Annotated in this window: 111 protein-coding genes and 2 riboswitches (1 of these 113 running past the window's edge); of the genes, 43 read left to right on the top strand and 68 right to left on the bottom strand. The window is 61.6% G+C overall.

Annotation, left to right across the window (positions count from 1 at the left end; translation table 11 throughout):
* Nucleotides 1-585: the 5' end (the start) of an acyl-CoA synthetase gene (locus tag RG2_RS29305; RefSeq protein ID WP_033236358.1), read on the bottom strand. Its footprint begins 963 nt before the window's first position; only the first 585 of its 1,548 coding nucleotides appear in the window; its start codon is at nucleotides 583-585; its stop codon lies beyond the left edge, outside the window.
* A 46-nt stretch (nucleotides 586-631) separates the two neighbouring features.
* Nucleotides 632-1,600, bottom strand: a complete 969-nt coding sequence (locus RG2_RS29300) for an NADPH:quinone oxidoreductase family protein (protein ID WP_033236357.1) — start codon at nucleotides 1,598-1,600, stop codon at nucleotides 632-634.
* 100 nt (nucleotides 1,601-1,700) lie between these two features.
* Between RG2_RS29300 and RG2_RS29295 the strand changes: the two genes are divergently transcribed.
* Nucleotides 1,701-2,507, top strand: coding sequence for a crotonase/enoyl-CoA hydratase family protein (locus tag RG2_RS29295; RefSeq protein ID WP_033236356.1), 807 nt, complete (start codon nucleotides 1,701-1,703; stop codon nucleotides 2,505-2,507).
* A 73-nt stretch (nucleotides 2,508-2,580) separates the two neighbouring features.
* Here RG2_RS29295 and RG2_RS29290 read toward each other — a convergent pair whose 3' ends face one another.
* Entirely contained in the window at nucleotides 2,581-3,447 is an 867-nt protein-coding gene (locus tag RG2_RS29290; protein ID WP_033236355.1) for a crotonase/enoyl-CoA hydratase family protein, read from the bottom strand.
* 157 nt (nucleotides 3,448-3,604) lie between these two features.
* Between RG2_RS29290 and RG2_RS29285 the strand changes: the two genes are divergently transcribed.
* The 7 genes from RG2_RS29285 (at nucleotide 3,605) to RG2_RS29255 (ending at nucleotide 12,536) form a co-directional block, all read left to right on the top strand.
* Nucleotides 3,605-4,192, top strand: coding sequence for a TetR/AcrR family transcriptional regulator (locus tag RG2_RS29285; RefSeq protein WP_033236354.1), 588 nt, complete (start codon nucleotides 3,605-3,607; stop codon nucleotides 4,190-4,192).
* A 260-nt stretch (nucleotides 4,193-4,452) separates the two neighbouring features.
* Nucleotides 4,453-5,532 (top strand): phosphotransferase family protein, encoded by a 1,080-nt coding sequence (locus tag RG2_RS29280; RefSeq protein ID WP_033236353.1) that lies wholly within the window; start codon nucleotides 4,453-4,455, stop codon nucleotides 5,530-5,532.
* Between the two features lie 38 nt (nucleotides 5,533-5,570).
* Entirely contained in the window at nucleotides 5,571-6,797 is a 1,227-nt protein-coding gene (locus RG2_RS29275) for an acyl-CoA dehydrogenase family protein (RefSeq protein ID WP_033236352.1), read from the top strand.
* A 25-nt stretch (nucleotides 6,798-6,822) separates the two neighbouring features.
* Nucleotides 6,823-8,181 carry an MFS transporter gene (locus tag RG2_RS29270; protein WP_033236351.1) on the top strand — a complete coding sequence of 453 codons (1,359 nt, stop codon included), beginning with the start codon at nucleotides 6,823-6,825 and terminating at the stop codon, nucleotides 8,179-8,181.
* Nucleotides 8,182-8,333: 152 nt separating this feature from the next.
* On the top strand, nucleotides 8,334-9,215 hold the full coding sequence (locus RG2_RS29265; protein ID WP_033236392.1) for an HhH-GPD family protein: 882 nt from the start codon (nucleotides 8,334-8,336) through the stop codon (nucleotides 9,213-9,215).
* Between the two features lie 276 nt (nucleotides 9,216-9,491).
* Nucleotides 9,492-12,092, top strand: coding sequence for a helix-turn-helix transcriptional regulator (locus RG2_RS29260; RefSeq protein WP_051730705.1), 2,601 nt, complete (start codon nucleotides 9,492-9,494; stop codon nucleotides 12,090-12,092).
* A 27-nt stretch (nucleotides 12,093-12,119) separates the two neighbouring features.
* Nucleotides 12,120-12,536: an HIT family protein gene (locus tag RG2_RS29255; RefSeq protein WP_033236350.1), complete on the top strand. Its 417-nt coding sequence runs from the start codon at nucleotides 12,120-12,122 to the stop codon at nucleotides 12,534-12,536.
* Here RG2_RS29255 and RG2_RS29250 read toward each other — a convergent pair.
* Nucleotides 12,527-13,264 (bottom strand): alpha/beta fold hydrolase, encoded by a 738-nt coding sequence (locus tag RG2_RS29250; protein ID WP_033236390.1) that lies wholly within the window; start codon nucleotides 13,262-13,264, stop codon nucleotides 12,527-12,529. The genes RG2_RS29255 and RG2_RS29250 overlap by 10 nt on opposite strands.
* 44 nt (nucleotides 13,265-13,308) lie before the next feature.
* Here RG2_RS29250 and mhuD point away from each other — a divergent pair, with 44 nt between their 5' ends.
* The 3 genes from mhuD (at nucleotide 13,309) to RG2_RS29235 (ending at nucleotide 14,788) form a co-directional block, all read left to right on the top strand.
* On the top strand, nucleotides 13,309-13,617 hold the full coding sequence (gene mhuD, locus RG2_RS29245) for a mycobilin-forming heme oxygenase MhuD (protein WP_033236389.1): 309 nt from the start codon (nucleotides 13,309-13,311) through the stop codon (nucleotides 13,615-13,617).
* Nucleotides 13,618-13,691: 74 nt separating this feature from the next.
* Nucleotides 13,692-13,812, top strand: a riboswitch (cobalamin riboswitch).
* 26 nt (nucleotides 13,813-13,838) lie between these two features.
* Complete coding sequence (locus tag RG2_RS29240) at nucleotides 13,839-14,033, top strand: CbtB domain-containing protein (RefSeq protein WP_033236349.1); 195 nt, start codon at nucleotides 13,839-13,841, stop codon at nucleotides 14,031-14,033.
* Entirely contained in the window at nucleotides 14,024-14,788 is a 765-nt protein-coding gene (locus RG2_RS29235) for a CbtA family protein (protein WP_033236348.1), read from the top strand. The genes RG2_RS29240 and RG2_RS29235 overlap by 10 nt, the downstream gene beginning before the upstream one ends.
* 59 nt (nucleotides 14,789-14,847) lie before the next feature.
* On the opposite strand, the gene RG2_RS29230 is transcribed toward RG2_RS29235, so the two are convergent.
* Entirely contained in the window at nucleotides 14,848-16,695 is a 1,848-nt protein-coding gene (locus RG2_RS29230; protein ID WP_033236347.1) for a flavin-containing monooxygenase, read from the bottom strand.
* Nucleotides 16,696-16,810: 115 nt separating this feature from the next.
* Nucleotides 16,811-17,005: a hypothetical protein gene (locus RG2_RS29225; protein WP_051730704.1), complete on the bottom strand. Its 195-nt coding sequence runs from the start codon at nucleotides 17,003-17,005 to the stop codon at nucleotides 16,811-16,813.
* 28 nt (nucleotides 17,006-17,033) lie between these two features.
* Here RG2_RS29225 and RG2_RS29220 point away from each other — a divergent pair, with 28 nt between their 5' ends.
* Entirely contained in the window at nucleotides 17,034-17,669 is a 636-nt protein-coding gene (locus tag RG2_RS29220) for an MFS transporter (RefSeq protein WP_230590353.1), read from the top strand.
* A 42-nt stretch (nucleotides 17,670-17,711) separates the two neighbouring features.
* On the opposite strand, the gene RG2_RS29215 is transcribed toward RG2_RS29220, so the two are convergent.
* On the bottom strand, nucleotides 17,712-18,857 hold the full coding sequence (locus RG2_RS29215) for a hypothetical protein (RefSeq protein WP_033236345.1): 1,146 nt from the start codon (nucleotides 18,855-18,857) through the stop codon (nucleotides 17,712-17,714).
* A 209-nt stretch (nucleotides 18,858-19,066) separates the two neighbouring features.
* On the opposite strand from RG2_RS29215, the gene RG2_RS29210 reads away from it, so the two are divergent.
* Nucleotides 19,067-19,846, top strand: a complete 780-nt coding sequence (locus tag RG2_RS29210; protein WP_033236344.1) for an acetoin reductase — start codon at nucleotides 19,067-19,069, stop codon at nucleotides 19,844-19,846.
* Between the two features lie 37 nt (nucleotides 19,847-19,883).
* The gene (locus RG2_RS29205; protein ID WP_080711836.1) at nucleotides 19,884-21,137 is read left to right on the top strand and encodes a GAF domain-containing protein; all 1,254 of its coding nucleotides are present in this window, start codon (nucleotides 19,884-19,886) and stop codon (nucleotides 21,135-21,137) included.
* Here the strand turns inward: RG2_RS29205 and RG2_RS29200 are convergent.
* From RG2_RS29200 to RG2_RS29180, 5 genes are read right to left on the bottom strand one after another with little or no spacing between them, the layout of a single operon-like run.
* Nucleotides 21,127-21,489 (bottom strand): nuclear transport factor 2 family protein, encoded by a 363-nt coding sequence (locus RG2_RS29200; protein ID WP_033236342.1) that lies wholly within the window; start codon nucleotides 21,487-21,489, stop codon nucleotides 21,127-21,129. The genes RG2_RS29205 and RG2_RS29200 overlap by 11 nt on opposite strands.
* A 45-nt stretch (nucleotides 21,490-21,534) precedes the next feature.
* Nucleotides 21,535-23,436: a sulfate adenylyltransferase subunit CysN gene (gene cysN, locus RG2_RS29195; protein ID WP_033236341.1), complete on the bottom strand. Its 1,902-nt coding sequence runs from the start codon at nucleotides 23,434-23,436 to the stop codon at nucleotides 21,535-21,537.
* Nucleotides 23,436-24,341, bottom strand: a complete 906-nt coding sequence (gene cysD / locus RG2_RS29190) for a sulfate adenylyltransferase subunit CysD (protein WP_033236340.1) — start codon at nucleotides 24,339-24,341, stop codon at nucleotides 23,436-23,438. Before cysD ends, cysN begins: the two co-directional genes overlap by 1 nt.
* Nucleotides 24,338-25,120, bottom strand: coding sequence for a 3'(2'),5'-bisphosphate nucleotidase CysQ (locus tag RG2_RS29185; RefSeq protein ID WP_080711833.1), 783 nt, complete (start codon nucleotides 25,118-25,120; stop codon nucleotides 24,338-24,340). The genes cysD and RG2_RS29185 overlap by 4 nt, the downstream gene beginning before the upstream one ends.
* Before the next feature lie 11 nt (nucleotides 25,121-25,131).
* Complete coding sequence (locus tag RG2_RS29180; RefSeq protein ID WP_033236338.1) at nucleotides 25,132-25,743, bottom strand: TetR/AcrR family transcriptional regulator; 612 nt, start codon at nucleotides 25,741-25,743, stop codon at nucleotides 25,132-25,134.
* A gap of 78 nt (nucleotides 25,744-25,821) precedes the next feature.
* On the opposite strand from RG2_RS29180, the gene RG2_RS29175 reads away from it, so the two are divergent.
* The 4 genes from RG2_RS29175 to RG2_RS29160 are packed head-to-tail and all read left to right on the top strand — an operon-like array spanning nucleotide 25,822 to nucleotide 30,366.
* Complete coding sequence (locus RG2_RS29175) at nucleotides 25,822-26,613, top strand: SDR family NAD(P)-dependent oxidoreductase (protein WP_051730702.1); 792 nt, start codon at nucleotides 25,822-25,824, stop codon at nucleotides 26,611-26,613.
* Nucleotides 26,614-26,618: 5 nt separating this feature from the next.
* Nucleotides 26,619-27,908 (top strand): sulfotransferase family protein, encoded by a 1,290-nt coding sequence (locus RG2_RS29170; protein WP_051730708.1) that lies wholly within the window; start codon nucleotides 26,619-26,621, stop codon nucleotides 27,906-27,908.
* A complete protein-coding gene (locus tag RG2_RS29165; RefSeq protein WP_051730701.1) occupies nucleotides 27,905-29,203 on the top strand; it encodes an alkyl sulfatase dimerization domain-containing protein in 1,299 nt (432 codons plus the stop codon). Before RG2_RS29170 ends, RG2_RS29165 begins: the two co-directional genes overlap by 4 nt.
* Nucleotides 29,200-30,366 carry an NADH:flavin oxidoreductase gene (locus tag RG2_RS29160; RefSeq protein ID WP_033236337.1) on the top strand — a complete coding sequence of 389 codons (1,167 nt, stop codon included), beginning with the start codon at nucleotides 29,200-29,202 and terminating at the stop codon, nucleotides 30,364-30,366. Before RG2_RS29165 ends, RG2_RS29160 begins: the two co-directional genes overlap by 4 nt.
* Before the next feature lie 49 nt (nucleotides 30,367-30,415).
* Here RG2_RS29160 and RG2_RS29155 read toward each other — a convergent pair whose 3' ends face one another.
* Genes RG2_RS29155 through RG2_RS29145 form a run of 3 tightly spaced genes read right to left on the bottom strand, consistent with a single transcriptional unit; the run spans nucleotide 30,416 to nucleotide 33,019 of the window.
* On the bottom strand, nucleotides 30,416-31,075 hold the full coding sequence (locus tag RG2_RS29155; protein ID WP_033236336.1) for a DsbA family oxidoreductase: 660 nt from the start codon (nucleotides 31,073-31,075) through the stop codon (nucleotides 30,416-30,418).
* A 40-nt stretch (nucleotides 31,076-31,115) separates the two neighbouring features.
* Nucleotides 31,116-31,769, bottom strand: coding sequence for a response regulator (locus RG2_RS29150; protein WP_033236385.1), 654 nt, complete (start codon nucleotides 31,767-31,769; stop codon nucleotides 31,116-31,118).
* Between the two features lie 35 nt (nucleotides 31,770-31,804).
* On the bottom strand, nucleotides 31,805-33,019 hold the full coding sequence (locus RG2_RS29145) for a sensor histidine kinase (protein WP_230590349.1): 1,215 nt from the start codon (nucleotides 33,017-33,019) through the stop codon (nucleotides 31,805-31,807).
* A 165-nt stretch (nucleotides 33,020-33,184) separates the two neighbouring features.
* Between RG2_RS29145 and RG2_RS29140 the strand changes: the two genes are divergently transcribed.
* Both RG2_RS29140 and RG2_RS29135 read left to right on the top strand, forming a co-directional pair.
* A complete protein-coding gene (locus tag RG2_RS29140; RefSeq protein WP_033236335.1) occupies nucleotides 33,185-33,700 on the top strand; it encodes a DUF4352 domain-containing protein in 516 nt (171 codons plus the stop codon).
* Nucleotides 33,697-34,173: a hypothetical protein gene (locus RG2_RS29135; protein ID WP_033236334.1), complete on the top strand. Its 477-nt coding sequence runs from the start codon at nucleotides 33,697-33,699 to the stop codon at nucleotides 34,171-34,173. Before RG2_RS29140 ends, RG2_RS29135 begins: the two co-directional genes overlap by 4 nt.
* Here the strand turns inward: RG2_RS29135 and RG2_RS29130 are convergent.
* Complete coding sequence (locus RG2_RS29130) at nucleotides 34,148-34,582, bottom strand: OsmC family protein (protein WP_007726950.1); 435 nt, start codon at nucleotides 34,580-34,582, stop codon at nucleotides 34,148-34,150. The two genes, RG2_RS29135 and RG2_RS29130, sit on opposite strands and share 26 nt — an antisense overlap.
* 63 nt (nucleotides 34,583-34,645) lie before the next feature.
* On the bottom strand, nucleotides 34,646-35,857 hold the full coding sequence (locus RG2_RS29125; protein ID WP_033236384.1) for a TetR/AcrR family transcriptional regulator: 1,212 nt from the start codon (nucleotides 35,855-35,857) through the stop codon (nucleotides 34,646-34,648).
* Between the two features lie 242 nt (nucleotides 35,858-36,099).
* On the opposite strand from RG2_RS29125, the gene RG2_RS29120 reads away from it, so the two are divergent.
* On the top strand, nucleotides 36,100-36,876 hold the full coding sequence (locus RG2_RS29120; protein WP_033236383.1) for an enoyl-CoA hydratase: 777 nt from the start codon (nucleotides 36,100-36,102) through the stop codon (nucleotides 36,874-36,876).
* A gap of 17 nt (nucleotides 36,877-36,893) precedes the next feature.
* Complete coding sequence (gene fadD5, locus RG2_RS29115) at nucleotides 36,894-38,483, top strand: fatty-acid--CoA ligase FadD5 (protein WP_033236333.1); 1,590 nt, start codon at nucleotides 36,894-36,896, stop codon at nucleotides 38,481-38,483.
* 68 nt (nucleotides 38,484-38,551) lie between these two features.
* Here the strand turns inward: fadD5 and RG2_RS29110 are convergent, their stop codons facing one another.
* The 4 genes from RG2_RS29110 to RG2_RS29095 all read right to left on the bottom strand — a co-directional run bounded on the left by RG2_RS29110 (nucleotide 38,552) and on the right by RG2_RS29095 (nucleotide 43,836).
* Nucleotides 38,552-39,031, bottom strand: a complete 480-nt coding sequence (locus RG2_RS29110; RefSeq protein WP_033236332.1) for a nucleoside deaminase — start codon at nucleotides 39,029-39,031, stop codon at nucleotides 38,552-38,554.
* A gap of 82 nt (nucleotides 39,032-39,113) precedes the next feature.
* Nucleotides 39,114-41,657, bottom strand: coding sequence for an ATP-dependent Clp protease ATP-binding subunit (locus RG2_RS29105; RefSeq protein WP_033236331.1), 2,544 nt, complete (start codon nucleotides 41,655-41,657; stop codon nucleotides 39,114-39,116).
* A 308-nt stretch (nucleotides 41,658-41,965) separates the two neighbouring features.
* On the bottom strand, nucleotides 41,966-42,874 hold the full coding sequence (locus RG2_RS29100; protein WP_033236330.1) for an esterase/lipase family protein: 909 nt from the start codon (nucleotides 42,872-42,874) through the stop codon (nucleotides 41,966-41,968).
* Between the two features lie 20 nt (nucleotides 42,875-42,894).
* Nucleotides 42,895-43,836: an esterase/lipase family protein gene (locus tag RG2_RS29095; RefSeq protein ID WP_033236382.1), complete on the bottom strand. Its 942-nt coding sequence runs from the start codon at nucleotides 43,834-43,836 to the stop codon at nucleotides 42,895-42,897.
* Between the two features lie 267 nt (nucleotides 43,837-44,103).
* On the opposite strand from RG2_RS29095, the gene RG2_RS31620 reads away from it, so the two are divergent.
* Complete coding sequence (locus RG2_RS31620) at nucleotides 44,104-44,481, top strand: DUF8017 domain-containing protein (protein WP_033236381.1); 378 nt, start codon at nucleotides 44,104-44,106, stop codon at nucleotides 44,479-44,481.
* 80 nt (nucleotides 44,482-44,561) lie between these two features.
* On the opposite strand, the gene lysS is transcribed toward RG2_RS31620, so the two are convergent.
* Genes lysS through RG2_RS29075 form a run of 3 tightly spaced genes read right to left on the bottom strand, consistent with a single transcriptional unit; the run spans nucleotide 44,562 to nucleotide 47,418 of the window.
* Nucleotides 44,562-46,073 carry a lysine--tRNA ligase gene (gene lysS / locus RG2_RS29085; protein WP_033236329.1) on the bottom strand — a complete coding sequence of 504 codons (1,512 nt, stop codon included), beginning with the start codon at nucleotides 46,071-46,073 and terminating at the stop codon, nucleotides 44,562-44,564.
* A gap of 11 nt (nucleotides 46,074-46,084) precedes the next feature.
* Nucleotides 46,085-46,588 (bottom strand): anthrone oxygenase family protein, encoded by a 504-nt coding sequence (locus tag RG2_RS29080; protein ID WP_033236328.1) that lies wholly within the window; start codon nucleotides 46,586-46,588, stop codon nucleotides 46,085-46,087.
* Nucleotides 46,585-47,418, bottom strand: coding sequence for a Rossmann-fold NAD(P)-binding domain-containing protein (locus RG2_RS29075; RefSeq protein ID WP_033236380.1), 834 nt, complete (start codon nucleotides 47,416-47,418; stop codon nucleotides 46,585-46,587). The genes RG2_RS29080 and RG2_RS29075 overlap by 4 nt, the downstream gene beginning before the upstream one ends.
* Before the next feature lie 80 nt (nucleotides 47,419-47,498).
* On the opposite strand from RG2_RS29075, the gene RG2_RS29070 reads away from it, so the two are divergent.
* Nucleotides 47,499-48,476 (top strand): AraC family transcriptional regulator, encoded by a 978-nt coding sequence (locus tag RG2_RS29070; RefSeq protein ID WP_051730700.1) that lies wholly within the window; start codon nucleotides 47,499-47,501, stop codon nucleotides 48,474-48,476.
* Here RG2_RS29070 and RG2_RS29065 read toward each other — a convergent pair.
* The 6 genes from RG2_RS29065 to RG2_RS29040 all read right to left on the bottom strand — a co-directional run bounded on the left by RG2_RS29065 (nucleotide 48,437) and on the right by RG2_RS29040 (nucleotide 52,811).
* Complete coding sequence (locus tag RG2_RS29065; RefSeq protein ID WP_033236327.1) at nucleotides 48,437-48,859, bottom strand: rhodanese-like domain-containing protein; 423 nt, start codon at nucleotides 48,857-48,859, stop codon at nucleotides 48,437-48,439. The genes RG2_RS29070 and RG2_RS29065 overlap by 40 nt on opposite strands.
* Nucleotides 48,860-48,861: 2 nt before the next feature.
* A complete protein-coding gene (locus RG2_RS29060; RefSeq protein WP_033236326.1) occupies nucleotides 48,862-49,374 on the bottom strand; it encodes a cysteine dioxygenase in 513 nt (170 codons plus the stop codon).
* Nucleotides 49,375-49,651: 277 nt separating this feature from the next.
* A complete protein-coding gene (locus RG2_RS29055; RefSeq protein WP_033236325.1) occupies nucleotides 49,652-50,467 on the bottom strand; it encodes a type III pantothenate kinase in 816 nt (271 codons plus the stop codon).
* A gap of 2 nt (nucleotides 50,468-50,469) precedes the next feature.
* Nucleotides 50,470-50,916 carry an aspartate 1-decarboxylase gene (gene panD / locus RG2_RS29050; RefSeq protein WP_033236324.1) on the bottom strand — a complete coding sequence of 149 codons (447 nt, stop codon included), beginning with the start codon at nucleotides 50,914-50,916 and terminating at the stop codon, nucleotides 50,470-50,472.
* 28 nt (nucleotides 50,917-50,944) lie between these two features.
* Nucleotides 50,945-51,877, bottom strand: coding sequence for a pantoate--beta-alanine ligase (panC, locus tag RG2_RS29045; RefSeq protein ID WP_174557386.1), 933 nt, complete (start codon nucleotides 51,875-51,877; stop codon nucleotides 50,945-50,947).
* Complete coding sequence (locus RG2_RS29040) at nucleotides 51,870-52,811, bottom strand: Rossmann-like and DUF2520 domain-containing protein (protein WP_033236322.1); 942 nt, start codon at nucleotides 52,809-52,811, stop codon at nucleotides 51,870-51,872. The genes panC and RG2_RS29040 overlap by 8 nt, the downstream gene beginning before the upstream one ends.
* Here RG2_RS29040 and RG2_RS32510 point away from each other — a divergent pair.
* A complete protein-coding gene (locus RG2_RS32510) occupies nucleotides 52,792-52,917 on the top strand; it encodes a hypothetical protein (protein WP_255285245.1) in 126 nt (41 codons plus the stop codon). The two genes, RG2_RS29040 and RG2_RS32510, sit on opposite strands and share 20 nt — an antisense overlap.
* 13 nt (nucleotides 52,918-52,930) lie before the next feature.
* On the opposite strand, the gene RG2_RS29035 is transcribed toward RG2_RS32510, so the two are convergent.
* The 11 genes from RG2_RS29035 to dacB form a co-directional block, all read right to left on the bottom strand.
* Complete coding sequence (locus RG2_RS29035) at nucleotides 52,931-54,067, bottom strand: DUF6779 domain-containing protein (RefSeq protein WP_051730699.1); 1,137 nt, start codon at nucleotides 54,065-54,067, stop codon at nucleotides 52,931-52,933.
* A 70-nt stretch (nucleotides 54,068-54,137) separates the two neighbouring features.
* The gene (locus RG2_RS29030; protein ID WP_033236378.1) at nucleotides 54,138-54,605 is read right to left on the bottom strand and encodes a DUF3180 domain-containing protein; all 468 of its coding nucleotides are present in this window, start codon (nucleotides 54,603-54,605) and stop codon (nucleotides 54,138-54,140) included.
* A 17-nt stretch (nucleotides 54,606-54,622) separates the two neighbouring features.
* Nucleotides 54,623-55,126, bottom strand: a complete 504-nt coding sequence (gene folK, locus RG2_RS29025; protein WP_033236320.1) for a 2-amino-4-hydroxy-6-hydroxymethyldihydropteridine diphosphokinase — start codon at nucleotides 55,124-55,126, stop codon at nucleotides 54,623-54,625.
* Nucleotides 55,123-55,488, bottom strand: a complete 366-nt coding sequence (folB, locus tag RG2_RS29020; RefSeq protein ID WP_033236319.1) for a dihydroneopterin aldolase — start codon at nucleotides 55,486-55,488, stop codon at nucleotides 55,123-55,125. The genes folK and folB overlap by 4 nt, the downstream gene beginning before the upstream one ends.
* A gap of 1 nt (nucleotide 55,489) precedes the next feature.
* Nucleotides 55,490-56,302 carry a dihydropteroate synthase gene (gene folP, locus RG2_RS29015; protein ID WP_051730707.1) on the bottom strand — a complete coding sequence of 271 codons (813 nt, stop codon included), beginning with the start codon at nucleotides 56,300-56,302 and terminating at the stop codon, nucleotides 55,490-55,492.
* A 53-nt stretch (nucleotides 56,303-56,355) separates the two neighbouring features.
* Nucleotides 56,356-56,973, bottom strand: coding sequence for a GTP cyclohydrolase I FolE (gene folE, locus RG2_RS29010; RefSeq protein WP_033236318.1), 618 nt, complete (start codon nucleotides 56,971-56,973; stop codon nucleotides 56,356-56,358).
* Nucleotides 56,974-57,031: 58 nt separating this feature from the next.
* Nucleotides 57,032-59,656, bottom strand: a complete 2,625-nt coding sequence (gene ftsH / locus RG2_RS29005; protein ID WP_033236317.1) for an ATP-dependent zinc metalloprotease FtsH — start codon at nucleotides 59,654-59,656, stop codon at nucleotides 57,032-57,034.
* Between the two features lie 244 nt (nucleotides 59,657-59,900).
* Complete coding sequence (gene hpt / locus RG2_RS29000; RefSeq protein WP_033236316.1) at nucleotides 59,901-60,455, bottom strand: hypoxanthine phosphoribosyltransferase; 555 nt, start codon at nucleotides 60,453-60,455, stop codon at nucleotides 59,901-59,903.
* Nucleotides 60,456-60,458: 3 nt separating this feature from the next.
* Entirely contained in the window at nucleotides 60,459-61,403 is a 945-nt protein-coding gene (gene tilS / locus RG2_RS28995) for a tRNA lysidine(34) synthetase TilS (RefSeq protein WP_033236315.1), read from the bottom strand.
* Nucleotides 61,404-61,436: 33 nt separating this feature from the next.
* Nucleotides 61,437-62,507, bottom strand: a complete 1,071-nt coding sequence (locus RG2_RS28990; RefSeq protein WP_371851354.1) for an Rv3626c family coenzyme F420 biosynthesis-associated protein — start codon at nucleotides 62,505-62,507, stop codon at nucleotides 61,437-61,439.
* Nucleotides 62,498-63,907: a D-alanyl-D-alanine carboxypeptidase/D-alanyl-D-alanine endopeptidase gene (gene dacB, locus RG2_RS28985; RefSeq protein WP_033236313.1), complete on the bottom strand. Its 1,410-nt coding sequence runs from the start codon at nucleotides 63,905-63,907 to the stop codon at nucleotides 62,498-62,500. The genes RG2_RS28990 and dacB overlap by 10 nt, the downstream gene beginning before the upstream one ends.
* A 104-nt stretch (nucleotides 63,908-64,011) precedes the next feature.
* Between dacB and RG2_RS28980 the strand changes: the two genes are divergently transcribed.
* A complete protein-coding gene (locus RG2_RS28980) occupies nucleotides 64,012-64,503 on the top strand; it encodes an inorganic diphosphatase (RefSeq protein ID WP_033236312.1) in 492 nt (163 codons plus the stop codon).
* 103 nt (nucleotides 64,504-64,606) lie between these two features.
* Here RG2_RS28980 and RG2_RS28975 read toward each other — a convergent pair whose 3' ends face one another.
* Together RG2_RS28975 and RG2_RS31615 are read right to left on the bottom strand one after the other, a co-directional pair.
* Nucleotides 64,607-65,437 carry a crotonase/enoyl-CoA hydratase family protein gene (locus RG2_RS28975; RefSeq protein ID WP_033236311.1) on the bottom strand — a complete coding sequence of 277 codons (831 nt, stop codon included), beginning with the start codon at nucleotides 65,435-65,437 and terminating at the stop codon, nucleotides 64,607-64,609.
* 26 nt (nucleotides 65,438-65,463) lie between these two features.
* Nucleotides 65,464-65,670 carry a hypothetical protein gene (locus RG2_RS31615; protein ID WP_092806021.1) on the bottom strand — a complete coding sequence of 69 codons (207 nt, stop codon included), beginning with the start codon at nucleotides 65,668-65,670 and terminating at the stop codon, nucleotides 65,464-65,466.
* A gap of 198 nt (nucleotides 65,671-65,868) precedes the next feature.
* Between RG2_RS31615 and RG2_RS28970 the strand changes: the two genes are divergently transcribed.
* On the top strand, nucleotides 65,869-67,824 hold the full coding sequence (locus RG2_RS28970; RefSeq protein ID WP_051730698.1) for an amino acid permease: 1,956 nt from the start codon (nucleotides 65,869-65,871) through the stop codon (nucleotides 67,822-67,824).
* 150 nt (nucleotides 67,825-67,974) lie between these two features.
* On the top strand, nucleotides 67,975-68,496 hold the full coding sequence (locus RG2_RS28965; RefSeq protein WP_033236310.1) for a 2-oxo-4-hydroxy-4-carboxy-5-ureidoimidazoline decarboxylase: 522 nt from the start codon (nucleotides 67,975-67,977) through the stop codon (nucleotides 68,494-68,496).
* Nucleotides 68,497-68,554: 58 nt separating this feature from the next.
* Here the strand turns inward: RG2_RS28965 and RG2_RS28960 are convergent, their stop codons facing one another.
* Complete coding sequence (locus RG2_RS28960; RefSeq protein WP_033236309.1) at nucleotides 68,555-69,010, bottom strand: tellurite resistance TerB family protein; 456 nt, start codon at nucleotides 69,008-69,010, stop codon at nucleotides 68,555-68,557.
* A gap of 159 nt (nucleotides 69,011-69,169) precedes the next feature.
* Between RG2_RS28960 and RG2_RS28955 the strand changes: the two genes are divergently transcribed.
* Entirely contained in the window at nucleotides 69,170-69,433 is a 264-nt protein-coding gene (locus tag RG2_RS28955; RefSeq protein ID WP_033236308.1) for a helix-turn-helix transcriptional regulator, read from the top strand.
* 5 nt (nucleotides 69,434-69,438) lie between these two features.
* Here the strand turns inward: RG2_RS28955 and RG2_RS28950 are convergent, their stop codons facing one another.
* The 8 genes from RG2_RS28950 to RG2_RS28915 all read right to left on the bottom strand — a co-directional run bounded on the left by RG2_RS28950 (nucleotide 69,439) and on the right by RG2_RS28915 (nucleotide 79,014).
* Nucleotides 69,439-71,019, bottom strand: coding sequence for a TerD family protein (locus RG2_RS28950; protein ID WP_033236307.1), 1,581 nt, complete (start codon nucleotides 71,017-71,019; stop codon nucleotides 69,439-69,441).
* 9 nt (nucleotides 71,020-71,028) lie between these two features.
* Nucleotides 71,029-71,931: an SGNH/GDSL hydrolase family protein gene (locus RG2_RS28945; RefSeq protein WP_033236306.1), complete on the bottom strand. Its 903-nt coding sequence runs from the start codon at nucleotides 71,929-71,931 to the stop codon at nucleotides 71,029-71,031.
* A gap of 43 nt (nucleotides 71,932-71,974) precedes the next feature.
* Nucleotides 71,975-73,300, bottom strand: a complete 1,326-nt coding sequence (locus RG2_RS28940; RefSeq protein ID WP_033236305.1) for a TerD family protein — start codon at nucleotides 73,298-73,300, stop codon at nucleotides 71,975-71,977.
* A 28-nt stretch (nucleotides 73,301-73,328) separates the two neighbouring features.
* A complete protein-coding gene (locus RG2_RS28935; RefSeq protein ID WP_033236304.1) occupies nucleotides 73,329-74,216 on the bottom strand; it encodes a haloacid dehalogenase in 888 nt (295 codons plus the stop codon).
* Nucleotides 74,213-75,322: a cysteine protease StiP family protein gene (locus RG2_RS28930; protein WP_033236303.1), complete on the bottom strand. Its 1,110-nt coding sequence runs from the start codon at nucleotides 75,320-75,322 to the stop codon at nucleotides 74,213-74,215. The genes RG2_RS28935 and RG2_RS28930 overlap by 4 nt, the downstream gene beginning before the upstream one ends.
* The gene (locus tag RG2_RS28925) at nucleotides 75,319-76,602 is read right to left on the bottom strand and encodes a phosphoribosyltransferase family protein (protein ID WP_033236302.1); all 1,284 of its coding nucleotides are present in this window, start codon (nucleotides 76,600-76,602) and stop codon (nucleotides 75,319-75,321) included. The genes RG2_RS28930 and RG2_RS28925 overlap by 4 nt, the downstream gene beginning before the upstream one ends.
* Entirely contained in the window at nucleotides 76,599-77,756 is a 1,158-nt protein-coding gene (locus RG2_RS28920) for an HpcH/HpaI aldolase/citrate lyase family protein (RefSeq protein WP_033236301.1), read from the bottom strand. Before RG2_RS28920 ends, RG2_RS28925 begins: the two co-directional genes overlap by 4 nt.
* 112 nt (nucleotides 77,757-77,868) lie before the next feature.
* Nucleotides 77,869-79,014, bottom strand: a complete 1,146-nt coding sequence (locus tag RG2_RS28915) for a hypothetical protein (RefSeq protein ID WP_033236375.1) — start codon at nucleotides 79,012-79,014, stop codon at nucleotides 77,869-77,871.
* 243 nt (nucleotides 79,015-79,257) lie between these two features.
* Between RG2_RS28915 and RG2_RS28910 the strand changes: the two genes are divergently transcribed.
* A complete protein-coding gene (locus tag RG2_RS28910) occupies nucleotides 79,258-79,833 on the top strand; it encodes a TerD family protein (RefSeq protein ID WP_033236300.1) in 576 nt (191 codons plus the stop codon).
* Between the two features lie 139 nt (nucleotides 79,834-79,972).
* Complete coding sequence (locus tag RG2_RS28905; protein WP_033236299.1) at nucleotides 79,973-81,094, top strand: DUF475 domain-containing protein; 1,122 nt, start codon at nucleotides 79,973-79,975, stop codon at nucleotides 81,092-81,094.
* A 180-nt stretch (nucleotides 81,095-81,274) separates the two neighbouring features.
* Here RG2_RS28905 and RG2_RS28900 read toward each other — a convergent pair whose 3' ends face one another.
* The gene (locus tag RG2_RS28900; RefSeq protein WP_045068267.1) at nucleotides 81,275-81,916 is read right to left on the bottom strand and encodes a TetR/AcrR family transcriptional regulator; all 642 of its coding nucleotides are present in this window, start codon (nucleotides 81,914-81,916) and stop codon (nucleotides 81,275-81,277) included.
* Nucleotides 81,917-81,984: 68 nt separating this feature from the next.
* Between RG2_RS28900 and RG2_RS28895 the strand changes: the two genes are divergently transcribed.
* The 3 genes from RG2_RS28895 (at nucleotide 81,985) to dszD (ending at nucleotide 84,209) form a co-directional block, all read left to right on the top strand.
* On the top strand, nucleotides 81,985-83,088 hold the full coding sequence (locus RG2_RS28895; RefSeq protein ID WP_033236298.1) for a membrane protein: 1,104 nt from the start codon (nucleotides 81,985-81,987) through the stop codon (nucleotides 83,086-83,088).
* Between the two features lie 16 nt (nucleotides 83,089-83,104).
* Nucleotides 83,105-83,578, top strand: a complete 474-nt coding sequence (locus tag RG2_RS28890; RefSeq protein WP_033236297.1) for a YbaK/EbsC family protein — start codon at nucleotides 83,105-83,107, stop codon at nucleotides 83,576-83,578.
* Between the two features lie 61 nt (nucleotides 83,579-83,639).
* Nucleotides 83,640-84,209: an NADH:FMN oxidoreductase DszD gene (dszD, locus tag RG2_RS28885; RefSeq protein ID WP_033236296.1), complete on the top strand. Its 570-nt coding sequence runs from the start codon at nucleotides 83,640-83,642 to the stop codon at nucleotides 84,207-84,209.
* 60 nt (nucleotides 84,210-84,269) lie between these two features.
* Here the strand turns inward: dszD and RG2_RS28880 are convergent, their stop codons facing one another.
* On the bottom strand, nucleotides 84,270-85,715 hold the full coding sequence (locus RG2_RS28880; RefSeq protein WP_033236295.1) for an NAD-dependent succinate-semialdehyde dehydrogenase: 1,446 nt from the start codon (nucleotides 85,713-85,715) through the stop codon (nucleotides 84,270-84,272).
* A gap of 1 nt (nucleotide 85,716) precedes the next feature.
* Nucleotides 85,717-87,081, bottom strand: coding sequence for a 4-aminobutyrate--2-oxoglutarate transaminase (gene gabT, locus RG2_RS28875; protein WP_033236294.1), 1,365 nt, complete (start codon nucleotides 87,079-87,081; stop codon nucleotides 85,717-85,719).
* A 128-nt stretch (nucleotides 87,082-87,209) separates the two neighbouring features.
* Between gabT and RG2_RS28870 the strand changes: the two genes are divergently transcribed.
* Entirely contained in the window at nucleotides 87,210-88,727 is a 1,518-nt protein-coding gene (locus RG2_RS28870) for a PucR family transcriptional regulator (RefSeq protein WP_033236293.1), read from the top strand.
* Here the strand turns inward: RG2_RS28870 and RG2_RS28865 are convergent.
* The 4 genes from RG2_RS28865 to RG2_RS28850 form a co-directional block, all read right to left on the bottom strand.
* Nucleotides 88,704-91,832 carry an NAD-glutamate dehydrogenase domain-containing protein gene (locus RG2_RS28865; protein WP_033236292.1) on the bottom strand — a complete coding sequence of 1,043 codons (3,129 nt, stop codon included), beginning with the start codon at nucleotides 91,830-91,832 and terminating at the stop codon, nucleotides 88,704-88,706. The genes RG2_RS28870 and RG2_RS28865 overlap by 24 nt on opposite strands.
* A gap of 130 nt (nucleotides 91,833-91,962) precedes the next feature.
* On the bottom strand, nucleotides 91,963-93,651 hold the full coding sequence (locus tag RG2_RS28860; protein WP_033236291.1) for a flavin monoamine oxidase family protein: 1,689 nt from the start codon (nucleotides 93,649-93,651) through the stop codon (nucleotides 91,963-91,965).
* Entirely contained in the window at nucleotides 93,648-94,484 is an 837-nt protein-coding gene (locus RG2_RS28855; protein ID WP_033236290.1) for a carbon-nitrogen hydrolase family protein, read from the bottom strand. Before RG2_RS28855 ends, RG2_RS28860 begins: the two co-directional genes overlap by 4 nt.
* 113 nt (nucleotides 94,485-94,597) lie before the next feature.
* A complete protein-coding gene (locus tag RG2_RS28850; protein ID WP_033236373.1) occupies nucleotides 94,598-95,221 on the bottom strand; it encodes a helix-turn-helix domain-containing protein in 624 nt (207 codons plus the stop codon).
* A gap of 138 nt (nucleotides 95,222-95,359) precedes the next feature.
* On the opposite strand from RG2_RS28850, the gene speB reads away from it, so the two are divergent.
* Complete coding sequence (gene speB, locus RG2_RS28845; RefSeq protein WP_033236289.1) at nucleotides 95,360-96,316, top strand: agmatinase; 957 nt, start codon at nucleotides 95,360-95,362, stop codon at nucleotides 96,314-96,316.
* Here speB and RG2_RS28840 read toward each other — a convergent pair.
* Nucleotides 96,280-97,014: a class I SAM-dependent methyltransferase gene (locus tag RG2_RS28840; RefSeq protein WP_230590347.1), complete on the bottom strand. Its 735-nt coding sequence runs from the start codon at nucleotides 97,012-97,014 to the stop codon at nucleotides 96,280-96,282. The genes speB and RG2_RS28840 overlap by 37 nt on opposite strands.
* Nucleotides 97,015-97,171: 157 nt before the next feature.
* Here RG2_RS28840 and RG2_RS28835 point away from each other — a divergent pair, with 157 nt between their 5' ends.
* Together RG2_RS28835 and RG2_RS28830 are read left to right on the top strand one after the other, a co-directional pair.
* Nucleotides 97,172-97,390 carry a hypothetical protein gene (locus RG2_RS28835; RefSeq protein ID WP_033236287.1) on the top strand — a complete coding sequence of 73 codons (219 nt, stop codon included), beginning with the start codon at nucleotides 97,172-97,174 and terminating at the stop codon, nucleotides 97,388-97,390.
* A 220-nt stretch (nucleotides 97,391-97,610) separates the two neighbouring features.
* The gene (locus tag RG2_RS28830; protein ID WP_033236286.1) at nucleotides 97,611-98,030 is read left to right on the top strand and encodes a hypothetical protein; all 420 of its coding nucleotides are present in this window, start codon (nucleotides 97,611-97,613) and stop codon (nucleotides 98,028-98,030) included.
* Nucleotides 98,031-98,093: 63 nt separating this feature from the next.
* Here RG2_RS28830 and RG2_RS28825 read toward each other — a convergent pair whose 3' ends face one another.
* Entirely contained in the window at nucleotides 98,094-99,092 is a 999-nt protein-coding gene (locus tag RG2_RS28825; RefSeq protein WP_033236285.1) for an alpha/beta hydrolase family protein, read from the bottom strand.
* 149 nt (nucleotides 99,093-99,241) lie between these two features.
* On the opposite strand from RG2_RS28825, the gene RG2_RS28820 reads away from it, so the two are divergent.
* Complete coding sequence (locus RG2_RS28820) at nucleotides 99,242-100,120, top strand: PaaX family transcriptional regulator C-terminal domain-containing protein (RefSeq protein ID WP_033236284.1); 879 nt, start codon at nucleotides 99,242-99,244, stop codon at nucleotides 100,118-100,120.
* Here the strand turns inward: RG2_RS28820 and RG2_RS28815 are convergent.
* Together RG2_RS28815 and RG2_RS28810 are read right to left on the bottom strand one after the other, a co-directional pair.
* Nucleotides 100,099-100,713 carry an LLM class oxidoreductase gene (locus RG2_RS28815; protein ID WP_033236283.1) on the bottom strand — a complete coding sequence of 205 codons (615 nt, stop codon included), beginning with the start codon at nucleotides 100,711-100,713 and terminating at the stop codon, nucleotides 100,099-100,101. The two genes, RG2_RS28820 and RG2_RS28815, sit on opposite strands and share 22 nt — an antisense overlap.
* A gap of 130 nt (nucleotides 100,714-100,843) precedes the next feature.
* The gene (locus RG2_RS28810; RefSeq protein WP_033236282.1) at nucleotides 100,844-102,166 is read right to left on the bottom strand and encodes an aminotransferase class V-fold PLP-dependent enzyme; all 1,323 of its coding nucleotides are present in this window, start codon (nucleotides 102,164-102,166) and stop codon (nucleotides 100,844-100,846) included.
* A 54-nt stretch (nucleotides 102,167-102,220) separates the two neighbouring features.
* Nucleotides 102,221-102,335: riboswitch (SAM riboswitch) on the bottom strand.
* A gap of 542 nt (nucleotides 102,336-102,877) precedes the next feature.
* On the opposite strand from RG2_RS28810, the gene RG2_RS28805 reads away from it, so the two are divergent.
* The 3 genes from RG2_RS28805 (at nucleotide 102,878) to RG2_RS28795 (ending at nucleotide 110,059) form a co-directional block, all read left to right on the top strand.
* Entirely contained in the window at nucleotides 102,878-104,731 is a 1,854-nt protein-coding gene (locus RG2_RS28805) for a BCCT family transporter (protein ID WP_033236281.1), read from the top strand.
* A gap of 94 nt (nucleotides 104,732-104,825) precedes the next feature.
* Entirely contained in the window at nucleotides 104,826-108,743 is a 3,918-nt protein-coding gene (locus RG2_RS28800; RefSeq protein WP_116538774.1) for a Pls/PosA family non-ribosomal peptide synthetase, read from the top strand.
* Nucleotides 108,728-110,059, top strand: a complete 1,332-nt coding sequence (locus tag RG2_RS28795; RefSeq protein WP_033236280.1) for a M1 family metallopeptidase — start codon at nucleotides 108,728-108,730, stop codon at nucleotides 110,057-110,059. The genes RG2_RS28800 and RG2_RS28795 overlap by 16 nt, the downstream gene beginning before the upstream one ends.
* A gap of 18 nt (nucleotides 110,060-110,077) precedes the next feature.
* Here the strand turns inward: RG2_RS28795 and RG2_RS28790 are convergent, their stop codons facing one another.
* From RG2_RS28790 to RG2_RS28770, 5 genes are read right to left on the bottom strand one after another with little or no spacing between them, the layout of a single operon-like run.
* Nucleotides 110,078-110,482 carry a DUF4259 domain-containing protein gene (locus tag RG2_RS28790; RefSeq protein WP_033236279.1) on the bottom strand — a complete coding sequence of 135 codons (405 nt, stop codon included), beginning with the start codon at nucleotides 110,480-110,482 and terminating at the stop codon, nucleotides 110,078-110,080.
* 30 nt (nucleotides 110,483-110,512) lie between these two features.
* Nucleotides 110,513-111,787, bottom strand: coding sequence for an MFS transporter (locus RG2_RS28785; protein WP_045068247.1), 1,275 nt, complete (start codon nucleotides 111,785-111,787; stop codon nucleotides 110,513-110,515).
* Nucleotides 111,787-112,431 carry a GntR family transcriptional regulator gene (locus RG2_RS28780; RefSeq protein WP_033236278.1) on the bottom strand — a complete coding sequence of 215 codons (645 nt, stop codon included), beginning with the start codon at nucleotides 112,429-112,431 and terminating at the stop codon, nucleotides 111,787-111,789. The genes RG2_RS28785 and RG2_RS28780 overlap by 1 nt, the downstream gene beginning before the upstream one ends.
* Nucleotides 112,432-112,465: 34 nt before the next feature.
* Entirely contained in the window at nucleotides 112,466-113,263 is a 798-nt protein-coding gene (locus RG2_RS28775; RefSeq protein WP_033236277.1) for an SDR family NAD(P)-dependent oxidoreductase, read from the bottom strand.
* A 27-nt stretch (nucleotides 113,264-113,290) separates the two neighbouring features.
* Nucleotides 113,291-113,746, bottom strand: a complete 456-nt coding sequence (locus tag RG2_RS28770; RefSeq protein WP_033236276.1) for a carboxymuconolactone decarboxylase family protein — start codon at nucleotides 113,744-113,746, stop codon at nucleotides 113,291-113,293.
* A gap of 50 nt (nucleotides 113,747-113,796) precedes the next feature.
* On the opposite strand from RG2_RS28770, the gene pdxR reads away from it, so the two are divergent.
* Nucleotides 113,797-115,182: a MocR-like pyridoxine biosynthesis transcription factor PdxR gene (pdxR, locus tag RG2_RS28765; protein ID WP_033236370.1), complete on the top strand. Its 1,386-nt coding sequence runs from the start codon at nucleotides 113,797-113,799 to the stop codon at nucleotides 115,180-115,182.
* Nucleotides 115,183-115,343 lie beyond the last annotated feature (161 nt).

Here is a 115,343-nt window from a genome sequence, read left to right as displayed (position 1 = left end):
GCCCCAAGCAGTCTGATTCATCACCGTCATCTGATCACCGGCATCCTGAATCTGACGATCAGGCAACGCCGGCTTGATCCCCTTGGGCCGACCGGTCGTTCCCGACGAGTACAACATGTCGGCACCACGAGGCTGATCCGGCAACGGCACATCGGACTCGAGCGCCGCCGCCGCGTCGAGCGAGGCATATCCCTCGAGCTCGCCGCCGAAGGACAACCGAATCACATTCGCCGGAATGAGATCGGCCAATGTTCCCGCCAATTCGGGTAGCGCTGAATCGACGATGACAATCTTGGCGTCACAATCCTCGACAATGTAGGCACCCTCGGGAGCGGTCAAATGCCAGTTCACCATCGTGAGATAAACACCCGACCGCATGGCGGCCCAGTAGATGTCGAAAACTTGAATGTTGTTGGTCGCGAGTACCGCCAGATTGTCGCCGCGGCGCAAACCCAATTCGTGCAGAACACGCGCGATGCGAATCGAATTCGTTTCCAACTCCGCAAACGTCACCACCGCACCGGTCTCCGCGACGATGACAGCAGCTTTGTCCGGGGTTGTTGCGACATAGGCTCCGGGGTACATGGTTTTCACTCCAAGGTTTCGTTCACGAAAGATGAATGGTTCCAGCTCATTCGAAGGACAGAGCCACTTTTCCGACAGCAGACCGGTCTTTCAGGGATGTCAACGCATCCACGGCACGATCTGACGGATAGAGAGTCGGTTCGGGCACTCGCAGAACTCCGGACTCGAGCAAAGGGTAAAGCACATTCCATTGACGGGCAAGGTATCCGGGATCGGTTCGCAGATACTCACCCCATCCGGCGCCCATCACCGAAATATTGTTCAGCAGAAGTCGATTGACCTTGACAGTCGGTATCTCACCGCCAGTGAAGCCCAAGACGATCAGGCGACCGTTGGGAGCGAGACTGCGCAAGCTGTCCGTGAAACGATCACCACCGACGGGGTCGAGAATGATATCGACGCCGCGACCGTTCGTGATCTCGCGAACTTGATCTTTCCAGCCGTCAACCAAGACGACATGCGATGCTCCCGACTCGGCAGCCAGTGCGGCCTTCTCCGGCGTGCTCACGACCGCAATGGTTTCGAGCCCGAGCGCGGCAGCGACATGCAATGCGGCAATACCCACTCCACCAGCAGCGCCGTGAACCAACACCGTCTCACCAGCTCGATACCGAGCTCGCTCGTCGAGCGCGAAATGCACAGTCAGGTAGTTGACCAGAAATCCGGATCCTGCTGTGAGAGAAACGGAATCAGGGAGCGGGAAGACCGAGGACGGCTTCACGACCACAGTACGCTGCCAGGATCCGTCCTCCGTGGACAACACGGCTACGCGGTCACCCGGGGACAGATCCGACCCTGCCGGCACACTACGAACAACGCCCGCGCCTTCCAACCCGAGAACACATGGCAAGTCACGCGCCATCTGATAACTGCCGGTGGTCTGCAGAAGATCCGGAAAACACACTCCGGCGGCATGCAGATCCACCACTACCCGCGTCGGGTCTGTCGGTTCGGCGATATCCACCGAGCGCAACCCTTCCGGCCCGATCAATTCGGCTAGCTGAACTGCGTGCATTCGCGCTCCTCGTGGTGATTCGACATCTTTGACTGTTCGGGCACGCCCGTGATAACAGTTTAACGAGCGCTAGGTAAGACTTTACGACGAGAGGCAGTCCATGGCAATCACGCCCGAGCACCAGACATCCGAAGCAGCAGCACTGTACGAGGTTCGTGGGCAGGTTGCGATCATCACCCTGAATCGGCCGCGGGCCCTGAACGCGGTGAACGCGGCTCTGTCGACCGCGGTCGGCACCCTGCTGGAACAGGCCGAAGCCGACGCCGACGTGCGCGTCGTCGTGATCACCGGTTCCGGACGCGCGTTCTGCGCCGGCGCGGACCTCAAAGCGCTGTCGGCGGGAGTAAGCACCGACGCCGACGGCCATCCCGAATGGGGTTTCGCGGGTTACGTACAGCACTGGATCAGCAAGCCGACCATAGCCGCGGTCAACGGATTTGCGCTCGGCGGTGGCACCGAACTGGTGCTCGCGAGCGACCTTGCGGTGGTCGACGAGAACGCACAACTCGGTCTGCCCGAGGTCAAGCGCGGATTGTTCGCCGCTGCCGGAGGTGTGATCCGGCTGCAGCAACAAGTCCCTCGGAAGGTGGCGCTCGAAATTGCGTTGACCGGCGAACCGATCACGGCCGCTCAGGGCAAGGAACTCGGCTTGGTCAACCGCGTGGCAACGGCGGGAACCGCACTGGACATTGCACTCGAATTGGCGGAGCAGATTGCGGCAAACGCGCCGCTGTCGGTACGGGAGTCGAAGTCGATGATTCATCGAACCGCAACGGCATCGGATTGGGAGCCTGATGTGTGGGCAGCCAACGCCGCTGCAATGAAGGTGGTCTTCACCAGCGCCGACGCACAGGAAGGCCCGCTGGCCTTTGCACAGAAGCGCCCGGCTGTCTGGACCGGCCGCTGAGCCGTTCCCTATGCGCCACCGGAATCCTCGATTCCGGTGGCGGGTACGGGTTTCCGTCACCACTGTGGTTCCATCACCACTGCGGTCGCGGGAGATGTTCCGAGAACAGGTCAGGCATCGCGTCGCTGCACCGATCCGGGAAGTTCGCGTCACGCTTGCCGAGGAAGGCGCTGATGCCTTCCCGGACGTCCTCTTGCGCCCCTCTGGCGTTGATCCCGATGCTCTCGATCCGATGCGCCACCATGGGATGTGGGGCGCCCAGCAGGCGCCAGACCATCTGACGCGAGAGAGCAACAGAAACCGGAGCGCTGTGGCGAGTAAGGCTGCGCGCGAGGGCAATAGCCTCGCCAAGCAGATCGTCGGCAGAATAGAGCTGGTAGACCAATCCGGCGGCGTGGGCTTCGGTAGCCGGAAAGATGCGCCCGGAGTAAATCCAGTCGAGCGCTCGTTGCAGCGGAACCAACTTCGGCAGCAGCCATGAGGAACAAGATTCGGGCACAAGGCCTCGGCGATTGAAGACGAACCCCATCCGGGCGTCGTCGGCCGCCAATCGGAAGTCCGCTGCGAGAGTCATGGTGATACCGACGCCGACCGCAGGACCATTGATCGCCGCGATGATCGGCTTCAGCGAGTCGAACATCCGTAACACCACACGACCACCGCCATCGCGCCGTTCGCCGGCACTACTCTCCTCTGCTTCGTTCTGCTCGGCGCTCCATTCGGTGAAGGTATCCGGCCCGGAGGACAGATCGGCGCCGGCACAGAACGCTCGGCCTGCTCCGGTCAGAATCACGGCGCGTACGGAATCGTCAGCATCGGTGATGTTGAACGCCTCGATCAGCTCGTTTTCCATGATTGTGGTGAAGGCGTTCAGCTTGTCCGGTCGATCGAGAGTAATGACGGCAATGCCATCGTCCACGGTCAGCGATATGTGCTGCACAGGCAATTCTCCTCTTATTAACGAACGATAAGTTCACAGGACGTGGATCTTCACAGTTCACGGCGGATATTTGCTGCCCGTCGAACGTTGTGATCGTTCGGCTACTACGCTGTGTCCGGATACCGGAAGACGTGCAGAACGCGAGGAGACAAGAAAAATGAGCGTGGCAAAAACTGCCGCAGTCCGGCAGCTCATTCTCGATTCCGCCGTCCGAAACATGAACGAACGCGGCTACCACGGCACATCCATGCGCGACATCGCTGCAGGCGCCGATCTGACAGTCGCATCCATCTATCACCACTTCAAATCCAAGCAGGACATTCTGCAGGAAATAATGCTCCAGGCACTGCGAGACGCTCACGGCATGACGCGTAGCGCGCTGCTCCGCTCGGGCGGAGAGCCGAAAGACCAACTGCAAGCGCTGGTTCGCGCCTGGGTCATGTTCCACACGACGCGGCGCGAAGACGCTCTTGTCGGAGCAACCGAGCTGCGCAGTCTCGACGAGCCGGGGCACCGCCTGGTAGTCGCACTGCGCGACGAACAGGAAAACATCTTCCGGGATGTCATCGAACGCGGAGTGGAAGAAGGCGCGTTTCGCACCGAATACCCACGAGACGCCGTTCGCGCCATCATCAATATGGGGCAGCAGGTCTGCGTATGGTGGCGTGCCGACGGGCCCCTGAGCGCGCAGGACATCGCGGATCGCTACTGCGCTTTGGCCACTGCGATGGTCGAACCGGCCTGACCGGCCCGAACAATCCTTCCTTTGCACGCGTTTCACCGGAATCCACACCTCCACCATCCGTGAGACCTGCGTCACTAAATGCCCATAATGTCAGGCGAACGATCGTTTGGCAAGCGGTTCGATCATCGTTGCTCCCGCACCAATGTTCGCAGGAAGTTCGATATTTATTCATGGTTGACATTTGTCGATCGTTCCATTGATGATGATCCACAGCCGAACGATCGTTCGGCTGTGTTTCCATCGAAAGGAGCGTGCATCGAATGTCCGCGGCATCATCGACGACGTCCGACGCAGGCCGCGTCGTCTCCGGACTCGACCTCGACGCACTCTCCACGTACCTGTCGACACATCTCGCTGGCGGGATCGACGGAGAGATCACGGCGTCACTCATCAGCGGCGGGCGATCCAACCCCACCTACCGCGTCGCAGACGGCTCGAACACCTGGGTATTACGGCGTCCGCCGTTCGGTCACGTACTTCCGAGCGCTCACGACATGGTTCGGGAATTCACCGTCATCGACGCGCTCGCATCCACGTCGGTGCCGGTACCTGAGGCGTTCCTTCTCTGCGAGGACGAAGACGTACTCGGCGCGACGTTCTATCTGATGGAACTGATAGAGGGCAATTCCATCGGCACCCCGGAATCCGCCGCCGCCCTGTCTCCGGCCGATCGAGAACGCGCCGGACTTGCCTTTGCCGATGTCCTCGCCGATCTTCATTCTGTCGATCCTGATTCAGTGGGACTCAACACTTTCGGGCGAACCAACGGATACCTGGAGCGACAACTGGACCGATGGTCTAGGCAATGGGACGCCTCTCGAACCACTGATCGCCCCGAGGTCGCGGCACTCCTCGACAAACTTCGCCGTGCCGTTCCCACCACATCCCTACCCGGGATCGTGCACGGGGACGTCAAACTCGACAATGTTCTCTACTCCCGCTCCGATCCCGGAAAGATTGTTGCCCTTCTGGACTGGGAGATGGCAACACTCGGAGACACACTCGCCGACGTCGGCATCATGCTCAGCTTCTGGGATCAACCCGGAGCCGTCGACAACCCGATCACTCGCGGACTTGCTCGATTGGACGGATTTCCCAGTCGCGCTGCGTTACTCGAACGATATGCCGACCGCCGTAACATCGATCTGCCGGATATCGACTGGTACACGGTGTTCGCCGACTTCAAGATTGCCGTCATCCTCGAGGGCATCAATGCCAGACACGCCAAGGGCGACACTGTCGGCGAAGGATTCGACGACGTCGCCGACATGGTCGGCCCGCTTCTACAGCGTGCGCTCGATCTGACCCGCACTTCCTCTGTTCACGAACTGCGCCGCTGAATTTTTGTGCGACGCGCCCCGAGATTGGAACCACCGACGTGGATTTCGAATACAGTCCGAAAGTCAAAGAGCTGCAACAGAAGCTGACGACTTTCATGCAAGAGCACGTCCTACCCGCCGAAGCCGTTGCAGCGCAGCAACTGGCGGCAGACCCCAGCCACTGGGGCGCACCACCGATCATGGCCGAACTCAAGGCAACGGCCAAGGAATCGGGCCTGTGGAACCTCTTCCTCCCGGCCCGCGAGGGCGCCGGCCTGAGCAACCTCGAATACGCACCGTTGGCGGAATTGACGGGCTGGAGTCCGTTGATCGGTCCCGAAGCCGTCAACTGCAATCCACCGGACACCGGCAATATGGAACTGCTCCATCTCTACGGCACCGAGCAGCAGAAGGCCGAGTGGCTGACCCCACTTCTCGACGGCGATTTCCGATCGTGCTTCTCGATGACCGAACCCGAGGTCGCGAGTTCCGATGCAAACAACGTGTGTCTCGATATCGCGGAGGACGGTGACGAGTGGGTGCTGACCGGACGCAAGTGGTGGTCCACTGCCGCTCTTCGCGAAGACTGCAAGGTTGCGATGGTCATGGGCGTGACCGACTCCGATGCTCCGGTCGGTAGCCGCCACAGCATCGTGCTGGTACCCATGGACACCCCCGGCCTGCAGATCGTCCGTTCCACAACGGTTCTCGGCTTCGACGACCGTCACGAGGGTGGACACGGCGAAATCGTCTTCGACAGTGTTCGTGTCCCCAGGGAAAACCTGCTCGGTCCCCGCGGTCGGGGTTTTGCAGTCGCTCAGGCACGCTTGGGTCCAGGACGCATTCATCACTGCATGCGGTTGATCGGTATGGCAGAGCGCGCAATCGCACTGCTCACCGAACGTGCCAGGACCAGAGTCGCTTTCGGGTCGCCCCTCGCCGATCTCGGTGTTGTACAGGCCAACCTTGCTGATTCCAGGATCAAGCTCGACGCCGCCCGGTTGCTCGTTCTGCGCGCCGCCTGGCGGATGGACGTCGAGGGGAACAAGGCTGCGCGCCATGACATTGCAGCGGCCAAAGTTCTGGTTCCACTGACAGTCAAGGACATCATCGACAACGCCATTCAGGTGTTCGGCGGCGCCGGGCTGTCGCAGGACACCATTCTTCCGGTCCTGTATGCGCAGGCACGGTTCCTGCAGATCGCGGACGGCCCGGACGAAGTCCACCGTCGCTCGCTCGCTCGCGCCGAATTCGCCGCAACTCCAGTCCTCAACGAACCCAAGTGAACGATCCCACAGAGAGTGAATCGTGATGACCAACAACACCGAATCAGCGGTGCAGCGCCAGGGTAGGTCCCGGCGCGCGTCCTTCGCAGCGGCCATCTCCACTTCCCTGGAGTGGTACGACTTCTTCATCTACGCGACTGCTGCGGCACTCGTGTTCAACTCGACGTTCTTCGCCACCGACAGCGAGGTGGTTGCAGCAATGAGTTCGTTTGCCACCGTTGCAGTCGGTTTCATCGCTCGCCCCATCGGCGGCGTGCTCGCGGGACATTTTGGTGACCGCTACGGCCGCAAGCCGGTGTTGGTGGCCGCGGTTGTCCTGATGGCCATTGCCACGTCGCTGGTCGGCTTCGTCCCGAACACCAATGTGATCTGGCTGGCCCCGGCTATCCTTGTCACTCTGCGAATCTGCCAGGGCTTGGCCGTCGGCGCACAGTGGGGCGGCGCAGTGCTGCTGGCAACCGAGAACGCCCCAGCCGACCGTCGTGGATTGTTCGGAAGCTTTGCGCAACTGGGCGTTCCGATTGGCGTCGTGCTCGGAAATATCGTCTTCCTCATTCTTACAGCCACTCTCGCCGCGGATTCGTTCCTCGCCTGGGGCTGGCGCATCCCGTTCTGGATCAGTTTGGTGATGCTCCCGGTCGCGTTCCTCATTCACCGTTATCTCGAGGAGACGCCTGAATTCAAGGCTATTGCCGAGAAGCTCGCAGAATCGCCGGTTGTCCGCAAGTCCCCCATTCTCGAGGTCCTCAAGAAGAACCCGGGCACGGTTCTTGCCGCGGCAGGCGCCAATGCAATCGGTGTGATTTTCTTCTACACGATGATCACCGGATCCGTGCAGTTCGCGACGACGTATCTGGATATCCCGCGGTCGACGGTATTGACGTACATCCTGATTGCCTGCGCCATTCAGATTCCCCTGGTCCCGCTGGCCGGTTACCTCTCCGATCTGTACGGCCGCAAGCTCGTCTTCGGTCTCGGCACCGCGGCGATGATGCTGTGGGGCATTCCGATGTGGCTGATGATCGGCGGCTCCAGTCCGGACACGATCTGGCCGTTCGCAGTGGCCGTGATCGTCGGCGTCGTTGCGATGTCGCTCCAAACCGGCACTCAAGGAACACTCTTCGCAGAATTGTTCCCGCCGGAGATCCGATTCTCCGGAGCGTCGCTCGGCTATCAGATCTCGGCCATCATCGGCGGTTTTGCGCCGATGATCATGGTGATGCTGATCAACGGTAATCCGGACAATGCGTGGAAGGTCGGTTCATTCCTTGCCGCTGCCGGAGCGATCGGGCTGATCTGCCTCTACATCATCGTTCGCCGGTACTCGGGAACGTCGACACCCGCGTCGACCGCGACACGAACGGATGCACAGTACGCGTCCTGATCGAAACGACGAGGTGGGTGGGCGGTTCTTGATACCGCCCACCCACCGTTTTCTCTGCATCAGGTGCGCATGTTGGATGTCGGAGCGTAACGATAGGGTCTTGGTGAACGTCGCCGAGCGCGTAACCAGGCCCTAGGAGTGTGTCAGTCAAGGTGGCAGTGGAATCTTCGGTGCTGCTGAAGTGGTATGCCGATAGCGCCCGTGATCTTCCGTGGCGACGCGACGGAGTCAGTGCCTGGCAGATTCTGATGAGCGAGATCATGCTCCAGCAGACGCCGGTGGTACGGGTCGCGCCGATCTGGGAGGAATGGGTCCAGCGCTGGCCGGTTCCGTCGGCAATGGCGGCGTCGAGCCAGGCTGAGGTACTGCGGGCGTGGGGCAAGCTCGGTTACCCACGCCGCGCACTGCGCCTGCACGAGTGTGCCGGCGTCCTGGCCACCGAACACGGCGACGTGGTCCCCAGCGACGTGGACACTTTGCTGTCACTGCCGGGTATCGGCTCCTATACGGCGCGTGCCGTGGCGTGCTTTGCTTACGGACAACGAGTTCCCGTCGTCGACACCAACGTTCGCCGCGTTGTTGCCCGTGCCGTGCACGGCAACGCAGAGCCGGGCAATCCGTCGAACACGCGCGATCTCGCGGACGTCGCCGCACTGTTGCCCCGCACCCGCGCACGAGCGGCTACCTACAGTGCTGCGCTGATGGAACTCGGCGCCGTGATCTGCACGGCGCGTACACCCAGCTGCGACAACTGCCCGCTGCCCAATTGCGCTTGGGTTGCCTCCGGAAAACCGGCACACACCGGTCCACCGAAGAAAGTGCAGAAATTCGCCGGTACCGATCGCCAGGTCCGCGGCAAGTTGATGGCCGTTCTTCGAGAGACCCACCATCCCGTCGAACGTGCGCGCCTCGACATCGTCTGGCTCACCGACCCCGGTCAACGCGACCGCGCACTGCATTCACTGCTTGTCGACGGATTGGTGGAACAAACCGAAGACGGCCTGTTTGCACTGGCCGGTGAGGGCAACCGCTGACAGCGGGTTAAGCGCTAACACTCCGGCGAATCTCGAGCTATGGCCCTACGTCCTCACTCTCTGGGCACAAAAGCCCGTGGTGAGGCTGGATTATCGGCCGGACACCGGATTCCCTCGAGAAGAATTGTGCCCGAATTGCCCTAATTAGGGCATCAATTCTCCGTACCAGTTACTATTTCGGAAGCACACGAAGAATTGGACATTTCACCCAATCTCTCTGTGCCTGTCGGTCCGAAGATTGCAAGCACGAGCACAACGGGGATTAGGAACACAAGGATGTCGGGGCGGGAGGGGGACGCAACTGTCGAGGGCGTCAATCACTCTGCCATCGCCAGACCATTCCCCCGTCAGGCGCTCTTTGCAAAGTTGGATCGCCGGACTCCCCTGACAATTGTGCGCGCCCCGAACGGATACGGTAAATCCGACCTCCTGAAATCCTGGCTCGAATCTTCCGACACCTCGGACCACGATCTCGTGTGGGTTCCGGCTCCACCGCTCAATTCGAGCGCATCGGAATACCTCACCACGATCCTCCGCCAGAGCAGGCAGTCCGGCATTGTTGCCCCACACGTATCCGGCGATCCGTTCACCGACCTCGCCGCCGCATTCTCCGCCGTCACCAATCCAGTTCTCCTGGTATTGATTCGGCCGGATCTCATCCCAAACCACGCACTCGAAGAGCAACTTGTCGAACTAGTCACCCGCTGTCACCAGTTGGACATCGCCGTGACATTGTCGGGACTCACCCTGTTTGCCGAACCATATTTCCTCGAGGTAGATCACGAACTGATCCGTGCCGAGGAACTACTCTTCAACTCGGCCGACACGGCAAACCTACTGACGTTCATCGGGTCGAATCCCCTTCCCGGCGAAGCCGAGAAGATCACGACTATGACCGGCGGCCTGCCAACTCTCGTACATGCCGGCGCCGTGGTCGTCGAATTACTACCCACACAACACGATCGAGATCAACTCCTTGAGCTGAACCTGCAACAGACGATCGACGAGTACACCCGGCGCACGACCCTCGATAACACCGACATCGCTGACCATCGGGACTTCCTCGTATCCTGCTCGACAGCGCGAACCCTCGATGTGAGCACTGCAGCGCACCTGTTCGCCTCCCCCGAATCCCGTGACCGGATTCGTGAACGTCTACTCGAGCTGGAATCGGCAGGCACACTCTCCCGGATCGAAATCGGAACTGACGAAAGCTGGGAACTTCCAGCGGCAGTTCGCGCGTCACTGATGGCAACGCAACCACAGCTCGGACTCGATCCGACAGAGCAATTGTCCTCGCTGGCACATTTCCGACTCGATTCCGGCCGACACGCGTCGGCGCTGAAGTACGCGACCGAAGGCGGCGACTGGGATCTTGCCATCAATATTATCGAAAATAATTGGGTAACAATGCTTTCCGAAAGCTTTGATATCGTACGCCGCGCATTGCAACAGATACCGCCCGCAACGGCGAAGAAGAGTTCGATTGCTCTGGCGGGCCGCGACCTGTTCACCATGCAGCCGGGCGACATCCCCAAGCCGATCACCGCGCTGCCTCGCTCTGCCGAAGAACTCCGAGCGATCGGCGCAAGCAAGGACGCCCGCGACGTACTCAATGTCGGCTGTGTTCACTCGATCATGCTGCGCGTCGCCGGAAAATACGGGCCTGCAGCCGAAACGACCCGCCGCCTGGCCCAGATCAGCAGAAGCGCACTCGCTACGAACCCCGACGACATCAGCCCGCAACTCCCGTTGATGCGCGTGCAATGGGGTATCACCTTTCAACTGAGCGGACGGTTCGCCGAATCCACCACCGAGATGCGCATGGCGTACTGGGGCGGTGAATCACAAGGCATCGACTTCATCGCCCGCAATGCGGCGGGAGGTGTAGCCATGAATTGGGCGATTGTCGGGGAACCCACTCTGTCGCAGGGATGGTCACGGCTCGAGCGCAAACATCCGAACACATATGGATGGCTCCACTCGATGGTACGAACGCCAGGACTGGTAGCCCGTGCGTTGACTGCACTGTGCACTCTCGACCTCCAGGATGCACGTGAGGCCGTCGCAACCCTGGGAGAGCCCGACAACAACGAGGAACTGTGGGCATTTGTCCTCTACACGCACTGCCAGTACGCACTCGCCTGCCGTGAAGAAGCCGCAGCTATCACGTTGCTGCGCAAGGCAATTTCCGACAACCCCACAAAGCTGAAACCCGATTCGTTTGCGCTACCGTTGTTGCGCTCCACCAAAATCGATCTCGCCCTCGCGCTCGGGGACGGAAACTTGGCAATGGCACTGTCGTCGGACATTGCCGAGCCGGCCGCCAACCCCTGGACACTGGTTTCCGTCGCGCGCCTGTATCAGCGGGCCGGTCAGAATGAATCTGCAATCGCGCTGTGCCACCAATTCGATTGGGCGCGAGAGTCGTACCCACGCCCACAAATCGAGGCACTCCTGATTCAAGCCGTCGCGCATTCGCGAGGTGGCGAGCCGCGACGCGCCGCCGAAGCCTGGTCGAATGCGTGCAGCATCGCAGACCAAACCGGCAATCTCCGATCGTTCTCGACCATATCTCGACACGACGTCGATCACCTTGAATCCATAGCGGGTACCGGATCGAGCGCACTTGCCAAATTCCTGAAACTTGCTCCAGGAGAGACATTTCCACACGAACTGAACCTGGTCACCTTGACCGAGCGAGAAAGACAAGTTCTTGATCTGATCGCGTCCGACGCCAGTTTGACGGAGATGGCAAACGCACTCTTCATCTCCGTCAACACGGTCAAGACGCAGGTGCGCACGCTGTACCGAAAGCTTCAAGTCCACAATCGACGCGAAGCACTCGCACGCGGACGGGAGCTACGTCTGCTCTGATCCACCGACGGGATACATTCTGTAGTCATGAGCCATTCCTGCGTCTTCTGCAACATCATCTCGGCAGACGAGCCCGCAATTCGTGTTTTCGAAACCGAAACCGTGCTCGCTTTTCTCGACGCCCGCCCGGTCAGTCGCGGACACACCCTTGTTGTGCCCAAACGCCACGCCACCAACCTCGACGGACTCGAAAACCACGAGGGCGCAGAGATGTTCCGGGTAGGCACACTCATCGCCGGCGCGCTGCGGAGGTGCGACATCGCTGCAGACGGCGTCAACATCCTGGTCAACGACGGTCGTGCTGCCGGTCAGACCGTCTTTCACTCCCATCTGCACGTCGTGCCGCGACACAGCGGAGACAAAGCCAAGTTCGCAGCCGGGCTCCTGGCGAGGCGAGCCGTCGAACTCGAAGAAGCGGGAGCGTCGATCCGAAGTCAGCTCTGATCAACCAGGAACGCCGTCACTTCGTCGCGGTACCGGTCTGGTTGATCATCGTGGACAAGGTGACCGGCGTCGGCAATGCGCACATACCGAGTTCCCGGACGCTCTGCCATCTCGCGCATCTGGCCTTGCGGGGTAATCGTGAACTCACCCTCGATGAGAAGCGTGGGCACCTCGATTGCACTCCACTGATCCCAGAAATGTCGCGTGCCCCATTCTTCCGAGATATCGCGGAAGGTCGACACGTCACCGTGCAGGTACCACCCGTCGTCGCGGCGGTCGAACGAATCCAGAAAGTATTGTCCTGCAACCGGACCGAAGAATTCCTTCACCGCGTCATCGGTGGCAAACGGTTGCGGCCACGACGACACCATCTGAGCCCAGTCCTCCGCAGTGCGCCCGCGGAAATCCGGTGCCATGTCCTCGAGAACCAACGCACGCACTCGGTCCGGATGTGCGGCGGCAAAACACCACGCGTGCAGGGCACCCATCGAGTGCCCGATCACGATCATCGGCTCGTCGATGATCGTGACGGCCGACGCAAGGTCTTCGACAAAGGCCTCGGTCGTCAATTCTGCGGGCGCCGGCCGTCCGTGACCGGCCGCGTCGAACGTGTAGACGTGGCCGAACTCGCGAATCCAGGGCACATGCCGGCGCCACGTCCGGGCACTACCCATGAGGCCGTGCAACAACAGAATCGGCTGGCCGGTACCACCTTCGTCATGCAACACGAATGTCACCGTACGCGGTGGAGCCGCGCGGTAATGTCGCTTACATGGCAGTCGTGAAGATCAATGCAATCGAAATCCCCGAGGGCGCGGGCCCCGAACTGGAAAAGCGCTTCGCAGCACGCGCTCATGCCGTGGAGAATTCTCCCGGATTCCTCGGATTCCAGCTCCTGCGCCCCACCGCCGGAGAGAACCGCTACTTCGTGGTCACGCAGTGGGAAAACGAAGAGGCGTTCGCCGACTGGCGTGACGGCCCGGCCCGCGCAGCGCACTCAGGTGAGCGCGCCAAGCCCGTCGCCTCGGGAGCGTCGCTGCTCGAGTTCGAGGTAGTTCTGGACGTCCCCGCCAAGAGTTGATCCGTGATCGTGAAGGATTTTGCTCGCCTAGCGAACAAAATCCTTCACGATTTTCGTGTGTTCACTGCTAAAGTGCGCTCTGTACACGCGATGGTCGACAGGAATCCGGTGAAAGCCCGGAGCGGTCGCGCCACTGTAATTCGAGGTGAAACCACCTCGACAGCCAGACACTCCGGCCATCGCATCTGACCTAGGGGACGCGAAAATCCCAGGAGGCTTCGATGGCACTCGCCTACTCTCCCGACTCGTCGATCGATTCGACTCGTCTTGCCTTCCTCGCCGCAGCTGTTGTGCTGTTCGCGATGCTGGCTCTCTACCTGGTCGGATTCGACCAGGGCGCAATCTCACGCACAGGCATGTACATGCATGAGCTGATGCACGACGGACGCCACTTGATGGGCCTCCCGTGCCACTAGTCGACAATTTCACGAAGCTTCTGATTCGTGGCTTGTTGGCTGGTTTGATCGCAGGCATCCTTGCCGGCGGAGTTGCATTTGTGCTGGGTGAACCGCACGTCAACGCTGCCATCGCGATCGAAGAAGCCAACAGTGCCGCCGGCGAAACTGCCGGACACTCGCACGGCGACGAAGAAGCTCCACTCGTCAGTCGTGACGGTCAACGCGCTGGACTCTTCCTCGCAACGTCGCTCGCGGGCTTGGCCCTCGGTGCCATCTTCGCCGTAGTCGCCAACTACGCGCGGCGGATCACCACCATGTCCGGACCGTTGTTGGTGATGGCCATCGCACTGGGAGGCTGGCTCGCCATCGAGGCGGTGCCCTTCTTCAAGTACCCGGCCAACCCACCAGCCGTCGGCGATCCCGACACGATCAACCAGCGAACCTGGCTGTGGCTCGCGACCGTGATCCTCGGACTGCTGGCCGTCACCGCGGCCGCCGCGGCGGCAAAAGCTGTATCCGCCCACGAGTTCCTCAGTGTGCGCGTCGCCGCTCCGGTGGCTGCGTTCCTTGTCATCGTGGCAATCGGTTACCTCTCGCTGCCCACGATCAACGAGGTGGGCGACGACTTCCCGGCAACTCTGCTGTGGGAGTTCCGCCTCTCGTCCGTCGCTACACAGGCAACCTTGTGGCTTGCACTCGGATTGGCATTTGCCTTCCTCACCGAGCGCGCGACCAAGGATGCCGACGTCGCGAAAAAGTTCGCCCTGCGCTGACCCTGCTGTGCGCCTTTGTTAACCGCCCGCGGTTAAAAAGGCGCACAGCAGTTTGTTTTTCAGCTCAGATGATGCACTTCCTGCAGCCCGTACACCGGCGTCGGAATGCCCTCGTAGCGCGCCTTCAACTGCAGCGCCAGATACAGCGAGTAGTGGCGAGACTGATGCAGATTGCCGCCGTGAAACCACAGCGCTTCCTGCTGCGTCGGCTTCCACATGTTGCGCTGCTCGCCCTCCCACGGTCCTGGATCCTTGGTGGTGTTCGACCCCAGGCCCCAGACCTTGCCCACCTTGTCGGCAGTGTCCTGACCGATCAGATCGGCCACCCAGCCGTTCATCGAGCCGTAGCCGGTTGCGTAGACCACCACGTCGGCCGGTAGTTCCGTTCCGTCTTCGAGAATCACGCTGTTCTCGGTCAGCTCACGAATGTTGCCGTGCGCGAGCTTGATGTCCCCGTTCGCGACCAGTTCGGCAGCGCCGACGTCGATGTAGTAACCCGAGCCGCGTCGTAGGTACTTCATGAACAGGCCAGAACCGTCGTCGCCCCAGTCGTGCTCGAAGCCGGCCTTTTCGAGGCGATCGTAGAAGTCCTTGTCGCGCTCACGGATTGCGTCGTACACCGGGATCTGGAACTCGTGCATGATCCGGTACGGCAGCGAACCGAACGTGAGGTCGGCCTTGTGTGTCGTCATACCGGCGGCGAGTGCGCGTTCCGAATACAGATCACCCAAGCCCAGATCCATCAGCGAATCCGACTTCACGATGTGCGTCGAGCTGCGCTGCACCATCGTCACGTCGATGCCGTTCTCCCACAGAGCGCCGCAGATGTCGTGCGAGGAGTTGTTCGCCCCGATGACCACAACCTTCTTGCCCACGTACTGATCCGGGCCGGGGTGCTTGCTCGAGTGGTGCTGATCGCCCAGGAACTTGTCCTGCCCGGGGAAGGTCGGAACATTGGCCTTGCCGGACATACCGGTCGCCATCACCAACTGCTTGGGACGCAACGTCAGCTTCTCGCCGTTGCGGTTGACCTCGACGGTCCATTCCTGGACCTTCTCGTCGAATGACGCCGACGTGCAGGTCGTGGAACTCCAGTACGGAACCTCCATGACCTTGGTATACATCTCGAGCCAGTCGCCGATCTTGTCCTTGGGCGCGAACACCGGCCAGTTGTCGGGGAACGGCATGTAGGGCAGGTGGTCGTACCAAACCGGATCGTGCAGGCACAGGGACTTGTAGCGTCCGCGCCACTGATCTCCCGGCCGCTCGTGGCTGTCGATCACGATGGCCGGAACTCCGAGCTGGCGCATGCGCGCTCCGAGCGCGATTCCGCCCTGGCCGCCGCCGACGATCACGACGTAAGGCTGTGTGGTGTAGCCGAGTTCGCGGTCCTCGATCTCCTTCTGTTCGGCCCAGGTGATGCGGTCCGGGTCTGCCCCGTGCTTCGCGCCGCGTGGCCGGCGGGTGCCCTTGCCCTCTTCGTGTCCCTTGAGTTCCTGCAATGACGTCAGCAGCGTCCAAGCAACAGGCTCGCCGAGTTCGTCCTTGAGCCGAAGGTGTCCGTGCGCGCGGCCCGTCGCGGTCTCGAATTCGATCCAGGCCGACGTGACGCCGTCGGCTTCGTCGGGGGTCTCGGTGGTCCGGAATCCTGAAGGATCAGTGTCGTCGAGACGCTCGGAAAGCATGTCGGCAATCTGCTCGCGACCTTCGACGGTCTTGATGTTCCAGGTGAACGAAACCAAGTCTCGCCAGAAGCTGTCGAGGGCGAATTTTGCTGCGACCCGTTCGATGTCACGAGCGGCGAGCGCCGACTCGAAATCCGCCAGCCAGGCGTCGACGCGCTCCTGAGGTGTCACAGCCGTCGAGCTTTCCGCGGCTACGACTGCGGAATCGATGGTTTGCGTCATCACTTCTCCTTCTTTGGGAATGTGATACACAGCACATCGCATAAGTGGCCCGGGTCACAAGCGTTGCAATCCGTTGCAATCCCCGGGCCGTTGAAGTTCTCCCGGGCTGTGCCCGCTACGTTCGCGGCCAGGGACGTCCGGCTAGTTTCTCGACGTCGGAATTGAACCTCCGAAGCCACATCGCAAACGTCGCCACATCCTCAGGTTCCCAATCGGCCACGACCCGATCCAGGCCGTCCACGTTGCTAGCCCGATCCGCACCGAGTCGGCGCATCCCCTCGTCGGTGATGCGGAACTTGATTGCCACCATGCTTGTACTGCGGCGGATGGAGGCCGACGTGTCGCCCGAGCAGCATGGTTTCGAACTCGATCAAATGCGTGGGCTTGTCCATGCCAGTCCTTCTACCGATCCATTCTCGATCCGCGCACCGAATCTCGACACGACGGTACGCACGACTAGATGCTCTCAGCGTGATCATCGCCGTGCTGATCTGGTCTTCGTTCCCGCCACCCCGGTACACAACACCGGCGGACGCTTCGATCTGATCGGGGCACTCGGACTGGGAGTCGGATTGGTCTCGCTTCTGCTGGCTGTGTCCAAGGGCGCGGACTGGGGCTTGCTGATCGTGAGCTGCATCTGCAACGCCGGAATCGGCCTTGCCTACGGCTCGATGCCCGCCCTCATCATGGGCGCGGTTCCGCCGTCCGCCACGGCGTCGGCCAACAGCTTCAACACCCTGATGCGGTCCGTCGGCACCTCGATCTCCGCCGCTGTCGTTGGCGTTGTCCTGGCTCAGATGAGTATGGACTTCGCCGGTCACACCCTCCCGACGGAAGCCGGGTTCCGTACAGGTCTGCTCATCGCCTGCGGTGCCGCACTGATCGCCGGTGCAATCGCGCTGCTGATTCCCGCACGAAAGAACGCGGCGCAGAAGGAAACTGCCGCAGAGTCAGCACCCCTCACGAAAGTCTGACCTACGCGATTGGTTGCCCGCATGCATTTGCGGGCAACCAGTTCACGCGGATCCAGGCTTCAATCGGCCAAGCCCCAGCGACTGGAAGCCGACAACGTAGAACAACGTCCACAGCACCGTCCAGTCCACGAAACCCAGTGCATTGCCGTGCAATCCGTCGGCCACTGCGGGTTCGTGAAGAATGTGCTCGGCAGCAAAACGGTAGTAGAAGAGGAACGTCACCACTGCCAGCCCCAACGTGAGCACTGCGCGGATCAACAGGTTCACCCCGTCAGCGAACCCAGTCGGCTTGTTTCCGAATGCATTGGCCCAGAAGATCATCCAGAAGGCCCAGCACACACCGAGTTGAGCCGGAAACTGATTCACGACGCCACCCAACTCGGCAACCGCAGCACTTCCCAGCAGAACCTTCACAACAGACAGTGCCACGAAGTACAGCCCGGTTCCCAGTGCAAAATTGCCCACCGTAGCCGCGAGTGCGGTTTTCCCTCCACTACCGAACAGCCGCCACGGCCAATTTTCCAGAGTCTGACCGGTCAAGATCACGACCACCACAACGCAGTAGAACCACCCGAGCACGGTGTCGACGGTCATCAATGGATTGGTTGCGGACAGCGATACGGACGGCAGCCCGAAAACGAAATACAGGGCAAGCGTCGGTACCGCGACAAACGCGATCTCGCACAGACCCACCAACGGCTGCTTCATCCCGATGGAGACCCACGGCCAATGCTGCCAGTTCAGCACCACCATCACCCAGGTTCCGAACCCGAACAGCACAAACAACGCACCGGCGAAGTAGCCGAGACCGCCGGCGCGGCCTGCCGCGAAGTCCGGATACAGACTCCCGATTCCGTTGGCGAGCAACCACGTCACCACAACCGCGAACACGGCTGTCGCTGCCATGATTGCAACGCCTCTGGCCGGCTGCGGCAGTCGATCGAATCCGGCAAACTCGCAGTTGAAGCCGATGAACACCACAAAAAGTATGGCCCAGAACAGCGCTGCATTGAACGGCAACGGATAGAAATTCCAGGGGCTGGTCACCGGATCGGCCAGAAGATACCAACTCGCCAGAGCCAGAACCAGAACGATCACAAGATTTGCAGCACCGAACGGAATCCAGCGGCGCGAGGGTCGACGGCTCGGCGTCGCCGAACCCTTCGGAACATCGACTGTTGCAGTCATATCTTCTTCTCCCGGTTTGTGCCACAAAGCAATTCGCGAAGTGGTCGCGCAACTATGAAGGCACCGAACCGGACACAGGGAGAGTTGCCGACAGTTGCAATCGATGTCCGATTGTTCGGGTTTGCAACGCGATGCAACCCTTCTATAGTGTGGTCGTCATCACATATAACTCACTCATCGGCTTACCCGCCAACGAGGAGACACTGAATATGAGCATCACCGGCAAAGTTGCACTGGTCACCGGAGCAGGCCAAGGGATCGGACGTGGAATCGCACTCCGGCTCGCCCACGACGGCGCAGACATCGCGCTAGTCGATCTCGACCAGACCAAGCTGGATGCCGTCGCCAAAGAGATTCGCGAAATCGGCCGTCGGACAACCACGTTCATCGCCGATGTCAGCGACCGCGACCAGGTGCAGGCAAGCATTGAACACGCACATTCAACGTTGGGCGGCTTCGATATCATCGTCAACAATGCCGGAATAGCACTGGTAGGCCCCCTGTCCGACGTCACCCCCGAGGAAGTCTCCAAGATTTGGAGCGTCAACGTCGACGGCGTGGTGTGGGGTATTCAAGCCGCGGCCGCGAAGTTCAAGGAACTCGGTCAGCGCGGGAAAATCATCAACGCGTCGTCCATTGCAGGCCACGACGGTTTTGCCATGTTGGGTGTGTACAGCGCAACTAAATTCGCCGTCCGGGCACTTACCCAAGCTGCGGCCAAGGAATACGCATCAGACGGCATCACAGTCAACGCGTACTGCCCCGGAGTTGTGGGAACCGACATGTGGGTCACCATCGACAAGCGATTCTCCGAACTCACCGGGGCACCGGAAGGTGCGACCTACGAAAAGTTTGTCGGCGGCATTGCTCTGGGTCGAGCCGAGACTCCCGACGACGTGGCGGGGTTCGTCTCCTATCTGGCCGGACCGGATTCTGATTACATGACCGGCCAAGCCGGACTCATCGACGGAGGGTTGGTATATCGCTGACATGGCCACACCCACAACGCGGTTGCCCGAGCCCGCGATGCCACCCGGTGAGGATCCTCGCAACTACGCGAGGACCCTCGCCGCGGTGTACGACGCCACGATGGCCGGTGATCGATCCCCCGCTCGTCCCCGCGACGTGATCCGCAAGTCCTGGCAGCGGCTGAGAGAGCTGGGAGTCGATCCTGAACAGAGCCGAATCGAACCGTCGATGGATGTGGCAGAACTCGACCTTCGTCGCCGTGAATCGGGCCTGTACGACGTACTCGACGACGTGACCCGCGGACTCGAATCGGTGACAGCGAGCGGCGAGAACATCATGGTTGTCGCGGACATACGTGGAACAGTGCTGTGGCGCAGCGGATCCAATCGGGTACTGGATCAGGCGGGGCGGCTCGGATTTATCGAGGGTGCAAACTGGGCCGAGGACTCTGTCGGCACCAATGCCATCGGCACCGCATTGGTGTCGCATCAAGCCGTTCAGATCTTTTCGGCGGAACACTATGCGCGCAGCCATCATCCGTGGACCTGCGCGGGTGCACCTATTCGAGATCCACGAGACGATCGGGTAATCGGCGTGGTCGACATCAGCGGGCCGGCCAAGACCATTCACCCCACCACACTCGCCTTGGTCGACGCCGTCGCACGTCTTGCCCAATCACACCTGCGTGACAAGCACCGCGACAACCTCGACCAATTACGGTCTGTTGCAGCGCCGATGCTCGCACGCGGCGGATCACCCGCACTGGTCACCGACGCTCATGGCTGGGTTGCGGCGGTCGATTCTCTGCCACATCGCACTCGAATCCTGCTGCCCTCGGCGCTGACTCCCGGCCGGACGTGGTTCCCGGCCCTCGGGCTGTGCGAATTGGATCCGCTACCAGGAGGTTGGCTGATCAGGCCGACCTCCACCGGAAGCAACGTCGCTGCTCCCACAGTGCACGTCGATCTGCGTGATTCCGAGAGCATGTCGGTAACAGTGTCTTCGGAGTTGGGTGAATGGACGTACTCCCCCACCCAGCGCCATGCGGAAATTCTGTTTCTCCTGGGATCGGAGCGAAGAGGGCGCACCGCGTCGCAATTAGCTCAGGACCTGTTCGACGACCCAGCCCGCACGGTGACCGTACGGGCCGAGATGTCCCGCCTACGCAAGAATCTTGCTGGAGTAGTTGCAGCACAACCGTATCGGTTTGTCGATGCAGCGCAGGTCACGCTCTCCTGCCCCGACATCGGTGCACATCTGCTCCCGTTCTCGAACGCTCCAGCCGTCCGGGCCGCCCGAATCAGGGAATGAGGGCCTTGATGTCGGGGACTGCAGTGATCGAGAGAATCTTGCAGTTGTCATCGAACTCGAAGAGATCTGTAGACGCAAAATCCTCCAAACCTTCGCGCTCGACACGCATTTGCATCGCAGCAAACTTGCCCACAACAGTGACAGGGGTCAGCAGACTCACGGTGAACGGCGTGTCCTCACTCTCGGCGAAGAATGCCCGAATCTCGTCAAAACCCCGATTGGTGCGAACACCGACGGGCTCGTGCTGCACAGCACCCTGATGGAACAATTCCATCAACTCATCGATCTGGTGCGATCCGAGCAGCTTGACGTAGCTGTCGACAACGGCGCAGATCTCGTCACGAGAAGGCATGTAGGACTCCTTAATTGAGGGTTGAGTTATCAGCAGATCGAGAAATCAGTGAATGATTCCGCGTTCGAGCAGATGCCGGATTATCTGATCAGCGGCATCGAGAGTCGACGATGACGTCGTATCGATACGAATATCCGGCGAGACCGGAGTTTCGTACGGCGAGTCGATGCCGGTAAAGTTCTTCAACGCACCACTGCGCGCCTTCTTGTACAACCCCTTGGGATCTCGCTTTTCGGCGACAGCCAGCGGGGTGTCGACGAACACCTCGAAGAACTGATCGGCGCCGATGGTTTCCTTGGCGGATTGACGTTCGATCTGAAACGGTGAGATGAACGAAGCGAGGACGATCAGTCCGGCATCGGCCATAAGTTTAGCGACTTCTGTTACGCGGCGGATGTTTTCGACACGATCAGCTTCGGTGAATCCGAGATCACGGTTGAGTCCGTGGCGAACGTTGTCGCCGTCGAGAAGATAGGTATGGCAGCCTAGCGCATGGAGTTTACGCTCCAACTCGTTGGCAATCGCCGACTTACCCGAGCCGGACAACCCGGTGAACCACACTACGCACGGTTTGTGACTGTTGAGCGTCTCTCGCGCCTTCTCGTCGATATCGACGGCCTGCCAGTGAATGTTGTCCGAACGCCGAAGAGAATGCTGGATGAGTCCGGCGCCGACGGTGGTGTTCGTCAACCTGTCGATGAGGATGAATCCACCGGTATCACGGTTGTCGGCGTACGGGTCGAATGGCACCGGACGGTCGAAACTCAGGTTGCAGACACCGATTTCGTTCAGTGCAAGCGTGTCGGTCGCCGTCTTCTCCATAGTATTGACATTGATCTTGTGCTTGGGCTTGGTGATTCGAGCCTGGACCGTCATAGTGCCGATCTGGCAGAGGTACGGCCGCTCCGGGAGCATCTCATGCTCACCCATCCACACCACGTGGGCTTCGAACTGGTCGGCTACCGGGGGCAGCGCATCCGATGAAGCGAGCATGTCGCCGCGGCTGATGTCGATCTCGTCGGTCAGTGTGATGGTCACGGATTGGCCGGCGATGGCTTCGATGAGATCACCGTCCATCGTGACGATGCGCGCGACGGTCGATTCCTTTCCGCTGGGAAGCGCTCGAATCCGATCACCCGGGCGGATGATGCCGGAAGTGACCTGGCCGGAGAAGCCGCGGAAATCGAGGTCGGGGCGGTTGACCCATTGCACCGGCATACGGAACGGGCGTTGCTGCACATCATCGTCGATCTCGACGGTTTCGAGGTGATCGATAAGTGTCGGACCGTCGTACCACGGGGTATTCGCGCTGCGCTCGGTGAGGTTGTCCCCCATATATGCCGACATGGGAATCGGAACGACGTTCTTCAAACCGATTTCGTCTGCAAAAGCACGGTATTCGGCGACAATGTTGTCGAACACCTCCTGCGAGTAGTCGACAAGATCGAGTTTGTTGACGGCGATGACTACATGTCGAATACCGAGCAGTGAAACCAAGTACGAATGGCGGCGGGTTTGAGTGAGCACACCTTTGCGAGCATCGATGAGGATGACCGCGAGGTCAGCTGTCGATGCGCCGGTGACCATGTTGCGGGTGTACTGCTCATGACCAGGAGTATCGGCGACGACAAATTTGCGACGCTCGGTCGTGAAGTACCGGTACGCGACGTCGATAGTGATGCCCTGCTCACGTTCGGCAGCCAGTCCGTCGACGAGGAGCGCGAAATCGAGACCTTCGCCCTGTGTGCCGACCTTGCGTGAGTCGTTTTCCAGAGCCGTAAGTTGGTCTTCGAAAACCAATTTCGATTCGTAGAGAAGGCGACCGATGAGCGTGCTCTTGCCGTCGTCGACACTGCCGCAGGTGATGAAGCGGAGCATCGTCTTGTTGGCATGACGTTCGAGATACTGTTCGATATCGTCGGCAATCAGATCCGAGGAAACGGTCATCAGAAGTACCCCTCTTGCTTCTTCTTCTCCATCGACGCGCTCGAGTCGTGGTCGATGACCCGGCCTTGGCGTTCGGATGTGGTGGTCAACAACATCTCTTGGATGATGTCGGTCAAGGATGTCGCGGTCGATTCGACAGCGCCGGTCAGCGGATAGCACCCGAGGGTTCGGAAACGAACACTCTTGAGTTCCGGTGTTTCACCCGGCAGCAACGGCATCCGGTCGTCGTCGACCATGATCAACGCGCCGTCACGTTCGACGACGGGACGCTTGGCGGCGAAGTACAGCGGGACAATCGGAATCTGTTCCTGGCGTATGTATTCCCACACGTCGAGCTCGGTCCAGTTCGAGAGCGGGAACACGCGCAAGCTCTCCCCCGGCGATTTGCGGACGTTGTACATCCGCCACAATTCCGGGCGCTGTTGCTTGGGATCCCAGCGGTGCGCTGCCGATCGGATCGAGAAGATCCGTTCCTTGGCGCGGGATTTTTCTTCGTCACGGCGGGCGCCACCGAATGCGGCGTCGAACTTGTAGTGATCGAGGGCTTGCTTGAGTCCCTCGGTTTTCCACATGTCGGCGTGGACGGCACTGCCGTGGGTGAAGGGGTTGATTCCCTTCTCCACACATTCCGGATTCTTGTACACGAGGAGATCGAGGTCCGGCGCCGCTGCTGTCTCGTCGCGAAGGCCGTACATCTCGCGGAACTTCCACGTAGTGTCCACGTGCAGCAACGGAAACGGAAGCTTCGACGGATAGAACGCCTTGCGCGCCAAGTGCAGCATCACGGCGGAGTCCTTGCCCACCGAATACAGCATCACCGGATTTTCACTCTCGGCGAGCGCTTCTCGCATGATATGGATACTCTCGGCTTCGAGCCGTTCGAGATGCGTCAGCGTGGTAGTCATCGGTTCAGCACCTCCAGTGCGGTAGCAGCAAGTTCAGGGCGGCAGATCAACAAGTCGGGCAACCAAGGGTTCTCTTGGTTGTAGTGCAGAGCAGAGCCATCGATTCGTGAAACATGCAGGCCGGCAGCCTGAGCCACGGCAACCGGGGCGGCAGAATCCCACTCGTACTGTCCGCCGGCATGGGCGTAGATGTCAGCGTCGCCGCGCACTACCGCCATGGCTTTGGCTCCAGCCGAGCCCATCTCGATCAACTCGGCATCCAACGCTCGGGCCAGTGCCATCACTGGCTCCGGCCTCCGAGTGCGACTTACGACAACCCGAGGGTTGGACGGCACGACGTTGTACAGCGGTACCGGGTCTCTACTCGAGTGCGTTATTCCCAGACCCGGGAGCGCCACGGCTCCTGCTGTGAGAGAGCCGTTTTCGAACAATGCAACGTGCACAGCCCAGTCACCGCGGCCGATCTCACCGAACTCGCGGGTTCCGTCGAGTGGGTCGACGATCCAGACACGCGACGCACCGAGCCGCACAGCATTGTCAGGTGATTCTTCCGAGAGCACCGCGTCGCCGCTGAATCGGCGAGCCAGTTCCCCAGCGATGAATTCCTGACTGACTCGGTCTGCACCCTTTCGGAACGCGACGGGATCGACATCGTCGGGAGTCAACGCTTCGCGATACCGGAGGAGCAGTTCTCCTGCGGCAGTGCTGATATCGATGGCAGCGGTTGTATCGCACGTCGCTTCGGGTGGGTCGTCATGATGCGTGGTAGTTCGCGTCATCGATACTCCAGTCAGTGTGTAATTGCCCTCGCTAGCCCGTCTGCCGAGTACGTGATGTACTCCGTCGGATCGAGGTCTTGGGCCCAGTTGTTGACGATGGTGTCGGCCAGCCCCATGAGGCCGGCCCAGACGAAGGGGATCAGGGAAGGTCCCTCACGGAGTGAAAGCCCCTGTGCACCCGCTGCGTCTTCGAGAGCTGTCCGCAACTCTGCGAATTGTGCTTCGGTGGAATGTCGTAAGTCTTGGACCGCTTGCCCGTCGGAGTTCGAAGCGTCTTCGGTCGTTCGCCACACAGATGCCACGTGCCCGACTCGGGCCCATTGTTTGGTGGTTTCAGGCACGATAGCTGCGATCAGGGCCGATATGCCTTGATCGCGTGGCAATTCGGCAATGAACACGGTCAACTCCTGCTGACTCTCGAAGAGGAGAGCTGCAAAGATGTCGCGTTTGTCGACAAAGTACTGGTAGATGAGTCCGGGACTCATACCGGCTTCTTTGGCGACGCTCCGAATCGTCAGTGCGGCGTAGCCACCCACATCCAGGATGGCTGCTGCAGCATCGAGGATCCCTCGGCGCCGTGCTTCCGTATCTCCGCGGACAGACGTGGTGTTCGTTGCGTTCATCCACACACACTAGCTGCTCGCTAAACAATGTTCAACAGCTATTGAACATTGTTCACAAACTGGCTACTGTCACACCTCATGACATCAAGCACCGAAGACAGAGCAACTGATTCTATTGCGAAAAGTGTTGTGGCATTCGACTTTTCTTCCTCCCGAGTGCTCGTAACCGGAGGGTCCAACGGCCTCGGACTTGCGATTGCCCACCGCTTCGTCGACGCCGGCGCGCACGTGACGATTACCGGAACCAAAGCGTCGGCCGACGACTACGAGCACGACCTCTCGGCATTCGTCTACCGGCAGTGCGTCATGACAGATCGCGAGCAGATCGCCGCCGTCGCGGCAGGGCTGTCCACACTGGACATCTTGGTCAACAACGCCGGTCAGACACTTACCCAGAAGGGCGAGTGGAACCCGGAGGTATTCGAGGAATCGCTTGCCGTGAACGTCGTGAGCGGATTCCGGATGTCTTCCGCGGTTCTCCCACTACTCAAGGAAAGCACCCAGAGCGGCGGCGCTTCCATCATCAACGTCGCGTCGATGGCGTCGTACTTCGCCGTCGACGTCGTGCCCGGATACGGCGCATCGAAGGGCGCCGTCGTCCAGATGACCAAGACGATGGGATCGAATTGGGCCAAGGACGGCATTCGAGTCAACGCCATAGCCCCTGGACTGACGGCAACAAAAATGACGGCAGGACTCCAGCAGCGCCCTGAACACAGCAAACCGTCACTCGATCGCACACCGATGGCCCGGTGGGCAGACCCGTCCGTGGACGTCGCTCCCGTCGTACTGTTCCTTGCCAGCCCGGCCGCACAATTCGTTACCGGACAGACCTTGCCCGTCGACGGCGGATTCTCGATCAGAGGATGACTTCGATGCCGTCGTCCACCGCGCAACCTGAAGCAACCTCACCGAAACGCGTGCGCATCACCGACCTCCGTTACCCCGTACTCACCGAATCCCAGCAACAGACGTGGGCCTACGCCGAAGCGAACCCGATAACCCTGTCCGTGGACAGCGTTCTCTCCGCCGCGCGAGAACAAACAGGCCTCGGCGATTTCGGTCCTGACGACTTCCGCGAGCGACTGGCGTTGTGGCTCGACGAGATCGACGCCGATCCCAACCGTTCACCGGTCTCCCGGATGACTACTCACGCAGCGTGCACCCGCTACGCGGCCAACCGACTTCGAGTACTGGATGTCCTGCGTCGCCACCCCGAGATTCACGACGAGGAGATCGTGGCTCCCATCATCGTTGTGGGACTGCCGCGTTCGGGTACCACGCATCTCCTGAACCTCATGTCGGCTGATTCCCGTTTCCGGTCGCTGCCACTCTGGGAAAGTCAGGAACCCGTCCCCTTCGCGGGTGACGAACTCGGCGTGGACGGCGTCGACCCGAGATTGCTTCGGAGCCAAGAACGTTGGAACCAGATGCAGGCCAAGAGCCCTCTGGTGGCAGCAATGCATCCGATGACCCCGGAACATATTCACGAGGAACTCGAACTCGAAAGCCTCGATTTCTCGAGTTACAACTTCGAGTGGATGTCGTCGATGGCACCTCGCTGGCGCGATTACTATCTCGCCCACGATCAGCGCCCCCATTACGAGTTCATCAAGACGATGCTCAAACTCCTTCAGTGGCAACGTGGTCCGAACCGTTGGATTCTCAAGTGCCCGCAGCACCTCGAGCAACTCGGTCCACTCATGGACACCTTCCCCGACGCCACCGTCGTCATGACACACCGCGATCCGGTGTCGGTAGTCCAGTCTGCAGCGACGATGGTCGGCTACGGCGCCCGGATGAACTTTCACGAGCTCGACCTGGATGCGGTGTGCGACTACTGGATCGACCGCGTCAGCCGGTTGCTCGATGCGGGAACCCGCGATCTCGCCCTGATCCCCGACGAGCGGCGAGTGGATGTGTACTTCGACCAATTCATGGCGAACGACATCGGAACTGTCGAGCACATCTACAACCGCGCCGGCCTCGAGATGACCGAGCAGGCGCGAGGAGAGATCCGCGAGTACATGTCCAGTCACAAACGCGGTTCGGGCGGTCAGGTTGTGTACGACCTGCGAGCAGACTTCGGCCGAGAACCGGCCGAACTGCGCACTCGATTTGCCAACTATTTTGACGCCTTCTCTGTGAAAGTAGAGGTTCTGTGAACCAGCACATCTCCGATCAAGTCGACGCTCTGATCGCACAACGACCGGGAAAGACCCTGCTCGAACCTGAGTACACCGACGAAGCGATCACGATCAACGATTTCATCTACCGCAGCGGCGGCACCAGCTCGGCGTACATGATCGTCACGCCGGCCGGCCGGATCATCGTCAACACCGGCTGCGGATTCGAAGGACCGCATCATCGAAAGCTGTTCGACGACATCTACTCCGGGCCGACCAGGTACATCATCACCACTCAAGGCCATACCGACCACGTCGGTGGAGTTCACGCCTTTCGTGAGCCGGGTGCCGTCTACGTGGCCAACGAGCTGAACCAGTCCGTTCAGCTCGACGATGCTCGTGTCATCAAGCGGATGCGTCAATGGGCACCCGTATGGTTCGGCCGGGACGGCGATACCGTCGCACGCTTTGCCGCAGAATTCCCATCCGTGTCCAATGCACAGGACGAGCCGATCCCGGATCTCACTTTCACAGATCGTCTCGACCTCACGGTCGGCGGACTGGATGTCGAATTACATTCTGGTGTAGGCGAAACAGTCGACGGCGCAATGGTGTGGCTTCCGCAGCATCGCATCGCGATGATCAGCAATCTGCTCGGCCCTCTCTTCGGCCACTTCCCCAATCTCAATACCGTTCGCGGACAACGATACCGCTTTGTCGAGCCGTACCTGAAGACAATTCGCACGCTGCGTGATCTGCGTCCGCAGACACTGATCACCGGCCGCGGCGAGCCCATCGAGGGCGAAGAACTGATCGACGCCGTCTTGAAGCGGATGTACGACGCCGTCGACTACGTTCACCGCACGACGCTCGACGGAATCAACGCGGGTAAGTCCGTCGAATCGCTGATGCGCGAAATCGCCTTGCCGCCACACCTTTACGTCGGACAGGGCTACGGTCAGGTCAAGTGGGGAGTCAAGACCATCTGGGAAACCTACCTGGGATGGTTCCATCACGACTCCACCACAGCGCTCTACGATCTGCCCCGAACGAAGACTCTGGCTGATCTCGTCGAACTGGCCGGAGTGGAGCGTGCAATCGAACTCGCCGAAACGAGACTCGCCGAAGGAGCAGTGGTCGAAGCCACCGCGCTGTCCGAGGCTGCTCTCGCATTCGAGCCCGATAACGGACCTGCTACCCGCGTCCTCCTGGCCTGCCACCGGGAACTGCTGACACAGCCGTCCACCGAGGCGAACTTCTGGGAATCCGGGTGGCTGGCACACCAGATCAAGAAGCTCGAAGCAGCTGTCGCAGAATTGGATACGAGCCGATGACCACACTGGAGGCCTTCGCGCCTGCGAAGTTGGGACCGGCGACGCTCCGGAACCGAATCATCAAATCGGCCACGTTCGAGGGAATGACACCCAACGGCGTCGTCACCGACGAACTGATCGACTTTCATCGCAAGTTCGCTGCCGGCGGCGTCGGTATGACAACAGTTGCCTACTGCGCCGTCGCACCGGAAGGGCGTGCGGCCGGCGGGCAACTCCAATGGACCGAGGAAACCGCGCCCGGGTTGCGCCGGTTGACTGATGCGATTCACGCCGAAGGTGCGGCAGTCTCAGCGCAGATCGGCCATGCGGGTGCTGTCGCACCACCGAAAGCGACTGGCCAGAAGGCACTTTCAGCGAGTAGACACTTTCACCTGACAACCCTCAGTTTTGCCGAAGCCGCCTCCGAGGCAGACATCGATCGGATCGTCGAGGCTCACGCCCACGCTGCCAGAGCGGCCGTCGAGGCAGGCTTCGATGCCATCGAACTACATTTCGGTCACGGTTACCTCATCAGTTCATTCCTGAGCCCAAAACTGAACCACCGCACCGATTCCTACGGGGGAAGCCTGGAGAATCGGGCACGCTTCGCGCGTCGAACCGCACGCGCCGTCCGAGACGCGGTCGGTACGAAAATCGCCGTGATCGCCAAGGTCAGCATGGATGACGGCGTGCCTGGTGGATTCTGGCTCGAAGAGGCAATCACAGTTGTGCGCTGGCTCGAAGAAGACGGAACCCTGGACGGGGTGGTCCTCACAGCCGGAAGCTCACTCGAGAACCCCCTCTACACGTTCCGAGGTGACGCACCGCTACGGGAATTCGGGGCACTCATGCCGCAGCCACAGAAGCTGGGAATAAAACTGGTGGGAAAGCACTTCCTGCGCACCTACCCGTACACCGACGCCTACCTACTCGATCACGCGCGCCAGATCCGCGACGCAGTAGACCTCCCGCTGGTGTTGCTCGGCGGAATCACGGGCAAGGAATCGATCGACCTCGCCATGCGTGAGGGATTCGAGTTCGTCCAAATGGGCCGCGCACTGCTCAGCGACCCGAACTTGATCAAGACGATCGAGGAAGAAGGTCACGGGCAGACGCTCTGCATTCACTGCAACAAATGTATTACCACGATCTACGGGGGAACTCGCTGCGTATTGCGGCCGTGACCCATCCCTGACAGCGCCTCTGCGCACGCGCTGTCAGGGATGTTCGCTGTCAGGCCGGCTCGGAAGCCTGCGTGAGCAGCTGCAGGAACACCTCTTCGGGCTGAGCGCCGGACACAGCGACCGCACGGTTGGCGACGAAGAACGGAACGCCGCTGACCTGGAGCTGGCGGGCCATGGACAGATCCTCGCGCACTGACTCGGCGGCGGCATCGGAGTTGAGCTGCTCACGCACGGTGTCCGCGTCGAGGCCGACACTCACAGCCAGATCTACCAGCACCTCACGATCGTCGATCACCTTTCCGTCGCTGAAGTGAGCCTTGAACAGTGCTTCGAGGAGTTCGTTCTGTCGCTCACCGGCGAGATGTAGCAGTCTGTGCGCATCAAAAGTGTTGGCGGCGATCACGGTGTCGAAGTCCAGGGTCAATCCGACCTCGGCGGCCGTCGCGCTCACATGCGAGAACATCTGGCGTACCTGATCAGGCGCCATTCCCTTCATCTCGACCAAGGCGTCGAGTTCCGTGCGGCCCTCTCCCACCGGAGTCTCCGGCGCAAGCTGGTACGAGCGCCAGATGACGTTGACGCGGTCCTTGTTCTCGAAACGATCCAGGGCCGAGAGGAACCTGGTCTTTCCGATGTAGCACCACGGACAAGCAACGTCCGACCACACTTCGATGGTCACGTCTTGGTCAATCACGATTTGATCAGTCACCGAAGGTCCAACAACAGCAGCAGCGAGATTAGTCCTTACATCACACGACGAGACCGCAGCGGTACGCAACCAACGATGCACGCACCCGATTGTTCACTCCGAGTTTCGAGAACAACGACGAGACGTGCGATTTGATCGTTGTTTCACCGAGGTACATACGCTCCGCGATTTCACCGTTTCCCAGACCTGTGGCCAACTGCACCAGAACTTCGCGCTCACGGTCGGTGAGCACCGCCAACGCCGTCTGGTCCCGAACAGGTTCACGGGGAGTGGACTCGGCGATAGCCCGCAGAGAATCCCGGCTGAACAGCGCATGGTCGGATGCAACGACGCGCACGGCCTGCTGAAAGGCTTCGGGTGCAGCATCTTTCCGCATGAAGCTGTGCGCGCCGGCCTCGACCGCCTCGATCACCAGGCCGTCGACGTCGAAAGCCGTCATTGCGATGACCTTGGGAGGGTTGGGCATCAACATCAACTGGCGAGTTGCTTCCAAGCCCCCGACGCGGACCATTTTGAGGTCCATCAGTACCACGTGGGGACGAAATCGAGTGACCTTGGCTGGCACTTGGTCGCCGTCCTCGGCCTCTGCAACCACCACGATGTCGGGTGTGGCTTCGAGGATGTCCTTCATCCCGCGCCTCACCCAGGCGTCGTTGTCGACAATCAGCGTCGTCACCCGCGAGTCTGTGTTCATGGTGGGCTGAACACTACCGAGCGCCACCGACAAAATTATGCGAACCAGGGCACCCAGCAACTGACGAGGAAGTCCTCCCCCAGCGCGCCGGCCTCGACCTTGCCGCCGATCTCGCGTGCCTGCTCGGCCAATCCGCGGAGCCCCGAACGCGAACCGATCGACGTCATCGGAGGCAGATCGCTGAGCTTGTTACGTGCCAGAATGCGAATTCCGTCATGCGGTGATCCAGTGACGGAAATGACGAGCATTTGATCGCTCGCGTATTTCTGAACATTGGTGAGCGCTTCCTGCACTACGCGATAACACACGTGACCAGCCAGCATTCCCACGTCACCCGGAAGCAGTTCCGATTCCAGACGGCAGTGAATGCCGGCCGCACGAGCACCGTTGACCAGATCACCGATCGCATCGATTCCCTGGTGCCCACCGTGCTCACGACGATCACCACTTCCCCTGAGCACTCCGACGATGCCCTTCAATTCGTCCAAAGCCTCGTGTGCGGTGGTTCGGATCATGGCTGCGGTATTGACGACCTTCTCCGGATTGTCTGCAGCACTGACTTGCAACCCGCCGGCAAACAACGAAATTCGACTCAAGCTGGCCGCGATTGTGTCGTGCATGTCGCGGGCGATCCGGGTGCGTTCCTCGGTGCGAATCATTTCGTCGCGCATCGCATCGGTCTGTTCCGTCGCCAGATCCCGCACGTGCTCGGCCTCGACGAGTTCGGTTTTGGTACGAACGAGAAGCGAGAGCGCCACCACGACGGCGACCATGACGGCTGCGACCAGCCATGGAATCCACAGCGCCAGGTCGTACTGCGCGAGCTCTGTGCCGTCCTTCGGCGCAGCAGTTCCGATTGTCAGCACCGAAAACTCGCGATCCCGAAAGGCGTCGTAGGTCAACGAGATTCCGCATGCGACGTACACCGCCGCGCCCGCGACCGCCAATTGATTTCCGCGGGCGATTCGAGCAACTGCAAACAAAGCGATGAGCGCCGCCGTCGCATCTGTGGGAAAGAACAGAGGACCGACCAGCGTGATCGCCAGAACCGCCCAGGGACGTTGACGCCGCCACACCAGCGATATCCCACCAGCTGCGCCGAGAACAAAGCCGATTCCGACCAGCACCGGTGGCACATTTCCCGACGAGCCGGCGATAGTCGCCGTCATGATCGAGCAGAAAATGCTGAATGCGACGGCGACGGTTGTCCATACGCGTCGTCGCACTGCAGTTCCTCGGGTGGTGATCACCGAGTAAGCGTATAGACCACCACCGACTCCTCGAATCAGCCGATTGGACCACCACGCGCGCAAACAACGACCGAAAGGAGGAGATCACCCGATCTTTCGGCTGACGCGAAAGGCATCCCGGACATCGTTGACTAGTGCCATACCCGCTCTCGAAAGGCACCCATCATGCGATCACTCCGCACTCCCCTCGCCGTCCTCGCCGTCGGCGCAGCCCTGTTCGCAACCATCGCGTCAGGCGAAACCGATGAAGCGAAGAAGGTCGACGACAACGGTTCGTCCGCCGCACCCGCTGCCGCTTTCGGTATCGGTGACGTCGTCGAACTCGGTGACTGGCGCGTTCAGGTACACGGCGTTGTCGATCCGTACGTCTCGACCAATCAGTTCATCACCGCTGATCCCGGAAACCGCTACGTCGTGGTTGACACCGAGGTCACCAACAACAGTGACAAGCCCACCGCGGTGTCGTCGATGATGTGCTTCGAACTGCAGGACTCGGCAAACAAGTCATACAACATCACGTTCACCGACAGCAGCACGTCGAGCGTCGACGGAGAGCTAGCGCCGGGTGCGGCCAAGCGCGGTGAATTGTCGTACGAGGTCCCCGAAGCCGCCACCGGTCTGCGTTTGCAGTTCAAATGCGATCTGTTCTCGTCCGGCTCGGCAACCATCAACCTGTCGTGAGGCGTCCGGGCGATCTGCTGCTGAGTCCGTGGGCCCTGGTTTCGGTGGCGATCATTCTGATCAACGACCACGTGCTCAAGGGCGCCTTCGGAAACACGATGACGGGCAAGCTGTCCGACATAGCCGGTGTGTTCCTGTTTCCACTGCTTCTGCTCTCGGTTCTCGAAGTGCCCAGACGCAGCCTGGTGGGGCGAGCAGCGATCGCCTGGTCCATCGCAGTCACGGGAATAGGCTTTGCCGCCGTGAAAATGGTTGCGCCGGTTGGCGACGCGTACGAGTGGGTGATCGGATTTCTCCGTTGGGCCGCAGCAGGATTACGCGGAAACCTCTTGCCGATCCTCGTCGTCCGCGATCCTTCGGATCTGTGGGTGCTCCCGATACTGCTCGCGAGCTACCTGGTGATCAGAGGTGCTCGAGCGCCGAAAACGGCGCCCGAGCACGAGAAGATCAGTCCAGCGCTGCATCCAATGTGATGTCGACGCCTGTCAAAGCCTTACTGACCGGGCATGTTTCCTTTGCGGCCTGGGCTACCTTGGCAAAACCGTCGGCGTCGAGGCCGTCCACCTCGGCGCGAACGGTGAGCTTGATTCCGGTCAGCTTGAAGCCGACCGTGTCAGGGCCCAACGAGACATCCGCCGTGATGTCGAGGCTCTGCGGAGTTCCCCCGGCCTCGGCGATGAGCGCTGACAACTGCATCGCGTAGCAGGACGAATGTGCCGCGGCGATCAGTTCTTCTGGGCTGGTGGTTCCGCCGGCTTCCTCAGCTGCTCGTTTGGGGAACGACACGTCGAATGTCGCGACTCCGGAACTGGTGAGTTCCACCTGCCCCGATCCGGCTTCCAAGGTGCCGTTCCAGGCAGTGCGTGCGGTACGAGTTGGCATTGGGTGTCCCTACTTCCGTCTGCGGATTGTGTGAAACGCCTTGCCACTCGAACTTACCCGCGACTATCCGAGAAGTGTCACCGACAGAAGTGCCGCGACGCGTTCGGCTTCCGAGAATCGGACGACGCGGCCGACATCGAGAACCAGTCCCAGCGCCGCGTGAACAAGAAATCGAGCCGACGCGACAGTGAGCTCGGGCCGGGCGTCGACGCACAGGTGCGCCCACTCCTCGACATTGCGTCGCTGAATCTTCCGTAGTTCCTTGCCGGCATCGGCAGGGAGATTTCCGACTTCCGCGAAATAGACGGCAAGCAACTCACTCTGAGCGAGGAAGACGGCAACGTACAGCTCAGCAAGTGTGTGCACAGCCTGGCGCGGAGTCTCGGATTCTGCCAGGGCGGAGCCCAACGTGACGGTCAATTGTTCGGACGCCCGATGAAAGGCTGCGGCCAGTAGATCTGCCTTGCTCGGAAAATGCCGGTACACACTCGATGCGGTGATCCCGGCGGCGGCTCCGATTTCCTCGATGCTGACCTCGTGATACCCACGTTCATGGAAAAGCAGCACCGCTTCGTGAAGCAGCACTTCACGTTTCGATGTACGTTCGAGTCCTGGAATCTTATTGACGCCTTGCAAAGGCGCTACCGACGAGACTCGCCGCGGGAGTTCCATATCGATCACAGACCAGCAGACGGAGAGCATCAAGGACTCGATCTGCTTGGGCGGCAACGCCGATCGATGCCCCGTGACACTACCGATCACACTCAGAATCGCTGCCGTGACGAGGTCGAGATCGGCACGACCGAGCTCCGGGCGGACCGCAGCCAACGGCTCTGACACCCGCAGGCGCAACGCCACCACCTCCAGGCGCAGGTTCTCGCGGTCCACCTTCTCCAGGTAGCGGCCTTCCCAACGATAGAGCCCGCCCCGACGCCGATTCTCGAGGGTGACACCGATGACCGCGACCATGACGGCTTGCAACTGTTGCCGTGGATCGTCGCTCTCGCAGTGCGCGGAATCGGCCGCATCGAGCAGTGCCCGAGACAAGTTTTCGACCGCGTGAACGAACAGTGCGTATTTGGTGGGGAAATGGCGGTACAGCGCGGGACCGGACACGCCGACGGCAGACGCTATGTCGTCGATACCCACCGCGTGGTACCCGCGCTCACTGAACGCCTCGGCTGCAACCGCCGCGATCTGAGCCTTGCGATTCTTCGGCCGCGTACGCGAAGTGGATTCATCGCCACGTGCGACGACGCGTGTCCGTCCGGGCATGAATCCCTCCATTCGTTTCACAGCTACCGTATCGGATTCTCCGAACACCCTTGACACTGCCACTCGAGGTGTTATGTTAACCGCTATTCGCACAATCTCGCAGATAGATTCACCACTGAAGAGACCCTCCTGCGGCACGAGTTACGGTCTACGCCAAGGGAACACATTTCGCCAGATCAACCGTGAGAAGGAAGCTGTGTGCTGATGATTCGCATGTGTTGTACCGTTTCCCCGAGTTCGTCATGACCTCGTCCACAGCGGGTCTCCTGACGGAACTCGACAACGGCATTCTGCGTTTGACCTTCAACCGCCCCGAACGCATGAACGCAGCCGACTTCGAGACCATGAAAAGTCTCATCGACGCTGTTACCGACGCCGGCGACAACCCGGATGTGCGCACCATCGTCATCACCGGAGCAGGCCGCGCGTTCTGTACGGGAGCAGACCTCGCAGCTATCACAACCAATCCGACAGATCCCCAGATCGTCATGGACACCGCAAACACCGTGATTCGCGCCATCACCAGCACCTCCGTGCCCGTGATCGCCGCAGTCAACGGGCCTGCCGCAGGTGTAGGCGTCTCCATCGCCCTCGCCGCAGACCTGACCTATGCTGCCGAAAGTGCCTACTTCCTCATGTCTTTCGTCAACATCGGACTGATGTCCGACGGCGGCGCCAGCGCATTGATTCCGGCAGCGATCGGCCGGGCGCGTGCAGCCGAGATGCTTCTGCTGGGTGAGCGTCTATCCGCTACAGATGCAGCGCAATTCGGGCTCGTCTCCAAAACCCTTCCCGACGATCAGTTCGCTGCACACATCGAGTCCGTCGCGAAGCGCACCAGCGCAGCGCCCCGTCGTGCTCTCCAACTCACCAAAGCCGCACTGAACGCCGCAACACTCGATCGCATCGACTCCGCTCTGGAACTCGAAAAGACCGGTCAAGCAGAACTTCTTGTCGGAGCCGACTTCGCCGAAGGCGCGACCGCAATGCTTCAGAAACGCGCACCCCACTTCAAGTGATTGAGAGGAAACAGTAGATGCCCTCCACCGATACAGCGTCCGAGGTACAGCGCCTGCGACGCACCAACTGGAACAATCAGGTTGCCCGCCACGCGCAGATGATCCCGGACCGCATCGCGCTGCGATTCCAGGGCGATTCCATCACCTGGAGCACGCTGAACGAGCGCGTCGAAAAACTGGCAGACGCGCTCTCCCGGCGCGGTGTCAGTTTTGGTGACCGCGTTCTGATCCTGATGCTCAACCGCCCCGAGTACCTCGAGATTGTTCTCGCGACCAATGCGTTGGGCGCGATCGCTGTCCCGGTGAACTTCCGACTGACCCCACCTGAGGTCGCCTACCTTGTCAACGACTCGGGCTCCAAAGTCATTGTCGCGGAGGGCCCGTTGGCTCCGTTGGCCGCCGCAGCCCGCGCAGCGTCCGAGGGCATCGACATCTCCATCACGGTGGGCGCACACGCTGAGGGCGACAGCTTGAACTACGAGGACTTGATCAGCGAACCGGGTGAACCTCATGCATTGATCGACATCCCGGACGACACACCGGCTCTCATCATGTACACCTCGGGAACCACAGGACGCCCCAAAGGTTCCGTGCTCTCGCATTCCAATCTCTCGTCACAAGCGTTGACCTGCATTCGTGCCTTCCACCTGTTCAACGAGGATTCCATCGGCTTCTGTGCGTCGCCGATGTTCCACATCGCTGCCCTCGGTTCCATCGCCCCAAGCCTGCAACTGGGCACTACCACGGTGATCCACCCGGTTGGCGCATTCGACCCGGGTCAGCTTCTCGATATCCTCGAAGCCGAGAAGGTCACCAGCTTGTTCCTCGTGCCCGTGCAGTGGCAGGCGGTGTGTGCAGTTCAGAAAGCCCAACCTCGAGCCCTCTCGCTCAAGAACATTTCCTGGGGTGCCGCCCCGTCGTCGGACACGATCTTGCGGGCAATGGCCGAAACCTTCCCTGATGCGTTCAACGTCGCAGTCTTCGGCCAAACCGAAATGTCTCCCATCACTTGCGTACTCGACGGCGATGACGCCATCCGTAAGCTCGGTTCAGTCGGCCGGGTCATCCCCACCATCTCGGCTCGCGTCGTCGACGAGAACATGGATGACGTGGCACCCGGCGAAATCGGGGAAATTGTCTACCGCGGACCCACAATGATGAGTGAGTACTGGAATAACCCCCAGGCCACCGCAGATGCCTTCCACGGCGGGTGGTTTCACTCCGGAGACCTGGTCCGTGTCGACGACGAAGGATTTGTGTACGTCGTCGACCGCAAGAAGGACATGATCATCTCCGGCGGTGAGAACATCTACTGCGCCGAGGTCGAGAACGTTCTGTACGAACACGAATTGATAGTCGAAGCCGCAGTCGTCGGGCGTCCCGACGCCAAGTGGGGCGAGGTTCCGGTAGCGATCATCGCGATGACCCCCGGTTCAACCGTGGACCTGACCATCGAGGAGCTGAGCACCTTCCTCAATGATCGCCTGGCACGGTACAAGCACCCCAAGGACATCATCGTCGTGGAAGCCTTGCCGCGCAATGCAAGTGGCAAGGTAGTCAAGGGTGAACTGCGTGAACAGGCTCGGGCTGTAGACGTAGTGTCCTGAACGTCATGTCCTGAACGTCAAAGAGCGGGCGGCATCTCGATCGAGAGGTGCCGCCCGTTTGCGTGTCGTCAGGCGCCGCGTGAGTGCAGCATGCGGTGCAGTTCGCGGACCTCATCGACCAGCTCCGGAACCGGCCCTTCCACCGGAAGATTCGGCGCAACCTCGTTGATCGGGAGGGATCGTACCGGCCCCGAGGCCACTCCCCACTCCGTAAGCCATTCACTCAACTGCGCAGACGAACACACGTACACGATCCGGCCCAATCCCACCCAGGCATGAGCAGCCGAACACATCGGACAATGCTCGCCGGAGGTGAATACCGTTGCCGTAGAGCGCTCTTCCGTCGTCAGATACTGCGCAGCCCACCGCGCCAACTCGAATTCCGGATGTCGTGTGCTGTCGCCTCCCGCAATTCGGTTTCGATCTTCCGCGAGGAAAGTCCCGTCAGCGGCAGCAAGTACCGATCCAAACGGTTCGTCGCCTTCGTCCAATGCCTCTCGCGCCAATTCGACACAACGACGCAGATGGCCCATCTCGATCTCGTTCATGAATATGCTCTCTCCCCGTGATACACAAAACGGGCGGCACCGGTAAGGGTGCCGCCCGTTTTCGTTTACAGCTCTGTACTACTTACTCTGCGGCGCTTTCGCTCTCGCCTGCCTTGGACAGTTCGATCGGCGGTGCGTCCGGCACGTCGATCGGCTTCTTCGTAGGCGTGAACGTGAACTTCGCGTCCTCGCCCGAGCCTTCGCCGTCCCAGCCTTCGACGTCGACGAGCACGATGTGTCCCGGTCCGATCTCTCCGAAGAGGATCTTCTCGGACATCTGGTCCTCGATCTCGCGCTGGATGGTGCGACGCAGCGGCCGCGCACCCAGTACCGGATCGAATCCGCGCTTGGCCAGAAGCGACTTGGCCTTGTCGGTGACCTCCATGGCCATGTCCTTGTTCTTGAGTGCCTTCTCGACGCGAGCAAGCATCAGGTCCACCATCTGAACGATCTGCTCGTTCGTGAGCTGATGGAACACGACGATGTCGTCGATACGGTTCAAGAACTCGGGGCGGAAGTGCTTCTTCAGCTCATCGTGCACCTTGAGCTTCATCCGCTCGTAGTTCGAGCCGGTGCCCGTTCCCGAGCTGAAGCCCAGGCCGACAGCCTTGGAGATATCCGACGTACCGAGGTTGGACGTGAAGATCAGCACCGTGTTCTTGAAGTCGACGGTACGACCCTGACCGTCGGTGAGACGGCCGTCCTCGAGCACCTGCAGGAGGGTGTTGTAGATCTCCTGGTGTGCCTTCTCGATCTCGTCGAACAGCACGACGCTGAACGGCTTGCGACGGACCTTCTCGGTGAGCTGGCCACCCTCTTCGTATCCGACGTACCCGGGAGGGGCACCGAACAGACGCGAAGCGGTGAAGCGGTCGTGGAACTCGCCCATGTCGATCTGGATCAGAGCGTCGTCGTCGCCGAACAGGAAGTTGGCGAGCGACTTCGCGAGCTCCGTCTTACCGACACCGGACGGGCCGGCGAAGATGAAGGAGCCCGAGGGACGCTTGGGATCCTTCAGACCTGCACGCGTACGACGGATCGCCTTCGAGACGGACTTGACTGCCTCTTCCTGGCCGATGATCCGCTTGTGCAGTTCCTCTTCCATACGGAGCAGACGAGTGGTCTCCTCCTCCGTGAGCTTGAAGACGGGGATGCCGGTCCAGTTGCCCAGAACCTCGGCGATCTGCTCGTCGTCGACCTCAGCGATGACGTCCAGGTCGCCCGCACGCCACTGCTTCTCACGCTCAGCGCGCTGAGCAACGAGGGTCTTTTCCTTGTCACGCAGGTTCGCGGCCTTCTCGAAGTCCTGCGCGTCGATCGCGGACTCCTTCTCGCGACGCGCGTCGGCGATGCGATCGTCGAATTCGCGCAGGTCCGGCGGTGCAGTCATCCGACGGATGCGCATTCGCGCGCCCGCCTCGTCGATGAGGTCGATCGCCTTGTCCGGCAAGAAGCGGTCGTTGATGTAGCGGTCGGCCAGCGTCGCAGCTGCCACGAGAGCACCGTCCGTGATGGACACACGGTGGTGAGCCTCGTAGCGGTCACGAAGACCCTTGAGGATCTCGATGGTGTGCTCGACGGTGGGCTCGCCCACCTGAACGGGCTGGAAACGACGCTCGAGTGCGGCATCCTTCTCGATGTACTTGCGGTACTCGTCGAGAGTGGTGGCACCGATGGTCTGCAGCTCACCGCGGGCAAGCTTGGGCTTGAGGATGGAGGCCGCGTCGATAGCGCCCTCAGCCGCGCCCGCACCCACGAGAGTGTGCAGCTCGTCGATGAACAGGATGATGTCGCCGCGGGTGTTGATCTCCTTGAGAACCTTCTTCAGGCGCTCTTCGAAGTCACCGCGGTAACGGCTGCCGGCCACGAGCGACCCGAGGTCGAGCGTGTACAGCTGCTTGTCCTTGAGGGTCTCGGGGACCTCACCGTTGACGATTGCCTGAGCCAGGCCCTCGACAACAGCGGTCTTACCGACACCGGGTTCACCGATGAGGACCGGGTTGTTCTTGGTACGACGCGAGAGAACCTGCATGACACGCTCGATTTCCTTCGAGCGGCCGATGACCGGGTCCAGCTTGCCTTCGAGGGCAGCTTGCGTCAGGTTGCGACCGAACTGGTCGAGCACGAGCGAGGTGGACGGCGTGCCGGCCTCTCCGCGAGTGCCACCGGTTTCGGTGGGCTCTTTGCCCTGGTAGCCCGACAGCAGCTGGATGACCTGCTGGCGGACACGGTTGAGATCGGCACCGAGCTTGACCAGAACCTGGGCTGCAACGCCCTCACCCTCGCGGATGAGACCGAGCAGGATGTGCTCCGTACCGATGTAGTTGTGTCCGAGCTGCAGCGCTTCGCGCAGACTCAGCTCGAGGACTTTCTTGGCGCGCGGTGTGAAGGGGATGTGACCGGACGGAGCCTGCTGGCCCTGGCCGATGATCTCCTCGACCTGGCTGCGGACTCCCTCGAGGGAGATACCCAACGACTCCAACGACTTGGCGGCAACACCTTCGCCCTCGTGAATGAGGCCGAGGAGGATGTGCTCCGTACCGATGTAGTTGTGGTTGAGCATCCTGGCTTCTTCTTGAGCCAGGACAACAACGCGCCGCGCGCGATCGGTGAACCTCTCGAACATCGCTCTCCCTCACACTCTCCGGCGTGCAGGTTCGAGACCGGATGTCTCGTCCCTGGTCGCCGCGTTTCGCTCCGGCACTACAGACTGATCGCCTCGCCGGTCAGCAGACATGGCGTCTACGAATCGACTGAGGTTGCACGACCCCACTTATTACTCTAGAGGGCGCGAAGTCCACCTGCTGCTCCTCCACCCGATTGGCAGGGGATACCGGCTTACTTACATCTCACAACGTCGCAGCTCCGGCAATCGTTTCCCACTTCCTGTACGCCTGAAGCGAACAGGTACGTATATCGAGTTCGGCGCTGAGATCAGCCGATAATCGGGAGCACTCGATCACACGGGATTTCACGGGTCGTCGACGGATCGAGTGCCGCCAGCGTCAACGCTGCCGTTCTCTGTGACGCCACCACGGCAATGTGGTCCGACCGGTCCTGCGGGCAACCATCCTGCACCACGATGTTGGACGCATTCGACGCCGCGAGTATTCCGCTGGTGTACGGAACCACTACTTGGTCGTAGCGAGTCACGATATTGGAGTACTCGACGGTGTCCGCGTACACGCCGGCGTCACGCAGCTCGGACACAAAGCTCGCGTTGTCGAAATCCGGACCGCCGACGCCTTTCGGCGGACCGACGTCGGAACCGTTCCACAGCGGGGCTATCGACACGATCTTCGAGACCTTGTCGTCACCGCCTGAGAACTTGGCGTAGTACCCACTGACGGTCGTCCCCTGCGAATGTCCGACGAGATCGACTTTCGAGGCACCCGTCGCCTCCAGTACTCCGTCGACGAAGTCCGACAACTGCTGTGCACTCTCCGGCAGCGGCGCGAGGCCACCTGCAGCCGACAACGGCCATGGCAGGTCGGATCGGTTCCCGAACGTGAGTGCAAAAACGCAATAACCCTCGTTCGCGAGAACCGGCGCAAGTACCGCCCAATTGGTCTGACGGTTTGCCGCGGTTCCGTGGACGAGGACCACGGGATCCGGATGCGCCACCGAAGGCGTGCACGAGTAGTTGTTGGTTCCCGGCACTGATCCCCCGGGGTCGAGCGCTTCCAGCGCAATCCCGCTGGCGAAACCGAACGGAACAGGCAGTGTTGAAGTGACAGACGGTGTAGTCACGGGCGGCGTATCCGCCGACGCACGTTCCGGCGCGGCAGCAGCCCCCAGTACTGCTGCCGCAACCGCCGCGCAGGCTAGTGCCCGTATGCCCATCGCACGCCTCCATGCTCTGCTCAACCCACGATGGGCCACACCGGATGACACGGTACCGGTCGCGGGTGCGATGGATCGAGCGCATTGAGAGCAAATGTCGCAGCGCGCAGCGATGCCGCGATGGCGAGGTGATCGGAGATGTCTTGCTCACAACCGTCCTGGACAACAATGTTGGTGGCGTTCAGCCCAGGCTCGAGACCATTTGTGTACGGAAGAACCAGCTCGTCGTATCGCGTCGTGATGTTCGTGTAGTGAACACCCGACGCGTAGACGCCACCGGCACGAAGATTCTCGATGAACTCCGATCCCGCGCCCATGTTCAAGCAGGCTTTACAGATCGGGAATCCGGCCTGCGCTGCCTCGGACACCCCGAGATCACGCATGGTGCGCCCGATGCTGACCTGCTCGTTTCCGAGCGTTCCCTTCCACAGCGGCGCAACCGAGATGATGTTGTCCACTTTGTCGGCGCCACCGAGGAACTTCGCGTAATACCCGTTGATGATCGTGCCCTGCGAATGTCCGATCAGATCTACCGACGACGCTCCGGTAGCACCAAGAACCTGATCGACAAAACTCGACAATTGCGCTGCACTGGAAGGTATTTCCTGCATCCCACCGATCGCCGACAGCGGCCACGGCTGTTCCGGAAAATTGCCGTAGGTCAGCGCGAAAACGCAGTAACCCTCATTGGCGAGCAATGGCGAATAGGTAGCCCAGTTGGTCGCCCTGTTGCCGGCCGTACCATGCACGAGCACAACAGGATTCGGATGTTCAGCAGTCGACTTACACGAAAAGTCGTTGGATCCGGGAGCCGAACCACCAGGATTCCCCAACTCCTGGGGAACGCCGGCAAGAAACGCACTGGGAACGGGCAACGGTGCCTGCGCCGACGCCGTCGACCCCATCCCGACGAGGATCGCCGCCGCGAGTACAACTCCCCCGAAAATCCCAGTTCTGCGCACGATCGACTCCTCTGACGGCAGATACAAACCGTGCAGACGCTAACAAACTAGAACGCGTTATCAATCGCTTTTCGGAAAACGCGCCCACAATGTGCTGATTCAACCCTCTGGATCGGCCACCACCGAAGATCGATGTGGAACCCGGCCAACCTCAGCCTATCGCCACCAAATTCGGTCTCACCTATGACATTCCACCCGATTGGCGAAATAACTCAGGCTCAGTCGCCGGGTGGACCACCACTGAGGACACCATTATCTTTGGCGCACTTGGGGACAACCGGTCGCAACGGCGTCGACATCGACACCGTCGCACAAGAATGGGTCCACAAAGCCGATCTCATTTTTTCCGACAAGCAGGGCACCCACGCCACCATCGCCTACAGAGAACCAACTCACTTCACCATTTCCGGACGCCCCGCTGTCCGATACACCGTAACCGCCACCAACATCCCCCCAGACAACGAATGCGACCCGTCATCAGCAACATTCGACATCGTCGCCACACCTGGATACGCCACGGCGGAAGTGATGATCTTCCTGATCCAGTCAGATCAGGGTCACCCCGAGTCCCTCGACAAGGCAGCGATCGACCAGATCATCTCGACGATCCGAAAGTCGGAGACCACGGACGCAACAGTTCGTTGAACTGGCGGGCCCGAATCCGTCGGGGAACAGAAAAAGGGTTCGACCACAACAGTGTGCGGTCGAACCCTTTTCAGGAAAATCTAGCGAGCAGAAGGACGCACGATCGGGAACAGGATCGTCTCGCGGATTCCGAGGCCGGTGAGCGCCATCAGTAGTCGATCGATACCCATGCCGGTTCCCGTGGTGGGCGGCATGCCCTGCTCCATGGCGGCAAGGAATTCCTCGTCCAGCACCATTGCTTCGTCATCGCCGGCCGACGCGAGGCGCGCCTGATCGACAAAACGCTCACGCTGGATGACCGGGTCGACCAGCTCGGAGTAGCCTGTCGCCAGCTCGAATCCGCGAATGTAGAGGTCCCACTTCTCGGTGACACCCTTCTTACTGCGGTGATCACGAGTCAGGGGCGACGTCTCGACCGGGAAGTCCCGCACGAACGTCGGCACGTACAGCTGATCGCCGCACTGGTGCTCCCACAGCTCCTCGACAAGCTTGCCGTGGCCGTAACCCTTGTCCTTGGGAACCTCGAGGCCGACCTTCTCCGCCAAGGCGAGAAGCTCGTCGACCGTCGTATCCGGCGTGACCTCGGTGCCGATGGCAGCCGACAGCGACGGGTACATCTCGAGAACCTGCCACTCGCCACTGACGTCGTACTCGGAACCGTCGGCGAGGGTGAGGACCTGCGTGCCGAATGCTTCCTGCGCAACTTCCTGGACGAGCTCACGAATCATCTTCGCGGAATCGTCGTACGTGCCGTAGGCCTCGTACGTCTCGAGCATCGCGAACTCGGGCGAGTGAGTGGAGTCGACGCCCTCGTTGCGGAAGTTGCGGTTGATCTCGAAGACCTTCTCGATACCGCCGACGACGCAACGCTTGAGGAACAGTTCCGGCGCGATACGCAGGTACAGGTCGATGTCGAGGGCGTTGGAGTGCGTGACGAACGGGCGAGCTGCGGCGCCGCCGTGCAGCGTCTGCAGCATCGGCGTCTCGACCTCGAGGAAGCCGCGGCTCTCGAGCGCATTACGCAGCGCACGGACAACAGCGACACGCTTGCGGGCGTTGTCCCGAGCCTCGGGCCGAACGATCAGGTCCGCGTAGCGCTGACGCACACGGGACTCTTCACTCATTTCCTTGTGAGCGACCGGCAGGGGACGCAGCGCCTTGGACGCGATCTGCCAGGCGTCGGCCATCACGCTGAGCTCACCCCGACGGGAGCTGATGACCTCACCGTGGATGAAGACGAAGTCGCCGAGATCGACGTCGGACTTCCAGGCGGCCAGTGCCTCTTCGCCGACGCCGGCGAGGCTGATCATGGCCTGCAGCTGGGTACCGTCGCCCTCCTGCAAAGTCGCGAAGCACAGCTTGCCGGTGTTGCGCATGAAGATGACGCGGCCGACGACGCCGACAATCACGCCGGTAGCGGTGTCAGCTTCGAGTTCCGGGAACTCGGCACGGATCTGCGCCAAAGTATGCGTGCGATCAACCGAGACCGGGTACGCCTCCTGCCCCTGCGCCAGGATCCGTTCACGCTTCTCGCGCCGGATACGGAGCTGCTCGGGGGTGTCGTCGACTGGCTGGGCTTCTACATCACTCACGGGGTACAAGACTACTGGGCCGTGTCCACCGCGTTTGTTGCTGGTAGCACCGCGGCCACCGCGAGCACGATTCCCGACAGGAGGTACAGCCCAACCCTGACGTGATTCCATATCGTCCAACCGGCCTCGTATGACGACCATGCGCCTGCGTCGGTACCGCTGACCGAGGCAAAAGCGTCGTTGCGTGGAACGTGGTAGATCGCTGTCACCGCGAAGGACGCGAGCACCCCGACGCAACCGACAACAGCGAGCACCCAACCGTCCGGTCTCGAGATCGATGCCCAGATTCCGGCGGCGATCGCGGTGAGCGCCGATCCGACGAGGGGCAGCATCAAGGCACTCCGCGGTGCTTCCACGTTGAACGCCTGCATCGACGTAATCGCGGTATGTGCATCCACCGAGCGCAGGGCCGGCATCACGAAGGCGGAGAATGCGAACAGCGCACCGCCGGCGACCAGTGCACCGAACGCAGTCACGCCGACCAGCAACTCCAGAAAGATCTCGGATTTCTTCACGACCAGACCCCCGTTCGAGCAGCCTCGGCGGCAAAAGTGGTGAAATCTCGAGCGGGTCGTTTCAGGACCTCTTCGACGACGCCGGTCACACTTTGATTTCGTCCGTCGAGAACCTCGGCAAACAGGTACGTGAGCAACTCGACGACATCACTCGGGACGCCAACTTCTGCCATGCCGTCGGAAAACTGTTGCAGTCCAATCGTTTCGAATGACACCGCACGCCCCGACGCCGCCGAAATCGCCTCAACGGCCTCCGCGAAGGTGAGCAACTCCGGACCCGTCACCTCGAGAGCTCGGCCGAGGAGGTCGGTTCGAGTCAATCCGGCCACCGCCACATCGGCGAGATCGTCGACGTCGATGAACGGCTCCCCCACCTCGCCTACCGGAAGTTCCAGGTGACCTTCCCGAATCGGATCAAGTAGATACCCCTCACTGAAGTTCTGGGCAAACCAACTGGCCCGCACCACAGCCCATTCCAGACCGCTGTCGGCCAGAACCTGCTCGGCTTTCTGCGCCGCAGGTTCACCGCGCCCGGACAGGAGCACCATTCGCCTGACCCCTTCGCGATCCGCGAGATTCGCAAACTCCTCGATGTGTGTGCTCGATCCCGGAACAGCCAGATCCGGCGCATACGTCACGTATGCCACTTCGACGCCGGACACTGCGGGCTGCCACGTCGTCTGATCGTTCCAGTCGAAAAGCGTCCCGGATGTTCTCGACGCGATTCGGGTACGGATTCCCACCGCCGTAAGCCTCTGCGCAACGCGCGCACCGGTCTTGCCGGTACCACCGATCACCACTGCCGATTGAATGTCGCTTGTTGTAGTCATGAACTCATTCGACCCCGCGACGGCAATACGATCCATAGCCGAAGGTCGCAAAAACATACGCCAGCGTCTACCGTCCAATCATGGATGCATTGTCGATGATGCTCGCCGGATCGCGGGCGGAGGGCGCTTTTCTGCTGCGCTCGCTGCTCGATCCGCCCTGGTCATTACGTATCGAGGACCACGCGCCCGTCACCGTGCTGATTCTGGTTCGCGGCACCGCAGTCGTCGTCTCGGACACCGGACAGACCGAGAACCTCGAGGCCGGCGACATTGCACTCCTGCGCGGCCCCGATCCCTATACGGTCGCCGATAACCTAAGCACCCCGATCCACGTACTCATCGACGAGGCACAGAACTGCGCCGCAGTCGACGGATCACCACTCGAGGACATGTCGGTTCTCGGCGTTCGCACGTGGGGCAACTCGACCAGCGGCCAGACCGTCATGCTCACGGGCACATACCGTTTGGACTCTTACGTCAGCGGGCAGATTCTCGACAGCCTGACACCCGTCGCGGTAGTCCGTCGCAGCATGGAAACCACGCCGATGACGACGCTTCTGGAACAACAAATCGCCGCGGACGGGCCAGGACAGGAAGTGTTGTTGGACAGGCTCCTCGACCTGGTTCTGATCTCGGCGGTCCGTACCTGGTTCGCGGCGAACCCGGATCGATCACCGCGATGGATCAAGGCCTACGAGGATCCCATCATCGGGCATGCCTTGCGGCTCATACACAATCGGCCGGAACACCCCTGGACGGTCGCGACTTTGGCCCAGGAGGCCGGCTGTTCGCGAGCGGCCTTCGCGCGCCGGTTCACCGGTCTCATGGGGATCGGACCCGTCGGCTATCTGACCGAGTGGCGCTTGTCGGTGGCGGCGGATCTACTCGCAGACCCGGCACGAACAGTGTCGTCGATCGCGCGAGAAGTGGGTTACTCGAGCCCCTTTGCCCTCACAACCGCCTTCACACGACATCACGGGGTGAGCCCGAAAGCGTTCCGGCAAACCCGCCGGCCGCCTCAGTGGGCGGAAACCGCCGCCAACTCACGGGTGCAATGACGCACTCCGCTGAGCGCACCGAGCAAGCCCGCAGCCTTGATCGCCTTGTACCCGCCAACCAGATCGGTGGCGTTACGCAGGCCGAGTTGCTGCAACGACGCAGCGGCCAGACTGGAGGTGTAGCCCTCGGAGCAGACGATCACCCACTCGACGTCGTGGTCGGTGGCCAACGCGAGGTGTGCGCTGCTGGTGGGGTCGAGTCGCCACTCGAGAACGTTCCGCTCGATCGCGAGTGCGCCGGGAAGAGTTCCCTCGATGGCGCGCTGCGCCTGCGGGCGAATGTCGACGAAGATCGCCCCGCGATGAAAGGCTTCGGTGAGCGAGAAGACGTACATACGATCGATCTGTGCGCGAGCGTCGTCGAGCATTTGGTCGATAGTCATTTTCAAACTCCCTCGGGCTGGTCGGTCAGCTCGGTACGTGTGCGACGAAGTGTGTTGTTGTCCGTGACTTCGTAGTAGGACATTGCCGTCAATGGCGGCGAGTAGGCATGGACGCTCAAAGTCGGTGAATCAGAGCTTATTTCGATCTTCGATCCGGGCTGCGGCGGTGTCCATACGACATCGTGTACCCAACCGAGCTGGAATGCCGCCTGATCGCCGGCGTCGAGCTGACGCTCCACCAATTCTTCACCTGCCCAGCGATATTCGGTGAGCGAACCACTGAGAACCGTGAGGGCCCCGAAAGAACCTGCGTGGTCATGTAATTCGGTGTTACGTTCCGGAACCCAGCTGATGAGCCAGACGTCGACGTCGTCGTCGGCATACAAGCGAGTGGACCACCGCTCGACGGTCGGGAACGCCTCGGGAATGAGGTGATCGAAACGTCCGTCGAGAACACCGTTTGCCCCCTCGTCGGTGAGGCGCAGAAGATCAGCGGGACGCAAGCGGGTGGGCAACGAAGCCCGGTTCTGACGTCGTCCGGACGAACCGCGATTAGCACCGTTACCTGCGGAAACACCACGACCAGATGCAAGAGTAGGGGTCAAAACAGAGAGATCTGCAGAATATGTGGGTAGCACGAGCTAGCTCCAAGGAGATGTGAATTGGTCAAGGCAGCGGTCAGCCTCGACAACACTCCTGAGCACTCTTGCAGCGATTCACGTTGACCATTGTGGCACAACTTCTGCGATCGCGAAACCTGTGGAGAGAATTCCCTACGTCACACATGGACGGTCACGCTATCGGCCGTCGACCCGATCCCCTACGCGCCTGATTGCGCTCGAACACCAACCGCAACCCCTCGAGCGTGAGATCCCGTTCGAGGTGCTCGATGGTGGCGGACTCCGGAATGATCAGCGGTGCACTGTCTCCCGTGGCGATCACCGCGACGTCCAAGCCACCGAACTCCGGCAACTCCTCGCGAACGCGTCGTACCAATCCGTCTACAAGACCGGCAAAGCCGAACACCGCTCCGGACTGCATGCACTCCACGGTGTTCTTTCCGACCACCGAACGCGGACGCACCAATTCCACTTTCCGCAGTGCGGCAGACTGCGACGCCAAGGCGTCGGTCGAGATCTCGAGGCCCGGCGCAATACAGCCGCCCAGAAACTCACCCTTGCCCGACACGACGTCGATACACGTCGACGTTCCGAAATCGACAACGATGCAGGGGCTCTCGTAAAGATAATGCGCCGCAAGGCTGTTCACGATCCTGTCGGCGCCCACCTCTTTGGGATTGTCCACCAGCAGCGGCACTCCGGTTCGCACACCTGGTTCAACCACAACGTGCGGAACATGTCCCCAGTACCGCCCGAGCATCACGCGAATCTCACGCAGCACCGACGGTACCGTCGACAACGCCGCGACACCGGTGATCTGATCGACGTGCTGCCCCAGCAGCCCGCGGAACGTCAACGCCAATTCATCAGCCGTCATCCGCGGATCGGTACGCATCCGCCAGTCCTGCAACAACTTCGAATACTCACCAACCCCGGAGAACAATCCCAGAACGATGTTGGTGTTCCGCACGTCGACCGTGAGCAGCACGGTTAGACCAGACTGGATTCGCGCTCGGCGTCCAGGGTCGACAGCATACGAGGAGTGATCAGACCGGAACCTTCGGGTGCGTGTGCCGGGTCGGAACCAAGTTCCACCTGGTTGTTGTCGGCGTCGACGAACACTACTCGCGGGTTGTACTCCTTGACTTCCTGCGCGTTCATCACGCCGTACGCAATGAGGATCACGAGATCGCCAGGCTTGACCAGATGCGCTGCCGCACCGTTGATTCCGATGACACCGCTGCCGCGCTCACCCGCAATGACGTAGGTCTCGAGGCGGGCACCGTTGTCGATGTCCACGATGCACACCTGCTCACCTTCGAGCAGATCGGCGGCATCCATCAGATCCTCGTCGACCGTGACCGAGCCGACGTAATGCAGATCGGCATGAGTCACCGTCGCGCGGTGGATCTTCGACTTCATCATGGTGCGAAACATATCCAAGGTCCTTTACTCGTGAGGGGGCTCAGTGAGACAGCAGGTCGTCAACAGCGTCGGCGGAAGGGTCGGTGTCACGTTCGAGGAATCCGGTTCCCACCGCGACTCCCACGTTGTCGATCAACCGGGTGGTACCGAGCTTGGCGGCCACCAACAGTCGGCCGTCGCCGCGCTCCGGGGCGGGTCCGAGATCAACACCACGAACTTCGAGGTAATCGACCTCGATCTCGGGGACTGCGGCCAGAACGGCGCGCGCAGTCTCGAGGATCGCTTCTGCACCACCGGCGGCAGCATGAGCGCCGGCGATCAGCGCCGCCGACAGTGCCACGGCCGCGGTCCGCTGGCTCTCGTCGAGGTACCGGTTACGGGAGGACAATGCGAGTCCGTCGAACTCGCGGACCGTCGGAACACCGATGATCTGCACGTCGAAGTTGAGATCCCACACCATCTGACGGATCAGCGTCAGCTGCTGGTAGTCCTTTTCCCCGAAGTACGCGTGGTTGGGAGCCACGATCTGCAGCAGCTTCGCCACCACCGTCAGCATGCCTGCGAAGTGCGTCGGGCGGGCGCCGCCTTCGAGTTCGCTGCCCAACGGACCCGGCATTACTGTCGTGCGCTGACCGCGCGGGTACATCGTCTTCGCGCTCGGCGCGAAGACCAACTCGACGCCCTCGGCCCGAAGCAGATCGAGGTCCGCGTCGAGAGTGCGCGGGTACGCGTCCAGGTCCTCGCCCGCACTGAACTGCAGCGGATTCACGAAGATGGAGACGACGACAACCGCTCCGGTGATCTTGGCCTGACGAACCAACTCGATGTGCCCCGCGTGAAGAGCGCCCATCGTCGGAACCAACGCCACCTGGCGACCCACTCCGCGCAAGGCCTTCGACACACGCCGAATCATGTCCGGCTCGTGGTGCACTGTCAGTTCGCCGCGCTTGTATCCGCCCTGCAAATCACTCACGACGGTCACCTCCCGTTTCAGTCAAGATGTCGAACAATGTGGTGGGGGCGCCCACCCGCTGGGCCGATCGCAAGGACATCGCTCGATATCCGGCTGCAAGCTCCGGGTCGAGATCCGTCAGTACTCGTAAATGTGTCTCGACAGCCGCGGCATCACCGCGAGCCACCGGACCCGTCAATGCCGACGGGCCGCGTCGTAATGCGTTGTCCAAGGCAGCGGAGAGAAGTGGCTGCAAAACCCGCTCTGCAACTCCTCCGGGATCGCCGTCGATCAACTGCTGACCGAGCAACTCATCTCCCTGCAACGACGCGCGCAGCGCCTCGACGGCATCCACGACCAGTGTGACGAGGTGATTGCTGCCGTGCGCCAATGCAGCGTGGTACAGCGCACGGTTCTCCTCGCGGACCCGAACCGGTTCGCCGCCGATCTCGAGGACCAGCGATTGAGCGATCGCGTACCCGATGTCATCTGCAGCGGTGATCCCGAAGCACGCCGACGACAACCGAGCGGTGTCCTCGTCATGCCCGGTGAACGTCATCGCCGGATGGATAGCCAAAGGCAGCGCGCCCAGTTCCGTCAACGGAGCCAGGATGGAAATCCCATTGGCGCCGGATGTGTGGGCCACAAGTGTTCCGGGCTTGACTGCGTTCGTAGCTGCCAGGCCCTTGACCAGATCCGCCAGTTGATCGTCCGGAACTGCAAGGATCAACAATTCCGAACGAGCTGCAACATCGGCGGCAGGCAGGATCTCGGAATCGGGCAGTCGTTTAGCCGCCCGCGCAACTGATGCCGCAGATACAGCAGAGCATGCGCCGACAATGTGTCCAGCACGCTCGAGTGCGGCACCTACCGCAGTTCCGACCCGCCCTGCCGAGACAATTCCAACCGTCAATCGCGCAGGCACAGGTCCGTTAGTGATCCCGAAGGAAGTCACCGGATTCCTCTCGTTCGTTCCAGTCCCGCTCTGCGGGTACCAGACGTTCTTCGACGAGGATATCCCCCGCGCCAGACGCGACGCTATGGACGAGCGAGTGATCTAGGACTCAACGGCTCTCAATCTTCACGGCGCCGACGGCGCCCTGAGCCTTCCGCCGGATTCGCAGAACTGAGATTTGCCATGATCTCGGCCACCGTCAAACCGTTGGAGTGAGCACCGCTGTCGGCACTGTCCGGGACTGCGCGACGCCGACGACGTGGTTCCTCCGTGGGTTCGGATGTTGGCTCAGGAGCACTGCTTGCAGGTGTGACAATTGGCTCAGGAGCACTGCTTGCAGGTGCGACCGCTGGCTCTTCGACTACTTCGGCGACCACTGGCTCTTCGACAACTTCGGCGACTACCTCGACCACTTCTTCGACTACTGGCTCGTCAACGACAGGCTTGACGGTCTCAGGCTTCACAACTACAGGCTTCGCGATCGGCGGCGTGACAACGACAGGCTTCGCTGCGGCAACAGCAGGCTCACGGTTTTCGCCGCGCTGCGCGCCTTGCGCCTGCTGCGAATTGCGTTTGACCTGAGCATTTTTGGCGGCCGCATTCTTCGCAGCTGCCTCGCGCCACGCGACTTCCTCGAACACGACGGTGGTTTCGGCGGTGACCGGACCGTCGTTCGGCGACGCCAACCCACCTACCTGGGGGCTCGGGGAATTGGTGGCGTTCTGACCGGCACCGGGTACGTACAGGCCCGATGCTGCGGGTTGATATGCGCTGTAGGAACCGCCGCCGAGTTCTCCGACGCGCGTCGAGTCGGCCTTCAAAGCCGGGCGTTCGGGGAGCAATCCACCTTCGAAGAGCGCTTCGAGATTGCGTCGAAGCGCCACCAATTCTTCGCGAAGTGCCGACAGTTCTGCCGAGTCGGTGCCGACTTCACGGCGGATGCGACTTTCGACACTCAACTCGTATTCGCGTCGAGCGGAAATCTCACGCTCCAGCTGCAGCTCGTACACGGTCTGCAAGTCCGCGACCTTTGCTTTGTCGAGCGCTGATTCGCGGCGGTACTTCGTCATCGCGATCGCACCCAGCGTGGCTGCCCAGAGCGCCACCACCAGTCCGACACGAAGGAGTTGAACACTGTTACTGAAGATCAGAAACAGTGAGGCGATGACGGCGAGAGCAAGAAGACCGGCAACGATCATCTGGCTCGCGCTGCGCTTGCTACGGCGCGCAGACTTCGATCGACCAGAATTCGTCATGGTTGCCAGGGTACTTGTCGAGAGCGCAGGTGCCATGGACCTTACCCATGCGATTCGCCTACCGCAGCGCTCAGTGCGCCGGCTCGTCAGGTGTATCTTCTGGCGTCTTACAACAGTGTTCGAGCCACAGCGCGGCTGCTACCAGCGCAATTGCTGCACCAAGTCCGACCCACGCCCCCGGCGTGTCCTCGGCGGCAGCTTTCAAAACGGATCGTTGTGGGATCAGATACACCAGTGCTCCGATCCACACCCCAGTGGTAGCTGAACCGACCAGTACTGACGCTTTTGCGAGCGCGAGGGCGCGTGCCGCAGCGATCGGGTGCAGTTGTCGATAACCGTCGCCGATCTGGCTTCCCTTGATCCGGGACCGAATGACAAACGCGAGGATCACCTCGGCGATCGCGGCCAGATACAGCGACGCGCCCGCGTACACCGGGATGGGCGGCATCGAACCGTAGAACACACGAATCAGAATCCAGGTGGCAACCGCGGCCACACCGGTCAAAACCAGTAGCTCGCTGATTTTTGTCGGTTTCATGCCCCGATCCTGTTCGGTCACCGAATCAGCACCGAATCCGTGACGCGCACTCCGTCGCGCTCCGAGCGATCGAGGTTCGCGAGCACCTGCGCAACAGCCCGAACCTCCTGATCGACCATCAGGGTTGCACCTGGTTCGACGTCAAGCCAGGGAATGAGTACAAAGGCCCGCAGATGTGCCCGCGGGTGCGGCAGCGTCAGCTCCGGATCAGCACTGACAATTCCTTCACAATCCACCACGTCGACGTCCAAGCTCCGCGGACCCCATCGCTGATCACGCACCCGATCGGCGTCTTCCTCGAGTTTGCGCGACCGCAGCAGCCAGTCGTAGCTTCCGGCCGTCGGATCGTCCACGAGTAGGACGGCGTTGAGAAAATCCTGCTGTTCGACGCCACCCCACGGCGCGGTCGAATACACCGGTGACACAGCCACTACGGCGTCTCCGAGACCGTCGACCGCAGATTGCAAATGGGCCAGGCTATCGCCGATGTTCGAGCCGATCGACAGAACGGCCCGAGTCATTTCTGCCTCGTCCGATGAGCAACGACGGCAACGTCTGCGAACACGAGTGGGATCGGTGCCGACGGCTTGTGGACAACAACTTCGACGCTCTGCACCCGCGTATCCGTCATGACGTTGTCGGCGATCTCGGCAGCAACGGTTTCGATGAGATCGCGTGACGGTCCACCGACAATCGCTGCGGCAGCCTCGGCCAACTCGCCGTAGTGCAGCGTGTGTTCGAGATTGTCCGACGCGGCTGCCGGGGCCAAGTCCATCCACACCGTGATGTCGATGAAGAAGTCCTGACCGTCACGCTTCTCATGGTCGAAAACACCATGATTGCCACGGACTTTCAGTCCTCGTAACTCGATCCGATCGCCCATGTCAGTCCCTTTCCCGTCCACGAGACCACGCTTCCACAACAGCGATAGCGTCGAGTGACGCCTGGGCGTCGTGAACACGAACACCCCACGCGCCATCACGTGCGGCAAGCGCGGAGACCACCGCCGTCGCAGTTTCCCGACCGGCCGGCGGCCGCGGCGTCCCGTCGGAATCGCTGAGCAGCGACCCGAGGAAACGCTTACGCGACGCCCCCACCAGAACAGGAAAACCCAACGCCGTGAACTCCGGCAATGCCCGCAGCAGTGCCCAGTTGTGGTCGGCGTTCTTCGCGAACCCCAGGCCCGGATCGAGGATGATGGCAGAGGAATCGACACCCGCTTTCAGCGCGAGGTCAACCTGAGTCAGCAGTTCGTCACGAACGTCGCTGACAACGTCGTCGTAGTGATCGGCGCTGCCGCGGTGAACGTAGTCACTCGCCGAACGCCAGTGCATCAGAACCCACGGAATCCCGGCATCGGCAACCACCGACGCCATGTCGGCATCTGCGCGACCGCCGGATACGTCGTTGACGATGTCGACGCCGGCTTCGATCGCGGCAGCGGCAACCGATGCGCGCATGGTGTCGACGCTGACGCGAATGCCCGCGGCCACCAACTCCTCGATGACCGGCGCTACCCGTCCCGCTTCCACTTTCGGATCAACCCTCGAGGCTCCCGGCCGGGTCGATTCGCCACCGACATCGACGATGTCTACGCCCAGAGCTTTCAGTTCCAGTCCGCGGGCAAGCGCCGCATCTCGATCGAGGAACTGGCCACCGTCCGAGAATGAATCAGCGGTGACGTTGAGGACCCCCATCACCAGCGTCCGACCCGGATCCGTCGACACGCCGCCCGCGGAGTTCACTGCGCTCACTTACGAAGAATGAGGTCCAGAGCCTCGGAACGCGAGGCCGCGCTGGACTGCAGGAGCCCACGAACAGCCGACGTCGTCGTGTTCGCGCCGGGCTTGCGGATACCACGCATCGCCATGCACAGATGCTCGGCCTCGATGACCACGATGGCACCGCGCGGATCGAGCTTGCGCATCAACGCATCGGCGATCTGGCTTGTCAGCCGTTCTTGGACCTGCGGCCGCTTTGCGTACAGATCGACAACTCGCGCCAACTTGGACAGTCCGGTGACCTTGCCGGATTTACCCGGGATATAGCCGACATGTGCCACCCCGTGGAACGAGACCAAGTGGTGCTCGCAGGTCGAGTACATCGGAATGTCGCGCACGAGCACCAGTTCCTGGTGTCCTTCGTCGAACGTGGTGTTGAGTGCCTGATCCGGTTCGGAGTACAGCCCGGCAAAGATCTCCTTGTACGACCGAGCCACCCGTGCGGGTGTATCGAGCAAACCGGGACGGTCCGGATCCTCGCCCACCGCGATCAACAGTTCACGAACCGCTGCTTCTGCACGGGCCTGATCGAACGGCCGTCCTGTTTCAACCGATACCAGTTCACTGACCACTTCATTCACCGACAACCGAACGCTCCTCGAGAGTTTGTTTCATACCCCGCCGCATGAGCCTAACGGCGGTTGGTCAGCGAGATCCGTCCGGTCCGTCCCAGCGCATGGTGCTCGGTCCGTCGTCGCTCGACGCGGCGTTGGGATCCGACTCCGGCGCCAGCCACTGATCCTGACCCTCGACGCCCGTGTTTCCACCGGCATTTCCACGGTTCGGATCGGCAAACGGCCCACCGTCCGGGTACTGCACCGGGTAGCTCGGTTGACCCTGTTGACCCGTGTAATGCTGGGTCGGGTACTGAGGCTGGCCCTGGTACTGCTGGCCCGGATTCTGCTGCTGGCCCGGATTCTGCTGACCATAGGCCTGCTCACCCGGATGGCTCTGCGGCTGACCGTACTGACCGGGTGCGGGCTGGCTGTACTGACCCGGTGCCGGCTGGCTGTACTGACCCGGTGCCGGCTGACCGTACTGGCCCGGCGCAGGCTGTGCCTGGTTGGGAGCGCCCTGGTTGGGCGTGCCCTGGTATCCGCCGGTCTGCTGGCCGGGGTACGCCTGCGTCTCGTTCTCGCGCGGCGGCCAACCCGGAGCCGACCAACCGGCCGGTGCTCCGTAGTCGGGAGTACCCGGCGCGGGTGCGGGTTGCTGGGGGGCCGCAGGCTGCTGCTGCGGAGCATTGGGTTGCGCGTAACCGTTGGAACCGCCGATGCTCGAGGCAGCGGGCGCACCCGACTTCACGAGCACGGGCGCCGGGGCCGGCTCCGGCCACGTCTCGCCACGTTCGATCGCCAATTCACGAGGCGTCTTGACCGGCGGACGATCCGACGGCGTGCGGCCGCCGAAATCATTGAAAGCCGTGATGCGCGGACGCTTTTCGACGCCGGCAAGAATCTTCTCGAGATCCTTGCGGGTCAACGTCTCACGCTCGAGCAGTTCGCTGGCAATGAGGTCGAGGGCGTCACGGTACTCGCTGAGAATTGCCCACGCTTCGGTGTGCGCGGCCTCGATGAGGTTGCGCACCTCCTCGTCGATCTCGCGGGCGATCTCATGCGAGTAGTCGGACTGCACTCCCATCGAACGGCCGAGGAACGGATCGCCGCCCTCCTGCCCGTAGCGGACTGCACCGAGCTTGGCGCTCATGCCGTATTCGGTGACCATCGCGCGAGCGATCTTGGTGGCCATGTCGATATCGGACGACGCGCCGGTGGTGGGCTCGTGGAAGACCAATTCCTCCGCGGCGCGTCCACCCATCGCCATCACGAGACGCGCGATCATCTCGGAGCGCGTCATCAAACCCTTGTCGTCCTCTGGCACCGTCATCGCGTGGCCGCCGGTGCGACCGCGAGCGAGAATGGTGACCTTGTAGACGGGCTCGATGTCGGGCATCGCCCACGCCGCGAGTGTGTGTCCACCCTCGTGGTACGCGGTGATCTTCTTCTCGTGCTCGCTGATGATGCGGCTCTTGCGACGCGGTCCACCGACAACGCGGTCGACGGATTCCTCCAGTGCGGCTTCCGTGATGACGGTGCCGTTCTCGCGCGCCGTGAGCAGTGCGGCCTCGTTGATGACGTTGGCCAGATCAGCGCCCGACATACCGACGGTCCGCTTGGCGAGACCCTCGAGGTCTGCGTTGGGATCGATCGGCTTGCCCTGCGAATGAACACGCAGGATGGCGCGTCGGCCGGCGAGGTCGGGGGCACCGACGGGAATCTGGCGGTCGAAGCGGCCCGGACGGAGCAGAGCCGGGTCGAGAATGTCTGGGCGGTTGGTTGCGGCGATCAGGATGATGCCGGTGCGGTCACCGAAACCGTCCATCTCGACGAGCAACTGGTTAAGAGTCTGTTCACGTTCGTCGTGCCCGCCGCCGAGGCCTGCGCCACGCTGACGACCGACGGCGTCGATCTCGTCGACAAAGATGATGCAAGGGCTGTTCTGCTTGGCCTGCTCGAACATGTCACGAACACGCGACGCGCCGACACCGACAAACATCTCGACAAAATCGGAACCGGAGATGGTGAAGAACGGGACACCGGCTTCGCCTGCAACAGCGCGAGCGAGGAGCGTCTTACCGGTACCGGGAGGCCCGTACAGCAGGACACCGCGCGGGATCTTGGCACCGAGGGCCTGGTAGCGCGTCGGGTTCTGGAGGAAGTCCTTGATTTCGTACAGCTCTTCGACAGCTTCGTCCGCACCGGCGACATCGGCGAACGTGGTCTTGGGCATGTCCTTGGACAGCTGCTTGGCCTTCGACTTACCGAAGCCCATCACACCGCCGCGTCCCCCGCCGCCCTGCATGCGGTTCATGACGAAGAAGAAGATGCCGAACAGAATGATCATCGGCAGGACGAACAACAGAATCGACGTCAGCCAACTCTGAGTGGTGACGGTGGTGTTGAACTTCTCGAGCCCGGCACCCTCGATGTCCTGGAAGATCTGCTGGGACGCACTCTCGGGGTACTTCGCCAAGATCTGCGTCTGGCCACCAGTCGCGTCGTTACCTTCCTTGAGCCACAGGCGAACCTGCTGCTCACGGTCGTCGATCTGCGCAGACGTGACGTTTTTGGCGTCTATCTGGGAGATCGCGACCGACGTATCGACGGTCTTGAAGCCACGGGTGTCGTTACCGAAGTAGCTGAAGGCGTAGATCACCATCAGCACGACGGCTACGAGTAGCACGTTACGGAACACAGTCTTACGGTTCATACAGGTCGGCCGAAGTGGCCGGTCCTTTCGGGAGTGCGGGTCTGCCGGTCGCCGCCGGCTGTCAACCGGACACCTGCAGGTTACCGTGGTCGGTCCTGTCTGTGCCCGTCAGCAGCCGTCGACGTCGATCGAAACGATCGTCTGCAATTTCAACGACGACCAAGACCACGAGGTTCCCGAGCAACCACAGCGCATAGTTCCCTGTAAGCGAACACGCACTCCTACCTCACGCGAGGCAGCGAGTTCAGCCGCCGTAAACCTCGGGATCCAGCAATCCGATGTACGGCAGATCGCGGTAACGCTCGGCGTAGTCGAGTCCGTAACCGACGACGAACTCGTTGGGAATGTCGAAGCCCACGTCACGAACGTCGACGTCGATCTTCACGGCGTCGGGCTTGCGGAGCAGCGTGACGACCTCGAGCGACGCGGGGTTCCGGGTCTTGAGGTTGCGCATCAGCCAGGAAAGCGTGAGACCGGAGTCGATGATGTCCTCGACGATCAGCACGTGGCGGCCGGCGATGTCCTTGTCGAGGTCCTTGAGAATGCGGACGACGCCCGAAGACGAGGTCGAGGACCCGTAAGAGCTGACGGCCATGAACTCCATCTGAGACGGAATCGGGAGAGCCCGGGCAAAGTCCGTCATGAAGAAGACTGCGCCTTTGAGAACACCGATCAGAAGCAGGTCACCCTCGGGTGCACCGACGGGATAACGCGCCGCGATCTCCTCCGCGAGTTCGGCCGTTCGCTGACGAATCTGTTCCTCGGTAATCAGTACCGATGCGATGTCACCCTCGTACACGCGTCAAACCCTTCGTCGGTCTTCGAATCCGACGGTCAGCCTGCCACGTCGACGAACCACCACCAACCTCGACTCCGGGGTTCCGCCACCGATCGCGACACCACCTTGCCCCCGCCAATCGGCAATCAAGGCATCGATGGCTCGTAACTGCTTGTCCGTCAACGCTTTTGCACCACTGCCGAGAAGCCAGCTCCGAAGAACGCGCCGTCGGATCGCACCGGCCGATTCGGCAAGTGTGTCCACTTCCACTTCCCCGTCGACAACAACGCGAAGCAGTACGGCGCCGGCAAGCGCGTCGAGAACCTGCCCGTCCTCACGTAGTTGTGTGGCAGTGCGGGCCAGTGCTTCGGCAACTCCGCCCGCAAGAATTTCTTCGAGTAGCGGCAAGGCCTCGTGCCGCAATCGAACCCTCGTGAACTCGTCGTCGGTGTTGTGCGGGTCCTCCCACGGCGTGATCGACAAGTCCTCACACGCGGCTCGGGTCACGCCGCGTCGCACGCCGAGCAGCGGCCGGCCCCACGGATCGTCGAAGGCCTGCATTCCCTGAATGGATCGACCACCGGATCCGCGGGAGAGTCCGAGAAGAACCGTTTCGGCCTGGTCGTCGAGGGTGTGTCCGAGCAGAACCGGTGCATCTCCCCGGCTGCCGTCCAGTGCCTCGTAGCGCGCATCGCGGGCGGCGGCCTCCAGGCTGCCGTTGCCGTGGACGTCGACAGTGAGTACCCGCGCCGAGCGAACTCCCAGAGCCAGTGCCTGGTCAGCGGCGGCACGAGCGACGACGTCCGAGCCCTCCTGCAGACGATGGTCGACGATCAGCGCGTCCACCGACTCCGCTTCGGCCACCGCAGCGGCAGTGAGCGCCAAGGAATCAGCACCACCGGACAGCGCCACACACACCCGGCCGTGGGAGTGGTAGCGACGCAGCCACCCCCGCAGCGCCAGCCGCATTTCCAGCAGTGACGCAGTTTCAGGCAGCACCGTCTAACCGAGCACGCGTGTCACCCACGCGTCGGGATGGTCGATCTCGTCGAGCAACGGCAATGTTTCCGGGCCGGTCCAGATGGTGTTGAACTGCTCCATCCCGACTTTGAGAACCACGGCGTCGACAAACGCCTTGCCTCGGACGTACTGCGCCATCTTGGCGTCCATGCCGAGCAGCATCTTGATGATGCGCTGGACCGGATTGGACTTGCGTTGCCGACGCTTGTCGAAGGCGGCGCGAATCGTGGCGACGGACGGCACAACGGCAGGCCCGACTGCATCCATCACGTGGTCGGCGTGACCTTCGAGCAGAGTGCCGAGAACCAGCATGCGATCAAGTGCTTCGCGTTGCGGCTCCGCCTGCGACGCACGCAGCAGCCCGATGATTCCGCCGGGGGTGGCGTCGTCACCGTCGGCTGCAGGGTTCTTCCTGGACCGCAGTTCGGCGGTGAGACGACCAACGACATCCGTCATCGACTCGTCGACGCTCGCGCTCAATGTTTCGACGGATTCCTTCATGTAATCCGCCAACCACGGTGACGACGAGAATTGCACGCGATGCGTCACTTCGTGGAGGCAGACCCATAGCCGGAAATCACTCGGGTTGAGTCGGAGCGAACGCTCGACGGACACGATATTCGGCGTGACCAGAAGCAGCGTGCCGTTTTCGCCGGTGAAGGGGTCGTACTGCCCGAGAATCGCCGACGACAGGTAGGCGAGCATCGCACCTGCCTGCAAACCCGCGGGTTTGCCGACCAGCAGATTTCCGTTGCCGTCCGGATCGGCGCCGGTGAGATGGGCCATCGACCGCGACGCCGCGGTGATCCAGCCGGCTCGGTCGAGAACGTCCGCTGCCGGGACGGGCAGGCCGTCGGCCAGACCGGTGACATCGCGCACCGGCAGTTCGGCGCGCTTCGACGCGTCAGCCAGCTCCGCGGTAGCGGTTTCGGCGGTGTAGCGCGACATGGCCGGACCACCGCGCGCCAATCTGATGCCGGCTTTGGTCGCGAGACTCCAGTCGACCGCTCCACCCAGAGTTGTCGAGTCGTTCTCTGCTGCCACTATTGGCACCCGCAATTCCTCAATGCTCCGGCGATGGCGTCCAAAGCCGGACGGCTGACTTCCGGTGGCCGATCGTTCGACATGAGCGCAAAGGTGAGCACTCGTCCGTTTTGATCCACCACAAAACCTGACAACGCACTAGCCGTCGACAGAGTTCCCGTCTTGGCACGCACCCAGCCTGCGCCGGTCCGATTGCCCGACGCATATCGGTCGGACAAGCTGCCGGTCCCACCGGCAACGGGCAGGTAGTCGAGCAGAGGCCGCAGCTTCGGGTCGCCGTCTCCCGCTGCGGCGGTCATCACTCGATCGAGAACCTCCGCGGGAATGAGATCGTCGACGGAGAGTCCGCTGGAGTCGAACAGCGTCACACCGGTGTAATCGAAGCCGGCGGCGCGCAGAGTCTTGGCGGTTCCCTCCACTGCCCCAGCGAACGACGCTTCGGTGCCTGACGCAATCGCCACCTCGCGCCCGATGGTCTCGGCGAGCACGTTGTCGGAATGTTCCATCATCTGGATCAGACGGTCACTGAGCGGTGCGGACTGCACGCTCGCGATCGCTTTGGCGCCGGCGGGCGCAGTTCCTGCCGAGACTTTGGCCACGTCGACGCCCAGTGCCTGTGCCAGAACCTTCCCCGCGTCCAATGCGGGAGTTTCCGAACGCGGTGATTCGTCCATGGAGCCGTCGAATCGACCGCCCTCGATCATCACCGATTCGATGGGTGTGATGTATCCCGCAGCGATATCGGCCGGGAACCATCCCTGCGCCATGGTGTCACCTTTGAACAGACCACTGTCGACGACGATGCTGTCCACCGGCGTTCCCGACGCTTTGATCTGATCGACAAGATCGGCAATATGCGCAGCGTTTGCGTAGTACCCGCTCTGCCCCTTCGGCGTTGCGGTCAATGTCGGGTCACCGCCACCGACCAGCACCAACTGCCCCGGCGCAGCACCCTGGACCACTGTCGTAGACAGTCGATGATCGAGCGGCAATGCCAGCAGCGCAGCAGCTGCGGTCAGCACTTTGGTGGTGGATGCCGGTGTCATGGGCGTCGACGGGTCGGCGCTCCACAGAACCTGCCCGGTGAGCGCATCAGCGACAACGCCGGTGAATTTCCCAAGGTCAGGGTTCGCGACAGCCGGTCCGATAGCCGCGGCAATTCCAGCCTCCGACGGTATCGGCGCGTCTGCCGGAACAGGAACTACCTGCGGCGACGGCGTCACCGGGCTCGGTTGTGGCGATGTCGTGACAATCGCGTTCTGCGTGGGTTCTTCGGAAGTTCCCAGTGCGACAACCAGCACTGCCGCGATCGCGACTACCGCGACCACACACACCGCCAGCAGAATGCGCACTGTGCGTCGTTTGCGCTCTTCCAACGAGCCGATCTTTTTCTTTCCCTGGCCCGCCAACGCCCCTCCGTCTGTGCTCGCCCTGCTGGGTGGTCAGCCAACCTTATCCTTGACCCGATATCCTTCCGGACGAATCATTACCGACACGACAGCGAGGAATCGGCGTGGAGTTCGACGTCACCATCGAGATCCCCAAGGGTCAGCGCAACAAGTACGAGGTCGACCACGTGACCGGCCGCGTCAAGCTGGACCGTTACCTCTACACCGCCTTCGGCTACCCGGCTGACTACGGATACATCGAGAACACCCTCGGCGAGGACGGCGATCCTCTGGACGCCATGGTTCTGCTGCCCGAGTCGGTGTACCCCGGCGTAATCGTCGAAGCTCGTCCCGTTGCCATGTTCAAAATGGTCGACGAAGCCGGCGGAGACGACAAGGTCCTGTGCGTTCCTGCAGGTGATCCGCGTTGGGATCACATCCAGGACCTCAGCGACATTTCGCAGTTCGAGCTTGACGCGATCAAGCACTTCTTCGTCCACTACAAGGACTTGGAGCCGAACAAGCACGTCGAGGCTGCAAACTGGGTCGGCCGCGCCGAGGCAGAGGCCGAGGTCGAGGCTTCGATCAAGCGTCTCGCTGCCAACGGCGGTCACTGAAAGATCTGCGCACAAAAAATCCCCGCTCACCTTCCGGTGCGCGGGGATTTTCGTTTGCCTACTCCCCGTTTGCCTACTCCCCGTTTGCCTACTCCCCGTTTGTCTACTCCCCCGTGAAGACCGGCGGGCGCTTCTGGAAGACCGAGGTGATGGCTTCCGTCAGGTCCTGCGACGGCAGGAACGCCGCGTTCCAGGCTGCGACGTAGCGCAGGCTGTCGTCGACGCTCGCGCTGCGCGAGTGATCGAGCACGTCCTTGATGCCGTGGACGACGAGCGGCGGGTTGAGCGCAATTTCCTGGGCAGTTGCGCGGGCTGCGGCAAGCACGGCGTCTGCGTCGTCGAACACGTCGTTGACGAGGCCGATCTTCTCGGCGCGCGCAGCGTTGATGTCCTTTCCGGTCAACGCGAGTTCGCGCAGGTGTCCGTCGCCGATGATCGCGGGCAGACGGGCGAGGCTGCCCATGTCCGCAACGATGGCGACCTTGACCTCACGGATGCTGAACTTGGCGTCGGCGCTTGCGTAGCGAATGTCTGCTGCCGTGATGAGGTCGACGCCGCCGCCGATGCACCAACCCTGAACTGCGGCAATCACCGGCTTGCGGCAATCCGCGACTGCATTGATGCCGGACTGCATGCGCTTGATCATGTCGTGGAACTTGGTTCGCGGACCGGCCTGAGCCTTGTCCGCGAGGACAGCACCGAATTCACCGCTCATCGCCGGCAGATCAAGACCGAACGAGAAGTGCTTGCCGGAACCGGCGATGACGACAGCGCGCACATCGGGATCGGCGTCGAGGTCCGAAAAGATCTCGGGAAGTTCACTCCAGAAATCCGGACCCATCGCGTTGCCCTTGCCAGGGCCGATCAACGTGACCTGGGCAATGTGGTCTTCGCGCTCTACGGTGAACGCATTCCAGCTCTTCTGTTCGCTCATTACTCAAGAGTAACCTCGAGTTGCGATCAGCCGAAGAGCCCGGCCTCATCCAGCACCAAGATCACAAGCGACACTGCAATCAGCGCCCACATCGTCTGCATCGCGATCCGCGCGGCGCGTTCGCTCGTCGGAGGAAAAACCCGCACCGTCGGGTGCTCTTCGATGTACTGAGCCAGCGGGACGGTCCGCACGCTCGAACTTCTCGGATTCCTGGTCTCCACAGTAGTAGCCATTACGCGATCCTCTCGACTCCGCATTCTCGTCGCAGGTTCCAAAAGTCAAGCCTGCGGCGAAGTTCGACTACTTCAATGTAGACCCGCTTCCCGAAGAATTCAGCTCGAGATTCCTGCGAATCCGCTGAGAACCGGAAATGCTGAGAACCGGAAAACGGGTACCCGGTTGATCGAGCCTGCGCACGAGGAGCGATCACTATGGCGACGACCGCCGAACCGAGCACTCCTAGACGTCGGCTGAGGTCGTGGCTGCTCGCAGACATCACCGAAGAACCCGGCGGACACCTGGGTCCACACCGCATCACGTCAAAGCAGGAACATCGCCACCCGTGGTGGAAAGTCATGTGCCTGACCGGGGTCGATTACTTCTCGACGCTCGGCTACCAACCTGGGATCGCCGCCCTCGCAGCCGGCACCTTGGCCCCGTTGGCCACGGTTGTGCTCATCCTTCTCACCCTGTTCGGCGCACTACCCGTCTACCGACGCGTGGCGCGGGAGAGTCCGCACGGCGAAGGTTCGATTGCAATGCTCGAACGACTGCTTCCGAAGTGGCGCGGCAAGATATTCGTCTTGGCGTTACTGGGATTTGCCGCAACGGACTTCATGATCACGATGACGCTCTCGGCTGCGGATGCAACCGCCCACCTCGTCGAAAATCCTTTTGCGCCAACATTTCTCTCCGGACAGACCGTTGTCATCACGCTGGTTCTCCTGGCACTGCTGTCAGCGGTGTTCCTTCGCGGTTTCACCGAGGCCATCGGCATCGCGGTTGGACTCGTCGCGGTGTACCTGACGCTGAATCTCGTGGTGATCGGCGTGAGCCTGTGGCACATCGTGAGCGCTCCCGCATTGGTCACCGATTGGACCCGAGCCATGTCGACGGAACACGGCAATCCCGCGATGATGATCCTGATCGCTCTGATCGTATTCCCGAAACTTGCTCTGGGCCTTTCGGGTTTCGAGACCGGTGTTGCCGTGATGCCGCAGATCGAAGGCGGGCCACGCGACACCGAAGCGCAACCGGAGGGCCGTATCCGCGGCACTAAACATCTACTCACCGCGGCCGCCTTGATCATGAGTGGGTTCTTGCTGACGTCGAGCCTGGTGACAACAATTCTCATCCCGGAGAACGAGTTTCAGCCGGGTGGCGCTGCAAATGGGCGTGCCTTGGCGTTTCTTGCTCACGACTATCTCGGGCAGATATTCGGCACCGTCTACGACCTCAGCACGATCCTCATCCTGTGGTTTGCCGGCGCTTCCGCGATGGCCGGTCTCCTCAATCTTGTTCCCCGATATCTCCCCCGGTACGGAATGGCCCCGTCGTGGGCTCGCGCGGTCCGCCCACTCGTGCTCGTGTTCAGCGTCATCGCGATCACCGTGACGTTCTACTTCGATGCAAGCGTCGACGCCCAGAGTTCCGCGTACGCAACCGGCGTGTTGGTTCTCATCTCCTCCGCGGCGGTGGCAGTCACCCTGTCCGTGCGCAGACGTGGAAATCGAAAACTGTTCGTAGCCTTCAGTTTTGTTGCAGCTCTCTTTGTCTACACAACCATCGCCAATATCATCGAACGACCGGACGGGGTGAAAGTTGCATCGTTCTTCATCGCTGCGATCATGGTCGTATCCCTCCTGTCGAGGGTGACGCGCGCGTTCGAGCTGCGCGCTAAATCCGTCGAATTCGACGACACCGCTGTGCAATTCATCAACGAAGCCACGCACCGGGGCTATCTCGCAATTGTCGCGCACGACGCCGCCCACCTCAGCGAAAAGGAGTACCGAGTCAAGGAACTCCAGCAACGAGTGCACAGCAACATCCCCAGAGGTGAATCGATCATCTTCATGGAAGTCAATGTCACCGACTCCTCCGATTTCAGCACTGATCTTGTTGTCCACGGCCGACGCCGCGGCAGACACCGAGTCCTGCGAGTGGACAGTCCGGCAGTGCCGAACACCATCGCAGCCGTTCTCCTGAAGGCTCGCGATCTCACTGGCGTGATCCCGGATGTCTACTTCGAATGGTCCGAGGGAAATCCTCTGACCAACCTGCTTCGTTTCCTGTTCATCGGCGAAGGCGAAACCGCTCCGGTAACCCGCGAAGTGCTGCGCCGCGCCGAACGTCGACGCTCCCGCCGGCCCCATGTTCACGTCGGTTGAACGGATTTCCCACGTGTTAAGAACCTGAAAATTCGAGCTGGCAAACCTTCCCATTCGCAGGTAAACGTCGGATCATCGATGGTGATCGCACATCTGGCAAACCCGTGGCAGGACGCCCAACACTGCCTCAGGAACCGACCGGGAGGGCACATGCTGCTACATCAGTCGATCGGGTTGGAACGCTTCAACGAACTGCCCCGCCCGAAGGCAATCCATGCGCTGTACGAATGCTGTTGCTCGATGACGTGGGCTGGATGGGTCAGCGACGGTCGCCCGTTTGCCAGTTACGCGGAGATCCTGGCCCGAGCGGAGAACGCACTGCTCAACCTGTCCGACGCAGATGTCGAAAATGCCCTGCACTGCCATCCGCCCGTCGGCGTCCGCGCCCAAAGTGCGCCATCCCACCTCGAACAATGCGCGATCTGGGATTCCGACGAGTCACTGATGGCCACCATCCGCCGAGCCGGTGAGGAATACGAGTCGACCTTCGGGTTCCGATACATCTGGTGCTCACACGGGCACGATGCCCAGGATCTCCTCGAGAACATCCGCGTCCGCCTGACTAATCCGGCATCCGTGGAACGCAAGATCTGCGTCGACGAGTTGGCAAAGATCACATGTACCCGGATCGAGCGCATGCTCGGCCCCGAGGACGGTTACCCGGAGTACTGACGAGACAAAAGCGGGTGCGGTGCCAGTGGCACCGCACCCGCTTTCTGCAAGAGAACTATCAGAGATCGAATTCCGAGGGAGCAATTCCGACCGCAAAACACATGTCCCGCACTACTGCGCGCTCATGCTGATCGAAGTTGCCGTCGGCGCCGCCGATGATGATGCCGATCTGAATGACCGCGCGAGCCTGATCCTGCTTGGACTTGAGCTTGGAAATTGCCGCGGTTGCCTCTAGCTTTCCGAACTCGAAGTCCGACGTCAGCTTGCTGCAGTACCAATCGAACTGCTGACTCAGCTCTGCCGGCGGGAAGACCGCCAGCGACTCGTTGCTCATGATCAATGCCGACGTCTTCTGACGCTCTGCCGGGTCGATCGAGCCGTCTGCGGCCGCGATCAACGCGCACATCGCCATACTTGCGTTCTTGAACTCCTTGTTCTGGAACTGGCTCGTCTTGGTCTTGAGCTGGCTGTTCATTTCCTGAGCCTTAGCCTTCAGCTGATCCCAGAATGCCATGAGTCTCCTCGGGTAGAGCCGCCACGCACCGCGCGTAGTCGTACCAACCACTTTGCCTGGGAGCCCCGAATTTTGCCATCCACCCCTACAATTAAAACCTTCCGGTAGGTTCTTATATGCTTGCGGCCCTGCAATCAGTCAAGATCGAGGAGCACTTCCGTGACCGGGTCGCCCGAACAACCCGCTGCGCCGCCGCGCGATCCCGGTCTCTCCAGCCGCGAAATCGAAGTGCTCCGGCACTGGCTCAAATCCGACAGTAAAACCGTCGTGTCCGCGCAACTGCTCATCTCGATCGGGACAATCAACACACATCTGATGCGAATTCGAGGGAAATACGCGGCCGTCGGTCGGCGAGCCCCCACGAAGATGAGCCTGCTTGCACGTGCATTGCAGGACGGGATTATTACGCTCGACGAACTCTGATCGAGTCAGAGTTTGTCGAATGCGGCAAAGAGTTGCGGTTGCGTGGCCGGATTGAGGGTGTCCGGGACCAAGACCCAGTGCGAGCCCGTCCACGGATCGTGGACGTCGATCTCACCTGCCGCCGGAACGTGGCGGCACCCATGTGCCAAGGCCACGATGCTCTCCTCGGTCGAACTCGACTCGTCATCTCCGACAAGCAGTATCGACAATCCGATCATCGGTCCGTGCTCGGCGAGAAACATGATCGCCTCGGCGTCCTGCGCCGAATACCCATGCGGGAAGTCGCCGAGTATCAGTAGTCGTGGAGTGCTCGGGCCGGCGTCGTGAGACATCGCGAACTCCTGGCCGCTGTTTCTTGCCAGCCCCGCCAAATCCACAGCTTGGGCCAACTCCGTCAACCGCGCAGAAATCTCCTGATGCGTGCGAATTACCGGCCCGGCCAACTGCGCGGACAAACGATCCGTCAGCAACGTGTACGACCCGGTCAGATCGACGACGTCAAGCAACGGCATCGGCCCGGCAGCCATGATTCGCAGCGTCAACGCACTGACCACAGCGACCGCCGCTGCCCCGGAGGTGCTGTCCACCCAGATCGGCCGTGGCAGTGGGAGCGGCATGCAGTAGGGCACACTCAGTGAACTTCGGTCAGGTGCGGACAACATGCCAAGTCGCACACCATCACTCGACGTCAGAGATTCCCTCGCCGAACCCGCCGCCCATACCGGTGATTCCCAGGACGCCATCGCCCGCGGAATCACCGAATCCACGACGGTCAGCTCATGGGCCAATTGCGCGGAATCTCGTGTATGGCTCTCGCGGGCTGTCGCCACCAGTTCGTCGTGACGCTTCTGCGCAGCTTCACGGGCGGCAATACCGGCCGGCGAGTTGCGGGTGCTCGCGTCAGCTACCGCTACCGACAGTTCCTCGTCCAACCTCGTCATCGCGTATTCGCTGCTCGATATCAGCGACGCCGCCGACCTCGATGCGTCTTCGAAGATCATCCACATACGTTCGAGTGCGCGGCCCTCTTCGACGGGCTCCACAACCTGATCGTCGCGCACCGGCGCAGTAGGGCTTCCCGCGTTTGCCGGCGCGTCGTCTACCTCGACTCCGTGAACGCCGATGAGTTCGGCCAAACCGCCCGCATAGCCTTGTCCGACTGCTCGAACCTTCCACGCGCCGTTTCGCCGGTACAGCTCCCAGCAGATGACTGCGGTCTCCGAACCTGCGGTGGGAATGTCGAATTCGCCGAGTACCGAACCGGATTCATCGCTCAGCCGCGCAGACAAACCGGCAACCCGAAAGGCCCCGGCTGTGGCGGCACTCGGATCGACGCTCACGATGCACAGCACCGCTGCCGCATCGGGGTGAAGACGATCGAGATCGACCCGGACGACGTCGCCTGTCAGCTGCACGCCGGCCGTCGACGGCTGGTTGTAGAAGACAAAAGCGTCGGACGAAAGGGCTTGCAGGCGCGCATCCGTCACCATCGCAGACACGTCGAACGGCGTCTGGCTGGACGCACGAAACGTCACGACGGATGTTTGCAGCGGCGCATTCTGTCCAGGAACGAACTCCACAGTCACAGCCGAGAACTATGCCACGCCGATGGGGTTCGCTCGCAGATCTGCCACAATTCGGCCTGCAACTTCGGTCATTCCGCTCGCTGTGAAATGCAAACGCTGCGCCGTCGACTCCGAGAACATGCCCTCGAACCACCGCTGTTCCGGCGCAGCACAGGCGTCGTGTCCACCCGCTACCGCGTCCGTGGCGATGTCGATGACGTGAACGCCGTACCGGCCGGCGATCGCGGCAAATTGTGTGTTGAAACGCGCGTAGTAGTTCATGAACCACGCCGCGTCACCGTCCGAGAACGGGACATTGGGCCAGCACGCCCTGGCACCGATCATCCCGCCTGCTCCGACCATGTAGATCCGCGCCTGCGGAGCCCGCTGCGTCAGCGCAGCCAGAGTCTTGTCGAGCGAATCGGCAGCCTGATCGATGCCGGACTGCGCAAGGGACTCGGTGAGCGGATCGTTGCGACATCCGCGATCGACGCCCGGTGCGGGAGCAGCACACAGTGCCCCCACGATCAGGGTGTTCGAGTCGTTGCCCCCGACCGAGAGGGTGATCAGATTCGTGTCCGGGTGTACTGCATCCAATTGGACCGGCCACTGCGTCGGAATCAGTTGGGGTGTGGAGATGATGTTCTCGCTACGAGCAGCACTGCATGACACGTCCGCGAACTCCGAGGTTCCGAGTTCGCGCGATATCTTGCCCGCAAAGTTCTCGTACGACCGCGAGCACCCGTCGGGGTACATCGGTTCCAAGCGTGGTCCCGACGCCCGGGAGTCTCCGAGAGCGGTGTACTTGATGCCTGCGTTCTCTCCGGAGTCCACGGGAACCGACGCGTGTGCGGCGCCGGCACCCGCCAACGTCAGAACCAGTCCCACCACGGTGGCCGCAACTGAACCGAACCGAATCCCACGATTAATCATCTACCGAGCCAAGCCCTTTCACACCCCAACCGAATTTCACTCACTACGCCATCAGGAAACGGCCCAGCTGTGGTGCGGCTTCGCCGGCGTGCTTTGCCTGGATGCCCTCGCCGATCGCCTGCAGCTTCCATTCACCGTTCTGCCGGTACACCTTTGCCATCACCATTCCGGTGAACGCCATACCGCCCTGCATCGTGTACCGAGCCAGTTCGGAGTTGGTGGTGCTGTCGACCAAACGGCAGAACGCATTCTGCACCTGCTCGAAAGTGTGCCCGCGGTACGACGTAACCGTGAAGATCACCGCGTTGACGTGCGCAGGCACGCGCTGGAGATCGACCGTCATCACTTCGTCGTCACCATCACCGTCGCCGGTCAGGTTGTCACCCATGTGACGCACCGACCCGTCCTTCGACGTGAGCTGTCCGTAGTAGCAGACGTCGACCAGATTGCCGTCGGCGTACAGGAGCGCCGACGCATCGAGGTCGACATTGGCCGTGCGGCTGCCGAACATGCCGCTCTTCTTGATCGGGTCCCAGCCCAACCCCATCTGGATCAGAGTGAGTGCAACGCCGCCCTCCTTGCGGAGCGTGACCTTCTGCCCCTTGGTGAGGCTGACGGGGCGACCCTTCACCAGGCTCACCTCAGCCGGTGCGGCAGGAGGCTGGTTGTACACCGGCGGCGCGGGCGGGGCCGGCGGCGCGTTGTACGACGGCTGCTGTTGCGGCGGCTGGTTGTACACCGGCTGCTGCTGCGGCGGCTGGTTGTAGGCCGGCTGCTGCTGGGGCGGCTGGTTGTACACCGGCTGCTGCTGCGGCGGCGGGCTGTAGGCCGGTTGCGGGGGTGCGGCCTGGGCAGCGGGTGCTGGTGCGTCGTCGACGGAGACACCGTGATCCGTCACCAACGCTGCAAATCCACCGGCATAGCCCTGCCCGACGGCGCGGACCTTCCACGCGCCCTGACGTCGGTACACCTCGAGCGCGATGACGATGGACTCGCTGGACAGCCCGTCGATCACGTACTCGTACAGCACGTTTCCGGCGGCATCCGATACCCGAGCCGTCGGCGCCGCGGTGCGCCCGAAATTCGAGGAAGTGTCGTCGAGAGTGATCACCGCACGAACCTGCTCGATGTCGGCAGGCACACCGGCCAGCGAAACCTTGAGCGACGCGATGCCACCCGGGTTGGGAACCAACTGCACGCCTGGCCCGGTGGGCTGATTGAAGAAGACGAAGTCCGCGTCGGAGCGCACTTTGCCGTTGCCGGCCACGAGCAGTGCGGAGAGGTCAGCGGCGGCGGCCAACTGCACTGAGACAATCACCTCCGGCACATCCAACGGACCGTTCTGACCTTTGGCAAGCGATACAGACAACTACATCTCCTTCATTTCAGAGCGTGCATTACTTAGAGAGCTGCTCGGACTCTTGCGGTGTTCCGACCGTCATCGCGGCAACATGGGCGGAGAACCAACGCACAATCTCCGCACTCGCCGCGATACCGGATCCTTCTGTCACAGTAACGGTCGGCCGTTGCCAGTTGAGTTCTTCCAGCTCACCGTGCCGGGGCCGGATCGCGAAGTCCGCATATTCGAGCATGTCCGCATCGAGTGCACCGTCTCCGGCCGACAGGACAGTGGCGTCGGGCGTGAGTTCGCCCGCGTCGACGAGGCGGGCTCGCACCTCGGCGAGGGCTCGAGATTTCGAGACCGCGTCCGGCATCGTGTAGATCTTCCGGCCTTGGCGCGAGACGTTCCATCCGCGTGAGGTGCACCAGGCACTCCAGTCCGCTTCGAAATCGGCCGGGATGGTCGACAAGTCCACTACCAAGTACGGGAACAGCTCGTCTGCCACCCGCATGGAACTGACCCAGCTGACGTCGATGCGGGTTTCCAGTTCACTGTGAACGTGCGCCAGCTCCATCCCGGCAGTGCGGGTCGATCGGTCGATCTCGCTGCGCCAGCGGAGATCGGGCTTTCCGTCCACCAGGATGTTGCCGCCGTTGCTCGTGATCGCGTATTTCCACGGAGCGCCCGGCAGGTCGATGCGCTGGAACTGCGCGATAGTCCGGGTGGTCGTGGGAATCACCGGCGTTGCCGCGCTGAGCGCCCGGAGCTGATCGATGGTCTCGGTGCTCATGTGGGACAGCGGACCGCCGTCGTAGTACTCGACGCACACGTAGTGCTGTGCCGAGGTCAGATCGGTGCCGGTGGGATCCCCGCCGATCGCGTTTTTCGAATAGATCATCGTGCGATCCAGATCGGTCGCAACCAGTACCGGTGACGCACTCATGTGATGTCCTTGATCAATCCGACGCAGGAGTACGCAAGATCGGGCACTTCCTCGACCGGGACGCCGCGAGCTTCGGCCAGCAGACGGATATGTGCGTGTTCGGGCGCGGCCCTCTGACGTACGAGTACCTTCCACGGCAGACGACGAAGCAGCACGCGGGTGGTCTCGCCGACACCCGGTTTCACGAAGTTCACGGTCGAAATCCCGTATTCCGCCTGCACCTTCTCCACCGATTCCCAGCCGGCCCAGGTCGGTGTCCGATCCGAAGCGCGCACAGCGGCAAGTGAATCCGCGACATCGCTCCGTACGTTGTCGAATTCCGCCGAGACGACGTCGAGTAGACGGTTGGACACATCGACATCGGCCAGATCGGCGTAGAACTTCGCGCCGTGAAAGTCCCCGGGTCCGATGAGGGTGTCGTTGAGAACCGTCCGTGAGACCAGACCGGACACAGTCGAATTGAGGCACGCCGACGCGATCAGGAAATCGTCTCGAGTGCCGTAGGTCCGAACGCAGTATCCGGGATCCGCGAGAACAGCGAGGTCCGGATTGAATTCGGCGCCGCCCGCCGCATGATATTCGGTGAGAGCGGCCTCGAGTTCCCGGGCAATAGCACCCTTGCCCGTCCAGCCGTCGACAAAGACGATGTTCGACGCATCATGATGGCGCGCAAGATAATCGAGCGCGACAGAATCGATGCCTTTACCCCGCACGATCGACACGGCGTAGTGCGGCAAGGTCAATCCGTGGACGTGCTGCGCCCACCGCCGCATCAAAATTCCCACCGGAGTGCCCGCGCGGGCCAGCGAGACCAATACGACGTCGGAGCCGCGCTCGGCCAGCACCAGGTCTGTGACCGTTCCGACCGCACGCGCCAACCTGGGCGCACTCTCCGACAACACGGTTTCGAACAGTTCGCGATACGCCGCATCGGGCTGGTACTCGATGGGAAGGGATTCGGCATAATGTGCTTCACCCGACTGAATACGCTTCTCCCGCAGCGCAACATCCGCTTCGAGGTCCACGTGAGACAGATCCTTGAGCAACCACGTCACTTCGTCGGGTGCATACGAACCGAACTCCGGTCCGACCAGAGGCGCCGTCATGTGCCTTCACCTTCTCTCGAATCCCGCAACATCGACGGGTCCGCGCCGCGCACCGTTGCCACGACAACATCGGTCCCGGCATTTCTCAGTGCCTCCACGACACCGCCGGACGCCATCAGGCGATCGGTGTCGGCAGGTTCGTCCACGATCAGCACGACAAGTGCGTCGACGGCCTCGTCCGGCCACTGCGCGTTGTACAGAAAGCGCGGCTCGTTCTCGCCGGATTCCGGTGCGACAAAGGTGAATCCACGACGCAGCGGGTAGCCAACATGGTCCATGACGTATGCCGGAGACCGCGTGGTCGTCTGGTACCGCACCTGGCGGCCGCCGCGTTCGAGACCGCTCGCAATGCGAAGAGGGAGATACATCAACTCTTCGTGACCGACCACGATCAGTGCACGGTCTGGCGCCACCGTCGAATCCAGAACCCTGACAGCGGCTTCGACCGCGCTGTCGAAACCTGCCGAATCCGCGTCGAGGAATCCGTGACGGCCTCCGTCCGGCACTGCCGCCGGCCACGGAATGTCCACTCTGGTGACCGAACCGCGATCGGTACCGGCAATATTGAGAGTGGGAGCATCCAGCGCCGTCACTCGTTCCGTCAGACCGAGCGGCAGAACAGTGGAACCCGATGCGAGACTGACGTAATCGATAGCCACTCCCAATTCTGCCGCGGCAGCCTCACTGGCCGCGCGATGCTCGTCGGTTCTCATGTCCACCAGCGAGGCCACGACGTACCGCTCGCGCGGGCACTGGCCGTGCAGTGCGCGAATGGCATCGATAGCTGTTGCACCGGTTGATATTTCGTCGTCTACCAACACCAGGGGCAAATTGTTCTCGAACAGTTCCGCCGACGTCGGTTGCATCAGGTGACTTGTCGCATGCGAGTGCCCCTCCTCGAACCCGGCCAACGTAGTAGCCCCTGGTACGTCGCGGCGCGTCGAATGCAAGTAGCAGTGAGCATGCAGGCGGGCAGCAACGCAGTGGCCCAAACCTGTTGCAGTTTCGGCAAATCCGAGCACAACAACGTCAACGCCGACGCCCAGGCGCTCGCGCACCAGATCACCCAGATCGTCGGCGGCCCCGATGACGACCGATGGCGGCGTCGGGATGTGCTTGCCGAGTACCGTCGATACCAACAGGTGCGCACGGCGCGGATTGCGACGCAGTCCGGGAATCACCAACTCCGGCACCGTCCGTCCGACAGCAGAGTCGCCGTGTACAAGATCCAATCCGAATTCTTCTGTGGCCCAGGGAACCGACCCCACGCTGCTGGTCATCGATCAACCAACGCCGTCAGCAGTTCGACAAACGTGATCCCCTTGTTGGTCACGCCGAAAACACGTGCGCGCAAGGCCGTCTGCCTAGCCCAGTTGCGATGCGGCTTCATCTCGTTCATCTTGTTCCGATAGCCGGACGCCTGCACCCCACCCACCTCGACGCCCAGAATGTCGAGAGCGTCGTGGTACTCCTCATGCGTGACTGCGGACAATGCATTGACCGCGGCAACGTGCGACGGGTGGATAACCGTCTTACCTTGAATGCCGTTGGCCCGATCCAAAGCGATTTCCCGCAACAAACCGTCCAGGTCGCGGCTCACCAAGTGCTGCCGGAACCGCACCGCGTCGTGCTCCTCGAACGGCGTCGCACGCAGCATCGGGCGGAACATACGCTCATGGTCCGCGAAGTACTCCCACACCGGCCCGGTGATGACAAAACCCGAACCATCGGCTCGGCCAAGGTAATTGACGATGTCGGCGATGACATCGACAACTACACGCACGTCGTAGATCGTCAAGTCGCGGTCACGGCGGATACCGAACGTGCTGCACATGTCGGTGGCACCGATGCGAACCGCGAGAATGCGATCCCGATGACGAGTAAGAAGCTCCTGGACACTGCGTAATTCATGATCGCGGGTATCACGGTGTACCAGTTCCGGCGATTCGAGCACGGGCATGGCGTACAGATGCTTTCCGAGCGCTTCGGACGCGTCAGCGATGGCATCGAGGAATGACTCGCCGGATTCACTCCCGAATTTCGGGATGACGAATCCGGTCAGCGCAGCGCGCCCAATCGTCAGCGATTGTGCGATGTCCGCGATGTCGGACACTTCACGGACCCGGACGAAGAGCAACATGCCGACCGCATCCGTTGCCGCGATCTTGTCGAGCGCGGCCACGGCATTGGCCCGCGCTGTTTCCACCTCGTCGTCCGCGACGGCGTCCTCGAGATCGAGAACCATCGAACTGACACCTTCGGCAGCGCGCTTCTCCACGATCTCGGCCAACCCTGCCCGCGTGGCGGGAACGTAGAGAGTCGCACCCAAAGCGATCGCCAGCAGATCTCGCTCGTCGGAATCGCTGAAGGTCCGGGGAGCGTGCAGGAACAGTTGTTCCCGCACATCATCCTCGAGGTGTTGAAAGTGCTGCATGTCTCTTCTCTCTATGACCGATGGCAATTACACGTTTCATGCCCCCCACTTGATTTTTCGGGTGTCCATCCCGATCCCCCGATCGGTCCCGACCTGCATATTCAGTTCTTGGTCAGCGTCTTCCTGCTTGCGTCCGCATCTTTTCGACGACTTCGGCAATGAACGCCGAAACCGAATCCAACTGCATGACATACGACCAGTAGTCCGGATGAGTTCCCGTCAGTGACGCAGCCGCCCGTTCGATCCGCGCCAACTGCGCATCGAGCACGGACCCCCATTCCGCCACCAAACCGTGATTGACGGCAAACATCTGCGCGTCTTTCAAACGAAAACGGACCTGACGCTCTTTTTCTGTCGGATCTGCCCGAACTGCCCGAAGTGTTGTCAAACGATCCGTCACAGCATCGACGCAGGCTTCCGCCTCGGCAAGATGAAGACGCGCATCTGCCATCAACGCCAACGCATGCTCCGGATTGCCCACATCCAAAGCCTGCATTGCCTCGTTCAAATCGGCAGCGGCGTTATCGATATGTTCACGACTCCGACTGCTGTTGTTGACCAGATCTGCTGAACTCGCGGCATTGAACTCCCGGAGCAATGCCGAATACGCAGGGTCGAGGCGGTCCACCCGCGTTCGCACCGCCGCCAGCCTCGTCGACACAGCCGACACCGTCGTCTGCGCATGTCGCTGTGTGGACGGTGCCTGGGCCAATGCTTCCGTGAGTGCTGCTGCCGCGGCGTTGACCCGCTCGGCTTCGACCCGGATTTCGTCTGCCCGCTCACCGTGTTCCGCCCGAGCGAGCGCGGCAACGGACGCGTCCAGATGCTCCGACGACGCAACTACCGACGGGTACTCGCAATAGCGCCGATCGGTATCACTCAACGCGCGGCGAGCGGCTTCGGCAGCCGTGCGCGCCTGCTGACCGAGAACCGGAATCGTGGACATCGTCGCCGTGGCCTGCTCGAGGTGGCTTCGATTGCCGTTGTAGAAGGCATCAATGCTTTGAGCTGCGGATACCAGTTCGGCCACCGACTTCTCGAAGGCCGCAGTGGCAGTGCGCGCATCACGATGGAGAGCTTGGTCGTTCCCGTACTGCTCGCTCGTGGACAGGTAGTTCGACACCGCCACGTAGCACTTGTCCCTCACCGGTTTCCAGGCCTCGCCCAGACCACGCTCGGGGAAGAGCTCGGTCGACGCTTTGACAGCAGCGGAAGCAATCGTCTGACGCTTGTCCATGTCGAGAAACGCCGAGACCATCGCAGTCTGCGCCTCCCGCGCACGACTGATCGACTCCTCCACGCTCACCCCCCGATTGAAGCGCTCCGACCATCTGCCTACCACGATTGAATCCTACGGGGCCGACTGCTTGCGCTTCCGTTTCGATTTCCACTGTTACCGCAGCCACACCCGAAGTGCCGTTAGGGTGGAGGAGGTAAACACATTCCCAAGACGGCCAATCGTCGTCGCGGGCCATGTCTCTTCTCTTGAAAGGACCCCTGAATGGGCGTCAGCTTGACCAAAGGCGGCAATGTCTCTCTCACGAAGGAGGCCCCGAACCTGACCGCAGTGGTTGTCGGCCTGGGCTGGGACGCACGTTCCACCACCGGCGCAGCCTTCGACCTCGACGCCAGCGCAATCGGCGCAGGTGCAGACAAGAAGGTCGTCTCCGACCAGCACTTCATCTTCTTCAACAACCTGCGTTCGCCCGACGGCTCGATCGAGCACAAGGGTGACAACACCGACGGTGAAGGCGAAGGCGACGACGAGCAGATCGACGTGAACCTCGCCGCTGTTCCGGCCAACATCGAGAGCGTCGTCTTCCCCGTCTCGATCTACGACGCAGAAGCACGCTCGCAGTCCTTCGGCCAGGTCCGCAACGCGTACATCCGCGTTGTCGACAAGTCCAACGGCAACGAACTTGCCCGCTACGACCTGTCCGAGGATGCCTCCACCGAGACCGCAATGGTCTTCGGCGAGCTGTACCGCAACGGCGCAGAGTGGAAGTTCCGCGCTATCGGCCAGGGCTACGCCTCGGGCCTCGCGGGCATCGCACGCGACTACGGCGTCAACGTCTGATAGTCGACCTACCGTCGAGCTGACCAAAGGGAGAGTTCCGCAGTACGCTGTGGAACTCTCCCCGGCTTCGTATCGATTGCGGTGAGATAACCGCTGCAGTAACCACTGCGCACTGACCAACTAGAAAGGGCCACGCTCCGTGGTACTGCGAATATTCGGTTTATCGATCGGCATTTCGATCATCGCGATGATCGTCGCGTTCATCTACGGCGGACCCGAGGCTCTGTTCCTCGTTGTCATCCTGTCAATTCTGGAAATTTCGCTTTCCTTCGACAACGCCGTCATCAATGCCACCGTTCTGCGAAGAATGAGTGATTTCTGGCAGAAGATCTTCCTCACCGTCGGCATCGTCATCGCGGTGTTCGGTATGCGTCTGGTGTTCCCGCTTGTCATCGTGTGGGCGGCATCGGGCCTGGGTCCGATCGCGGCACTCGACCTCGCGCTGAACCCGCCGGCCGACGACGCCGCCTACTTCCCCAACGGCGATCCGAGCTACGAAACACTGATCACCGACGCTCACCCGACCATCGCCGCCTTCGGTGGCATGTTCCTGCTGATGCTGTTCCTCGGCTTCATCTTCGAAGAGCGTGAGATCACCTGGCTGTCCTGGCTCGAGAAGCCCCTTGCGCGGATCGGCAAGCTGGATCAGCTCGCTGTTGTCGTTGCCGGCCTCACTCTGGTTCTGGCAGGTTCGTTCCTCGCCGCAGACGACAAGGTCACGACGGTCATGATCTCCGGCGTGCTCGGCATGATCACGTACATCGCCGTCAACGGGTTGGGTGAACTCTTCAACCTTCCCGAAGAGGACGAAGACGAAGAGACCGTCAGGTCCGGCGGACCCACCGAGCTGGCCAAGGCAACAGGTAAGGCCGGATTCTTCCTGTTCCTGTACCTCGAGGTCCTCGACGCGTCCTTCTCCTTCGACGGCGTCATCGGCGCGTTTGCGATCACCTCGGACCCGATCATCATCGCTCTCGGCCTCGGCTTTGTCGGCGCGATGTTCGTCCGCTCCATCACCGTCTTCCTCGTCCGCAAGGGCACGCTGTCCGATTACGTCTACCTCGAGCACGGCGCTCACTGGGCCATCGGCGCTCTGGCCGTCATCCTGATGGTGTCCATCGGTGTTCACATCAACGAGATCATCACCGGCCTTGTTGGTGTCTTCTTGATCGGCGCGGCCTTTATCAGCAGCGTTATCCGAAACAAGCGGATCGCGAACGAAGATCCGAAACTCGACGAGAACACTCCAGCAACAGTCTGAGTTTCTTTGCTCGAACGCCCGCGGCCGATTCCGGTCGCGGGCGTTTTGTTTGCTATGCCGGAATTGATGTGGTTGCCGCGCGGCTAATGTTCAGCCGCGCGGCCAGTTGTCCCTGCGGGCGCACAATTGGCGCGCGGCACCGAATATCCGCGACTGCGACGCCACCCAGACGCCGATGCGTTAGCTGGTAGGCAAACCGGCCCGCGCGACTGCGCCTGCAAATAGAGCGGTCACTGCGGCGCCCATTGCTTGTTGATCGACTTCTTCCGGGTCCACGGAGTGTTCGAGAACCAATCCGGATATCAAGGCCATCAACGAGATTGCGGTAGTCCGCACATCGAAGGCATCCTCGACGCCCCATTCCCGGGCTCGCGCACCGATCAATTCCACTAGTTGACTGCGTAGGTGCCGACGCTCTCGGAGGTATGCCTGGGCGATCTGGGGGTCACGTCCGGCGAGGACTCCGAATTCGAGGACGAGCAGCAACCACCCGGGGTTGCCCGCCATCCACGACGCGATTGCCTCGCCGCTTTTGCCGGCGGCGTCGGTGGGGCTCATGCCCGCGATCTCGGCGAGCACCCTTCCGGCAAGTTCGAGTGACCGTTGCGCAAATAGTTCGGCAAACAGGTCTTGCTTGGACTCGAAGTTGGAGTAGACGGCGCCCTTCGTGAAGCCCGCTCGGCGGGCCACTTCGGTGAGACGTGCAGCACTGAATCCTTGCTCCCCAAATTCTTCCGCCGCAGCGTCGAGCAGTCTTTGCCGCACAACATCGCGTCCGGGGCGGGTTACCGGCACGAAGTCCGGTTGACGGGATTCGGTCACGATACCTAGAGTATTCAATACCTCGGGTATTGACAAGCTCTTTACTTTCGACAAGATCAGGACTCATCGTGACCACAACGCATCCGGCACACGCCGCACCGGAAACACCCACGCCTCCGCACGAACACCCCAGCGACAACTTGCTGGCCAAATACGGCGCCCCGAAAGTCATGGTCGCGCTGTTCGTCGGCATGATCCTGCTCCAGATGGGCTTCATCCTCAGCTATGTCGCCGCGTTCCATCAGCCGACGCCACGTGACATCGAGATTGTGGTCATCGCAGATCAGGGCACACCGGCCGGCATGGATCAGCAGATCGCCGACAAGCTCAACGCCATCGACGGCAGCCCGCTCGACGCACGCGTTGGCGACAACACCGCCGCAGCGCGTCGGATGCTCCACGATCGCGAGATCCAGGGTGCGTTTGTCATCAATCCGGCGGGAGCCGACACCCTGATCACCGCCAGTGCGGGCGGTAGCTCCATTGCAACGTCACTCGAATCGATCTTTGCCCAGGTCGAGAGCAGCCAGAACCGCGAGTTCGTGGTGCGCGACGAGATCCCGGTGGGCGCTCACGACAACCGCGGCCTGTCCGGCTTCTACCTCTCGATCGGCTGGGTTGTGGGCGGCTACCTCTTTGCCGCAGCAATCGGCCTGTTCATCGGTGCACCGAAGACGCTTCGCCAGGCAGCTGCGCATACCGGTGTGATCGCCGTGTACTCGGTGATTTCCGGGGCGTTTGGCGCACTCATCACGTCGCATGTTCTCGGGACCTTTGCCGGGCACTGGCTCCCGCTCTCACTGCTGGGAAGTGCCGTCGTGTTCGGTACGGCAATGTTCACGGTCGGACTCCGCGCGGCAATCGGCGTTCTCGCCGTCCCGTTGGCGATCGCAGTGTTTGTCATCCTCGGCAATCCCAGTGCCGGAGGCGCTTTCGGCTCGAATGTGCTCCCGTCGTTCTATGCCGCGATCGGCCGGTGGATCACTCCGGGCGCCGGCACCGAGGGTGTTCGAAGCATCGTGTACTTCGGCAACGTCGGAGTCGGCCAGCCCGTGCTGACGCTTTTCCTGTACGCCGTGGTCGGCGCCGCCATGTTGTTCGGATTTACAATCAGGAAGAACCGAAAGTCCGCCGACACAGTGCCAACTCCGGCTGTGACAATCGCCGACTAGTCCTACTCTTGAATTCATGACGAGCCTCCTCCACCCCAACGCCTCGCACGTCGCCGAAACCCTGATCGCTCGCGGTCATCACGGCGTCATCGTCACGCAAGCCGACGCGACGCACACTGCCGAAGAAGCAGCGGCAGCTGTCGGGGTGGAGGTGGGCGCGATCACCAAGTCACTCGTCTTCCTACTCGACGACGATCCAGTGTTGTTGCTGGTCTCAGGCGCGCACCAGGTGAATCTGCAGGCAACGGGTGAGCGCCTCGAAGGCAAACTGACCCGGGCTCCGCTGGAGATGGCCAAGGCCGCAACGGGTCAACCCATCGGCGGAGTGGCGCCGCTCGGGCACCCCACCAACCTGCCGACGTACGTCGACACCGCGCTCGAGCAGTATCCGATCCTGTGGGCCGCGGCGGGCCATCCGAACACAGTCTTCCGCACGACGTATCCGGAACTGCTGCGCATCACGGCCGGCCTTGCCGTGGATATGGACTAAGGACGGTCAGACGCGCGCTTATAGTGGGTCGAAAGACCAAATTTCCCACCGGAGAGCCCCGTTGACTGACACGCCGAACGATATTTCCAACCCAACCACACCCGACGCGACCACCGCGCCCGAGTTGTCCACCGGCATCTGCGCCGCCGACTACCGGGCCGCACTGGGCCGTCACCCCGCGGGAGTCACTGTTGTCACCCTCGACTCCGGCACCGGACCGGTAGGGTTCACGGCGACCTCGTTCTCGTCGCTCTCGCTCGAGCCGCCGCTCGTGTCGTTCAACATCGCGGAGACGTCGTCGAGCATCACCGCCCTGAAGGCCGCAAAGTCCTTGGTGATTCATCTTCTCGGTGAACACCAACAACATTTGGCCCAGCGCTTTGCGCGCAGCGCCGATCAGCGTTTTGCCGATCAATCACTCTGGGCTGTCCTCGATACCGGCGAGCCGGTTCTGCACGGCACGCCCAGTTGGATGCGCGTCACGGTCGATCAGTTGATTCCGGTGGGCGACCACACCCTTGTTGTCGGGCTTGTCACCCGAGTTCACGCCGACGAAGACGATGATTCCGCCGCGGCGCCGCTTCTTTATCACGAGGGCAAGTACTACCGCCCCACTCCGCTGGGACAATAACCTCGAACAACGAAGGCCTCGCCGGGAATCCGGCGAGGCCTTCGTTGTTCGCGGAAGAACTTACAGCGCTACGTACTTGGTGTCGAGGTACTCGTCGATACCTTCGGTTCCGCCTTCGCGACCGAAGCCTGATTCCTTGACACCACCGAACGGTGCTGCGGCATCGGAGATCGCGCCGCGGTTGACGCCGACCATGCCGGTGTCCAGCTTCGCCGAGACGCGCATCGCGCGATCGATGTCACGGGTGTAGAAGTACGCCACAAGCCCGAACTCGGTGTTGTTCGCTGCGGCGATGGCTTCGTCTTCGGTGTCGAAACCGACTACGGCTGCAACAGGTCCGAAGATTTCTTCCTTCAGCAGGCGCGCGTCGGCGGGCACCTGGTCGAGAACGGTCGGGGTGAAGAAGAACCCCGGGCCTTCGGGCGCCGATCCACCGGTGCGAACGCGCGCACCCTTGGACACGGCGTCGTCGACGAGTCCGGTGACGGTGGCGAGTTGCTTGGTGTTGATCAGCGGGCCGATGTTGGTACCCTCGGCGTCACCTGCGCCCACCTTCAAGGCCGCAACCTTGGCGGTGAACTTGTCGGTGAATTCTTCGCGCACCGAGTTGGCAACGTAAATGCGGTTAGCTGCGGTGCACGCCTCGCCGCCGTTACGCATCTTCGCAAGCATCGCACCGTCGACAGCTGCATCGATGTCGGCATCGTCGAAGACGATGAACGGAGCGTTGCCACCCAGTTCCATGGACGTGCGGAGAAGCTTGTCAGCGGCATTGCGCACCAACAGCTTTCCGACGCCGGTGGAACCGGTGAACGTAACCTTGCGCAGACGTGCGTCTTCCATCAGCGGTCCGCTGATAGCTGCGGCGTCGGAGGTCGGGAGGATCGAGAGCACACCGTCAGGCAGGCCGGCGTCGGCAAATACCTGGCCGAGAAGCTGCATGGTGAGCGGAGTGTCCTCGGCCGGCTTGACGATGATGGTGCAGCCGGCCGCAAGTGCCGGTCCGATCTTTCGGGTTCCCATGGCCAACGGGAAATTCCACGGCGTGATCGCCAGAACCGGTCCGACGGCTTCTTTGGTGACAAGGATGCGACCGTTACCGGCCGGAGCCTGTGTGAAACGTCCACCGATGCGGACGGCTTCCTCACTGAACCAACGCAGGAACTCGCCACCGTAGTTGACCTCACCGCGACTCTCGGCCAACGACTTACCCATTTCCAGGGTCATCATCAGCGCGAAGTCCTCGGCGCGGGCGTGCAACAACTCGAACGCGCGACGCAAGATCTCGCCACGGTTCCGAGCAGGCGTCGCGGCCCAATCATCTTGTGCCGCAGCAGCGAGATCGAGGGCGCGGATACCGTCAGCTGCAGTGGCGTCGGCTACCTGAGCCAACTCTTCGCCGGTTGCCGGGTTGTAGACCGCAAAGGTCTTCTCGGCCGGCGTGAGCTTGCCGCCCAGCCAGAGACCTTGGGGTACGGAATCGAGAAGTTCCGAGACGTTCGACATGTCAGTTCTCCTGTGCTGCAGTGCGAATAGCAGACTCGAGGACGGTCAGGGCGTCGTCGAGCAGTTCTTCGGAAATGACCAACGGAGGGAGTAGACGAATGACGTTACCGTAAGTGCCGCACGTGAGGATCACAACGCCTGCCGCGAGGCACGCAGCTGCGATGGCCTTCGTGATGTCGGCATCCGGCTCCTGTCCGCCGGGCTTGACCAGCTCGATGGCGAGCATGGCGCCGCGTCCACGAACGTCGCCGATGACGTCGAGTTCCTTTGCCAGCGCGTTCATTCGACCGACGACGGTGGTCTCGATGGTGCGGGCGCGACCACAGAGGTCCAGCTCGTGCATCTGGTCGATGGATGCCAGCGCCGCGGCGCAGGCGACGGGGTTACCGCCGTACGTGCCGCCGAGACCGCCCGGGTGGACTGCGTCGATCAGGTCGGCGCGGCCTGTGACAGCTGCGAGCGGCATGCCGCCGGCGATGCCCTTGGCAAGCGTGACCAGGTCCGGGACGATTCCCTCGTGGTCGCTGGCGAACCAGGCACCGGTGCGAGCAAAGCCTGCCTGGACCTCGTCGGCGATGAAGACGACACCGTTTTCCTTGGCCCACGCGACGAGCGTCGGGAGGAATCCTTCTGCGGGAACGATGAATCCGCCCTCACCCTGGATGGGCTCGATGAGGATGGCTGCCGTGTTCGACGCGCCGATCTGCTTCTCGATCATCGTGATGGCGCGCTGTGCGGCCTGCTCACCGGTGATCTTCGAACCGTCGACGTTCAGGCCCTCGCGGTACGGGTAGGACATCGGAACGCGGTAGACCTCGGGGGCAAAGGGACCGAAGCCACTCTTGTACGGCATGGATTTTGCCGTCAGTGCCATCGTGAGGTTGGTGCGGCCGTGGTACGCGTGATCGAACACCACAACGGCGTCGCGACCCGTTGCGTGACGCGCGATCTTGACGGCGTTCTCGACGGCTTCGGCGCCGGAGTTGAACAGAACGGAACGCTTCTCGTGGTCACCGGGGGTGAGTTCGGCCAGGCGCTCGGCGACCTCGATGTAGCCCTCGTACGGAGCGACCATGAAACAGGTGTGGGTGAAGTGTGCAACCTGATCCTGAACTGCGGCGACAACAGCCGGGTTGGATGCACCGACGCTGGTCACGGCGATACCGGCACCGAGATCGACGAGCGAGTTGCCGTCGACATCGACGATCACTCCGCCGTCCGCGTCAGCGACGTACACCGGAAGGGTGGACGCGACGCCTGCGCCGACAACCTTCTTACGACGCTCTGCGAGCGCAGCCGAGCGCGGGCCCGGGAACTCCGTGACGATGCGACGTTCCTGCGGAAGCCGGTATTCGATTGCACTCATGTGACCACCCTCTCGGTTGTGTATTGCATTCGAGTATGCGACGCGCGAGCACCATCGAGCAGTGCCGAAATGGATATCTACCTACTCAGGCCTACTCCATATCGGCAGCTCCCGCTAGCCTTGAACTCGTGACCGTTCCGATCTCCTGGCTACTGCGTCAGAAGCACCTGTCGCTGACATTGCTGACCGACCCGTCCTCATCCACTCAGCCGGTCACGTTTGCACAGGCCACAGAGCTGACGGACCCCACTCCGTGGCTCTCGGGCGGGGAACTGGTGCTCACCACCGGGCTTGCATTCGTGGGCGCTACTGCCACTGATTTTGCCGACTACGTCGACCGTTTGGCGTCGGCGGAAGTGTCAGCACTGGGGTTCGGAACGGGACTTTCTCACAAAGAGGTCCCGCCGGAGCTTCTCGCAGCTGCCCGCGGTCGCGGACTTCCCCTGCTCGACGTTCCGTTCACCACCCCGTTCGCGGCAGTCACCCGCGCGGTGATGACCCGGCTGAGTCAGCAGGAGTACGAGTCCGTCCTGCGCGCGGCAGAAGTACAGACGCGCATCACCCGAGTTGCGCTGCGCGGCGGTGTCTCCGCGATCGTGCGCGAACTGGCTACGGCGACAAAAACTTCGGTTGCGTTTGTCGGCGACCGCATTACCGCCGTACATCCCGCAAATCAGAAGTCGCTGATCGCCGAGGTGCGTGCCGTGGCCGCGACAACTCGCGATCCCAATGCACCGGCATCGATTTCGCAGAGCACCCCCGAGCGGACGCTTACGCTCTCCCCAGTCGGCGTGACCGACAGTTGGCACGGCTACCTTGCACTGGCCGGTTCTGGACCACTGAGCAACATCGACAGAGTGCTTCTCGGACATGCTGTTTCACTGTTGACCCTGGAACTCGAGAAGCCAGTGCGCCTGCGGGCCGAACGATCCAAGCTGAACTCGATGGCATTCGGACTGCTACTCGACGGACGAATCGCCGAAGACTCCGTGCCGTCGTATCTCGGCGAAGCGAGCGACACCAACGGATTGGTACGCGTCGTCCACATCCGAGGATCAGCGCTGGGACCTGCTCTACGCGAGCTGGACAGCGCACTTGCACGCGCAGGAAGACCTCTTTTTGCCCAAGTGGAGAACACCGCACTCACCGTGCTGCTTCGTGGCACCGATACCGTCGACACCGCACAAGCGCTTCTGGCGCAGCTGTCTCCGAGCGAATCCAAAGCTGTTCGCGCCGGGATCAGCACGCCGCACCCAATCCTCGACGCTGCGCGCGCACTTGTCCAAGCCCGCGCTGCAGCCAACCTCACAACGGCTACAGCGCGCATTCTCGAATTCGATGCACTGACGGGTTCGACGATTCTTGCGTCCGAACCCGCAAGAGAAGCGCTTGTTGCCATGGCCGCCGACACGATTCCCGTGCTGACCGAACACGACGACAAACACGGAACAGCCCTCGCGATCTCGCTCCGCGCCTACCTCGAGGCCAACGGCCAATGGGAATCTGCCGCTTCCGAACTCGGTATCCACCGGCACACTCTCCGAGGTCGCATCACCCGCGTCGAAGAACTCTTGCGATGCGACCTCGGCGAGGCCAGGGTCAGAGCTGAACTGCTGCTGTCGCTACTCGCTTGGGAGAGCCGCTGACAAGAACGACGATGTGCCGCGGATCAGCAGTTCGAGTTCCGCGTCGACGGTGCACAGTCGCGCAGTGTCGAGCGAACCGCTGCGGCGAACACTGGACATCAACGTCGTAAATCGGTGCACAGCATCGAGATTGGCGCTCGACCACCGCTGCACCACACCGTCGCGATCGTCGTCGAGAGCACCTGATACCAGATCCGCAAATCGCGTCGTCAATCGAGCATGAACGGCAGCGCTGCCCATGACCTCCCAGTGTGAAGCTCCGACGGCAACGTCGACGCCGCCGAGTACGTCACCCAGATCAAGCTCTGCAGCGAGCTCACGGTAGACGGTCGCAGCCGCCTGGACCGACGTATTCTCCTGCAGTGCAAGGTCGGCCAACGCCAGAGCTCCGAAGGACACCTCGATACGTTCGCTCGAGTTCAGCCCCGCCGTGAGTTCGCGCACCGGCCCCGACCATCGATCGATGTCTGCCCGCGGGTTCACCGCAAACCGTCCGGCCGCTCCTGGCCGTCGCAGCACCCAGCTCATTTCGGACTCGAGCAACTGTTGCAGTCGATCAAGTGCCTGAAGTTGTTCGGCAGCATCAAGATCGGAGTTCAGAATGTCGCGGCGCAGACCCTCGGTGCCGAGCACCTCACTGACCACCGCATACGCCAACGACGCTTCCGGACTGCGCACACCCAAGTGCTCTTCCAGCCGGAACAGCACACCCGGCCCTACGCGGTTGACCAGTTCGTCGACCACCGAAGTGATGATGATGTCGCGTCCGAGCCGGTGCGCCTGCACAGCCTCTGGCGCTGCCTCGACCACCGACGGCGGGAAGTACTGCGTCAGCCGGTCGGCAAAGATCTTGTTGTCAGGGGCCTCGGAAGCACCCAACTCGGCAGTCAGCACATTCTTCGACTGAGCAACCAGCACAGCAAGTTCGGGGCGAAGAAGCCCCTGACCTGCCCGGGCCCGCACGGCAAGCGACTTGGCATCCGGCAGCGATTCTTCGACGCGTTTCATGGCGCCCGCCGCAATCAGATTCTCGATCAGCCGCTCATGCTGGTCGAGAAGTGCCGGCGCTCGATGCTCGGCCAGGCTGATGGCAAGGGTTTGGTCCTCGCTGGCCTTCAGTACCGACGCGGCTACCTCGTCCTGGGCCGACGCCAGAAGCGCATTTCGTGAGCCGGAATCCAACCCCGCAAGAGCGATCTTGATGTTGACCTCTCGGTCCGACGTCGCAACACCGGCCGCATTGTCGATGAAGTCGGCGTTGATTCGTCCACCGCCGGCAGAGTATTCGATCCGCGCGCGCTGTGTGAAACCGAGATTGCCGCCCTCCCCCACCACGCCGGCACGCAATTCGTCCGCACTCACACGAACACCGTCGTTGGACGGATCGGCCGCGTCGACGTTGCTCTCGCCCGACGCCTTCACATAGGTGCCAACGCCCCCGTTCCACAACAGGTCGACCGGCGCACACAGGATCGCTCGGATCAATTCCTGCGGGGTGAGCTTCTCCTCGGTGATTCCGAGTGCGTCGCGGGCCTCGCGCGGAAGACTGATGGACTTTGCGCTGCGCGGCCACACGCCGCCGCCGCTCGATATCACGGTGCGATCGAAGTCGTCCCAGGACGAGCGCGGCACGGTGAAGAGGCGGGCGCGTTCACTGAACGTGGCCTCCAGGTCCGGGTTCGGGTCGATGAAGATGTGGCGGTGGTCGAACGCCGCAACCAGACGAATCTTGTGCGAGAGCAACATTCCGTTGCCGAACACGTCGCCGGACATGTCGCCGATCCCCGCGACGGTGAAAGGATCAGTGTCGACGTCCACACCACGTTCGGCAAAATGGCGTCGCACAGCCACCCACGCGCCGCGGGCGGTGATGCCCATGGCCTTGTGGTCGTAGCCGGCCGAACCACCCGACGCAAAGGCGTCGCCCAGCCAGAAACCACGCTCGATCGCAATGCCGTTCGCCACGTCGGAGAACCGGGCGGTTCCCTTGTCCGCTGCCACGACAAGATACGAGTCTTCACCGTCGTAGGCGATCACTTCGGCCGGATGTACCGGCGAGCCGTCGACGATGTTGTCCACCACGTCGAGCAGTCCGCGAATGAACGTGCTGTACGACTCCTGCACCTGGTCCGGTGTGGGCGTGGATGTTCCGCGCACGACAAAAGCGCCCTTGGCTCCGGTCGGAACGATGGGCGAGTTCTTGACACTCTGGGTTTTCATGAGGCTCAAGGCCTCGGTGCGGAAGTCCTCGAAGCGATCGGACCATCGCAGGCCGCCACGGGCCACCGACGAGCTACGCAGGTGAACGCCCTCGACGTTGGGTGCGCTGACGTAGATCTCGCGGAACGGAACGGTTTTCTGCGGCGTCGACAGAACCTGGGAGTCGATCTTGAACGACGCATACGACAACGGATTGCCGGCGCCGTCGCGCAGGTACCAGTTGGTCCGCAATGTTGCCTGGAGAAACGAGCGAACACCGCGAAGAACCCGATCTTCGTCGAGAGTGTCTGCGCTGTCGACCAACTCGTCGATCAAGGTGATCGCGGCGGCAACCGCCACACTGCGCTTCGGCACTGCCGGGTCGAATCGCGCAGTGAACAGTCCGAGTGCCGCCCGAACGAATAGGGGCTTCGCTTGCAATACTCCCACGATGTAGCCTTCGGACAGCCCGATGCGTGCCTGCGCGAGGAACCGGCACGCCGCGCGCAGCAACTCTGCGTCACGCCACGTGATGTCGGCTCGGCCGATCAGGCTGGAGAAGTTGTCCATCCGGGTCCTACCGGCAACAACAGCTTCGAAAGCCGAGGCCATCTTCTCGAGTGCACCGCCGTCGAAGGCGCAGGGCTCGAAGGTGAAATGATGCGCCGATCCGAGAACTGTCGGAAGCGGGCGGTGCGTCGACACTCGAAGTCCGAGGGATTCGAAGTTCTCGCACAGATCGGAGAGGGAGGGCTCTCCGGACGGCCACAGAACCACGCCGGTCAGTTCGTCGCCCTGACGAAATACCAGTCGTTGCCCTGCTGCTGCCAACTCGGCAACCAGTCCCAACGCTGGATCCGCTGAGTCCGCGAATTCTGACTTGGTTGCCGTTGATGTGCTCGCCATTGAACACCCTCCTGGAAAGTATTGGATCCGAACACTTTCCAGTGTTACGTGCATCACCGAATAAAGTTCGTGCCCGATAGGAGTACAAACCCTCCCCGGACACGACAATCCGGCAGTTGCAAATCTCGGGTCAGTCACCCAGCCGGATCGGCGCCAGATCCGCAAAGACGTCCCCAGGACCAGGATTCCCGGACGGCGTAGAACCGCCCAGATGGTGGACGACGCCCCACACTGCGTTGATCGCCGTCTGGATCGCTCCCTCGGCCCAGCCCGCCGTCCAGGAGATGTCATCGCCCGCGAGGAAGATTCCGCGATGACGCGGTTCCAGGTCACTTTGCACGAAGTGCGAGAACAGCCGCTCCTGGTACCGGTAATGCCCGGGCAGATTTGCCTTGAAGGCACCCATGAAGTCGCGTTCGGTTTCCCAGGACAGCGTGACCGGACTCGAGATGATGTGACTACGGAAATCGACGCCTGGGTAGATCTCTTCCAAGGAGCGCAACATGATCTCCATGCGCTCGGTAGCGTTCAGCGCCAACAACTTCAACGAATCATCCGACCACGTGTACGACAGACAGATCAGGCCGGGTTTCCCTTCCCCTTGATCGAGGAGGTACGTGCCGCGACTCATGCGGTCGGTCAGTGTCATAGACACCGAATCGCGACCGGTCTCGGGATCCTTGTCTTTCCAGAACGGACGATCGACAAGAACAAATACCTTGGTCGAGCCCATGTAATGGGTTCGCTCGATCGCAGTCCAATGATCGATCGGGAACAGATCGTCGGCGCAGCGAATGTTGTTGAGAAGCATCCAGCTCTGCACAGTCACAATGGCACTCGCATATGTTCTGATGAAACCCTCGGCATCGACAACCGTAAACCGACACGGTTCGGTGCGTCGCAGTTCAGTGACGCGCGGCCGGGTTTTCCCGCCATTGAGCGAAGACACGGTTGTGCCTGCCGGCCAGTGCTTCATCTGCGCGGGGGTTCGGTCCCACAGCCGTAACGGCAACTGCTGCGATCCACCGACGATGCCACGGTGATCGTCATCGGCTGCTGTGATGACCACGCGAAGGATCTCGAGGATCGAATTGGGATAATCCGTATCCCAGCCGCCTGTACCAAATCCGACCTGCCCGAACACTTCCCGCATGTGGAAAGACTTGAAGTGCTTCGATGCGGCAAGGAATCCGTAGAACGTCTGGTCGTCGTATCGCACCACCAACTCGTTCCAGATCCGCTTGATCTCAGCGGTATCGCGGTCCCGAATTGCCTGCTGCATGGGAATCAAATCGGCGTAGTCTTCCAGAGTGCGTGCCCACGCCTGTGCGACCTCGGTGAAGATCGGCGGCAAATCCTCGAGTGTGTGCGCATAGTGGCTTTCGCCCTTGAGGTCGATGACGGTACTCGGGGTCACCTCCGCCAGCGGGTTGGCGAACTCCTGGGTCTCTAGCGCCATCTCGTCGAGGTAATGGAAGAGCGTTGTCGACGACGGCGGGAATCGCATCGCACCCATCTCCGCGACTACGCCCGGGTAGCCGTCGAATTCGACCGAGCGCATTCGGCCGCCAATCTGATCTGCCTCGTAGACAACCGGTTTGAGTCCGATTCTGAGCAGCTCGTACGCCGCGATCATGCCGGCAAGCCCGCCGCCGATCACCGCGATTTCGGTACCGAACGCGACGTCGGGCACCGATCCCAACCCAGCCGGGTCGGCAACGTAATCGTCGTAGGCAAAGGGGAAGTCGGGGCCGAACATCGTCAGCGGAGGCAACGGCCCCGGCTCGGAGGAACTGTCCGGAGCTACGGGAACGGTCATCGGCGGCCCTCTCGCTGGGAGCGATAGTCGGGATACAGATCGAGTCGACGATCATCGAGATGTGTATTGAGCGAACGTGATCGAGTGACAACCGCGGCGGAGATATCGGTAAGAATCAGTTCCTGCGCGGCACCCGCTCGGGCCAGTTCCCTACCGGTCGGATCGATCGCACACGACAACCCGCAATAGGTGAGTTCGGACTCCGAACCACAGCGATTGACGTAGGTCACAAACATCTGGCTCTCGTAGGCACGAGCCGGAACAACTTGCTGTGCGATGTGTTCGTACGGAGCCATCAGTCCGGTGGGCACGATCAACCACTGGGTTCCGGCATCAGCATGGGCACGAACAGCTTCGGGGAATTCGACGTCGTAACAGATCAACAGACCACACCGGATTCCGTCGAGATCGAATCCGATAACCAAAGTGTCACCTGGCACAAAATTCTCACGATCGAGCGCGCCGAAGAGATGCGTCTTGCGGTAGTTGGCAAGCGATAGGCCGTTGCGCCCTACTACCTGCACGCTGTTGTAGACATCGCTGCCGGAGAGTTCAGGATAGCCGTAGACAATGGTGATTCCGGTGCTGACCGCGACCGCCGCAATCGCGTCGAAGATCGGTCCGTCCGCCGGTTCCGCGCGCGTTCCGACCAGTCCACCGATGTTGTATCCCGTTGCGGACATCTCCGGCGTCACCAGGATGGATGCCCCCGACGCCGCCGCTGTGCGTGCTGCGGCCCCGATCGCTTCTACATTGCACTCCACCGACGCAATGGCATCTTTCGACGTGAGCGGGCCTTGAAACAGTCCGACGCGGAGGGAATCGACCTTCATCGTGCGCTCCTCGAGAAGTTCCGTGACGTCAGTATGCGACGGGGACGACTACAAAGGGTGATCGGCAACGCCCAATCTGTCAACTAGAGTTTCCTAAAATTCAACCTGGGAAATCAGGTGGGAACGCGTGGACCCTCCGGCAAAGCCGGATTCAACACCCACAGAACCTTGGCCTGCACGGCGCCCTCAGCCGAGAAACTGTGGTTGTGACGCGGAGCAAAGGTGAACGAATCCCCCACTTGGAGGACCACGTCCTCCGCGTCGACGGACTCACTTTCCGGGTCGGTTCTCCCACCCTCGAAAGACACCCGCAAACCACCTTCGAGGACGTGAACGAAGTTCACATCGGCCGGCAGACTGTAGTACTCCCGCCCACTTCCCCCACCGGGTTCGATTTCGCTCATCAGCACCTGGATGCGACGCTCATTCGACGGCGTGAGCAGGAATTCCGCCATCTTTTCGCCGCCAAAGCTGATCTGTGGCCTAGCGTCGGCGCGCACCACCTCGCCTGCTGTCGCGTTCTCGAACAGCGAGCCGACCGGGATCTCCAGTGCAGCGCACACCTTGATCAGGGTCGCCACCGACGCGTTGACGTGATCGCGCTCGAGTTTCGACAGATATCCCTTGGTCACTCCGCACGAAGCGGCCAGGTCGTCGAGGGTCAACCGCTTCGACTGACGGGCAGCCTTGAGCCTGGCCCCGATCTGCGGCCCACCAGGCTCCGAACTGTCCTTCATCTTCACCACGCGGTAACTCCTTCAACACAATCTGTCCCTTATAGGAAACAAGAGTTGACAAATAGGCTTCTTGAAGAAACCATACTTGCACAGAGAGCTACATCACCGATGTGCCGTTCACAAGCAGGGACCCCACACATGGCCACCAACGACGCCGGATCATTCATCGGACCAGTCGACGCGACTCGAGTCCCCCGATACGCCGAACCGACCACCTTTGCGCGCCTGCCGCGTCTGGACGAGGTTTCGCGCGCCGACGTGACCATCCTGGGAATCCCCTTCGACTCAGGGGTCAGCTACCGTCCCGGCGCGCGCTTCGGCCCTGGTCACATCCGCGCCGCGTCGAAGTTGCTGCGTCCGTACAACCCGGCTTTGAAGGTCTCCCCCTTCGCCAACCAGCAGGTTGCCGACTTCGGCGACATCGGCGTCAATCCCTTCGACATCCAAGAAGCGTTGACGACGATTCAATCCGCGGTCACCGACCTGCGCGCCGACGGCTCCTCGGTGCTCACGCTCGGTGGCGACCACACCATCGCGCTGCCGATCCTGCGATCACTCGCACGCGATCACGGACCCATCGCCGTGCTGCACTTCGATGCCCACCTCGATACGTGGGACACCTATTTCGGCCAACCCTTCACGCACGGAACACCTTTCCGCCGCGCCAGCGAAGAGGGCCTCATCGATATGGAGCGCTCACAGCACATCGGCATCCGCGGACCGCTCTACAGCGAGAAGGACCTCGAGGACGACCGAGTGCTCGGCTTCCAGGTGATTCGCAGCGACGATTACGAGGTCGACGGCGTCGCCAGCATCGTCGAGCGCATGCGTAAACGCCTCGACGGTGGCCCGGTGTATGTCTCCGTCGACATCGACGTACTCGATCCCGCCCACGCTCCGGGTACCGGAACACCCGAAGCGGGCGGCATGACGTCGCGCGAATTGCTGAACACACTGCGAGGTTTGGTGGGCCTCAACGTGGTCGGCGCCGACATCGTCGAGGTCGCGCCGGCATACGACCACGCCGAGATCACCGGTATCGCAGCGGCCCACGTCGCTTACGAGCTGCTGTCGGTACTCGCACTCAATCGCTGAAGCAGCACAACGGTATCCGTGGTGTGATGCATCTCGGGGTTCGCGGGAAGATCGCGCTCCCGCGACTCCGAGACCAACACCTTCCACCCATCCGTGAACAGCGACTCCACGTAGTCCGGCGTGTGCAGCATTGCCCGATGGTGCTCCGTCGGCGACTCGTGGGGCGAATGGCCGACAATCAGCAGATGGCCACCCGGTGCAACCAGTTCACCGAGAACTCGGAACAGTTCCCCGCGTGCGGGTTCGAGCATGTGGAAGAACTGCGCGGACACCAGATCGAACGAACGGCCCTGCGGATCCCACTTGGTCAGGTCTGCTTCCAGCCACTCGATATCAACGCCAGAGCCCTCGACGTGGGCCTTAGCGCGACTGAGCGCCACCGACGAAATATCCGTGCCCGTGACCTTCCACCCGCGGCGTGCCAACCACAGAGCGTCGGCGCCCTCGCCGCAGCCGACGTCGAGTGCGGTACCCGGCGCGAGGTCGGAAGCCTCGGCGATCAACTGCGGGTTGGGGTTTCCACTCCAGCGGGCGGGGCGTTCCTCGTACAGCGAGTTCCAGAATTGGGCATCCGCCTTGGCATACGGGTTCTCGGTCGCGTCAGCGTGGTTGTCGTGGTTCTGGTGTGCGTGGTCATGGTGTTCGGGGTCATGGTGTTCGGGGTCATGGTGTTCGGGGTCATGGTGTTCGTGGCTCATGCATTCCAGGATGAGCAATCTCCACGGCCGGCGCAACGTTCCTTGCCGAAACAGCAAATGACGCCGACGTGACTCTGACTGCGTCCCGCTTCGCGTTTGTCTCAGAGAAGTCGGAGCCGGCCTCGCCCGCCGCGTCACACCCACAGACAACGGATTTATGGCATGCTCCGCTGGACCGGCACTCGTTCGATTCTCGGGAAAGGACCTCGCGATAGCCGCTCCTCGCGCTGATGTCGCCCTTGCCGTCGCGGCCGCGACGGTCCTCGGTGTTGGTATCGGAGTCCTTCTCACCGACGTTCTTGCGGGCCTCGCTGTCGGCCTTGGCGCTGCGGTCTTGTTCCGTTTTGCGCTTCGGATGATCAATACCCGCAGGTGACGGCTGCGGAATAACTTCCAGGACCCGGTCGTTGTACTGGCTGTCGGTGTTCGGTTCTTTGCCCCGGGTACCACCCCAGAAATGCCGCTTCGAGCGGCCACTTGCCGAGAGGCGCAAGGCGGGCACTGACACTTGCGAAGCCGTCGACACCATCAGGTGCCGACGGTTTCCTAATTTCCAGGCCCACCGGCGGTCAGACAGATGTGAGAATATGCGGTGTATGTCTGCCATCACCGATTACTTCGCAGCCCCCTCGGATGCCGCCGCAGCCACCGCATTGGACGACGGGCCGATCGACCCTGTGCAAGCCAAGGGCGTCGACCCGATCGTCTCGCTCAGCCGCCTCGAGTCGGTGCTCACCGGCAGGACATATGACGAGATCACAGCCGGACTCAGGCGAGGATCGCTGGTTGCCGTCAACGACGACGGTGACGCTTACATCCTGACCGTCGCCGACGAACTACGGGACGCACTAGCCGGTTTGGATGCCGAAGGTGTGATGGCAGCGGCTCGCGCTTGGGCAATCGACGAGACGGTCGAGCCTTCCGAGGAATCGGTGCCATTTCTCGCCGCGCTTGCCGAACTGGCAACCGGGGCAGTGCACCGTGGCGACCGCATCTACTGCCACATGGTCATCTGAGCGTATGTACGAGGACGGAACCGTCCGGATCGACGAGCACGGCATCACAGTCCGTCACTTCACTCAGCCCTGAATTCCCGCCAAGAATGCGGTTTGGTCCGCCAGATACCCGGGCGCGAAGAGCGAACGAGGTGCAAGGACGGCCACCAGGGTCGACATCAGTTCGGAGTCTTCGAGGTTCTTTTCCACCAGCGAATGAGTCGCTTCAGGGTACTTCTTGACCACCAATTGCCCTGGTGAGTCGAGCAATTCGCGATACACCGATTCCGTATCTGCCACGTCGACGTTCACGTCATGTCCGCCGAGAATCAAGAGCACCGGAACATCCACGGTTTCGAGATCGGCTCGGGCATCAGACCGATAGTTTTTCCGGATGAAGTTCCAGCGATCTTCGGTGAGACCGTCAGCCTCACCGGATACCACGAGATCGTCGAACGACGCGTCCCTGGCCAACTGTTCCAAGTTCTTCGCTCGGTCGGCCCGGGCCTTCCCGAACTCGCCGGCCGACGCATTCCGTTCGGAAAGCTCTGCACGAGTATTGAATTCACCTTGCTCTAGCCAGTTGATCGCGGGACCCACAGCAATGACGAACGCGATGTCCGAATCGAGGTTTACCACCTTGGGCATCACCCAGCCTGCCTGACTTGCACCCCACAGGCCGATGCGAGCCGGATCGATATCCGAGCGTCCCCGCGCCCACTCGATCGCCGCTTCTGTCTCCGCGGCTCGATCATCCATGCTCTGATCCAGCCAATTGCCCGGCGCCCCGTTGACCCCCGGCTTGTCCCACGAAAGTGACGCGTAGCCTGCCTGCGCGAACGACTCCCAGAACGGCCGGTAGAAGGTCTCGTGTGTTGCATCGATCGGTCCGTCTCCGTGGACGAAAACCACGAGCCCGAAGGGACCGTCACCGCGATCGGGAAGTGCCAGGACTCCCTGAAGCGGCACCAATCCCCCGGTGATCGTCACTTTTTCCTCACGGATGTCGTAGGTGTCTTGGTACAGGGTCCAGCCGACTAGACCAATGATCAGTAGAACGACCACCCCCAGAGAAGTGATCACCCACCTGCGTAAACGTGGGATGTTCGTCCTCTCGCTCACCGATTGCACCGCCATCTCCCCGCCCTAACGTACGAATGTCAAACGATCGTTTCTAATTGGATAGTACAGTTAGGGGCGAAGATGTCGATAAGAAAAGAAAGGGCCGGGCAATGACCGACACAGCTGTCGACGTACCCACGCGGATTCTGATCGAGGGACTTCTGCGCGCAGACGGAACTGTCGACGGGCACACCCTGTATGCCACCGCCGGCGCCCTCGACATGACGGACCAGCAGGTTCGACTGTGCATCAAGCGGTTGGTCGCCGAGGGAAAGTTCACACAGGAGGGGCGTGGGCGCAAGGCCACGCTGCGGGCAACCGCGAAAGCCGTGCGGGAGATGGAACCCGACGTCGAGTTCGTTCGGCTCGCCTTTCAACAAGATCGAGGCACCGAGGCGCCGTGGGATGGGCGCTGGCATGTGGTGGGATTCGCAATTCCGGAGTCGTCGCGGAAAGCGCGAGATGCACTGCGCACCAGGGTGACCTATCTCGGTGGAGCCCTGGTGCAGGGCGGCTTGTACGTCTCGCCGCACGCGTGGGAACCCTATGTTCTCGATGCGGCCGCCCAACTCGACGTCGAACAGTATCTGTCTTCGCTGACCACTCGCGACCTGAAAGTGGGCACCCTCGAAGACCCGTCGAAGATTGCCGCACAATTGTGGCCACTGGATCAGATTGCGGCCGGATACGATCAGCTACTGAACGTGGCGACCGCGCGCCTGCAAAAACTGCGGAACACCTCAGCCTTCACTGCCACCGATGCCGTCACGATGACCGTCGAACTCGCCGCGGAATTCACGCGAGCGATGGAACCCGATCCGCTCCTGCCACCGGAACTACTGCCCACCAACTGGATCGGCAAGAGAGCGCGGTCGATCACTGCGCAGTGCTGGACACTTCTGGCACAGGTGGACGGCGCCGACCAACTACCCTCGCTGTTCCACCTGTACGCAGATGCAATCGGTGATCAGGACGCGAGAGTGCGCTGACGCTGGGGCAATCCGAAGCGACCGAGAACTTCGTCGACAGCGGTGGCCGGAGTCACCAATCCCCGCGACTGCAGCCACGGAATGGTTTCGCCGACAAGATGTTCGAGGGTTCGAGGCAACGACAACGGGAGCAAAGTCACACCGTCTGCGACGTCGGCAGCTCGAATATCGGCAATCAAACTGCCGAGCCCGGACGGCGTACCGACGTAATGCAGCGACGCCGGGACTCGCGGGACGTTCAGCGCACTGTCCAACTGCGCCAACTCTTTACGCGCGGCCCGTGCTTCCGGAGCGATCAGAACTTCGAGATCGACCAACACTGCAACAGAGTCGGGATCGCGGCCGTCCTCGGCGATCGCTGCACGAATCTGGGCGCGCTGAGCCTGCGCATCGCGCAGGTCGCTGGCCCGGATACGAATGACATTGACAGGGAAGGCCGTTAGATCGAGAAGGGTGTCACCTTCGGTGAGATCCACCCAGTAATCCGCGCCGATGAGCGGAAGGTTTCCAGGAGCTCCTTCGGCGGCGGGGTGGTGGCCGAATCCGGTGAGTTCAACAGCTACATGCAGGGAATGAGATGCGATAGAAGACATGTGTTTCTCCGAAAGTATGGAGGGAGGGGTGAGCGCGAGACGATCGTCAGCTCGTACACATTCCAAACGTCGCAGTTGTCATGTCTGCCATGTTAGTTGCCTATTTCGATCAGTGCATCCGGATGTGGGCTCAGACGCATTCGGCTGCGCCGGCGTCGCCGGCGGTGCCACCAAGGAAAGTGCGGGTCTCGGGCACGGGATTCCATGCACCGGCGGTCTTTTCGTAGTTCCAATCACGCTGATTCGAAACCAGGATGCTCACGGCGTTGATCAGGCGGGTGACGTCGTCGGAGCTGCTGCCCAACCCGAGGCTGGCGCGCACGGCACCGCCGGACAGGCCGAGACGCGAGAGCAGCGGGTGCGCGCAGAAGCGTCCGTCGCGGACGCCGATGCCGTGTTCTGCGGAGAGGAATGCGGCAACCTCGCCGGCCTCGTAGCCGTCGACCGTGAAGGTGACGATTCCGACGGCGTCGGGAGCATCGGCCCACAACCGGAGCAAGTTGACGCCGGCGATGGCGGCCAGTCCGTCGGTCAACTGAGCGGTGAGCGCCTTCTCGTGCTCCGAGATGGCGTCGAAGTCGAGCGCGGTCAGTGCGTCGCAGGCTGCGGCGATTGCAGCAGCACCGAGGACGTTGGGCGAACCGGCCTCGTGACGGGCGGGAGCACAGGCCCACTCGGTGGATTCCAGCGTCACCTCACGGACAGCGCCGCCACCGGCAAGGTACGGCTTGGCCTCGTCGAGCCAGTCGCGGCGACCGACGAGGACGCCGGCACCGAACGGTGCGTACAGCTTGTGACCCGAGAACGCGAGGTAGTCGACTCCGCATTCCTGCAGATCGATACGACGATGGGGAGCCAACTGAGCGGCGTCGACGAGGATGCGTGCACCACAACGGTGTGCAATGTCCGCGAGGCGTGCGATCGGCAGGATCTCGCCGGTCACGTTGGACGCTCCCGTGATGGCGAGGAGCGCGGCGGGCTTGGTGCACAGTTCCGCAATCAGGCGCTCGATGGTCTCTTCGACGGTATCGGCGGCCGTGACGATGCGAGCGTCGTTCCAGGGCAACAGGTTTGCGTGATGCTCGACGTCGAGAACGACGGTGCTGCCGGGCACGGACTGAGCGAGAAGATTGAGCGAGTCCGTGGTGTTGCGGGTGAAGACGACAACCTGATCGTCAGCGCAGTTCACGAAGCGAGCAACCGATTCGCGAGCGTTCTCGTAGGTCAGCGTGGAGATCCGGGAGGCGTATCCGGCACCGCGGTGAACGCTGGCGTACGTGGGAAGAAGTTCCGCAATGCGATCGGTGACCTGGGCCAATGCGGGCGCGCTCGCTGCGTAGTCGAAGTTCGCGTAGGAACACTCACCACCCTGGACGAGGGGAACCTGTAGGTCGGCGCCAGAAACCTTGGCAATGGGAGCGGTGCAGGTATCGGCACTCAGAACAGCAGTCATCGAAGACAATCCTCACGTTCAAGGACTCATTCGTTCGGGTGATGTCCCCGGAAGAGTCCGCGCTTGCCGAATCCGTTTTCGGATACAGCCGGGTCGTCACCCGGAGCACCCCACCGCGGAGGAGGGTTGCCGACCAGCAAGCCGGGGCTGAACACTGGTACTCGTGACCTGCAAACGAGAATGGCAGGAGTCAACCGGCTTGTCAACCCCAACGCAGAACACGCTCTCGACTCCGACAAATCGCCCGACATCTCTTCGTGGTGACCACCATCACGGTAACGTTTCGGCCTCCGTGGCACCGCAACCTTCCGAGGAGCCTTCACGGGCCATAAGCGCTTGACCTACAGAATCATTCACCGAGTTTGACAAATACGATTCGTTCCGAATCTCGCATTGACCCTTCATTCCTTGCATTCCAGAGAGATTCGAACAGATTTCGAGCAAACGATTACGAGAATCCTTAAACAGCAACAAAATACAGATCGATAGTCGAACAAGACCGGCAGATTCGTCAACACTGCACCATCTTTCATTCATTTGAGTCGCCAGAACTGCGCAGCTACGTTGAATTGCAAAGCAATAGCCCGGTCTTTACTGCGATGGTGCGAGCGCATGCCCACCTACGTGACCTGTGGCCGCCGTACGAGGGCTGAGCGCGTCGACGATGTCGCCGGAGTGCGACAAGAACGCTGAACTGTGTGAAGGAGCGAGATGACTGCGGTCAAAAACGCGTGGAGGGGACTACGGAAACCCGTATTCGTCCCGGCATCGATAGTGATCTTCGGGTTGATCGCCTTTGCTGTGATCTACTCCGGGACTGCGTCCGACGCCTTCCAGAGCCTCAACAACGCCATCACCGATGGTGTCGGCTGGTGGTACATCCTGTCTGCCACCGGATTTGTGGTCTTTGCGCTCTACTGCGCGATCAGCCGGATCGGCAACATCAGACTCGGCCGCGACGACGAACAGCCCGAGTTCGGCATGATGTCCTGGTTTGCCATGCTCTTCAGTGCAGGCATGGGCATCGGTCTGGTGTTTTACGGAGTGGCAGAACCACTTTCGCACTACGTGGACCCGCCGGTCGCGGGCCGGGTAGCAGGATCGACCGACGCGGCCGCAAATCAGGCAATGGAACTGACGATGTTCCACTGGGGCCTGCACGCGTGGGCAATCTACGTTGTCGTCGGCCTCGGACTGGCGTACATGACCTACCGCAAGGGTCGCCCGCTGTCGATCCGCTGGCTCCTCGAACCCCTGCTCGGACGCGCCCGCATCGAGGGCAAGATCGGGCACGCCATCGACGTCGTTGCGATCGTCGGCACCCTGTTCGGCGTCGCTACCTCGCTCGGATTCGGTGTTCAGCAGATTACCGCCGGCCTCGACTACCTCGGCTGGGTGGAGACCGACAACTGGTTGGTCATCGCCATCATTGTCATCGTGACAGGTATGGCTACTTTCTCCGTGGTCTCCGGCGTCACCAAGGGACTGAAGTGGCTCTCCAACATCAACATGATCCTGGCCGCGGTTCTGGCTCTGTTCGTGCTGATCCTCGGCCCCACGCTGTTCCTCCTGCAGTCCTGGGTGCAGAACCTCGGCGGCTACGTTCAGGCTCTTCCGGAACTGATGCTGCGTACCTCACCGTTTGCCGACGACGGCTGGGCCGGCGCGTGGACGATCTTCTACTGGGGATGGTGGATGAGTTGGGCGCCGTTTGTCGGCATGTTCATCGCCCGCATTTCGCGTGGACGCACCATCCGTGAATTTGTGTTCGGTGTTCTGCTCGCGCCCACACTCGTCGGTTCGCTGTGGTTCACGATCTTCGGCAACTCCGGCATCCTGCGTCAGCGCAACGAGGGCACCATGCTCGACGCGTCCGGCGCCGTCGATACCAACACGTCGCTGTTCACGCTGCTCGACGGTCTTCCGCTCGGCACGATCTCGAGTATTCTCGCCATCGTTGTCATCGTGTTCTTCTTCGTGACGTCGGCCGACTCGGGCTCGATCGTCATCGACATTCTCGCGACGGGCGGCAATCTCGAGACATCCAAGATCACCCGGGTCTACTGGACCTTCCTGTCCGGCGCCGCCGCAGCTGTTCTGCTTCTTGTCGGCGGCAGTGGATCACTGACCGCCCTGCAAACCGTGGCTATCGCGACGGCTGTGCCGTTCTCGATCATCATGGTGCTGGCGTGCCTGTCGATGCTCAAGGCGTTCCGATACGAGGTTGCCGCGGCTCCCCGGTACTTGCGGATCTCGACTACGAACAGCTCGGTCGATGTGCCACAACCGTCGACCAAACGATTGCGTGATCTGAACATCTCGTCGAGCTTCGCCGGGCTGACGCCGTCGCAATCAGGAATCACCACTGATCCGAGTGACACCCACATGTTCGTCGCAGTCCACGAAGTCCCGCAGCACGCGGTCAACATCAACCCGGATACCGGCGTCGTCGACATCTCCGCAGATTCTCGTGCCGTCGATCCGCTGGGCGGCGAAGTGTTCGACACTCCGGAGTTCGCCGATTCGGCTGAAGGGCACCTGCAGAGCGTCACAAACTCGGAATAAGCGCCGCGTCGGCATGTTGCATTAGGCAGAACTGTTCACCAACTCGCAAACTTGTCATGAGATAACAACTCGACAGGTCGCACGACTGAGATTCATGAGCAGAACAGGATCAACGGGTTTGCCACTCCAGCCGCACGCGGAAACGGAATCGTCTTTCGGGATTCCGTCCGTATTTCTCCGCTCGACGCAGGCACCTGCGCCGCGCACCCTCATCGACATCGTGCGGGCATCCGCGCAGGCCAACCCCGAAGCACCTGCCATCGACGACGGTGAGACGACGCTGTCGTACGCCGAACTGCTGGGCGAAATCGAACAGGGCGCGCGCTGGCTCGCCGATGCCGGAGTCGGCGCGGGTGATCGCGTCGGCATCCGGATGCCGTCCGGTTCGCGTTCGCTGTACGTGGCAATCCTGTCGATCCTCGCGGCCGGCGCTGCCTACGTACCCGTCGACGCCGATGATCCGGAAGAGCGCGCCGAACTCGTTTTCGGTGAAGCCCAGGTAGCCGCGATCATCACGGGTGACGGCATCGGGCCTGGCACGGCACCGAAGCGGCTGGAGCACCCACCCGTGCGCGATCCCCTGCCCGAAGACGACGCCTGGATCATCTTCACCTCCGGGTCCACCGGCACACCCAAGGGCGTCGCCGTCACCCACCTCAATGCCGCAGCGTTTGTCGACGCCGAGGCCCGCATGTTCCTTCAGGACGAGCCGATCGGGCCCGGTGACCGTGTTCTCGCGGGACTGTCCGTCGCCTTCGACGCGTCGTGTGAGGAAATGTGGCTCGCGTGGCGTCATGCCGCCTGCCTGGTTCCCGCACCACGATCACTCGTGCGCAGTGGCATGGACCTCGGGCCGTGGCTGGTCTCCCGCGACGTCAGCATCGTCTCCACTGTTCCCACGTTGGCGTCGTTGTGGCCGGCCGAGGCCCTCGAAGCTGTCCGCCTCCTGATCTTCGGCGGTGAAGCCTGCCCGCCCGAGTTGGCCGAACGCCTGGCCGTCGAAGGCCGCGAGGTGTGGAACACGTACGGACCGACCGAAGCGACGGTTGTTGCGTGCGGGGCTTTGATGGACGGCAAGAGTCCCGTCAGCATCGGTCTCCCCCTCGACGGCTGGGACCTCGCAGTCGTCGACGCTCAGAACAACCCCGTCGCAGTCGGGGAGGTGGGCGAACTGGTGATCGGTGGCGTCGGCCTCGCCCGCTATCTCGACCCGGCAAAAGACGCCGAGAAGTACGCGTCGATGCCCTCACTCGGTTGGGAGCGTGCCTATCGCAGTGGCGACCTCGTCCGACTCGAGCTCGAGGGGCTCATGTTCCAGGGCCGGGCCGACGATCAGGTCAAGCTCGGTGGCCGACGGATCGAACTCGGCGAGGTCGACAACGCGCTGCAGAACCTTCCCGGTGTCAGTGGTGCCGCAGCCGCGGTCAAGAAGACTGCGGCCGGAAACCAAATACTCGTGGGATACATCGCGAGTACCGACCCCGATTTCGACCTCAAGGCCGCACACGCGACGCTCAGCGAACAGTTGCCGGCAGCGCTCGTCCCGCGTCTGGCGTTGATGGACGAACTCCCGACACGCACCTCCGGCAAAGTCGACCGCAACGCTCTCCCCTGGCCCCTGCCCGGTGCCGGCGAAGATGCCGGAGCCGCACTCGGACTCGACGGAACCGCGGCCTGGGTCGCGGGACTGTGGGGTTCTATCCTCGGCGCCCAGATCACCGGCCTCGACAACGATTTCTTCGAAGTGGGCGGCGGATCACTCTCCGCGGCCCAGCTGGTGACGGCACTACGCGAACGCTTCCCCGAGGTCACCGTCGCCCAACTCTACGATCATCCACGGTTGGGGTCCCTGGCCGAATACCTCGACGAATTGGCTCCTACGGAAACCGTCGAGCCACGTATCGTCACGCCCACGCCTCTGAAAACCCAACTGGCTCAGGTTGCGGCAACGGTTCCGATCACGACCCTCGCCGGTCTCCAGTGGGTTACCTGGATCGCGATCGCGAACAACGTTCTCGCGTGGTTCGTCGACGTCAGCTGGGCGCCGACGGTCTCGTGGTGGTGGATTCTGTTGGCGTTCCTCGTCTTCATCACGCCGATCGGCCGTATGACCATCGCGGTGATCGGCACCCGAGCCCTGCTGCGCAACCTACAGCCGGGCACCTACCCGCGCGGCGGCAGTGAACACATGCGACTGTGGATCGCCCAGCGACTCACCGAAGCCAGTGGCGCAGCAAATCTTTCGGGCGCACCGTGGATGTTGTACTACGCGCGAGCCCTCGGAGCCGACATCGGCCACGGCGTCGACCTGCACACGTTGCCGCCCGTCACCGGCATGCTCGAACTCGGCGACGGGTGCTCCGTCGAACCCGAAGTCGACCTGTCCGGTCACTGGATCGACGGCGATCTCATTCATATCGGCGAGATCAAGATCGGGGCCGGTGCTTCTATCGGATCGCGTTCCACACTTCTGCCCGGTGCCCGTGTCGGACGCGGCGCCGTCGTCGAACCCGGATCAGCTGTGTTCGGCCGGGTGAAAGCCAATCAGCAGTGGGCAGGTTCGCCAGCCACCAAGGTCGGCAAAGCGAATCATCCTTGGCCGTCGGAACATCCGAAGCGCGCCCCCGGCTGGGTTCCGGTGTACGGCATCACGTCCGTCTTCCTTGCCGGTGTCCCGATCTTTGCTCTCGTGGCCGGAATCGTGTTGATCGGTTGGTGGATTCGCAACACCGAAACCCTCGGTAGCGCAATTGCCCAGTCGCTCATCATGCTTCCCTTCGCGACGATTCTGAGCCTGCTGGTCTTTGCCGTCATCACGCTAGTCTCAGTACGCCTGTTGTCGATCGGATTGACCGAGGGATACCACCCCGTCCGCAGCCGGATCGGCTGGCAGGTCTGGGCCACCGAGCGTCTGCTCGACTCCGCCCGCACCTTCCTCTTCCCGCTGTACGCCAGCCTGCTCACGCCCGGCTGGTTGCGCCTTCTCGGCGCCAAGATCGGCAAGAACGTCGAAGCGTCCACGGTCCTGCTCCTTCCCAAGTTCACGACCGTCGCAGACGGCGCGTTCCTCGCCGACGACACCATGGTCGCCAGCTACGGGCTCGGCGGCGGCTGGATGCACATCGAGCACGCCAAGATCGGCAAGCGCGCATTCCTCGGCAACTCCGGAATGACCGCCCCCGGCCGACGCGTCCCCAAGAACGGGCTTGTTGCGGTGTTGTCCGCGACGCCGTCGAAGGCGAAGTCCGGATCCTCCTGGCTCGGTAGCCCGCCCGTGCGCCTGCGTCGTGCAGTCGGAGACACCGACGCGGCCCGCACCTTCAATCCCCCGACGCGTCTCAAGATCGCCCGCGGCGTCGTGGAAACCTGCCGACTCATCCCCGTCATGGTCACCTTCGGCATCGGCCTTGGCGTGCTGTTTGCACTCGAAGCCCTCGCCGGAGCCGTCGGATTCTGGTTTGCCGCCCTGCTGAGCGGCGTCGTCCTGCTGATCGCGGGCGCCGTTGCCGGGACGATCACCGTCGCGGCCAAGTGGCTTGTCGTCGGCAAGATCAAGAAGGTGGAGCATCCACTCTGGAGTTCCTTCGTCTGGCGCAACGAGGTTGCTGACGCCTTTGTCGAGACTGTTGCCGCTCCCTGGTTCGCACGAGCAGCAACTGGCACTGCCGTACTGAACATTTTCTTGCGCGGACTCGGCGCCAAAATAGGCAAAGGGGTTTGGTGCGAGTCGTACTGGCTACCCGAAGCAGATCTCGTGACTTTGGGTGACGGGGCAACCGTCGAACGGGGGTGCGTCGTGCAAACTCACCTCTTCCATGATCGGATTATGGCCATGGACACCGTCACCTTGGGAGCAGGAGCAACGCTGGGACCACACTGTGTCGCGCTACCCGCAGCCGGAATCGGCGCAGGCGCAACCGTCGGACCTGCATCATTGGTCATGCGAGGTGACACCGTTCCGCCGTCGACCCGGTGGCAGGGCAACCCCATTGCCCCATGGGCGGCTTCGTGAAGCCGAACAAGATGCTCGACGAGCCGATCGATCCGTACCTGCCGCAGAACGGCAACCGCGGATATCGCGTATCCCGGTACGAATTGGAACTGACCTACAAGGTTTTCAGTAACCGTCTGGCAGGCAAAGCCGTCATCACCGCCGTCACCACCGAGAACCGATCCAAGTTCAGCTTCGATCTTGCCCAGAACCTGCAGGTGTCCAAGGTGTCGGTCAACGGCGCCCGCGGCGCCAAGTACTCCCGCCAGAACAACAAGCTGATCGTCACGCCCGGCACCAAGATTCCCGCCGGCGGAGCGCTCTCGGTCACCGTTCAGTACACCGGAAATCCCGAACCCATCAAAGGTCTCTGGGGTGAAGTCGGCTGGGAAGAACTCACCGAAGGAACCCTCGTCGCGAGCCAGCCCAACGGGGCCGCGTCGTGGTTCCCATGCGACGACCACCCCAGTTCCAAAGCGTCGTACCGCATTTCGATCACCACCGATTCCCCGTTCTACGCACTCGCCAACGGCGCATTGGTGCGCAAGCAAACCCGCGCCAGCGCAACCACCTGGGTGTACGAGCAGACCGAGCCCATGGCCACCTACTTGGCGACCATTCAGATCGGGCAGTACGAGCATCGGCAGGTCAGCTCCGGCCGGGTCCCGATCTTCGCGGTTCATCCACCCCGGTTGCACAACGAGTTCGACGTCGACTTCTCACGCCAGCCGCAGATGCTCGACGTCTTCGGCAAACTGTTCGGCCCGTACCCCTTTGCCGACTACACCGCCGTGGTCACCGACGACGAACTCGAGATTCCCATCGAAGCACAGGGGCTCTCGATTTTCGGCGCCAATCACTGCACCGGCCGACGCGGATCCGAACGCCTTGTCGCACACGAGTTGGCACACCAGTGGTTCGGCAACAGCCTCACGATCGGGGCGTGGTGCGACATCTGGCTACACGAAGGTTTTGCCTGTTACGCGGAGTGGATCTGGTCCGAGAACTCTGGTGGCCCGTCGTCCGAAACCCTTGCGGCCAACGCCTATCAAGGACTGATGCGCAAGCCTCAGGATCTCATCCTCGGCAATCCCGGGCCGGCCATGATGTTCGACGATCGAATCTACAAACGCGGCGCTCTTACCCTGCACACTTTGCGCAGGGTACTGGGAGACGACAAGTTCTTCGAACTCCTCCGTCAGTGGACTACCAAGCACCGCCACAGCACTGTCAGCACCGAGCAGTTCACCGATCTGGCATCACGATTCACCGACATCCCGCTGCGTCCACTGTGGGACGCGTGGCTCAATCAGAAACCCCTACCGCGCCGGACCTGAGTCATCGATCAGTCCACCTCAGCTCAGGGTTTTGAGGCTCTCCAACCTTTTCAGGATCGGCGCCCGCCATTCCTCGACATCTTCCGGACCGTTCTCGGCCCACAACTCGTAGAGTTCGGAAGTTTCGGGGTCGGCAATTGTGCGCTCGAGTGTCGTGAGAATCCATTCGCGCTGCTCCGGGGTCAAGGACGCGGTGTAAGCAACGGCATCGATACCGTCGAGTTGCTCAGGGGCCGGTAGGAGTCCATGTGCCACCGCAACAATCTCAGCGATCGCGATTGCCGCCTGCGAATCGTCCACCTCGACGTACTCGTCGTCGACATGGCTGGTGAAATCGGCGATGTCGAACTCACCGGCCCGAACCGCCACAAGCAAATCGCCGGCCGCGTCGTTTTCGAACGGTCCCGAACCCCAAGTCCCCATTGAGTATTCCTCCTGATTCGTGGGCCAGGCTCAGCCCGCCTTGACCATAGCCGATTCATCCGCCGGGAGATGCGACCGGGATTTGAACAGTACAAGTACGAGGCAGGCCGCAGCTGCCGCAGAGCCGAACAACAGGGTTGCCGTATAGCTCAGCGCCGGAATGCTTTCCGACAGCATCGCCAAGACCGCCGGAACCGCGAACCCGATGTAGGTGATCGAGTAGAACACCGCAGTCAGGCCGGCGAGGTCATCCGGCCCGGCTATGCGCTGAATCTCGAGCAGGCCGGACACCAACGCCATTCCGTACCCGCAGCCCAGGATCGCAGCCGCAACAATCGCGGCGGCAACTGTCAGCGTCGACGCCACCAAGGCCGCTGCAGCCATACCGATTACCAGGAACACCAGCGCGACGACGGCGCCACGTGCACTGCTGTTCGTGTCGATCTTGCGTCCGAGGGACTGGATCGCAAATCCGCAGGCCAAGGCAACAACACAGAGGAACGCCGAGAAGGCGACCGGCGCGTTGCCACTGTGGCCGGTCATCAGCGCGGGGATGACTGCGTACCCGACACTTGCTGCTCCGAACACCCACGGCGCCAACGGAACAACTACGTACAGGAATCGGCGATGACCGGCGGACGGAATCTTCAGGTCGTCGATCAACCGTCGACGCTCGGTCTTCGGTTGCGCGGCGCGAGTCTCAGGTGCGCGCCACAAGGCAACTCCCGCAAGCACAGTGATCACGATATGCAAGACATAAGCCAACGCGCTGGGCAGTGGCGCCCACTGTGCCAACACGCCGGCGAAGCCCGCACCCAACGCAAAACCGGCGGTCAAACTCATCGCGGCACGCCTGGCACCAGAGCCCTCGGTGGCATCCGGATCCCAAGGAGCTGCAGAAAGTTCCTTCACCCAGGAACCGCCGACGGCCATTCCGATACCCAGCGCGATACCGCAGAGAATACGTCCGACAATCAGGACGGCTGCGGAATCTGCTCCGAAGGCCAGCAGCGTCGAGCCTGCGATCGCGATGAACGGGGCCGGGAGCATGATCGGGCGTCGACCCAGCCGATCGGACAGCGGGCCACCGAGCAAAAGCGCAGGAACGATCCCCACGACGTAGGCAAAGAGGAAGAAGTCGACCATCACGGGCGAATAGCCGTGGTCGATTCGGTACATCACCAACAGCGGTGTGAATTCGTTGCCGCCCCAGGCAACTGCGAACATACTGGCGGCAACCATGAGCCAGGCTCGGGCAGAACGGTTTTCCGTTGACCTGTTCGACAACAGGGTTTCGACGCTCATCACAGGCCCCCGCGCAGTCCGAGACCATGAACACGACGCATATGCGCCAGCACCGCGTCGTTGTATGCATCGGCATCGCCGGCCTCGACAAGGCTGACCAGTTCGGCGTGGTCTTCGAGAATCTTGGGGAGCTTGCCGGGGTCGAGCGAGATCGATCGTGCCGTCATGCGCCGCTGTCGATCCCGCAGACCGGCGTAGAAGGTATCGAGCAGAGGGTTATCACCCGCAGCAACGATCATCTTATGGAAATCTGCGTCGGCGGCGCTGAATGCTGCGACGTCGCCGCCGTCGGCTAGCTCGCGCTGCTCGGCCATGCTCGCCTGCAAAGCTGCAATCAATCCGCTGCGAGCCTGCGGTCGGTCAGCTACAACACGCACACTCTGCGTCTCTACCAGTTGCCGCGCCGCGACAACATGCTCGGCCTCTCCGTCCGCCACGGGGACGATCAATGCACCCTTCTTCGGGTACAGGCGCATCCACCCTTCGGCTTCGAGCCGCAGAAACGCCTCACGCACGGGAGTACGACTGCACTCCATTCGACTGGCGATCTCGCCCTCGCTGATGAGCTCACCACCGGGTAACTCCCCGGACAGGATGAGTTCCTTCACTTCGCGGAATACCGACTCCGCCGTGGAATGCAACATAGACACAAGATGTATTTATACTCCTTCGTGCAGGTCAGTAGTACACCGGCCCCGGAATACCACCGCCGACAGCAACCGCGTCACCCGTGATCGCGACACTGCGCGGCGACGCCAGGAACGTGACGACGTCGGCCACCTCGGCGGCGTCGACGATCTTGCGAATCGAGTTGGTGGCAATCCCCGCTTCCACCTCGGCGAGCGATTGCCCCGTCAGATTTATCTCGTCTTCGATCCGTGCATTCAGTCGTTCGGTTCGAGTCACTCCAGGATGAACCACCGTTACATTGATTCCACTGGGGCCCAACTCGTCCGCCAGGTTCTTCGTCAGCGCGGAGACACTGACATTGCGCACCGTATGCGCAATCGAGGTGGCGGTACGCGCGCCCAGGCCACTGATGTTGATGATCCTGCCCCAGCCCTGCGCCACCATGTGCGGGGCGACTGCCCGGGCCGTACGGAGATAGCCGAGAACCTTCACCTCGACTTCTCCCCGCACTACGTCATCGGTCGTCGACCAGAAATCCGTTGGCCTTCCAGCGCTCCACGGGGTTGCCGCAGAGTTGACCAGAATGTCGACGCCACCCAACGTCGCGACAACCTCACGTACCGCCGCCTGAATCGCGTCGTCGTCTCGCGTATCGGCGGCCACACCGATTGCTCGAATCCCGAACTCCGACGCCAGTTCTCGGGCCGTGTCGGTCACTGACTGTTCTGTTCGGGCAAGTATCGCGAGATCGACGCCTTCCTCGGCTAAACCTCTGGCGATCGCAAGCCCGATCCCCTTGCTACCACCAGCAACAATTGCGCGTTTTCCCGAAAGTCGAAGATCCATGCCGCGAGACTATCCACACGAGGGGAATCAGTCCCGGACAGGCGGTGCCATACGCGAAGTGACGGCAATGCGGTTCCATGCATTGATGGTCAAGATGACACTGATGAGCTGAGCCAGTTCGGCGTCGGCAAAGTGCTCAGCCGCTTCGTTGTACACGGCGTCGGGGACAAACCCGTCGGTGAGAACTGTGACGGCCTCCGTCAATGCGAGGGCTGCGCGCTCCTTGTCGGAGTAGAGATCCCGGGCTTCCTCCCATGCGTTCAGCAGGTACAGCTTCTGCTCCGTCACGCCGGCTTTGCGCGCATCACGTGTGTGCATGTCCAAGCACCATGCACAATGATTCAACTGCGACGCACGCGTCAGCATCAACTCGACCAGTGTGGGATCCAGGCCCTTACGTGCAGCACTGTCCAGCGCGACCATGGCCTTGTAAACGTCGGGTGCCAGCTGTGCGATGTTGAGTCGTTGCCCTGTTGTTGTCATACCTAGAACGATAATCTCGCAATGCCCCTCAAACATGGTTCAATTTGCGAGTGAATTCGTGGGCCAATCTCGGTTTCGATCTGCACATCGAACTGCCGCACGGCGTCGGCGTCAAAGCAGCGCTTCTGCAGGCACTTCGCGACGCGATCGACGGCGGTGTCTTGAAGCCTGGCACCAGACTCCCGCCGTCGCGCACTCTTGCACACGACCTCGGCATAGCGCGAAACACCGTAGCCGATTGCTACGCCGAACTCGCCGCAGCCGGGTGGCTCGCGACACGTCAGGGCTCCGGCACCGTCGTCGCTTCGCTCGCGGACTCCCGCAATGACGCGGCGCCCGCACCATCGACAGTGCGCTTCACACACAGTTTGATGCCCGGATCGCCTGACGTATCAGCTTTTCCTCGTTCTGCCTGGATTTCGTCTGCCCGACGGGCTTTGACCGCAGCACCTAACGACGCGTTTGGCGCCACCGACCCCCGAGGTCGCGTCGAACTTCGCAATGCCCTCTCCGGGTACCTGGGCCGAACCAGAGGGGTGCGGGTAGACCCGAATCGAATAGTGGTCAGCGCCGGTTCAGGTCACGGGATCGCGCTTCTAGCCCGCACCCTCGGCGGAAAATTTGCAGTGGATGCTTACAGTCTTCATCTACACCGGAAGTTACTGATCGACGAGGGCATACGAACCGTTCCTATCTCGGTTGACGAATCAGGCACGTGCACAGACGAATTGGCATCCACTACCGCCGGAGCCGCACTTCTGACGCCGACGCACCAGTTTCCACTCGGCGGACCGCTCACACCCGCACGACGGGCAACTGCCGTCGAATGGGCGTCGAGCACTGGCGGAGTAATACTGGAGGACGACTACGACGGTGAATTCCGTTACGACAGAAAGCCCGTCGGCGCACTACAGGGGATCGCCCCACAACACGTCGCCTACCTCGGAACCGCGAGCAAAACCCTCTCGCCGGCCATTCGTATCGGCTGGATGGTGTTGCCGGACAGATTGATCGAACCGGTACTCGAGGTCAAAGGGCCGTACGAGCGTTGGGTCAGTTCAACCGATCAGCTGACGCTGGCAGATTTCATCGAGTCAGGACGGTTCGACAGTCACATTCGGAAGATGCGGGTTTCCTACCGACAACGACGCGATCAACTGGTTGCGATCCTCTCCGCGCGAGTACCCGAAGTTCGGGTCGAGGGGATCTCCGCGGGACTTCATGCCGTAGTTCGATTGCCCCGTGGCAGCGAACAAGCAGTAATGGCTGCCGCGAATTCGCGCGGCCTCGGCCTTGAAGGGCTGTCAACATTCCGGCACCCCGACGCGTCTTCCGCCGGCTCCGACGGCATTGTTGTCGGATACAGCACGCCCTCGCCGTCCCAGTACCCTCGGGCACTCGAAATGCTCTGCGAGACATTGGAATCAGCGCTGTAACAGAGTCCAGTTCGCCTCGATTGCCCCGCCAGTGATGGTGCGAACGGTACGTTCGGTCGATCCGAGGCGACGGGTGTACCGTTCGCTCAATCCCCGGGGGTGTTTTTGGGGTGAAACGAGAAAAGCCCCCCCAACAATGTTGGGGGGGCTTTCTCAAGTTG

Origin of the sequence: Rhodococcus globerulus NBRC 14531, from assembly GCF_001894805.1 — a bacterium.
GTDB classification, from domain to species: domain Bacteria; phylum Actinomycetota; class Actinomycetes; order Mycobacteriales; family Mycobacteriaceae; genus Rhodococcus_F; species Rhodococcus_F globerula.
This window is presented reverse-complemented; position numbering and strand designations above follow the sequence as displayed.

Coding starts and splice junctions, on each gene's coding strand:
- RG2_RS28930 (WP_033236303.1), bottom strand. CDS start 75,322: ATGACGGCGCCTCTGGTCGGACCGGAGTTCGGTTCGTATGCACCCGAC.
- RG2_RS29160 (WP_033236337.1), top strand. CDS start 29,200: ATGACCACACTGGAGGCCTTCGCGCCTGCGAAGTTGGGACCGGCGACG.
- RG2_RS29140 (WP_033236335.1), top strand. CDS start 33,185: ATGCGATCACTCCGCACTCCCCTCGCCGTCCTCGCCGTCGGCGCAGCC.
- RG2_RS29200 (WP_033236342.1), bottom strand. CDS start 21,489: ATGCCTTCTCGTGACGAGATCTGCGCCGTTGTCGACAGCTACGTCAAG.
- RG2_RS29065 (WP_033236327.1), bottom strand. CDS start 48,859: ATGACTATCGACCAAATGCTCGACGACGCTCGCGCACAGATCGATCGT.
- mhuD (WP_033236389.1), top strand. CDS start 13,309: ATGGCAGTCGTGAAGATCAATGCAATCGAAATCCCCGAGGGCGCGGGC.
- RG2_RS28810 (WP_033236282.1), bottom strand. CDS start 102,166: ATGACTGCTGTTCTGAGTGCCGATACCTGCACCGCTCCCATTGCCAAG.
- RG2_RS29255 (WP_033236350.1), top strand. CDS start 12,120: ATGAGCCATTCCTGCGTCTTCTGCAACATCATCTCGGCAGACGAGCCC.
- RG2_RS31615 (WP_092806021.1), bottom strand. CDS start 65,670: ATGGCTACTACTGTGGAGACCAGGAATCCGAGAAGTTCGAGCGTGCGG.
- panD (WP_033236324.1), bottom strand. CDS start 50,916: ATGTTTCGCACCATGATGAAGTCGAAGATCCACCGCGCGACGGTGACT.
- RG2_RS28925 (WP_033236302.1), bottom strand. CDS start 76,602: ATGACCAGCAGCGTGGGGTCGGTTCCCTGGGCCACAGAAGAATTCGGA.
- RG2_RS28975 (WP_033236311.1), bottom strand. CDS start 65,437: ATGAGCGAACAGAAGAGCTGGAATGCGTTCACCGTAGAGCGCGAAGAC.
- RG2_RS28910 (WP_033236300.1), top strand. CDS start 79,258: ATGGGCGTCAGCTTGACCAAAGGCGGCAATGTCTCTCTCACGAAGGAG.
- RG2_RS29295 (WP_033236356.1), top strand. CDS start 1,701: ATGGCAATCACGCCCGAGCACCAGACATCCGAAGCAGCAGCACTGTAC.
- RG2_RS29105 (WP_033236331.1), bottom strand. CDS start 41,657: ATGTTCGAGAGGTTCACCGATCGCGCGCGGCGCGTTGTTGTCCTGGCT.
- RG2_RS29285 (WP_033236354.1), top strand. CDS start 3,605: ATGAGCGTGGCAAAAACTGCCGCAGTCCGGCAGCTCATTCTCGATTCC.
- RG2_RS28915 (WP_033236375.1), bottom strand. CDS start 79,014: ATGGTCTCGGCGTTTCTCGACATGGACAAGCGTCAGACGATTGCTTCC.
- RG2_RS29035 (WP_051730699.1), bottom strand. CDS start 54,067: ATGACGAATTCTGGTCGATCGAAGTCTGCGCGCCGTAGCAAGCGCAGC.
- folP (WP_051730707.1), bottom strand. CDS start 56,302: ATGGGGGTCCTCAACGTCACCGCTGATTCATTCTCGGACGGTGGCCAG.
- RG2_RS28775 (WP_033236277.1), bottom strand. CDS start 113,263: ATGGATCTTCGACTTTCGGGAAAACGCGCAATTGTTGCTGGTGGTAGC.
- RG2_RS29225 (WP_051730704.1), bottom strand. CDS start 17,005: ATGGTGGCAATCAAGTTCCGCATCACCGACGAGGGGATGCGCCGACTC.
- RG2_RS28805 (WP_033236281.1), top strand. CDS start 102,878: ATGACTGCGGTCAAAAACGCGTGGAGGGGACTACGGAAACCCGTATTC.
- RG2_RS29030 (WP_033236378.1), bottom strand. CDS start 54,605: ATGAAACCGACAAAAATCAGCGAGCTACTGGTTTTGACCGGTGTGGCC.
- RG2_RS28800 (WP_116538774.1), top strand. CDS start 104,826: ATGAGCAGAACAGGATCAACGGGTTTGCCACTCCAGCCGCACGCGGAA.
- RG2_RS29110 (WP_033236332.1), bottom strand. CDS start 39,031: ATGAACGAGATCGAGATGGGCCATCTGCGTCGTTGTGTCGAATTGGCG.
- RG2_RS29170 (WP_051730708.1), top strand. CDS start 26,619: ATGCCGTCGTCCACCGCGCAACCTGAAGCAACCTCACCGAAACGCGTG.
- RG2_RS28770 (WP_033236276.1), bottom strand. CDS start 113,746: ATGACAACAACAGGGCAACGACTCAACATCGCACAGCTGGCACCCGAC.
- RG2_RS28935 (WP_033236304.1), bottom strand. CDS start 74,216: ATGAGTGCGTCACCGGTACTGGTTGCGACCGATCTGGATCGCACGATG.
- RG2_RS28865 (WP_033236292.1), bottom strand. CDS start 91,832: ATGGCGAGCACATCAACGGCAACCAAGTCAGAATTCGCGGACTCAGCG.
- RG2_RS29280 (WP_033236353.1), top strand. CDS start 4,453: ATGTCCGCGGCATCATCGACGACGTCCGACGCAGGCCGCGTCGTCTCC.
- RG2_RS29075 (WP_033236380.1), bottom strand. CDS start 47,418: ATGACTACAACAAGCGACATTCAATCGGCAGTGGTGATCGGTGGTACC.
- RG2_RS29270 (WP_033236351.1), top strand. CDS start 6,823: ATGACCAACAACACCGAATCAGCGGTGCAGCGCCAGGGTAGGTCCCGG.
- RG2_RS28815 (WP_033236283.1), bottom strand. CDS start 100,713: ATGTCTTCTATCGCATCTCATTCCCTGCATGTAGCTGTTGAACTCACC.
- folB (WP_033236319.1), bottom strand. CDS start 55,488: ATGGGCGATCGGATCGAGTTACGAGGACTGAAAGTCCGTGGCAATCAT.
- RG2_RS28790 (WP_033236279.1), bottom strand. CDS start 110,482: ATGGGGACTTGGGGTTCGGGACCGTTCGAAAACGACGCGGCCGGCGAT.
- RG2_RS28840 (WP_230590347.1), bottom strand. CDS start 97,014: ATGAGCCACGAACACCATGACCCCGAACACCATGACCCCGAACACCAT.
- RG2_RS28880 (WP_033236295.1), bottom strand. CDS start 85,715: ATGTCGAACGTCTCGGAACTTCTCGATTCCGTACCCCAAGGTCTCTGG.
- speB (WP_033236289.1), top strand. CDS start 95,360: ATGGCCACCAACGACGCCGGATCATTCATCGGACCAGTCGACGCGACT.
- RG2_RS28795 (WP_033236280.1), top strand. CDS start 108,728: ATGGGCGGCTTCGTGAAGCCGAACAAGATGCTCGACGAGCCGATCGAT.
- RG2_RS29120 (WP_033236383.1), top strand. CDS start 36,100: ATGACCTCGTCCACAGCGGGTCTCCTGACGGAACTCGACAACGGCATT.
- RG2_RS29180 (WP_033236338.1), bottom strand. CDS start 25,743: ATGAACGCAACGAACACCACGTCTGTCCGCGGAGATACGGAAGCACGG.
- gabT (WP_033236294.1), bottom strand. CDS start 87,081: ATGAGTGCAATCGAATACCGGCTTCCGCAGGAACGTCGCATCGTCACG.
- RG2_RS28965 (WP_033236310.1), top strand. CDS start 67,975: ATGCTGCTACATCAGTCGATCGGGTTGGAACGCTTCAACGAACTGCCC.
- RG2_RS29210 (WP_033236344.1), top strand. CDS start 19,067: ATGAGCATCACCGGCAAAGTTGCACTGGTCACCGGAGCAGGCCAAGGG.
- folK (WP_033236320.1), bottom strand. CDS start 55,126: ATGACTCGGGCCGTTCTGTCGATCGGCTCGAACATCGGCGATAGCCTG.
- RG2_RS29260 (WP_051730705.1), top strand. CDS start 9,492: ATGTCGGGGCGGGAGGGGGACGCAACTGTCGAGGGCGTCAATCACTCT.
- RG2_RS28850 (WP_033236373.1), bottom strand. CDS start 95,221: ATGAAGGACAGTTCGGAGCCTGGTGGGCCGCAGATCGGGGCCAGGCTC.
- RG2_RS28780 (WP_033236278.1), bottom strand. CDS start 112,431: ATGTTGCATTCCACGGCGGAGTCGGTATTCCGCGAAGTGAAGGAACTC.
- RG2_RS28920 (WP_033236301.1), bottom strand. CDS start 77,756: ATGCAGCACTTTCAACACCTCGAGGATGATGTGCGGGAACAACTGTTC.
- RG2_RS29125 (WP_033236384.1), bottom strand. CDS start 35,857: ATGCCCGGACGGACACGCGTCGTCGCACGTGGCGATGAATCCACTTCG.
- RG2_RS28960 (WP_033236309.1), bottom strand. CDS start 69,010: ATGGCATTCTGGGATCAGCTGAAGGCTAAGGCTCAGGAAATGAACAGC.
- fadD5 (WP_033236333.1), top strand. CDS start 36,894: ATGCCCTCCACCGATACAGCGTCCGAGGTACAGCGCCTGCGACGCACC.
- RG2_RS29240 (WP_033236349.1), top strand. CDS start 13,839: ATGGCACTCGCCTACTCTCCCGACTCGTCGATCGATTCGACTCGTCTT.
- ftsH (WP_033236317.1), bottom strand. CDS start 59,656: ATGAACCGTAAGACTGTGTTCCGTAACGTGCTACTCGTAGCCGTCGTG.
- tilS (WP_033236315.1), bottom strand. CDS start 61,403: ATGCGGCTGGCGCTGCGGGGGTGGCTGCGTCGCTACCACTCCCACGGC.
- RG2_RS28835 (WP_033236287.1), top strand. CDS start 97,172: ATGGCATGCTCCGCTGGACCGGCACTCGTTCGATTCTCGGGAAAGGAC.
- RG2_RS29215 (WP_033236345.1), bottom strand. CDS start 18,857: ATGACTGCAACAGTCGATGTTCCGAAGGGTTCGGCGACGCCGAGCCGT.
- RG2_RS28945 (WP_033236306.1), bottom strand. CDS start 71,931: ATGATTAATCGTGGGATTCGGTTCGGTTCAGTTGCGGCCACCGTGGTG.
- RG2_RS28785 (WP_045068247.1), bottom strand. CDS start 111,787: ATGAGCGTCGAAACCCTGTTGTCGAACAGGTCAACGGAAAACCGTTCT.
- RG2_RS29150 (WP_033236385.1), bottom strand. CDS start 31,769: ATGAACACAGACTCGCGGGTGACGACGCTGATTGTCGACAACGACGCC.
- cysD (WP_033236340.1), bottom strand. CDS start 24,341: ATGACTACCACGCTGACGCATCTCGAACGGCTCGAAGCCGAGAGTATC.
- RG2_RS29230 (WP_033236347.1), bottom strand. CDS start 16,695: ATGACGCAAACCATCGATTCCGCAGTCGTAGCCGCGGAAAGCTCGACG.
- RG2_RS29185 (WP_080711833.1), bottom strand. CDS start 25,120: ATGACGCGAACTACCACGCATCATGACGACCCACCCGAAGCGACGTGC.
- RG2_RS28970 (WP_051730698.1), top strand. CDS start 65,869: ATGGCGACGACCGCCGAACCGAGCACTCCTAGACGTCGGCTGAGGTCG.
- RG2_RS28820 (WP_033236284.1), top strand. CDS start 99,242: ATGACCGACACAGCTGTCGACGTACCCACGCGGATTCTGATCGAGGGA.
- RG2_RS28890 (WP_033236297.1), top strand. CDS start 83,105: ATGACGAGCCTCCTCCACCCCAACGCCTCGCACGTCGCCGAAACCCTG.
- RG2_RS29070 (WP_051730700.1), top strand. CDS start 47,499: ATGGATGCATTGTCGATGATGCTCGCCGGATCGCGGGCGGAGGGCGCT.
- RG2_RS29100 (WP_033236330.1), bottom strand. CDS start 42,874: ATGGGCATACGGGCACTAGCCTGCGCGGCGGTTGCGGCAGCAGTACTG.
- cysN (WP_033236341.1), bottom strand. CDS start 23,436: ATGACCGTTTCCTCGGATCTGATTGCCGACGATATCGAACAGTATCTC.
- RG2_RS28830 (WP_033236286.1), top strand. CDS start 97,611: ATGTCTGCCATCACCGATTACTTCGCAGCCCCCTCGGATGCCGCCGCA.
- RG2_RS29130 (WP_007726950.1), bottom strand. CDS start 34,582: ATGCCAACTCGTACCGCACGCACTGCCTGGAACGGCACCTTGGAAGCC.
- RG2_RS28860 (WP_033236291.1), bottom strand. CDS start 93,651: ATGACCGTTCCCGTAGCTCCGGACAGTTCCTCCGAGCCGGGGCCGTTG.
- RG2_RS28855 (WP_033236290.1), bottom strand. CDS start 94,484: ATGAAGGTCGATTCCCTCCGCGTCGGACTGTTTCAAGGCCCGCTCACG.
- RG2_RS29175 (WP_051730702.1), top strand. CDS start 25,822: ATGACATCAAGCACCGAAGACAGAGCAACTGATTCTATTGCGAAAAGT.
- RG2_RS29300 (WP_033236357.1), bottom strand. CDS start 1,600: ATGCACGCAGTTCAGCTAGCCGAATTGATCGGGCCGGAAGGGTTGCGC.
- RG2_RS29205 (WP_080711836.1), top strand. CDS start 19,884: ATGCCACCCGGTGAGGATCCTCGCAACTACGCGAGGACCCTCGCCGCG.